Here is a 115,343-nt window from a genome sequence, read left to right as displayed (position 1 = left end):
CGACAGCCGGCAGAAGTACGTCGTCCAGGCCGACGGCGTCTACAAGGTGTCCGACTTCGTGGCGAACCTCCTTCTGGAGGGCCAGAACGCCAAGGACGTGCACCCGGACGGCACGGCGTTGAAGCCCATGGAGGTCTCCACCACGAGCATGACCCTGAAGCAGGACGACCAGGGCCGCGCGGAGACCTACCTGGGCAAGATCCAGGGCACCGATATCGATATGCCGTGGCCCACCGAGGCCGTCTCCGCCGCGAACAACTTCAAGGAGGGTTCGCAGACCGGCGGCCTGATCAGCCCCACGGACCACGGGGTCTCCTGCAGCGTCTACAAGGGCACCAGCACCAAGCTCCCGGGTGAGGCGAACAAGAAGCTGGGATTCCCGAACGGCGTGCCCAACATGCAGACCTGGGTCGGCAAGGACTACCCCGCAAAGATCGCTCCCGGTGCGAGTTCGTATGTCACCCCCGGCAACGGACTGTTGTACCGCCAGGCCTCCACGCCTTCCGCGAAGTTCGGCAGTCTGTTCCTGGTCACCGACACCGGCCTGCGCTACTCCGTTCCGGAGAACAACGACGGCCAGAAGGCCGGCAAGGCCAACCAGGAGGGCGGCCAGTCGCAACTCCGCCTCGGTTACAAGGACGCGCACCCGCCGCTCATCCTGAAGACCTGGTCCGAACTCCTCTCCGCGGGCCCGTCGCTGGACGTGCAAAGCGCCCACAAGCCGCAGGCTTCGTGACGTACGGAGGCCGGGCCGATACCCTTCACGGACTATCGGCCCGGCCTCCTGCCGAATCGCGACTTCTGTTCCCGCGATCTTCTCTTTGCCGTCGGAATTTCCCACCCTGACCGAAAGCACCGCATCTGCCCGAATTCCGCGAACACGGTTTCTGCACGGGGGAGTTGGCCATGTTGTGATCCCGCAACAAGAGGCCTCCCCCAGTTGGGAACAGACGTGTGGAGTGGTTAAAGTGGGCGAAGGCGTCAGCAGGAGATGCCCACCACGCAAGCCGGCTCCGTCGGTGCGGCGCGGTACGACGTACAAGTCTCATGGGGGACGTTGACTATGGCTGGTCAGCAGTACACAACCACCGAGGAGGAGATGGTCGCGTTCAGCGGCAAGATCTCCTCGGTCAATCAGTCGATCCAGGGCGAGATCTCGCGCCTGAACACGGTCGTCGACACCATCACGTCCGGGTGGAAGGGTGCTGCGGCCTCCTCGTACAACCAGCTGCAGACGCAGGTGAACGAGGACGCCAACCGTCTCAACCAGCTTCTGGGTGAGATCAAGGAAGCGATCGACGAGACCACGAAGAACTACTCCGCCTCCGAGGAAGAGCAGGCCCAGTCGATTTCGCACGTCTCCTCTTCGGCTTCCCCGTTCGGATGATGCAGCCGCGCCGCTCCGTGCGGCGCAGTGGCCCAGCGGCCGCAGCACGGGCCAGCCGGGTACGCCCGCCGGCCCGCTGCGGCATGAATCGACCCGGCTTCATCAACTCCTGAGGAGACACCATGTCAGGCCAGATCCTCGTTAATTTCGCGACGATCTCCCAGGCCAGTTCCGACGTGCGCGGTACTGCCAACAACATCCGCCAGCAGCTCGACGACCTCGAGGCGGGCGTCAAGAAGATCGCCGCCAGCTGGGAAGGCGCGGCGCAGGAGGGCTACCAGGCCCGCCAGCGCGAGTGGGACCAGCGCGCGGCCTCCCTGCACTCGACGCTCGAGGCCATCGCCAAGGCGCTCGACCAGGCCGCCCAGAACTACCAGGCCACCGAGCACAAGAACTCCGGTATCTGGGCGGGCTGACCTCGCGTCGGCACACGTACGGATAGCGATCGGCTGAGCAGCCCCGAAGGCTCGCACAGTGGTCAATGAGGGCGAGCGCGCTGCTTCAGTGCGCTCGCCCTTCTGCCGTCCACGCGACCTCCTCCCCACCCTCCCCTCCTCCCTCCCCACCCTCCCCTTCCGCCCCTCATGGAGAGCAGACAACCCGTGGGATCTCGCGCCATCGGTCATCGAGCCGGGCACCGTCGCCGCACGACGGGCGCCCTGCTCACGGCGGCCTGCATCGTCGGCCTGTCCAGCGTCACCGCCGCACCGGCCGTCGCGGACGAGAACGTCCCGCTCAACAGCGGTGAGTGCAAGTTCGGCGCCGACTACATCAAAGAGACCCCGTGGTCGCTGCAGCGCATACTCACCAATCAGATGTGGGCGTACGGAAAGGGGAAGGGAATCCATGTCGGCGTCATCGACACCGGGATCGACGCGGGTAACCCGCAGATCAAAGACGCCATCGGCAGCGGCGGCATCACTCTCGTCAAGGGAAAGCCGACCGAAGACAAGGTCGGCCATGGCACCAAAGTGGCAGGCATCATCGCCGCCCGCCCCCTCAAGGGTTCCGGCTTCTACGGAATAGCGCCCGAGGCGACCGTCGTCCCCTTCCAGCAGACCTCGCAGGAAAAGCCCGGCACCGCCGACAGCCTCGCGACGGCCATCAAAAAGGCCGTGGACGAGCACATGGACATCATCAACATCTCGCAGGGCACCGCCGCCGACCCGCGCCTGCTGCCCACCCTTAAGAGCGCGGTCAAGTACGCCGACGCGCACAACGTCCTCATCGTCGCCTCGGCCGGCAACGGCGGCGCCGACGGCGAGGAGAAGAACATGTACCCCGCGGCCTACTCGGACGATTACCCCAACGTCCTCGCAGTGGCCGCCTCGGACCGGAACAACGAGCGGGCACCCTTCTCCCAGTCCGGACCGTTCGTCCAGATCGCCGCGCCGGGCGTCGACATGGTCTCCACCGTCCCCGGCGGCGGCAACTGCGTCGACCAGGGCACCAGCTTCGCCGCTCCCTACGTCGCGGGAGCCGCGGCCCTGCTCAAGGCGAAGCACCGCACCTGGACCCCGCAGCAGCTGATCTGGCACCTGGAGAAGACCGCCGAGCGCGTCCGCCCGAACCGGAACGACTTCATCGGCTGGGGCGTCGTCGACCCGGTGGCGGCCCTCAACGACAACACGGTGCCCACCGGAGAGCCCAAGCCGGACAAGCGCTCCAACGTGGCGGACGGCTCCAACATCCACCCGGTCGCCGTCGCCCTCGGCGAAAGCCCCGAGGACCGACGCGCCCGCTATTCCATCTACATTGTCGGCGGCGGACTTCTCGCCGTCGGCACGGTAGTTGGCTCCGCCATCGCACTCCGCGACTGGCGCCGAAAGACTGGTTTGCGAACACACGGGGAGGCTTAATCGTGGGTGGTAAAGGCGAGTACGGCGTTGACCTGGACGCTTTGGACCAGGTTGTGAAGGAGCTCAACCATGTCCTCCAGATGATGGGCGACTCGACGAGCACGGCCAAGAGCAGCACCTATCTGGCGAAGGGCACCCTGGGGCAGGGGTTCACGGAGGAAAGCCAGCTGTATCAGGCTCATGGCGCGATGAAGGGTGACATCGAGCAGCTGATGGAGATGGTGGAAGGCCTCATCGACCGGTTCGGCAAGAAGTCGTCCAAGGTCAGGGGTGCCTACCAGGACGCCGAGGCGGACAACACCGTCAGCATGGCGTGATGTCGGCGGGCGGATTGCAGTGACAGATGGAGCATGTTCGATGACGGAGTGGGGGACAGCAGATGGCATCGAATGACGGAAAGTTCAAGCCCGCCGAGGTCCATGTACCGAAGAACGCCGGGCCGGCGCAGACAGGTTCGGGCGCGGCTCAAGAGCAGAGCTATGAAATCGGCCAGAGCCGCCCTCAGTTCACCAAGCTGAGGCTGAATCAGGTCAAGCAGATGGTCGACGGCTCCAACCCGGGAGAAGTCGGCAATGTCGCCGAGGGCTGGAAGCTCGTTCGCATCAAGCTGGTGGGCGGCGGTAGCGACTGGACCTCGCAGGACTGGAATGACGGCATCAAGAAGAAGTTCGACGATGCGGTGACCAAGGTCCTGCAGTCCTGGCACGGCACCTCCGCGGACCAATTCGCGGCTGAGGCACAGAAGATCAGCAACAACTTCGCGAAACTCGCTGCCTACCCGCACAACACCGGCTACGTGCTGCACCAGATCAGCGAGCGACTGGCGTCCGTCAAGAAGGCGGTCGAGGGCGTCCAGGAGCCCAGCGAGTGGGAGCGCATCAAGGACCGGGCTTCCGACGGCATGGGTTCCGGTGCCGGAAAGGGTGCGGCCATCGGGAACACCCTTATGCCGGGCGGCGGCGGTGCCCTGGTCGGCGGCTTCGTCGGCGGAATGGTCGGCGGCGACGGCCGGGACGACTCGCAGTTGAACGCCGACCTGGCCAACCCGAAGATGAGCATCTTCGACGCCGTCAACAAGAACCGGGGAAGCCTGTCGATCGACCGGGAGCGCGAGCTCGAGGCTGCTCATTACATGGAGCAGCTGGCGACTACTTACCGGGCGGGTGTTGTGGCTATTGGGAAGCCGCCGATGGGTGGCGGTTCGCGGGAGAAGGAGGTGCCGGAACGAGATGGCGGCGACGTCCCGATCCCCCCGATCGGCCCGTACGGTCCCATGCCGTCCGGTCCCAGCGGAGGCTCGACCCCTAAGACTCCGGACATCAAGGGCGGCGGCGGTTACACGACCCCGCAGCCGATGGAACCGCCACGCCAGCACGGCATCGATGGCGGGATTGGCAGTATCCCGAAGAGCCCCACACCTCACATTGGCACGGGACTTGATGGCCTTTCGGGGGGGACGGGTCTCGGCACTGGCGGTGGCGCCGGCGCTGGCGGGATTGGTGGCGGTGTCGGCGGCGGCGTAGGCACTGGAGGCTTGGGCGCGGGGGCCGGAAGCGTCGGTGCGGGTTCCGGCCCGGGCGTTGGCGGATCGGGCGCACCCGGCATGGTGGGGGGTGTCGGCGCTACCGGTGGCGCCCGTGCCGGTGGCACGGGCGCTGGAGCGGGCGCACGGGGCGGCCGCGCCGGCATGCCCGGTATGGGGGGAGCCGCTGGCGCCGGCAAGGGAGCTGGCGCCAAGGGCGCTGGCGCTGGCGGCAAGGGAAGTGCCCTGGCACGGCAAAAGGGCGGAGTGATCGGCGGCAAGGGAGGAAAGCTCGGCGCCGCAGGTCAAGGAGGATCCGGGTTGCACCGCAGCCGGGGCGGCACGCAGCAGGGCGCTACAGGCGGGCGCCGCCCGGCTGGCATGGGCGGCGCGCATGGTGCTCACGGGGCAAAGGGTAAGGACAAGGGCGGAGAGAACGGACAGCGCCCCGACTACCTGGTAGAAGAAGAGGAGACCTGGACGCCGGAGCGTAATGTGGCGCCCAAGGTCATCGAGTAGGTGCCTGTCGGTCCAGGCGAATCGCTGGGCGGAATCGAAAAGGGGCCCGCAGTCTTCGGGCTGCGGGCCCCGACCCTGTTAGGGAGAGGTGTAACGGCATGAGCTTCACGCGAACACTGCGTGCAGTGGGTGGCGCGGTGGTGGCGGGAGCACTGCTCTTCGGCTCCGCCCCGGCTGCTTCGGCAGACCAGATCAGAAATGACCAATGGCCGTTGAAGTCGTTCGATGCTGAAAAGGTGTGGAAGGTATCGACTGGCAAGGGCGTCACAGTCGCAGTACTCGATCACCCCATCAACGGCGATCACCCTGACTTGAAAGGAAATGTTCTACCCGGCAAGGACGTTGAGAATGGCGGGCCTGCCAATCAGGAGTCGCAGGAGAACCATGGCACATCGATGGCAGGCATCATTGCAGGCCATGGGCATGGTGCTGGAAATTCTGACGGCGTGAAGGGCCTGGCTCCGGATGCCAAGATTCTTCCGGTGGCTCTGTCCGTCGAAGTTGGCGATGTGCCAGCGCCGAACACGGATCCGTTTGCAGATGCACTGAATTACGCTGTTGATCAGGGCGCTTCTGTCATCAACATGTCATTCGGGTGGCCTGTCCTGACTGATAAGGAGAAGCGGGCTCTCTCCTATGCGGCTAAGAAGAATGTCCTCCTTGTGGTCGCGACCGGCAACGACGGATTGGGCCACCTTGATCAACTGACGTCCTATCCGGGAGTAGTTGCGGTTGGAGCGGTCGACAAGGGCGGCAAGGTATGGGAGGACTCGAACTACGGTCCCCAAACCATGTTGACCGCACCTGGGACGATGATTCGATCTGCAGGGGCCAACAAGCCGTATTTGCTGGCCAATGGCACATCCGACTCGGCGGCCTACGTCTCCGGTGCCGCAGCCCTTCTTCGTGCCAAGTACCCCGACCTCACTGCCGGTCAGATCGCCAACCGGCTCGTGAAGACGGCTGGTCTACCGCCTGGGCAGGAAGGAATGAAGCTCCCTGACCCGCACTACGGGTACGGCTTCATCCGGCCCTTGAGGGCGCTGACGCAGGACATCCCGGCTGGTTCGAAGAACGGTCCGCTGAAGACTCCCAAGACTGAGCCGGGCGCCGGCGCCGGTGGAGCAACCGCTCTCGGTTCATCGGGTAACGGCGGTGACCAGACTGGTGAGCAGAAGAGCAGCGGACTCGGTATCGGCGCCATTGTGGGTATCGGGGCCGGCGTTCTCGTCGTTGTCGCGCTCATCGTGATCGTCGTGGTACGGCAGAAGAAGAACGGTCGCAGCGGACCGCCGCCTGGTGGCCCTGGTGGCTACGGCGGCCCGGGGTTCCCGCAGCAGCCGGGTCCGTACCAGCAGCCTCCCGCCCCGTATCAGCAGCAGCCAGGTGCCTACCAGCAGCCGACTGCACCCGGTTCCTTCCCGCCGCCGCCTCCCAACCAGCCGCCCGGCCGGTAAATGGCCTCATACGTGACGCTGGATAGCGTCTGAGGGCTAGCGCAGTCAGGTCTTCAGCCGAGGTTGGTTGCTTAAGGGCATCGTCCGATCTGCGGTGATGGTGGACGGTGCACGGGCGCAATTGCCGATCATCAGAACTGACTTGGGGTTCGCAGTGTTCCTGCTGCGGACCCCAAGTTGTCATGTGGGGGAATTTCGAGATGAGCTTTACGCGGACGCTGCGTGCGGTGGGTGGTGTTGTGGTGGCGGGAGTGCTGCTCTTCGGCGCGGCTCCGATCGCCTTGGCTGATCAGAACAGGGATGATCAGTGGCCACTCAAGGCGTTTGACGCCGCGAGCATTTGGAGGGAGTCGACGGGTAAGGGGGGCACGGTGCGGTAATCGATGATCCCGTGAACGGTGCTTATCCGGATCTGAAGGGCAATGTGCTGCCGGGGAAGAGCTTCATCGACGGTGGGCGAGGGGATCGCAAGGGGCCGGGTGACCACGGGACCGGGATGGCATCGCTCATCGCCGGGCACGGGCATGGCGCCGGAAATGCCGACGGTGTAATGGGTCTTGCGCCCAACGCTAAGATCCTTCCCGTTGGGAGGCCCCAGGTCGGAGCCGGGTCGGAGAACTCCGGGCCGGGTGATTGGATCAGGTACGCAGTCGATCATGATGCGTCCGTCATCAACATGTCGATCGGCCTCGCGTTTCTCACTGATGCCGACAGAAGTGCTCTGGCTTATGCGGCACAGAAGGACGTCCTGGTCGTAGTGGCCTCCGGTAACGACGGAGAGACGAAGCTGGGTGGATTGGCCGCTAGCCCGGGGGTCGTAGCGGTGGGTTCAGTGGATAAGGCCGGAAAGATGGGGGCGAAGTCCAACTCTGGCGGTGAGCTCATGCTGACGGCTCCTGGGGTGGAGATCACGTCTGCTTCGGCTAGCCCTGGGCAGTACCGGCTTGCGGACGGTACATCTGATTCCACGGCCTACGTATCTGCTGCCGCGGCACTGTTGCGTTCCAAATTCCCTGACCTTACCGCCGGTCAGATCGTCAATCGTCTCGTCAAGACGGCGGCGCTCCCCAAGGACGAAGAAGGCACCAGTCTTCCCGACTCGCACTATGGGTTCGGCATCATTCGCCCCTACAGCGCGCTGACCAAGCACATTCCTGCCGGCGCCAAGAACGGTCCGCTCAAGACGCCGAAGGCGGATCCGTCCACGGGTGTGGGCGGTGCGAGCGCAGGTAGTGGCGGCCAGCAGGTGAGTAGGGAGAAGGACGGCGGACTTGGTATGGGTGCCGTCGTCGGCATCGCAGTCGGTGTGCTCGTAGTTGTCGCGGTCGTCGTTGTCGTGGTGGTTCGGCAGAAGAAGGGTGGGGGTAGCGGGCCGCCGCCGGGTGGGTATGGGGGGTTCGGGGGGCCTGGTGGTTCCGGGGTTGTGTCTCGGTAGCAGGGGCCGTTTCAGCAGTCGGCGCCCTACCCGCAGCCCGGTCCGTATCAGCCGCCGGGGCCGTATCAGCAACCCGGTCCGTATCAGTACCCGTCAGGTGCTTCGGGAGGGTTTCCGCCCGTACCGCCGCCTGGGCAGTGAGGGCAGTGGCTGGGTGAAGGATGTGACTTGGGGTCCGCAGTGTTCAGCTGCGGACCCCGAGGTGTGTCGGATGAGAGGCAGGGGCGGGCGAGCTCAGAGCGTCTCGCCGGGCCCCCTTTGTTCGTGGTGCGCCTTGGGGCTGGGGCGTTGGCGGGTCAGCCGAAGACTGAGCGGACCTCGTCTGTGACGTTCTGGTGGCGGGTGGCGGCGCCGCCGGTGTGGCGGTCGGTGTGGCGTTGGGCGGCGTCCAGGCCCCGGTTGGTGAGGTCGTCCTTGGCGTGGTCGAGGTAGGTGCCGGGGTCGGCCAGGCTGGTGACGCCGTCCTTGTATTCCTGGACGCCTTCCTTGAGGCCGTCGACGTATTCGCCGGCCTTGTCCTTGCCGATGTCGGCGGTTTCGCCCCAGTCAATGCCGTCGCGGGCGCCGAAGTGGCTCTCGATGCCCTGCTGGGCGACGTTCTGGGCCATCTCCGTGGCGGCCTCTTTGGCCTTGTTCTTGCCTTCTTCGACGATCTTGTCCTTGGCGATTTCCTTCGCCTGGTCGACGACCTTGTCCTTGACGGTCTCCTTGACCGTCTTCTTGACGTAATCCGTCGCGATCTTGCGGGCTTCCTTGGAGACGGCCTTCTTCGCCATCTTCTTGATGGCGTCCATGGTGGCGTGCTCCATGGCCTTGGTGGCCGCCTGCATGACCTCGCGTTTGATCTTGTCGAGGATCTGGCGGACCATCAGGCGGGTTGCCTGAGTGGCGCCCGCGGCGCCGATCTCGGAGATGCCCAGGGTGAAAGGTGCGGCGGCCTGGGCCGCGATGATCTCGGCGGCCAGGATGACGAGCTGGACAATGACCGCGATCTTTCCGGCGAGCACGGCGATGGCCGCGGCGTCGAAGGCGACGGCGATGACTTCCGCCGCCGCGGCGGCATCGCGGAGATAGTTGTCCCCGCTGTCCCCGCCGCCGGAGAAAGAGCCCCATTCCCGGGAAAAGCCTTCGACGGCCTCGCCGGAGTTGGCGGAGACGACTTCACCCGCTGCCGAAGAGCCCTGGGACGATGCCTGGTTGACCGCCTCGGCGAAGTTGCGCCAGGCCTGGGCGCATTCATGGAGCTTGTCCTCGTCGGCGTCCGGCCAGTTGTAGCCGAGGAGGTCCAGGACCCAAGCCACCTCGCTTGGCAGCGTCAATGACACAGTGATCGTCCCCCGTGCAGTGGTAGCCAATTGCTGAGCGCAATGGAGAGATAGGAGAGATAGGTAGGAGAGAGGTAGGAGAGAGGTGAGGCGGAGAGCTGGGAGGGGGAAAGGGTGAAGGGAGGGGGTCCGGCCCGGGGAATGGATCCGTGTGCGGCGGGGGACCTCAGAGGGTCGGGCGGCCGACCGCGCTGATGGTGTGGATGCCCTGCTCGTCGGATTCGGTGTACGAACCGGCCATGTGCTGCAACTTGTCGCCGATGCTTTCGAGGCGCTCGCCCAACGAGTCCATCGATTCGAACATGCCGTCCCGGATGGGCGTGTAGATCGTTTCGAAGAGGTCGCCGAAGTCGCAGTTCTCCCACGGGCTGCCGAGACCTTCGAGGTCGTCCTGCAGCTTCTTCGACGCCTTGGAGAAATCGCCGCCGATGTGGACGAAGGTGTCGCCCTGCGTGCGCAGTACATCCGGATCAACGTCGAATGCCTTGCCTGCCACGCTTGCCCCCGTGATGCCGTGTATTTCACGCAGATATCTGTCGCGTCTTTAGTGATCCACCCTAGGTGATCCGAATCCATGCATGTCAAGGCGAGGAGTGTGGAGGGAACGTGGGTATTTTGATGCCCAACAGTTGTGTGAGGGAGGCGAATTGAGACCTGCTGTGGGTGTTGGCGCCACTTGTGGGTGGGGGTGGTCGCCGAACGTCGTGGTGATGCGGAGGCGGTGGGGTGGCAGAGGGTGGGGTGAGCGTGTGAGGGCGGCGTCGGCCGGGGGAGTGGCGGGTGGTGGCGATCACCGGTCCCGTAGCATTCCCCCTCATGGACATGCCCGGCAACGAAGAGCCCCTGACCGACAGTCGCGTGGGGCTGACGCCACGTCAGGCGCGGCGCATACGCATCGTCCTGGCCTCGGTGCTGATGGCCGCGATGGCGGTGGTGCTCGTGGTGCGCCTGGCGTCGCGTACGTCGGTGCTGGTGGTCGGGGTGTACGGAGCCGCGCTGGTGCTCTGCGGCGTGGTAATCGAGCTCAGCCGGCACGGGCGTACCCGGCTCGGCACCTGGCTGCTGGGCCTCGGCCTGGCGGCCGCACTGGCCGCGGACTGGCTGCTGTTGCCCTGAGGCCCTGATGCCCGGTGCCCTGTTGCCCTGACTCCCTGTTGCCTTGATGACCTGGTGCCCTGAGAGAGCGCCCGCCTCCGTAGTGCACTGAGAGCGGGTCGGGGGATCGAAAGGGGGAGACCTTCCTCCAGGGGGCCCACGCGCTCCAGACGTTCCAGGCGGCCCGTCCCCCCCTGTTTCCCGAGCCGCCCCTCCCCCCCCGGCTCAGAACAACCCGTGCCACATCTGCTCGATGACCAGCGACCACCAGTTGCCCTCGTCGTCCAGGGCCCAGGAGTCGATGGCCGCGATCTGCTCCTGGAAGGCGGCGACCGCTGCACCCGCGGCCCGCGGGTCCATGCCCTGCATCTGCCGGCGTGTGGTCGCCAGCAGGGCGAGGGAGCGGACGTACGCGGACAGGGAGCGGTTGACGAACCAGCCGCCGCCGGAGGACGGCTGGACGGCCCAGACGGTGCCGATCAGGCTCTGGTTGTTCTCCGGGGCGACGCACTGGACGGCGAGCGTGTAGAGCCCGTCCGTGCCGAGTCGGACGTAGCCGGCGAGGGTCGTCAGCGTCTGCTCCTGGGCCTGGGTGCCCGTGGTGCGCAGATGGGTCGCCACGTCGGTGAACAGCCCGCCGGCGGGCGGGGATTCGGGCCGGTCGGCGGTGAAGAAGAACGGCACCGTGGTGGGCAGCCCGGCCAAGGTCAGCGTGTTCCGCGTGGACTCGGGCAGCGGGGCCGCGCCGAGGTCGTCGGGGGCCGGGCGCTGGATCCCCTCGGGGCCGAAGACCTCCACCAGGTGCTTGCCGAGGGCCACGTCCCGCATCGCGGGGGCGTCCTCGACGTCCTGCGGCACCGGCAGCCGGTGCGGCCGCGGCGGCGCCGTCCGGCCCGCCGTCCGGTGCATCGCCTCGACGTGCCGCAGCAGCCCGGCGACGCCCTCCGTGCGCTCCTCGGGGTGCATGCCGTAGCCCTCGGTGCAGGAGAAGGCGGCGTTCGGGAAGGTACGCAGGACGAAGTCGGCCGGGTAGCCGCCGGGCAGCAGGGCCGAGCGCAGATCCGTGTGGACCGCGCGGACGTCCGCGGGGTCCACGCCCAGCCGCCGCAGCTCGTCATGGAGCTGGTACTCGACGGGGGGCGCGCCGGGCGCCGAGACGCGGACGAGGGTGGTCTCCTCGCCGGTCGACGGGTCGGGGTAGGTCGCCACGGCGGTGTTGCCGGGACCGGTGACCGGCGGCTCGGCGGGGGCCGCCGGAGCGGTGCCCGTGCCCGCGCCCGTGCCCGTGCCCGTGCCCGTGCCCGCGCCCGCGCCCGCACCCGTGCCCGCGCCCGCACCGTGCTTTTGCTGGTACATCCGGACGACCTCGTCGACCGGTACCGACGGCCACACCGTCAGCTCGCCGGAGGCCCGGTCGACGACGCCGCACGCGGCACCGATCTCGGCGGGCGGGCGCCGCTGCCCGGTCTGCGGATCGACCTCCGGGGGCGGCGGCGCGGCCCACACCACCCAGCCGAGGTCGAACTCCTGCATGGCCACCTCGCGCGGGGGCCCCTGGTGCCCCTCGGGGTTGAGCCAGCGGGCGGCGGTGGCCTGCGCCTGCGCCTGGGTGATCATGAGTGGTCTCCTTCGAGGCCGTCGGAAGCAGCGGAGTCAGGGGAGCCGGTGCGCTGGGCCGGCACGGTGGGAGCGGCGGCGGGCGGCGCGGCGAGGATCTGACGGGCGGTGACACCGCGCCCGGTGGCGACGACGAGCACGCCGTCCGGGGACAGGTCGGCGCCGGTGATCGGGGTGTCCGAGAGCAGCGTGGCGACCACCTCCCGGCTCGCGCGCGCCCAGATCCGCAGGTAGTCGGCGCCGCGGCTGAACCCGAAGGGCGCCGCGGCCTGCGCCTCCTCGGAGGGGCGCCGCACCCGTGCCGGGTCGGCGGCGACGTACTCGGGGCGCAGCAGGTCGTGGACGAGGAGCGCGCCCGTCGCCCCGCCCTCGGAGGCCCCGCCGTCCGGGCCGGGCACCGGACGGGAGCCAGGGGTCCCCTCGGGGACGAGGAAGGCGGCGACGGGACGGGAGGCGCCGGACGCCGGCTCGGGCCCGCCACCGTCGGCGCTCCCGGCGTCCGCCGGCGGGAGGGTGCCGGCCGTCACCGCGCGGACGCCGGTCAGCGGCACGCTCCACAGCGTGCGCCAGGGCATGGCGAACCCGAGCCCGTGCAGCGCCTGGGCATACGGCTCCAGCCCGTCCTCGACGAACGCGGTCTCCAGGAACGCGGCCCGCACGCCGGCCGGTGCCTGGGAACGGGTGAGCAGCGGCGCGGTGCGCAGATACGTCCGGGCCGGGGCGCCCAGCTGTTCCAGCGGTACGGCCTCGATGGCGGCCCGCATCGCCACCGGGTCGGCGTGCGCGAACAGGCCCGGGTCGGTGAGGAGTTGGGGGAGGAGTCCGGCGTCGAGGGTGTGTGCCGCGAGGTGGTCGCGGATGTAGGGGTCGGCACGGGACCAGTCCTGCTGGGGCACCGCTTCCAGCAGCGCCATGGCGATCTTGGTCTGGGCGTCCCGGGCGTCCGGCAGACCGGCGCGGATCTCCTCGGCGATCCCCGTGTGCATCAGGCGCAGCAGCGTACGGCCGCCGTCGGCGGTGCCCTCGGCCCGCTCCCCGCCCGTCGCCCCTTCCGGCTCCCCGTCGGCCGCCTCGTCCCGCTCCGCCGTCGCGACCGGCTGGAGGAACGGTGCGGCCAGCAGCATGCCGTCGGCGAGGTCGCGGCTCATGTCCCGTCCGGCCACGGCGTCGGCCAGCGTGCCCCACAGCTGGACGGGCAGCCCCGCGCCCTCGGCGAATGCGAGCGGTGCCAGCATCAGCCGCAGGGTCTGCGGGTCCGCGCCCAGCCGGCGGGCGTGCAGATCCAGCGCCTCGCCGACGCTGCCGGGCAGCATCGACGGGTCCGCCGGGTCGAAGCCCTCGGGCCGCATGAACAGCGACTGCACGGCGAGCTGGAGGGTCAGCCGGTTGCCGCCCGCGCGCTCCGCCATCGCCTCGGCGAGCGCCCGGCGGGCCGACGGATCGGTGACGAACGGGAGTTCCGGTACCCCGGCCCCGAGCGAGAGCGCGGCCTCGGCGTGCCGCACCAGGCCGGCCGGGTCGGCCCACTCGGGGTCGTCGAGATCGATGATCCGGGCCTGGCCGGACGGCAGCGCCTGCGCCAGCTCCGCGGCCAGTTCGCGCGGGACATCGGCCAGCAGCTGCACCCCGCCGGTGGCGGCGAGCGGCTTGAGGACGTCCCGGACGAGGCGGGCCGGCTCGTCCGCGGCGCGCACCGGGCCGGCCCGGTCGGCATCCGGCACCACAATCGTCACCGGCTCTTCACGGGCGGCGAGTTCGGTGCAGATGTCTTCGCTGCGGGCCGCGTTCAGCTGGAAGTGGTCGGCGAGCAGCCACAGCAGCTGTGCCGCGGTGCGTCCCTCCGGGTTCGGCACGGCGGGCGCCGGCAGGTCCGGCGGCACGGTCGCCGGGTCCATGTGGTCCAGCGGCAGCTGCTTGCGGTGGTCGGGGTCGCACATTGCCAGGAAGCCGGTGAGCAGGCGCGAGCGCCCGCTGCCCGGGCTTCCGGTGAGGACGATGACCCGCGGAGCGCCCGGCCACCGCATTCGCCATGCCGCGAGCGCACGGAGCACGGCGGTGCGCCCGCCGATGTACGGATGCGGTGCATATCCGGCCGCCGCGGTGATTCCTTCATCTGAGCCGCTCATGGCTCCCTCGTCCCCCATCGATCCCGCCTCCACCTTTGTGGATTCCTGCACGTACCGGCTCGATCTTATGTTCCGGGCCGCATGCTCAAGACCGCTCGGGGTGTGCCGTTCCGGAACTGGAACCTGCAGGCGGGACGGATGCGGAAGGAGACGGGTCAGGTCGTGCGGCGGCGGCGTTGGATGGCTGCGCGGGGAGACCCGGTGTGGAGAAAGCGGTGTGGAGAAAGCGGTGTGGAGAAATGGGGATCACTCTGTGGGGAAAGAAAGCAGATCTGTCCGGCTATTCCGGCGGTGGGTCTGCTTTCCGCCGTATCGCCGCCTTGGGCGCGGTGTACCGATTGCAGGGAAAGGGAAATACGGCCGGCCGGCCGGGCGCGGTGCCGGGCCGGCCGCCGCGCACCGTCCGTGCGCTGCTCCGCTCAGCCCCGGTGCCCGCCGCCGCGGCCGCCACGCCGGGGAGCGGTCACGATGTCGCCCGTCGGGCCGTCGCGCTCCGCACGCTCGGCGTCCTCCTGGGCCTCCTGCTCCTTCTGCCAGGCGGCGAACTTCTCGCGCGACGCCTCGCGTTCGGCCATGGTCTGGTTCTCCGCGGCCCGCCGGATCTGGCCCATCCGGTCGCCCAGCGCGTCCATGTACCCCGGCGTCTCGATGGCGTCCTTCATGCCGATCCGGCCGGAGAGCACTTCCCGGGCCATCTCCTGGAGTTTGCCGCCCACATTGGGGTTGTCCGCCAGGACCTTCAGCGCCTTGCGCAGCCGGTGCGCCTGCTCCGGGTCCTGGGCGACGTCCATCAGGTCCTCGTCCTGGATCTGCCGCTCATTGCTCATCTCTGCCCCCTTGAACGTGATGGCACAGCAACCGCATGTGCGGCACCGGCGTCCAGAGTCTAATGACGGGTGTGAACAGGTCGTCAAGGCGGGTGTTGTCGGTATTGCCGCATATCGCTGCGTATGCATTCCGCTCGCCGCCGGCGGCCGCTTCGCGGAAGGCTTCGGGGCTATTGCGGGTGTGCTAGACCTGTGAGGCGATGCCGGCAGGCAGCTGTCATTCAATTCGGGGAGAAATCATGTCCGACGAAGTCCGGCTCAGTACGGAGGAGTTGCACACACTCGGTGCGGCCTTCGAGGCACGTGCGGAGGAACTGAGCCGGCAGCTGGCCGCATTCAGACGGCGGGCGGACGCCGAGGCGCTGCGGGAGGGTTTCGGCGGCGACGAGGCGGCGCGGCCCCACCGTGAGCTGTACGAGCAGGCCGAGCACGCCCTCGTCCAGCTCCAGCAGCGGCTGCGCGAGGTCGGCGGAGGAATCAAGGAGACCGTCGCGCACTGGCAGGCGGCCGAGGAAGAGCTGGACGAGATGATCCGGAGCGTCACATGAGCGAGCGGCGCAACCCCGAGGCCCTGCACGAAGCGGCGGCCGGCTGGCGGGAGATGGGCAAGCACCTCGACGGCCTCGTCCGCGACCTGGACCGGAAGGTCGCCACCGCCGCCGCGGCCAACTGGCACGGTCCGGCGGGCGAGGCGTTCGCCGGGGAGTGGCACCGCCTCAAGCGGTCCGTCGACGAGTCGCTGCCGGCCTTCGAACTGGCCGCCGCCGACCTGGAGACCGCTGCCGCCGCGCCCCCCGAGGCCGAGGACGGCACGGACGGCGGGCACGGCAAGGGCCACGGCGCACCACCGGTGGACCGTTCCGCCGGCGCCGCGCCGTCCTCGTCCGGCAACGAGACCGCCTACGGCTTCATGGCGCTCGGCCAGCTGGCCAACGGCCTCGGCGGCGCCTTCGGCAAGCGCGGCGGGGGCGGCGGCCGGGGCCAGGGCCCGGTCGTGGCGCACCAGTGGGACACCTCCACCGCACCGCTCGGCCCCGACCCGTTCGGCCCGGCGCGGGACGGCGAGGCGAAGACGCGCGGCGGCGAGGGCCTCGCCAAGGGCGTACGGAGCCGGCCGGCCGGCGCCGAACCGGCCCCGGGCGACGAACGGCCCCCGAAGGACAGGACGGACACGAAGGGGACGGAGTCCAAGGGGACGGCCACCGCACCCGCCGCGGCGGGCGACGGCCCGGCCGGCCCCGACGTCACCCAGCACGGCGCCTTCGGCTGACCCGAACCACCGGCACCGGAACCGACACCGGAACCGGCACCGATCCGGACACACCGGACTCCGGTCGCCCCCACGAAACGGCGGTGGGGCGCCCCTCCCAGGAGGGGCGCCCCACCGCCGTTGTGGTGTGCCGCGTCAGCTGCTCGTCGGCAGCCAGCCCGTCTGGACCAGCTGCGCACCGCGCTTGCGCGTGATGAACGTCGCCCGGCCGGGCGTCAGCCTCTGGCCCTTGACGTTGCCCATCAGCGGGCCCTCGGCCGGGTCGGCCGAGAGGATCAGACCCTGCGCACCGAGCTCCTTGGTGCGCTGCATGACCGGCTCGAAGGACGACCGTCCGGCGCCCGAGGAGCTGCGTGCGATGATCAGGCGCAGACCCAGGTCACGGGCGAACGGCAGGTACTCCAGCAGCGGCTGCAGCGGGTTGCCGCTGCTGGTCGCCACCAGGTCGTAGTCGTCCACGATCACGAACGCGTCCGGCAGGTCGTACCAGCTGCGGTTGCGCAGCTGCTCCGGCGTGACGTCCGGTCCGGGCATCCGGCGGCCCAGCGAACCGGCCAGCCCCGTGATGACCTCCTGCAACTGCGGTCCCGCCGCGCAGTACTTGTACAGATGGCTCTCCGGCACCTCGCCCAGCAGCGCGCGCCGGTAGTCCGAGACCACCATGAGCGCCTTGTCGGACGGGTACCGCTCGGCGATCTGCTTGGTCAGCAGGCGCAGCAGCGACGACTTGCCCGACTCGCTCTCGCCGTAGATGACCAGCAGCGGGTCGGTCTCGAAGTCGATGAACGCCGGCGACAGCGTGGTCTCGTCGACACCGATCGCGATCCCGTGGTCGGGGTAGTCGTTGCCCTTGGGCAGGTCGGTGGCGCGCAGCATCGTCGGCAGCATCCGCACCTTGGGGGCGGGCTCGCCCTGCCAGTGCTCGCTGACCGTCTCCACCAGGTTGGCCATGCCGTCGCTGAGGGTCTCCGGGTCGCTCATCCCGTCCAGACGCGGCAGCGCCGCCAGGAAGTCGAGCTTCTCGGGGGACATACCGCGGCCCGGCTTGCCCATCGGGACGTTCTCCGCGCGCTTGCGGTCGAACTCCGACTCCATCGGGTCACCCAGGCGCAGCTCGACGCGGTTGAGGAGCTGGTCCCGCAGCGCGGGCCGCACCTCGGTGTAGCGCGAGCCGGCGAGGATCAGGTGGATACCGAAGCCCAGACCGCGGCCGGCGATGTCCAGGATCACCGGGTCGAGCTGCTCGTAGTCCGTCTTGAACGTGCCCCAGCCATCGATGATGAGGAAGACGTCGCCCCACTTCTGGTCGGGGAAGGCGCCCGCGGCCCGCCGCTGGCGGTAGGTCGCGATCGAGTCGATGCTGTTCGAGCGGAAGAATTCCTCCCGCTCGTTGAGGATGCCGACGACCTCGGCGACCGTACGGCGCACCTTCTCCGCGTCCAGGCGCGAGGCGACCCCGCCGACGTGCGGCAGGCCCTCCAGGGCCAGCATGCCGCCGCCACCGAAGTCGAGGCAGTAGAACTGCACCTCGGCCGGGGTGTGGGTGAGCGCGAACGAGGCGATCGCGGACCGGACGAGGGTGGACTTGCCGGACTGCGGACCACCCACGACCAGACCGTGACCGGCACCGGCGGAGAAGTCCAGGTACATCACGTCACGCCGCTGCTCGAACGGCTTGTCCACCAGCGCGACCGGCACCACGAGCTTGCCGAGCGCGGTGTACTCCGCGGCGTGCACGCCCCGTTCGGGCGTGACCGCGAGCGCCGGCAGCAGCTGGTTGACCGTGGGCGCCTCCTCCAGCGGGGGCAGCCACACCTGGTGCGCCGGCGGGCCCTGGCCCTGCATCCGCTGGACCATGACGTCCAGCACGGTGTCGGCCAGCGCGTCGTCGACCTCCGGCTCGGCCGCTTCCACGGAGACCGGCTCCTCGACGATCTGCTCGACGACCGGGGCCGCGGTGAACGGCACCGGCATCCGCATCGTCCGGCCGCCGGGGCCGCTGCGGCCACCGCCACCCGGGCCGCGGTAGGTACCCGAGACATACGCGGCCTTGAACTGGACCATCGTCTCGGTGTCGTACTTCAGGATGCCGGAACCGGGGACGTTCGGCAGGTGGTAGGCGTCCGGCACACCGATCGCGGTCCGCGACTCGGCCGCGGAGAACGTCCGCAGACCCAGCCGGTAGGACAGGAAGGTGTCCAGCCCCCGCAGCTTGCCCTCTTCCAGACGCTGCGAGGCGAGCAGCATGTGCACACCCATGGAACGGCCGATCCGGCCGATCTGGATGAACATCTCGATGAAGTCCGGCTTGGCGGCGAGCAGCTCGGAGAACTCGTCGATGATCATCACCAGCGAGGGCAGCGGGTCCAGCGGGGCACCCGCGGCACGCGCCTTCTCGTAGTCGGTGATGTTGGCGTAGTTGCCGGCGGAGCGCAGCAGCTCCTGGCGGCGCTGGAGTTCACCGGTGATCGAGTCGCGCATGCGGTCGATCAGGGTGACGTCCTCACCGAGGTTGGTGATGACCGCCGCGACGTGCGGCATCTCCGACATACCGGTGAAGGTGGCGCCACCCTTGAAGTCGGCGAGGATGAAGTTGAGGGTCTCCGAGGAGTGCGTGACCGCCAGGGCGAGCACCAGGGTGCGCAGCACCTCGGACTTGCCGGAACCGGTCGCACCGACACACAGACCGTGCGGGCCCATGCCCTGCTGCGAGGCTTCCTTGATGTCCAGCATGACCGGCTGGCCGTCACGGTCGACGCCGATCGGCACCCGCAGCCGCTCGGCCAGCGTCCGGGGCCGCCAGGTACGCGCGACGTCCAGGGAACCGGCGTCGCCGATGTTCAGCAGATCGGTGAAGTCCAGGGCGGACAGCAGCGGTTCCTCGCCGTCCGCACCGGAGCCCGCCCGCAGCGGGGCCAGCTGGCGGGCCAGTGCCTCCGCCTCGGGGATCGACAGGGTGTCGCACACACCGTGGTAGACCGCGCCGCCGGCCGACTCCAGCATCAGCTTGCCCGGCCACACCTGCACGGCCAGACCGCCGCGGATCTCGTCCAGATCGCCCGGCACGACCTCCAGGATGGTGACGCCCTGCAGGCCCTCGGCCCCGGCGATCACCGAGTCCATCGGCACCTCGCCGCCGTCCAGCACGAGCACCACGTGCGGGGTGTCGGTCACCGGCGTGCCCTGCGGGCTGAACCGCCCGCGGCCCTCCAGCTCGTCCGCCAGCAGCTCCTCGATCTCGCCGAGGTCACCGACGACCAGCCGGCGCGAACCGGCGCCGTCGGTGCTCTTGTCCTGCACGTGCGGCAGCCACTTGGTCCACTCCCACTCCGCCTGCGCACCGGGCGCGGCGACGACCGCCACCACCAGGTCCTCGGGCGAGTGCAGGGTGCACAGCTGGGCGATGATGGCGCGCGAGGCGCCGTAGACCGTGTCCGGGTCACCCGAGACGGTCAGGTGGTAGAAGGCGCGCAGCGAGACTGCCAGCGGCAGGCTGTCCAAATGGCCGTGCTTGTCGAGGAATTCCTTCATCGCATGCGCGGTCAGCGGCTCCAGCTCGTCGACCGGAGCGGTCTCGGGAGCCCGCAGGGGGGTGGCCAACTGCTGCGGCCCCAGTCCCAGTCGTACCTGCCCGAAGTCCGGATCGGTCGTCCGGCGCTCCCACACCCGTTTGCCCTCGGCCACGATCGACCACAGCTGGCTCGGATCGGGGTGGGTGTACAGCTGGGCGTCCCGCTGCTTTCGCGCGGTGCGCCGTACCTCTTTTCGCTTCTGCGTCAGGTACTTGAGGTAATCCTGGCGCTCTTGAAGCATTTGCCCGGAAGGCCCTTGGCGAGCCTTGACGATCTGCACGATCGCCATTGCCAGGGTGGACGCCACCATAAAGCCGCCCATGATTTTCATGAACGGCTGGTTGCCCATGAACAAGAATCCCGCCGAAGACGCCATACCCATCATGGGCATAAGGGTCATCAGCATGTTTTCTGATTCGCCCTCACGGGGAAGCTCCGGAGGCGCCTCGAGTGTCACCTCCTCGGAGGGAACTTCAGGTGGCAGCGCGCGGGGCGGGCGCTTAACGATGACAACGCTCACCGAGGCATCAGTCCTTCATGCATCTCGCAGTCTCGGACCGCCCCCGTTGGATTCGACGGTCCCCCCGAGCCAAGTGCTTGGCCCGAACCAGGCGTTGATCCTACTGTCAACCGTCAAGTCTCGGGGCGGGTGGGGCGGTCGCTGAATTGGACGGTACGCTGACGCCTCGCGAGCGTGCCCACAGCCCCGAAGTGACGGCTCTCTATAAGAGGGCACGCGACGCGACAAAACGCCCAACGGATAGGGGGAACCGCCAGGTGAGCACGAGCACTGGCACCGGTTTTTGCCGGGTCACTGTCGCCGCGCCGGATGCACGGATCGATGTGGCTCTGCCGGAGGATGTCGCACTCGTCGACATCTATCCGGAGATCCTGCGGCTCTCCGGGCAGTCCCAGGCCGAAGGTGCACCGACCGGCTATCACCTCGTACGCCGCGACGGCACGGTGCTCGACGCCGGCCAGTCGCTCGCACAGCAGCAGATCCTCGACGGCGACCTTCTTTTGCTGAAGCCGTTCGCCGAGTCGCTGCCGCTGCCGGTCTTCGACGACGTCTCCGACGCCGTCGCCTCCGCGGTCAAGCGCAACCGCAGCCGCTGGAGCGACGACCTCATGCATGTCGTCGGCCTGTCCGCCGGGGTCCTGCTGCTCGTGATGATGGCGTTCGCCCTGTGGTTCTCCAACCCCCTGAACCGCGACATGCACCGCCTGCCCGGCATCATCGCCGGTGTCGTCGGCATCGTCCTGGTCGCACTGGCCGGCGTCCGCGCCCGGGTCTACGACGACCACGGCTCCTCCATCGCGCTCGGCCTGGCCGCGCTGCCGCACCTGCTGCTCGCCGGCTCGGGCATCTTCCCCGTCGACCAGGGCTCCGGACCCGGCCGGCTGCACCTCCTGGTCGGCTGTGTCGTCGTCCTGATCGCGTCCGTCCTGCTGGTGGTCCTGCTGCCGCGTGGTGACGCACCCTTCGTGGCAGCCGCGTTCCTGGCCGCCATCGGCACCCTCGCGGTCTTCGCCGCGATCCTCACCGGCGCCGCGCCCCGCGAGGTCGCCGCCGTCACCGCCGTCGTGTCGATCGCCCTGGTCGCCTGGCTGCCCGGCCTCTCCGCCCGCTTCGCCCGGCTGCCCATCGGCTACAAGTCGCCCGACCAGATCGCCAAGGGCTCCTACGACAACGGCGGCGAGACCGAGTCCGTCGACTTCGTCAAGATCGCCAACCAGGCCAAGCGCGGCCACGAGCTGCTGCTCGGCCTGGTCGCCGGCTGCGCCGCCCTGGTCGTCGGCTCCGCCGGTGTCGTCCTCGGCTTCTCCGACAACATGTGGGCCCAGCTGCTGGCGCTGGCCGCCGGTATCACGATCATGCTCCGGGCCCGGCTCTTCGACTACACCGCGCAGGTCGCCTGCCTGACCATCGCCGGCATCCTGACGATCGTCCTGCTCATCCTGGGCATCGCGCTGAACCCGCCGTCGGACATCTTCGTCGACCTGCTCCGCTTCCAGGACTCCGGTCCGCTGAACATCCGCACCGTCTGGTTCTCCAGCAGCATCGCGGCGGGCGCCGCCCTGCTCGTCGGCGTCGGACTGATCGTCCCGCGCAAGGGTGTCACCCCCTTCTGGGGCCGGATCTTCGACATCTTCGACGGGCTGTTCCTGCTCTCCCTGGTGCCGCTGTGCCTGGCGGTCCTGGAGGTGTACGGCAAGGTCCGCGGACTCACCGGCAGCTAGCCGACCGCCGGATTCACGGCCCCCCGACCACCCGGTCGGGGGGCCGTTTTCAGCTGGTACGCTGTGTGACGGTCCGGTCGAGTCATCCAAGATTCCCTGTGAGGCAAACCAGGGGCGCTCACGGACCGAAACCAAGAGGAGTACCGCGTGTCGCTCGACGCCGCTACGAAGAAGCAGATCATGGCCGAGTTCGCCACCAAGGAGGGTGACACCGGTTCCCCCGAGGTTCAGGTCGCGATGCTCTCCCGCCGCATCTCGGACCTGACCGAGCACCTCAAGACCCACAAGCACGACCACCACTCCCGCCGTGGTCTGCTGCTGCTCGTCGGCCAGCGCCGCCGCCTGCTGCAGTACCTGGCGAAGAAGGACATCACGCGCTTCCGCGCGCTGGTCGAGCGCCTGGGCATCCGCCGCGGTGCGGCGGGCGCCAAGTAACACGCCATAAGGGGAGCGGTTCCCGCCGGGGGCCGCTCCCTTTGCCATAGGCACCGGATGCCCACGCCACCTCATGGTGGACGGAAGCTTTGTAGTCTGGTGCCATACCGCAAAACTGAACGCGGTAGGAGCGCCTCCTGGCCGCCGGTCCTCGGTAGTGGCCCCCGGACGATGCACGGACGCCCCGCGTCCGTCGCTCCGGGTGCTTCGATCGAAGACCGGCCCGCACCGGCGCTCCACCGAAGACGGTCCGCCGCCACACGGGCAGCGGACGCAGACGAGGAGATATTCCTGGTGGAGAACGAGACCCACTACGCCGAAGCCGTGATCGACAACGGATCCTTCGGCACCCGTACCATCCGCTTCGAGACGGGCCGCCTGGCCAAGCAGGCCGCCGGTTCCGCCGTGGCGTACCTGGACGACGACACCATGGTGCTGTCGGCCACCTCCGCTTCCAAGACCCCGAAGGACCAGCTGGACTTCTTCCCGCTGACCGTCGACGTCGAGGAGCGGATGTACGCAGCCGGGAAGATCCCCGGTTCCTTCTTCCGCCGTGAGGGCCGCCCCTCCGAGGACGCGATCCTCACCTGCCGCCTGATCGACCGCCCGCTGCGCCCCTCCTTCAAGAAGGGCCTGCGCAACGAGATCCAGATCGTCGAGACGATCATGGCGCTCAACCCCGACCACCTCTACGACGTGGTCGCGATCAACGCCGCCTCCTGCTCCACGCAGCTGGCCGGCCTGCCCTTCTCCGGCCCGGTCGGCGGCACCCGTGTCGCGCTGATCAACGGCCAGTGGGTGGGGTTCCCGACCCACACCGAGCTCGAGGACGCCGTCTTCGACATGGTCGTGGCCGGCCGCGTCCTCCCGGACGGCGACGTCGCGATCATGATGGTCGAGGCCGAGGCCACCGAGAAGACCATCCAGCTGGTCAAGGACGGCGCCGAGGCCCCGACCGAAGAGGTCGTCGCCGCCGGTCTGGAAGCTGCCAAGCCCTTCATCAAGGTCCTGTGCAAGGCCCAGTCGGACCTCGCCGCCAAGGCCGCCAAGCCCGTCGGTGAGTTCCCGATCTTCCTGGACTACCAGGACGACGTCCTCGAGGCGCTGACCAAGGCCGTCAAGGATGAGCTCAGCCAGGCGCTGACCATCGCCGGCAAGCTGGAGCGCGAGGCCGAGCTGGACCGCGTCAAGGCGCTGGCCGGCGAGAAGCTCCTGCCGGAGTTCGAGGGCCGCGAGAAGGAGATCTCCGCCGCGTACCGCTCGCTGACCAAGACCCTGGTCCGCGAGCGCGTGATCAAGGAGAAGACGCGCATCGACGGCCGCGGCGTCACGGACATCCGTACGCTCGCCGCCGAGGTCGAGGCGATCCCGCGGGTGCACGGCTCCGCGCTGTTCGAGCGTGGCGAGACCCAGATCCTGGGCGTCACCACCCTCAACATGCTCCGCATGGAGCAGCAGCTGGACACCCTCTCCCCGGTGACCCGCAAGCGCTACATGCACAACTACAACTTCCCGCCGTACTCCGTCGGTGAGACCGGCCGCGTGGGCGCCCCCAAGCGCCGCGAGATCGGCCACGGCGCGCTCGCCGAGCGCGCCATCATGCCGGTCCTGCCGACCCGCGAGGAGTTCCCCTACGCGATCCGCCAGGTCTCCGAGGCGCTGGGCTCCAACGGCTCGACGTCCATGGGCTCGGTCTGCGCCTCGACCATGTCGCTGCTGAACGCCGGTGTGCCCCTCAAGGCCCCGGTCGCCGGTATCGCCATGGGCCTGATCTCCCAGGAGATCGACGGCCAGACCCACTACGTCGCCCTCACCGACATCCTCGGTGCGGAGGACGCCTTCGGCGACATGGACTTCAAGGTCGCCGGCACCAAGCAGTTCGTGACCGCGCTGCAGCTCGACACCAAGCTCGACGGCATCCCCGCCTCGGTCCTGGCCGCCGCGCTGAAGCAGGCCCGTGACGCGCGTCTGCACATCCTGGACGTCATGAACGAGGCCATCGACGTCCCGGACGAGATGTCCCCGAACGCCCCGCGGATCATCACCGTCAAGATCCCGGTGGACAAGATCGGTGAGGTCATCGGCCCCAAGGGCAAGATGATCAACCAGATCCAGGAGGACACCGGCGCCGACATCACGATCGAGGACGACGGCACCATCTACATCGGTGCCGCCGACGGCCCGGCCGCCGAGGCCGCCCGCGCCACGATCAACGGCATCGCCAACCCGACCATGCCGGAGGTCGGCGAGCGCTACCTGGGCACGGTCGTCAAGACCACCACCTTCGGTGCGTTCGTCTCCCTGCTCCCGGGCAAGGACGGCCTGCTCCACATCTCGCAGATCCGCAAGCTCGCCGGTGGCAAGCGTGTGGAGAACGTCGAGGACGTGGTCGCGGTGGGCGCCAAGGTCCAGGTCGAGATCGCCGAGATCGACCAGCGCGGCAAGCTCTCCCTGATCCCCGTGATCGAGGGCGAGGACGCCGACAAGGGTGCGCAGGACGACACGAAGGACGACACCGACAAGTGACGTCGCGTACGCACACGACGACGGCCCGCACCTCTTCGGAGGGGCGGGCCGTCGCCCGTACCCAAACGCTTCTCAAGGGCACCGCGGGCGCCGGCACGGTCCGCCGGACCACCCTGCCCGGCGGCCTGCGCGTGGTCACCGAGACCCTGCCGTCGGTCCGCTCCGTCACCTTCGGGATCTGGGCGCACGTCGGCTCCCGTGACGAGACCCCCACCCTCAACGGCGCCACGCACTATCTGGAGCATCTGCTCTTCAAGGGCACCGAGCGGCGCAGCGCGCTGGACATCTCCGCCGCCATCGACGCGGTCGGCGGTGAGATGAACGCCTTCACCGCGAAGGAGTACACCTGCTACTACGCGCGGGTGCTGGACTCCGATCTGCCGCTCGCCATCGACATCGTCTGCGACATGCTCACCGGCTCGCTGGTCGAGGCCGAGGACGTGGACGCCGAGCGCGGCGTCATCCTCGAAGAGATCGCGATGACCGAGGACGACCCCAGCGACTGCGTGCACGACCTGTTCGCGCACACCATGCTCGGCGACACCCCCCTCGGCCGCCCCGTGCTGGGCACCGTCGACACCGTGAACGCGCTCACCCCCGAGCGCATCCGCCGCTTCTACAAGAAGCACTACGACCCCACGCACCTCGTCGTCACGGCCGCCGGCAACGTCGACCACGCCAAGGTCGTCCGCCAGGTCCGCCGCGCCTTCGAGCAGGCCGGGGCCCTGGACCGCACCGACGCCGTCCCCGTCGCGCCGCGCTCCGGCTCCCGCGCCGTGCGTACCGCCGGCCGCGTCAACCTGCTCAACCGCAAGACCGAGCAGGCCCATGTGATCCTCGGGATGCCCGGCATGGCACGCACCGACGACCGGCGATGGGCGATGGGCGTGCTGAACACCGCCCTGGGCGGCGGGATGAGCTCCCGCCTCTTCCAGGAGGTCCGCGAGAAGCGCGGACTGGCCTACAGCGTGTACTCCTACACCTCCGGCTTCGCCGACTGCGGGCTGTTCGGCGTCTACGCCGGCTGCCGCCCCAACCAGGTGCACGACGTCCTCAAGATCTGCCGGGACGAACTCGACCAGGTGGCCACCCAGGGCCTCACCGACGACGAGATCCGCCGCGCGATCGGCCAGCTGCGGGGATCCACCGTCCTCGGTCTGGAGGACTCGGGTGCGCTGATGCACCGCCTCGGCAAGAGTGAGCTGTGCTGGGGCGAGCAGATGTCGGTCGACGAGATGCTGGCCCGGATCGCGGCCGTCACCCCGGACGAGGTGCGCGAGGTGGCCCGCGAAGTACTGGGCGCACGGCCTTCACTGTCCGTCATAGGCCCCCTGAAGGACCGGCAGGCGGTCCGGCTGGACGACGTCGTCGCCTAGCACCACCACGAGAGAGACGGGAAACGATGAGCAAGCTGCGCGTGGCCGTACTGGGAGCTCAGGGGCGCATCGGCTCCGAGGCCGTACGGGCCGTCGAGGCCGCCGAGGACATGGAGCTGGTCGCCGGGCTCGGCCGGGGCGACAAGCTGGAGAGGCTGGTCGAGACCGGCGCCCAGGTGGTGGTCGAGCTGACCAACCCCGGCGCGGTCATGGGCAACCTCGACTTCTGTGTCCGTCACGGCATCCACGCGGTGGTCGGGACCACCGGGTGGACCGATGAGCGGCTCGCGCAGCTGCGCACCTCGCTCGCCGCCGCGCCCTCGGCCGGTGTGCTCATCGCCCCGAACTTCTCCCTCGGCGCGGTGCTGACCATGCGCTTCGCCCAGCAGGCGGCCCGCTTCTTCGAGTCGGCCGAGGTCATCGAGCTGCACCACCCGAAGAAGGCGGACGCCCCCTCCGGCACCGCCGCCCGCACCGCACAGCTGATCGCCACGGCACGCCAGGAGGCCGGCTGCGCCCCGCAGCCGGACGCCACCACCACCGCGCTGGACGGCGCCCGTGGCGCGGACGTGGACGGTGTCCCCGTGCACTCCGTACGGCTGCGCGGTCTGCTGGCGCACCAGGAGGTGCTGTTCGGCGGCGAGGGCGAGACCCTCACCATCCGCCACGACTCCCTGCACCACAGCAGCTTCATGCCGGGCATCCTGCTCGGGGTGCGCCGCGTGGTCACCACTCCGGGCCTGACCGTGGGCCTGGAAAACTTCCTCGACCTGGGCTGACGGCATGGGCGGCAAGATCACGTACTTCTTCCTCGCCACCGTGCTGGTCCTCGTCTTCGGCGTGGTGGGGCTGGAGGGCGTCCTTCTCCTGCTGACCGGCGAGCCGGCGGCCATGGGCATGGGCGCGGTGGCCTTCGTGCTGCCGTGCATCGGTGCCTGGTTCCTCCGGCACAACACCCGCTTCGCCCGCGACGCCCACCGGCTGGCGCATGCGCTGGAGGCCGAGGGCGGGCTGCCGGCCGACGAGCTCCAGCGGACCCCCGGCGGCCGGATCGACCGGGACGCCGCCGACGCGGTGTTCGCCCGGCGGCAGGCCGAGACGGAGGAGGCACCCGCCGACTGGCGTGCGTGGTTCCGGCTCGCCGTTGCGTACCACGACGCCCGGGACACCCCGCGCGCCCGCAAGGCGATGCAGCGGGCGATCGCCCTGCACGACGGGAAGACCGTGTCGGCCGCCTGAGATCCGGTCCGGCCGCCTGAGATCGGATCCGGGCGGCCGGGGCCGGCCCTGGCCGCGGGCTCGCGGGCCCCGGAGGCGCGTCGGTGACGGGAGGGGCGCCGGGGCGGGGCGTCCGGGCGGTGCCCCGGCCTTCAGCCGTCAGCCGCGGTGCTCCGCTGCCCACGCCTCCAGCACATCCGCGGCGTGCTCGAACGCCTCCGGGCGGGACAGGAAATCCCCGTTGCGGTCCGTGATCAGCGCCCGCAGCGGATCACCCTGTGTCCGCTCGACGATCAGCGCCTGCCCCTGCACCGTCCGGGGCAGTCCCAGCCAGCGCACCGGCTGCTGGCGGGTGCGCACCGAGGCGATGGCGCTCCACGGCTCCGTGGACGTCCGCAGGAGATTCACCTGCCGCAGACCCTGGGAGCTGACCCAGAGGCCGACGCGCAGCAGCCGCAGTGCGAAGGCGATCATCAGCGCCCCCACCAGGACACAGACCGCGGCGCCGGGCAGCGAGCCGGCCATCGCGATGATCATCGCCGAGAGCAGGACGAACGACGCGAGCAGCAAAAACACCGCCGCCGCCCCTACCCGCCACGGTCCGGGGCGGTAGGGACGGCGCCAGTGGTCGGGCTCGTCATGCGGCAGTGCGGCGTGATCCGCGGCAGGGGTGTCGAGCTCGCGGTCGGCCGTCAGGAAAGGCAGGGGCACGGCTGATCCTCACTCATGGGCACGCTGACGGAAGCTGTGACCGGTGAGGCTATCGGGACGGGCGGAGCGGAACCACTTGCGGCACACCCCGCCGGCCCGATCAGCGATGCGACGCTTCGGACTGATGCACCCGGCTCGAGGTGGAACTGTCCTGCTGCAGTGCGGGAACGCCGAACAGCAGGGCGCCGGCCAGGCCGCCCACGACTGTCAGCGTGATGAGAGACTGGCCGAGCAGCTGCCCACGGGAGGCGCGCTGACGCGGCGGGGGAGTGACATTGCTGCGGAACCGGTCTGCCTCTGCAACAAAGGCGAACGGGACGGGCTCTCGCCGGCGGAACATGAGCGGGCTCTCCTAGGAACCTCGAAGTGGGCACTGTCACAGGGTTAGACGTCTGCGCGGTCCGATCGGTGCCCGATTTCAGGGACTTCTGTGAAAAATATCAACTGCCGCTCCGAACGCTGCTATAGCGCCGCCCGTTTTGCGGCTAACGCGGCATCATGCGGCATTTCCTGGGCTGTCAGTGGCGGGCCGTAGTCTGGTCGCGCACGAGGATCGATTGGAAGGAACCGCCGGTGTCCCAGACCCCCGCCGAGAGCACTGAGAGCACTGAGAGCACTGAGGGCCCTGGCAGTGCAGCCGTCAGCTTCCGGAGCGAGGTGACGGTCGAGCTGGTCAAGCACAGCGCAGCGGACAGCGACGTGCTGTGGGCGGCCCGTGTCTCCACGGCCGGCGAGCAGTCCCTCGAGGAGCTCCAGAAGGACCCCGAGCGCTCCAAGGGCTTGATCAACTACCTCATGCGGGACCGGCACGGCAGCCCGTTCGAGCACAACTCCATGACCTTCTTCATCAGCGCGCCGATCTTCGTCTTCCGCGAGTTCATGCGCCACCGCGTCGGCTGGTCGTACAACGAGGAGTCCGGCCGCTACCGCCAGCTGGAGCCGGTCTTCTACGTTCCCGGTGCCTCCCGCAAGCTCGTCCAGCAGGGCCGCCCCGGAAAGTACGAATTCGTCGACGGCACCCCGGAGCAGTACGACCTGACCAGCCGCGTCATGGAGGACTCCTACCGCCGGGCGTACGAGGCGTACCAGGAGATGCTGGCCGCCGGCGTGGCCCGCGAGGTCGCCCGCGCGGTGCTCCCCGTCGGCCTCTTCTCCTCCATGTACGCCACCTGCAACGCACGCTCGCTGATGCACTTCCTCGGCCTGCGGACCCAGCACGAGCAGGCGAAGGTGCCCTCCTTCCCGCAGCGGGAGATCGAAATGGTCGGCGAGCGGATGGAGGCCCACTGGGCCACGCTCATGCCGCTCACGTACGGCGCATTCAATGCGAATGGCCGGATCGCCCCGTAAGGCCCAGGCCGGGGGCCGGATGCCGGACCGCGCGGGGCGGGGGTGCAAGGTGTCCGGATTGCGGCATTTTAAGAAGTTCATCTACGCTGAACAGACGGACCCGGCACTGCTTGAACCCCCGAGCAGGCAGTGCCGGTGTCCACATCCCCGCTCCCCAGAGGCGCATCCTGTGGGGAGCTACGAGTAGCGTGGGACCCATGGCTCCGACTTCCACACCGCAGACCCCCTTCGGGCGGGTGCTGACCGCCATGGTCACGCCATTCACGGCGGATGGCGCTCTCGACCTCGACGGCGCGCAGCGACTGGCTACCCACCTGGTGGACGCCGGTAATGACGGCCTCGTCGTCAACGGCACCACCGGAGAGTCCCCGACCACCAGCGATGCGGAGAAAGCCCAGCTGGTCCGCGCCGTGGTCGAGGCGGTCGGCGATCGCGCCTTTGTCGTCGCCGGAGCCGGCACCAACGACACCCGCCACAGCCTGGAGCTGGCCCGCGGCGCCCAGGAAGCCGGCGCGCACGGTCTGCTCGCGGTGACGCCCTACTACAGCAAGCCCCCGCAAGAGGGCCTGCTGAGGCACTTCACCGCCATCGCGGACAGCACCGACCTGCCGGTCATGCTCTACGACATCCCCGGCCGCAGCGGCGTCCCGATCAACACCGAGACCCTCGTCCGGCTCGCCGAGCACCCCCGGATCGTCGCCAACAAGGACGCCAAGGGCGACCTCGGCCGCGCCAGCTGGGCCATCGCCCGCTGTGGCCTCGCCTGGTACAGCGGCGACGACATGCTCAACCTCCCGCTGCTCTCGGTCGGCGCCATCGGCTTCGTCTCCGTGGTCGGCCATGTCGTCACCCCCGAGCTGCGCGCCCTCCTGGACGCCCACCTCAACGGCGATGTCACCAAGGCCACCGAGATCCACCAGAAGCTGCTCCCCGTCTTCACCGGCATGTTCCGCACCCAGGGCGTCATCACGACCAAGGCGGCGCTGGGCCTGCAGGGCCTGCCCGCCGGTCCCCTGCGGCTGCCGCTCGTGGAGCTCTCCCCGGAGGAGACCGAGCAGCTCACGCGCGATCTCGCCGCCGGCGGGGTACAGCTCTGATCACGGACTTCACAACTGAATACGGACCAACAACCGCCATATAGCAAGTGCACGAATGTCATGCGCGCCACGTGCCTCGACGGCAGCGTGGCGCGTGTGGTGAGGAGAGTCTTTTGAGTCATCCGCATCCTGAGCTCGGCGCCCCGCCCAAGCTTCTCAAGGGCGGCCTGCGCATCACCCCCCTCGGCGGCCTCGGCGAGATCGGCCGCAACATGACGGTCTTCGAATACGGCGGCCGGCTGTTGATCGTCGACTGCGGAGTGCTCTTCCCCGAGGAGGAGCAACCCGGAATCGACCTGATCCTGCCGGACTTCACGTCTATCAGGGACCGCCTCGACGACATCGACGGCATCGTGCTCACGCACGGCCACGAGGACCACATCGGTGGTGTCCCCTACCTCCTCCGGGAGAAGCCGGACATCCCCCTCATCGGCTCCAAGCTGACCCTCGCCCTGATCGAGGCCAAGCTTCAGGAGCACCGCATCCGCCCCTACACCCTTGAGGTGAAGGAAGGGCACACCGAGCGGATCGGCTCCTTCGACTGCGAATTCGTCGCGGTCAACCACTCCATCCCCGACGCGCTGGCCGTCGCGATCCGCACCCCCGCGGGCATGGTCGTGCACACCGGCGACTTCAAGATGGACCAGCTGCCGCTGGACCGCCGCCTGACCGACCTCCCCGCCTTCGCGCGGCTCGGCGAGGAGGGCATCGACCTGCTCCTCTCCGACTCCACGAACGCGGAGGTCCCGGGCTTCGTCCCGCCCGAGCGGGACATCTCCAACGTGCTGCGCACGGTGTTCGCGAACGCCCAGAAGCGCATCATCGTCGCCAGCTTCGCCAGCCATGTGCACCGCATCCAGCAGATCCTCGACGCGGCGCACGAGTACGGCCGCCGGGTCGCCTTCGTCGGCCGCTCGATGGTCCGCAACATGGGCATCGCCCGGGAACTGGGCTATCTCAAGGTCCCGGCCGGCCTGGTCGTCGACGTCAAGGCCCTCGACGACCTCCCCGACGACGAGGTCGTGCTGGTCTGCACGGGTTCCCAGGGCGAGCCGATGGCCGCCCTCTCCCGGATGGCCAACCGCGACCACCAGATCCGGATCGTCCCGGGCGACACCGTGATCCTGGCGTCCTCCCTCATCCCGGGCAACGAGAACGCGGTCTACCGCGTGATCAACGGCCTCACCAGGTGGGGTGCGGACGTGGTCCACAAGGGCAATGCCAAGGTCCACGTCTCGGGCCATGCCTCGGCCGGCGAGCTGCTGTACTTCTACAACATCTGCAAGCCGAAGAACCTCATGCCGGTGCACGGCGAATGGCGCCATCTGCGTGCCAACGCCGAGCTGGGCGCCCTGACCGGCGTACCGAAGGACCGGATCGTCATCGCCGAGGACGGCGTCGTGGTCGACCTGGTCAAGGGCGTCGCCAAGATCACCGGCAAGGTCCAGGCGGGCTATGTCTACGTCGACGGCCTCTCGGTCGGCGATGTCACCGAAACCCATCTGAAGGACCGCCGCATCCTCGGCGACGAGGGCATCATCTCGGTCTTCGTGGTCGTCGACAGCAGCACCGGCAAGATCGTCGGCGGCCCGCATCTCCAGGCCCGCGGCTCCGGCATCGACGACGCGACCTTCTCGGCCGTGATCCCCAAGATCGATGAGGCCCTGGCCAAGGCGGCCCAGGACGGCGTCGCGGAACCCCATCAGCTCCAGCAGCTGGTCCGCCGCTCGGTGGGCAAGTGGGTGTCGGACAACTACCGCCGCCGCCCGATGATCCTCCCCGTGGTCGTCGAGGTCTGACACACAGGGTCGTACAAACGTGCCCAAGTGGGAGCGGGGCGCCCGGATTTGCATCCGGGCGCCCCGCTCCAGTACGTTTACGGCTCCACCTGAACGGGAAGCGCCGGACGCCTGTGCGTACGACGCCTCACCGAGCCGGGCGGAATTCCGACCCAGAGCAATCTGATAAAGTCGGATCAGCCGAAAGGCAAACCCCCTCCGACGGGAACTCGGACCGAATTCGAACCGGAAACGGAACGAAATCGAGTCTGGTAGAGTCGGAAACGCGAAGAAGCCGAAAGGCGGAAACGCACCGGCGAAAATCGGGCCCGCAAGGATCTGATAGAGTCGGAAACGCAAGACCGAAGGGAAGCGCCCGGAGAGCCTGCTGAAACAGGCACAAAGGAAGCGTCCGTTCCTTGAGAACTCAACAGCGTGCCAAAAGTCAACGCCAGATATGTTGATACCCCGTCCACCTCGGTGGATGAGGTTCCTTTGAAAGTCCATCGGCGCCCATGTGGTGCGGATGGCACACACAGCGAGGACGCTGTGAACGACCGGACCTATTCCGTCTGGTCGTTCCGCTCTCGTGTGTGTTTCACCCGATTACGGGTAAACATTCACGGAGAGTTTGATCCTGGCTCAGGACGAACGCTGGCGGCGTGCTTAACACATGCAAGTCGAACGATGAACCTCCTTCGGGAGGGGATTAGTGGCGAACGGGTGAGTAACACGTGGGCAATCTGCCCTTCACTCTGGGACAAGCCCTGGAAACGGGGTCTAATACCGGATATGACACACGACCGCATGGTCTGTGTGTGGAAAGCTCCGGCGGTGAAGGATGAGCCCGCGGCCTATCAGCTTGTTGGTGGGGTGATGGCCTACCAAGGCGACGACGGGTAGCCGGCCTGAGAGGGCGACCGGCCACACTGGGACTGAGACACGGCCCAGACTCCTACGGGAGGCAGCAGTGGGGAATATTGCACAATGGGCGAAAGCCTGATGCAGCGACGCCGCGTGAGGGATGACGGCCTTCGGGTTGTAAACCTCTTTCAGCAGGGAAGAAGCGAGAGTGACGGTACCTGCAGAAGAAGCGCCGGCTAACTACGTGCCAGCAGCCGCGGTAATACGTAGGGCGCAAGCGTTGTCCGGAATTATTGGGCGTAAAGAGCTCGTAGGCGGCTTGTCACGTCGGATGTGAAAGCCCGGGGCTTAACCCTGGGTCTGCATTCGATACGGGCAGGCTAGAGTTCGGTAGGGGAGATCGGAATTCCTGGTGTAGCGGTGAAATGCGCAGATATCAGGAGGAACACCGGTGGCGAAGGCGGATCTCTGGGCCGATACTGACGCTGAGGAGCGAAAGCGTGGGGAGCGAACAGGATTAGATACCCTGGTAGTCCACGCCGTAAACGTTGGGAACTAGGTGTGGGCGACATTCCACGTCGTCCGTGCCGCAGCTAACGCATTAAGTTCCCCGCCTGGGGAGTACGGCCGCAAGGCTAAAACTCAAAGGAATTGACGGGGGCCCGCACAAGCAGCGGAGCATGTGGCTTAATTCGACGCAACGCGAAGAACCTTACCAAGGCTTGACATACACCGGAAACGTCTGGAGACAGGCGCCCCCTTGTGGTCGGTGTACAGGTGGTGCATGGCTGTCGTCAGCTCGTGTCGTGAGATGTTGGGTTAAGTCCCGCAACGAGCGCAACCCTTGTTCTGTGTTGCCAGCATGCCCTTCGGGGTGATGGGGACTCACAGGAGACTGCCGGGGTCAACTCGGAGGAAGGTGGGGACGACGTCAAGTCATCATGCCCCTTATGTCTTGGGCTGCACACGTGCTACAATGGCCGGTACAATGAGCTGCGATACCGCGAGGTGGAGCGAATCTCAAAAAGCCGGTCTCAGTTCGGATTGGGGTCTGCAACTCGACCCCATGAAGTCGGAGTTGCTAGTAATCGCAGATCAGCATTGCTGCGGTGAATACGTTCCCGGGCCTTGTACACACCGCCCGTCACGTCACGAAAGTCGGTAACACCCGAAGCCGGTGGCCCAACCCCTTGTGGGAGGGAATCGTCGAAGGTGGGACTGGCGATTGGGACGAAGTCGTAACAAGGTAGCCGTACCGGAAGGTGCGGCTGGATCACCTCCTTTCTAAGGAGCACTTCTTACCAACCTTTGGTTGGTCAGAGGCCAGTACATCAGCGAATGTCTGATGCTGGTTGCTCATGGGTGGAACGTTGACTATTCGGCACGGTCAGATGAGGACTGTTAGTACTGCTTCGGCGTGGAACACAGGATTCGACTGGTCGTGCCGGGCGCGCTGTTGGGTATCTGAGGGTACGGACTGTTGTCTGGACCTTCGCGATGCCGGCCCCAGTGAACTCAGCCTTCGGGTTGGGGTGGTGGGTGGCTGGTCGTTGCTTGAGAACTGCACAGTGGACGCGAGCATCTGTGGCCAAGTTTTTAAGGGCGCACGGTGGATGCCTTGGCACCAGGAACCGATGAAGGACGTGGGAGGCCACGATAGGCCCCGGGGAGCTGTCAACCAAGCTTTGATCCGGGGGTGTCCGAATGGGGAAACCCGGCAGTCGTCATGGGCTGTCACCCGCTGCTGAACACATAGGCAGTGTGGAGGGAACGCGGGGAAGTGAAACATCTCAGTACCCGCAGGAAGAGAAAACAACCGTGATTCCGGGAGTAGTGGCGAGCGAAACCGGATGAGGCCAAACCAGTCACGTGTGATACCCGGCAGGGGTTGCGTGGTTGGGGTTGTGGGAGTTCTCTTTTGCAGTCTGCCGGCTGTGAGACGAGTCAGAAACCGTTGATGTAGGCGAAGGACATGCGAAAGGTCCGGCGTAGAGGGTAAGACCCCCGTAGCTGAAACATTAACGGCTCGTTTGAGAACCACCCAAGTAGCACGGGGCCCGAGAAATCCCGTGTGAATCTGGCGGGACCACCCGTTAAGCCTAAATATTCCCTGGTGACCGATAGCGGATAGTACCGTGAGGGAATGGTGAAAAGTACCGCGGGAGCGGAGTGAAATAGTACCTGAAACCGTGTGCCTACAAGCCGTGGGAGCGTCGCACAGAGACTTGTCTCTGTGTCGTGACTGCGTGCCTTTTGAAGAATGAGCCTGCGAGTTTGCGGTATGTTGCGAGGTTAACCCGTGTGGGGAAGCCGTAGCGAAAGCGAGTCCGAATAGGGCGTTGAGTAGCGTGCCCAAGACCCGAAGCGGAGTGATCTAGCCATGGGCAGGTTGAAGCGGAGGTAAGACTTCGTGGAGGACCGAACCCACCAGGGTTGAAAACCTGGGGGATGACCTGTGGTTAGGGGTGAAAGGCCAATCAAACTCCGTGATAGCTGGTTCTCCCCGAAATGCATTTAGGTGCAGCGTCGTGTGTTTCTTGCCGGAGGTAGAGCACTGGATAGGCGATGGGCCCTACCGGGTTACTGACCTTAGCCAAACTCCGAATGCCGGTAAGTGAGAGCGCGGCAGTGAGACTGTGGGGGATAAGCTCCATGGTCGAGAGGGAAACAGCCCAGAGCATCGACTAAGGCCCCTAAGCGTGTGCTAAGTGGGAAAGGATGTGGAGTCGCAGAGACAACCAGGAGGTTGGCTTAGAAGCAGCCACCCTTGAAAGAGTGCGTAATAGCTCACTGGTCAAGTGATTCCGCGCCGACAATGTAGCGGGGCTCAAGCACACCGCCGAAGTCGTGTCATTGCAGCAATACTCCCAACGGAGGCTGTGATGGGTAGGGGAGCGTCGTGTGCCGGGTGAAGCAGCCGTGGAAACGAGTTGTGGACGGTTCACGAGTGAGAATGCAGGCATGAGTAGCGATACACACGTGGGAAACGTGTGCGCCGATTGACTAAGGGTTCCTGGGTCAAGCTGATCTGCCCAGGGTAAGTCGGGACCTAAGGCGAGGCCGACAGGCGTAGTCGATGGACAACCGGTTGATATTCCGGTACCCGCTTTGAAACGCCCAGTATCGAATCCATTAATGCTAAGGCCGTGAAGCCGGCCTGGAGTCTTCGGACAAAGGGACGTGGTGGAGCCGCCGATCCAAGGTGGTAGTAGGTAAGCGATGGGGTGACGCAGGAAGGTAGTCCAGCCCGGGCGGTGGTTGTCCCGGGGTAAGGGTGTAGGGCGCTGTCTAGGCAAATCCGGACAGCATGTGCCTGAGACCTGATGCCGAGCCGATTGTGGTGAAGTGGATGATCCTATGCTGTCGAGAAAAGCCTCTAGCGAGTTTCATGGCGGCCCGTACCCTAAACCGACTCAGGTGGTCAGGTAGAGAATACCGAGGCGTTCGGGTGAACTATGGTTAAGGAACTCGGCAAAATGCCCCCGTAACTTCGGGAGAAGGGGGGCCATTGCTGGTGATCACTTTTGCAGTGTGAGCTGGTGGTGGCCGCAGAGACCAGCGAGAAGCGACTGTTTACTAAAAACACAGGTCCGTGCGAAGCCGTAAGGCGATGTATACGGACTGACGCCTGCCCGGTGCTGGAACGTTAAGGGGACCGGTTAGTCATGATTCGTCATGGCGAAGCTGAGAACTTAAGCGCCAGTAAACGGCGGTGGTAACTATAACCATCCTAAGGTAGCGAAATTCCTTGTCGGGTAAGTTCCGACCTGCACGAATGGCGTAACGACTTCTCGACTGTCTCAACCATAGGCCCGGTGAAATTGCATTACGAGTAAAGATGCTCGTTTCGCGCAGCAGGACGGAAAGACCCCGGGACCTTTACTATAGCTTGATATTGGTGTTCGGTTCGGCTTGTGTAGGATAGGTGGGAGACTTTGAAGCGGCCACGCCAGTGGTTGTGGAGTCATTGTTGAAATACCACTCTGGTCGTGCTGGATGTCTAACCTGGGTCCGTGATCCGGATCAGGGACAGTGTCTGGTGGGTAGTTTAACTGGGGCGGTTGCCTCCTAAAGAGTAACGGAGGCGCCCAAAGGTTCCCTCAGCCTGGTTGGTAATCAGGTGTTGAGTGTAAGTGCACAAGGGAGCTTGACTGTGAGACTGACGGGTCGAGCAGGTACGAAAGTAGGGACTAGTGATCCGGCGGTGGCTTGTGGAAGCGCCGTCGCTCAACGGATAAAAGGTACCCCGGGGATAACAGGCTGATCTTCCCCAAGAGTCCATATCGACGGGATGGTTTGGCACCTCGATGTCGGCTCGTCGCATCCTGGGGCTGGAGTCGGTCCCAAGGGTTGGGCTGTTCGCCCATTAAAGCGGTACGCGAGCTGGGTTTAGAACGTCGTGAGACAGTTCGGTCCCTATCCGCTGTGCGCGTAGGAGTCTTGAGAAGGGCTGTCCCTAGTACGAGAGGACCGGGACGGACGAACCTCTGGTGTGCCAGTTGTCCTGCCAAGGGCATGGCTGGTTGGCTACGTTCGGAAAGGATAACCGCTGAAAGCATCTAAGCGGGAAGCCTGCTTCGAGATGAGGGCTCCCACCCCCTTGAGGGGTTAAGGCTCCCAGTAGACGACTGGGTTGATAGGCCAGATATGGAAGCACCGTAAGGTGTGGAGTTGACTGGTACTAATAGGCCGAGGGCTTGTCCTCAGTTGCTCGCGTCCACTGTGTAGGTTCTGAAGTAATGACCTGTGTCCATGCCGGGTTGGTTAACTTCATAGTGTTTCGGTGGTCATAGCGTTAGGGAAACGCCCGGTTACATTTCGAACCCGGAAGCTAAGCCTTTCAGCGCCGATGGTACTGCAGGGGGGACCCTGTGGGAGAGTAGGACGCCGCCGAACAATCATTCAGCTCCGGTCCCTGAACCTTCTGGTTCAGGGACCGGAGCTTTTTTGTTCTGATTTTCGGGTGGTGGGCGTAACTCGACGTTCATCTCAGCTGACCAGGATCCGTTTCATGCGGACAGTGGGAACGCTCAAGTCGGCCGGTGTGCGTGCTGGTGACGAGGTCGTGGTGCCGGCCTACGGCAACGCCGAAGTGGCCCGGGCCGTGGTGGAGCTGGGCGCGGTGCCGGTGTTCGCCGATATTGACGTGGACAGCTACTGCCTCGATCCGGCCGCGGTGTCGGACGTGGTGACCGGGCGGACCGTCGCCGTCGTGGCGATCAACCGGTTCGGGCGGCAGGCGGACGCCGGCTGGATCCGTGAAGTGGGGCAGCGGCGCGGTCTGTTGGTGCTGGTGGACGACGAGCCCGGGGCCCGCGCGGACGGCGTGGAGCTGCGCCGGGAGCAGGCGTCGTACCTGGACGGCAGGCTGCGCGGGGTCTGGACGCCGACGCCGGCGGCGGGGCACACCTACGAGCAGTACGTGGTGCGGGTGCCGGGGAACGGGCGGCCGGACCGCGATGCCTTCGCGCGGGCCTTGCGGGCCAAGGGAGTTGGCTGCAAGGTGCCCGTACTGGCCCCGGTGTACCGGATGCCGGGGCTGCGGCGGGATGTGTTCCTGCCGCAGACGGAGCGGGCCGTGGACGAGACGCTGGCGCTGCCCGTGCATGCGGAGATGTCGCGGCGGGAGCTGCACAAGATGGTGAGTGCCTGCAATGCGCTGGGCGGATTGCTGCAGCCGGCCTTTTAGGCGCGTGATGGGGGACGGTTCGAATCTGCCGCGGAGTTGGGGTAATATCTTTTCCGTTGCCGCGCCCCAATAGCTCAGTCGGCAGAGCGTCTCCATGGTAAGGAGAAGGTCTACGGTTCGATTCCGTATTGGGGCTCCAGACAACGAAGGCCCTCGCCATATGGCGGGGGCCTTCGTCGTATGCGGAAGCGGGCGGTGCCGCGTCTCGGGCATGTGGAGCCTTGATGCGTACCGGATATGACGGGGAGTGAGAAGCGGTCCGCGGGGTGGGACGGCCGGCGGTGTGGGTGTCCGCCGACCGCCGGCCCGTTGGGGTCAGCTCGCCTGGGGCTCGGGGACGCGCAGGGCGAGGATGGCCATGTCGTCGGAGGCCGGCTCGGCGGCGAAGCGTTCCACGGCGCGCAGCACGCGGGTGGCGACGGCGCCGGCGGTCAGGCCCGTACAGGTGGTCAGTACGTCGGTGAGGCCGTCGTCGCCGAGCATGCGGGTGCCCTCGCGGCGTTCGGTGACGCCGTCGGTGACGCACAGCAGGACGTCGCCGGGGTCGAGGGTGACGGTCTGTTCGTAGAGTTCGAGGTCGTCCATGACGCCCAGCAGGGGCTGGGGTTCGGCGGCCGGTTCGACCGAGCCGTCCTGGCACAGCCGGAGCGGCAGGGGATGGCCGGCACAGACGACCTTGAGCAGGGCGCTGCCGTCGTCCTGCGGCCAGAGCTCGCCGTAAAGGAGCGTCAGGAAGCGGCTGCGGGCGCCCTCGTCGAGGATGGCGGCGTTCAGCCGCTCCAGGACCGCGGGGCCGCCGAGGCCCTCGCGGGCGAGGAGCCGGAGGGCGTGGCGGGCGAGGCCGGTGACGGCTGCGGCCTCCGGGCCCGTGCCGCAGACGTCGCCGATGGCGAAGCCGTAGGCGCCGTCGTGGATCGGGAAGAGGTCGTAGAAGTCGCCGCCGACCTCGTTGCCCTCGCCGGCCGCGCGATAGATGACCTCGACCTCGACGCCGGGGATGTCGGGCAGCGGCTCCGGGGGCAGCAGGCTGCGCTGGAGGGACTGGCTGATGGCCGTGCGCTCGGAGTAGAGGCGGGCGTTGTCCAGGGCGAGGGCGGCCCGGCGGGAGAGGTCCTCGGCGAGTTCGAGGATCTCCTGGCGGAAGTGCTCCTCGGTGGGCTTGCCGAGGGTGAGCATGCCGATGACGCGGTTACGGGCGACCAGCGGCAGCACGACGGTCTCCCCGCCGACGGCGGAGGCGGTGGCGAGGGTGGTGCCGGGGCCCGTGGAAGGGCGGGCTGAGTTGCCCAGGCCCAGGCTGCGCATCGAGGTCCGCAGCGCGGCGTCGTGTGCGGCGTCGCTGGGGGCGGTCCACACGCGTGCCCCGGGGGTGGGGACGGGCTCGGGCGGGTCGACCTTCATCAGCAGGGTCTTGAGGCCGTCGATGCGGTCCTCGTCCTCGTGCAGGACGTACGACAGCTCGGGCTCGGAGGCCTGGTCGGCGACGGTGTAGACCGCGCACCAGGTGGCGAGGGTGGGGACCGTCATCTGGGCCATCAGGGCCAGCGTCTGGTCGCGGTCGAGGGTGCCGGCCAGCAGGTCGGAGGCTTCGACGAGGAAGGAGAGCGAGCCGCGGCGCAGCTTTTCCAGCTCGGTCAGGCGGGCGCGTTCGACGGCGAGGGCGATGCGGTCGGCGGCGAACTGGAGCCTCAGCGCCTCCTCGTTCGTGTACCGCCCGGCGCTCTCCGCGGCGACGCCCAGGGAGCCGGTGAGCCGCCCCTCGACCTTCAGCGGGACGGTGACGACCGAGCGCATGCCCGTGCCGCTGAGGAGCGGGACGGCGCCGGGGACGGCCGTGAGGTCCTCGTGGACGGCGGGCATCCGGGCGGAGCCGTAACGTCCGGATCCGGCTTCCACGGGGACGCGGGCGAACCGCTGGCGGGCGGAGGGCAGGCCCGTGGAGGCGCGCACCTCCAGCTCGGTCTCGTCGTCGGTGGCCAGGAGGAGGTAGGCGGCGTCGCCGTCGAGCATGTCGCGGGCGCGCTCGACGGTGCGCTGGAGCAGGCCGTCGAGGTCGTCGGGGGCCGGGGAGCCGATGAAGACCTCGAACGGGTCGGAGGGGCGGCCCTCCGCCTGGGCGGCCTGGGTGGCGGAGTCCGCGGGGGTGCGCGGGGGGCTCTGCAGGATCGCCCGCTCGTGGTCGCGCACCAGGAGGCAAACCGTGGACGCCTCGCCGTCGACATCGCGGACGCGCAGGTGGGAGGCGTAGACGGGGACGACCCGGCCGTCGGCGCCCCTTATGCCGTAGGAGCCCTCCCAGCGGGAGAGCTGGAGCGCCTCGGCGATGCCGGTGCCGGTGCCGGGGGTGTGCGGCCAGGCGGCGAAGTCGGTGAGGGGTTTGCCGGTGACCTGCTCGGGGTCGTACGCGAAGAGGTCCTGGGCGTCATCGTTCCAGAAGCTGATGCAGCCGCCGCGGTCGATCTGGATCACCGCGACGCGTACCCGGGCGTCGGTGACCGGGAGGGCGTCCACGGGCAGGGCCGGGCCGGCGGAGCGGGTGCCGGCCGGGCGCTCGGGGAGGTCGAGCTGGAACCACACGTGTTTTTGTGCGGCGGTGTACTCGACGCCCCAGCGGGTGGCCAGCGCGCCGCACAGCAGCAGGCCGCGGCCGCCCTCGCGGTCCGGGTGGACCACGACCTGGCCGGCGTTCTGGAGCGGGATCTCGCGCTCGGGGTAGCGGTCGGCGACGGAGATCCGTACCCCTGCGTCATTGCGCAGACACAGCACATCGGCGGCGGTGCCGGCATGCACCACGGCGTTGGTGACCAGCTCGCTGGTCAGGACGACGCCGTCGTCGACGATGTCGGCGCAGCCCCAGCCCTGGAGGGTGTCGCGGACGAATGCACGGGCAGTGGCGACCGAGCGCCCGACCGGCTCGAATGTTGCGGCGGCCCGCGCGGTGATCACTGGTCTCCTCATGCGTGTGTCGGTGATCTGCTCCCCCATGGTCGCGGCGCCCCTCCGAATACCTGTTGTGCGTGTGCCACCGCCCGTGCTCGGGGGACGGGCCGGGTGGACAGCCGTATGCCAGGTTACTTACCTTCGCCGCACCCGAGGATGCCGGTCACGTGTGTTTCCGCCCCAATCGTGCCCTGGGACGGTGTGCGATGCTGCCGAACTGTTATGGCCTGGTTGAGCCATGGTGAAACACTGGGCAAGTATCAAGAGAAAGCCCGGGTAGAACGGTCGACCCTGCGGGAGGGACACGGTGGAGTCTGGCGCAGCGGCGCGGGGCGCAAGCACGCGCGCGAAAGGCGGACGTTCCCGGAACAACGGGACGACCGAGGTGGATACGGCTGCGCTCAATCGGCTGCTGGTCGCCCTGGTGGCCATGCGGGACGGGAACTTCCGCAAGCGGCTCACGGTTTCCGGCGACGGCGTCATGTCGGAGATCGCCGCGGTCTTCAACGAGGTTGCGGACCGCAATTTGCATCTGACGGGCGAGCTGGCGCGGGTGCGCCGGGTCGTGGGGCGCGAGGGCAAGCTGACGGAGCGGCTGGAGGTCGGTGCCGCAGAAGGCTCCTGGGCCGCGGCCATCGACGCCTCGAATGCCCTGGTCGACGACCTCGTACGGCCCGTCTCCGAGGTGGGACGGGTGCTGTCGGCGGTGTCCGAGGGCGACCTGGAACAGCGGATGGATCTGCGGTCGCGGAGTTCGGACAGCTCCTCGGAGCACCCCCTGCGGGGTGAATTCCTGAAGGTCGGCCGGACCGTCAACGGTCTGGTGGACCAGCTCTCCGCGTTCACCGACGAGGTCACGAGAGTGGCCAGTGAGGTCGGCACCGAGGGCAAGCTCGGCGGTCAGGCCCGGGTGCGCGGAATGTCGGGTTCGTGGAAGGATCTGACGGAATCCGTCAACACCATGGCGTCCCGGCTGACGGCACAGGTACGTGACATTGCTCTCGTTACCACCGCGGTGGCCAAGGGTGATCTGTCGCGCAAGGTGACCGTGCATGTCGCCGGCGAGATGCTGGAGCTGAAGAACACCGTCAACACGATGGTCGACCAGCTCTCCTCCTTCGCCTCCGAGGTGACGCGCGTCGCCCGCGAGGTGGGCACGGAGGGCGAACTCGGCGGTCAGGCGCAGGTCCCCGGTGTCGCCGGCGTGTGGAAGGACCTGACGGATTCGGTCAATCTCATGGCCGGCAACCTCACCGCGCAGGTGCGGGGGATCGCGCAGGTCACCACGGCCGTCGCGAACGGCGATCTGTCGCAGAAGGTCACGGTCAGCGCACGCGGCGAGGTCGCGCAGCTGGCCGACACCATCAACACCATGACCGAGACGCTGCGGACCTTCGCCGACGAAGTGACGCGGGTGGCGAACGAGGTCGGCGCGGAGGGGCAGCTCGGCGGGCAGGCGCAGGTGCCGGGCGCGGCGGGGACCTGGAAGGACCTCACCGACTCCGTCAACACCGCCTTCCGCAACCTCACCGCGCAGGTCCGGGACATCGCGCAGGTGACGACGGCGGTCGCCAACGGTGATCTGTCCCAGACGGTCACCGTCGATGTGGCCGGTGAAATGCTGGAGTTGAAGAACACCGTCAACACGATGGTGGGTCAGCTCTCCTCGTTCGGTGCCGAAGTGACGCGCGTGGCGCGGGAGATCGGCGTCGAGGGTGAGCTGGGCGGCCAGGCGGCGGTCCCGGGCGCGGCGGGTACGTGGAAGGACCTGACGGACTCCGTCAACACCGCCTTCCGCAACCTGACCGGGCAGGTGCGCAACATCGCCCAGGTGACGACGGCGGTCGCCAACGGCGATCTGTCGCAGAAGGTCACCGTCGATGTCTCCGGCGAGATGCTGCAGCTGAAGAACACCGTGAACACGATGGTGGACCAGCTGTCCTCGTTCGCCGACCAGGTCACGCGGATGGCCAGGGACGTGGGCACGGAGGGCCGGCTGGGCGGTCAGGCCCGGGTGGACGGCGTCAGCGGCACCTGGAAGGAACTGACCGACTCCGTCAACTTCATGGCGGGGAACCTGACGTCACAGGTGCGGCAGATCGCGCAGGTGACGACGGCGGTCGCGCGGGGTGACCTGTCGCAGAAGATCGACGTGGACGCGCGCGGCGAGATCCTGGAGCTCAAGAACACCATCAACACGATGGTCGACCAGCTCTCCGCGTTCGCCGAACAGGTCACCCGGGTCGCCCGGGAGGTCGGTACGGACGGCAGGCTGGGCGGTCAGGCGCAGGTACCGGGCGTCGCGGGCGTCTGGCGCGATCTGACCGACTCGGTGAACGGCATGGCCGGCAACCTGACGGCCCAGGTCCGCAACATCGCGCAGGTGGCCACGGCGGTCGCCCGCGGTGACCTGTCGCAGAAGATCGACGTGGACGCCCGGGGCGAGATCCTGGAGCTGAAGAACACCCTGAACACCATGGTCGACCAGCTCTCCTCGTTCGCGGAGCAGGTCACCCGGGTCGCCCGCGAGGTGGGCACCGAGGGCATCCTGGGCGGTCAGGCCGAGGTGCAGGGCGTCAGCGGGACGTGGAAGGACCTCACCCAGTCCGTCAACTTCATGGCGAACAACCTGACCTCGCAGGTGCGCAACATCGCCGAGGTGACGACCGCGGTGGCCCGCGGTGACCTCTCCAAGAAGATCACCGTCGATGCCAAGGGCGAGATCCTCGAACTGGTCACGACGGTCAACACGATGGTCGACCAGCTGTCGTCGTTCGCCGAGCAGGTGACCCGGGTGGCCCGTGAGGTGGGCACCGAGGGCCAGTTGGGCGGTCAGGCGCGGGTGCCGGGAGCCACCGGCATCTGGCTGGACCTCAGCGACAACGTCAACCTGATGGCCAACAACCTGACCATCCAGGTGCGCAACATCTCCCAGGTCTCGGCGGCGGTCGCCAACGGAGACCTGACCAAGAAGGTCACGGTCGAGGCGCGCGGCGAGGTCGCGCAGCTCGCCGACACGGTCAACACCATGGTGACCACGCTGTCGTCGTTCGCCGACGAGGTCACCCGGGTGGCCCGTGAGGTGGGCACCGACGGCATCCTGGGCGGCCAGGCCCGCGTTCCCGGCGTCGCCGGTACGTGGAAGGACCTCACCGAGTCCGTGAACTCGATGGCCAACAACCTCACCGGCCAGGTCCGCAACATCGCCATGGTCACCACCGCCATCGCCAAGGGTGATCTGACCAAGAAGATCGACATCGATGCGCGGGGCGAGATCCTCGCGCTGAAGACCACCATCAACACGATGGTCGACCAGCTGTCGTCCTTCGCCGAGCAGGTCACCAGAGTGGCTCGCGAGGTGGGCACGGAAGGCCAGCTGGGCGGTCAGGCGCAGGTGCGGGGCGTGGCCGGCACCTGGCGGGACCTGACCGAATCGGTGAACGAGATGGCCGGCAACCTGACCCGTCAGGTGCGTGCCATCGCCGCGGTCGCCGCGGCGGTCACCCTCGGGGACCACAACGTCCGCATCGACGTGGACGCGGCCGGCGAGATCCTGGAGCTCCAGGACAACGTCAACACCATGATCTCCACGCTCCGGGAGACCACCCTCGCCAACGAGGAACAGGACTGGCTCAAGGGCAACCTCGCCCGGATCTCCGGTCTGATGCAGGGCCGGCGCGATCTCAAGGACGTCGCCACGCTCATCATGAGCGAGCTCTCGCCCGCGGTCTCCGCCCAGCACGGCGCGTTCTTCCTCGCCGCGCAGCCCGACAGCCGGGAGATCGGTGCGGACGGCGCCGAGGCCGGCGCGTACGAGCTGCGGCTGATGGGCTCGTACGGCTACGCCATGGGCGGCATGCCGACGACCTTCAAACCCGGCGAGACACTGATCGGCACGGCCGCGGAGGAGGGGCGCACCATCCTGGTGGAGAACGTCCCGTCCGGCTATCTCAAGATCGCCTCCGGGCTGGGCGAGGCGCCGCCGGCGAATGTGATCGTGCTGCCGGTGCTGTTCGAGGACAAGGTGCTTGGCGTGATCGAGCTGGCGTCCTTCCAGCCGTTCACCCAGATCCAGAAGGACTTCCTCAGCCAGATCGCCGAGATGATCGCGACCAGCGTCAACACCATCTCGGTCAACACCAAGACCGAGGTGCTGCTCAAGCAGTCGCAGGAGTTGACCGAGCAGCTCAAGGAGCGCTCGGGCGAGCTGGAGAGCCGGCAGAAGGCGCTGGAGCTGTCCAACACCGAGCTGGAGGAGAAGGCCGAGCAGCTGCGCGCGCAAAACCGCGACATCGAGGTGAAGAACACCGAGATCGAGGAGGCGCGCCAGGTCCTGGAGGAGCGTGCCGAACAGCTCGCGGTCTCCATGCGCTACAAGTCGGAGTTCCTGGCGAACATGTCGCACGAGCTGCGGACACCGCTGAACTCCCTGCTGATTCTGGCCAAGTTGCTGGCCGACAACGCCGAGGGGAATCTCTCCCCCAAGCAGGTCGAATTCGCCGAAACCATCCATGGTGCCGGCAGCGATCTGCTCCAGCTGATCAACGACATCCTGGACCTGTCCAAGGTCGAGGCGGGCAAGATGGACGTCAGCCCGACGCGGATCGCGCTGGTCCAGCTCGTCGACTACGTGGAGGCCACGTTCCGGCCGCTGACCGCCGAGAAGGGACTCGACTTCTCCGTACGGGTCTCCCCGGAGCTGCCGGCCACCCTGCACACCGACGAACAGCGGCTGCTGCAGGTGCTGCGCAATCTGCTGTCCAACGCGGTGAAGTTCACCGACAGCGGCGCCGTCGAGCTGGTCATCCGGCCGGCCGGGGCGGATGTCCCGGTGGCCATCAGGGAGCAGCTGCTGGAGCACGGCTCGCTGCGCGACCCGGACGCGGACATGATCGCTTTCTCGGTCACCGACACCGGTATCGGCATCGCCTCCAGCAAGATGCGGGTCATCTTCGAGGCGTTCAAACAGGCCGACGGCACGACCAGCCGCAAGTACGGCGGTACGGGCCTGGGCCTGTCCATCAGCCGGGAGATCGCCCGGCTGCTGGGCGGCGAGATCCATGCCGCGAGCGAGCCCAACCGCGGTTCCACCTTCACGCTCTACCTGCCGCACAACCCCGGCGGGCTGCCGCCGCAGGGCTACCCCCAGCTGGTGGCCGGCGGGATCGCGATGGACGCGGAGGCGCGCGAGACGGAGGTCGGCCGGGAAGAGGCCCAGGAGCAGCCGGAGTTCGAGCAGGGCTCCGGCGGCAGCCTCAACCGGCGCCGCCGACGGGCCGTTTCGGGCCCCCCGCGGCGCTTCGAGCTGCCCGGCCGCCCGGCGGCCCCGGCTCCGCCGCAGGGGGCGCCACGGGCGCCTCAGGCGCCGTCACGGCCCGCTGCGCCGCAGCCCGCGGAGGAGCCCTGGCTCGGCAACGGCCAGGACCTGGTGGACCCGGTCTTCCAGGGCGGCTTCCACGGCGAGAAGGTGCTGATCGTCGACGACGACATCCGGAACGTCTTCGCGCTCACCAGCGTCCTGGAGCAGCACGGCCTTTCGGTGCTGTACGCGGAGAACGGGCGCGAGGGCATCGAGGTGCTGGAGCAGCACGATGACATCGTCCTGGTCCTGATGGACATCATGATGCCGGAGATGGACGGTTATGCGACGACGGCGGCGATTCGCCGGATGCCGCAGTTCGCCGGACTTCCCATCATCGCGCTGACCGCGAAGGCGATGAAGGGCGACCGCGAGAAGAGCATCGACTCCGGAGCCTCCGACTACGTGACCAAGCCGGTGGATACCGATCATCTGTTGTCGGTCATGGAGCAATGGATGCGCGCGGAGTGACGGAGCGTCCAGTATGGAGGCGAAAGAGGATCATCGCGTGCTGACTCAGTGTTGCCGTGGACGTGTGGAAGCCTGGGATACGGGGAACCTTCTGGTCCCTGTCTGCGTTTCTGCTAAGTGCACAGTGACATCGCGGTGACAGGGTGTGGCGACAGACGGGGTGCAGCTACCATGACCGGCACAAGGACGGGCGGCGTGACGGAGTCGTCCCCTGGGGCGGCGTCCGGTGCCATGCCGGGGCGAGGAGGACGGGCCATGGTGCAGAAGGCCAAGATCCTCCTGGTCGATGACCGGCCGGAGAATCTGCTGGCGCTGGAGGCGATCCTCTCTGCGCTCGATCAGACACTGGTGCGGGCATCGTCCGGGGAGGAAGCGCTCAAAGCACTGCTCACGGACGATTTCGCGGTGATTCTGCTCGATGTGCAGATGCCGGGGATGGACGGATTCGAAACCGCCGCGCACATCAAGCGTCGGGAGCGCACCCGCGACATCCCGATCATCTTCCTCACGGCCATCAACCACGGCCCGCACCACACGTTCCGCGGATATGCGGCCGGCGCGGTGGACTACATCTCCAAGCCGTTCGACCCGTGGGTGCTGCGGGCCAAGGTCTCGGTGTTCGTCGAGCTCTACATGAAGAACTGCCAACTGCGCGAGCAGGCCTCCCTGCTGAGACTGCAGCTGGAGGGCGGCCGGCAGAGCGCGGACGAGGCGAAGGAGTCGGCGGGGCTGCTCGCGGAACTCTCCGCACGGCTGGCCGCGGTCGAGGAGCAGGCCGAGGCGCTGTCCAAGCAGCTGGACGAGACGGCGGACGCGGCGGCGGTGGCCACCGCGGCACATCTCGAGCGCAAACTGACCGGCCTGCGCAGGGCGCTGGATGCCCTGGAGCCGGGGTCGGGCAGCGCCGCGGGGTGACTGACGCTCCTTCATGAGACGGGCGCGCGACACGTTCGGGTGAAGCGCCGTGCGCTCGTATCATGTCCGCGTTCGCCTGTAATCTCGTCGCCATGGCCTCACGTACGTCCGGCAAGGGAACCCAGAGCTCGGCGGGACCCTCGAAGCAGCGCGCCGGACGAACCGCGGGCGCCGCCAAGAAGACCGCCGCGAAGAAGGCGCCCGCGAAGCCGCCGGCGAAGAAGACCGCCACGAAGAAGGCACCGGCCAAGAGGGCGCCCGCCAAGAAGGCTGCCCCCAGACCGGTGCCGTCGCCCACCGGCGGTGTCTACCGCCTGGCCCGCGCCTGCTGGCTGGGCCTCGCGCACGCCATCGGGGCGGTGTTCCGCGGGATGGGCCGTGGCGCGAAGAACCTCGACCCGGCGCACCGCAAGGACGGTCTGGCGCTGCTGCTGCTCGGTCTGTCGCTGGTCATCGCGGCCGGTACCTGGTCCAACCTCAGCGGTCCGGTCGGCGACCTCGTCGAACTGCTGGTGACCGGCGCGTTCGGCCGGCTCGACCTGGTCGTGCCGATACTGCTGGGCGGCATCGCCATCCGTCTCATCCGCTACCCCGAGCGGCCGGAAGCCAACGGCCGGATCGTCATCGGGCTGTCCGCGTTGGTCGTCGGCGTCCTGGGGCAGGTCGCGATGGCCTGCGGGTCGCCGGGGCGGGACGACGGACTGGCCGCCATACAGGACGCCGGCGGTTATCTGGGGTGGGTGGCGTCCAAGCCGCTGATCTTCACCGTCGGACAGACCCTGGCCGTGGCGCTGCTGGCGCTGCTGACCCTGTTCGGCCTGCTGGTGGTCACCGCGACGCCGGTGAACGCCATCCCGCAGCGGCTGCGCGCGCTCGGCGTCAGGCTGGGCGTGGTGCACCCGGCGGACGCCGGGGCGGACGGCTACGGGGCCGCGGAGTACGAGGACTACGCCGACGAGTGGCGGGAGCAGCCCGCGCGCGGGCCGCGCCGCAGCGCCGCCGCGGCGGCCGCCGCCGACCCCGACGCGAGAGAGGAAGCGGCCCTGGCCAAGCGGCGCCGTCCGCGCCGGGCCTCCGCACAGCCCGCCGCCGACCGGCCGATGGACGCGGTGGATGTCGCCGCCGCGGCCGCCGCCGCGCTGGACGGCGCGGTGCTGCACGGCGTCCAGCCCTCCCCGCTCGTCGCCGGCCTCAGCAGCAGCGTCTCCGGCGAGATCCGCGGCCGGGACGGCGAGGACACCACGGGGGAGAGCGGCACGGTGCCGCCGGCCCGCGGCGCCGACCGGAAGGCCGCCGCGAGCGAGCACACCCCCGCGGTCCCGGACTTCACCAAGGCCCCGCCCGAGCCGTCCGGCGAGCTGCCGCCGCGCGCCGAGCAGCTGCAGCTCGCCGGTGACATCACCTACTCGCTGCCCTCGCTGGACCTGCTCGCGCGAGGCGGCCCCGGCAAGACCCGCAGCGCCGCGAACGACGCCATAGTGACCTCGCTGACCACCGTCTTCCAGGAGTTCAAGGTCGATGCCGCGGTCACCGGCTTCACCCGGGGCCCGACGGTCACCCGCTACGAGGTCGAGCTGGGCCCGGCCGTCAAGGTCGAGAAGATCACCGCGCTGGCCAAGAACATCGCCTACGCCGTGGCCAGCCCCGACGTCCGCATCATCAGCCCCATCCCCGGCAAGTCCGCGGTCGGCATCGAGATCCCCAACACCGACCGCGAGATGGTCAACCTCGGTGATGTGCTGCGGCTGGCCGACGCCGCGGGTGACGAGCATCCGATGCTGGTGGCGCTCGGCAAGGACGTCGAGGGCGGCTACGTCATGGCCAACATGACGAAGATGCCGCACGTCCTGGTGGCCGGCGCCACCGGTTCCGGCAAGTCCTCCTGCATCAACTGTCTGATCACCTCGGTGATGGTGCGGGCCACCCCGGAGGACGTCCGGATGGTGCTGGTCGACCCCAAGCGCGTCGAGCTGACCGCCTATGAGGGCATCCCGCACCTGATCACGCCGATCATCACCAACCCCAAGCGTGCCGCCGAGGCGCTGCAGTGGGTGGTCCGCGAGATGGACCTGCGCTACGACGATCTCGCGGCCTACGGTTTCCGGCACATCGACGACTTCAACGAGGCGGTGCGCCGCGGCAAGGTCAGCTCTCCCGAGGGCAGTGAGCGCGAGCTGGCGCCGTACCCGTATCTGCTGGTCATCGTGGACGAGCTGGCGGACCTGATGATGGTCGCCCCGCGCGATGTGGAGGACTCCATCGTCCGCATCACCCAGCTCGCCCGCGCGGCGGGCATCCACCTGGTGCTCGCCACCCAGCGCCCGTCCGTCGATGTCGTCACGGGCCTGATCAAGGCCAATGTGCCCTCCCGGCTCGCCTTCGCCACCTCCTCGCTCGCCGACAGCCGGGTCATCCTCGACCAGCCGGGCGCCGAGAAGCTGATCGGCAAGGGCGACGGGCTGTTCCTGCCGATGGGGGCCAACAAGCCGGTCCGTATGCAGGGCGCGTTCGTGACCGAGGAAGAGGTCGCGGCCGTCGTCCAGCACTGCAAGGACCAGATGGCGCCCGTCTTCCGGGATGACGTCACCGTCGGCACGGCGAAGAAGAAGGAGATCGACGAGGACATCGGCGACGACCTGGATCTGCTGTGCCAGGCCGCTGAGCTGGTGGTTTCCACCCAATTCGGGTCGACGTCGATGCTCCAGCGCAAGCTGCGGGTGGGGTTCGCCAAGGCCGGGCGGCTGATGGACCTGATGGAGTCACGGAACATCGTCGGGCCCAGCGAGGGGTCCAAGGCGCGCGACGTCCTGGTCAAGCCGGACGAATTGGACGGAGTGCTGGCGGTGATCCGTGGGGAGGCTACCGGGTAGCACAAATTTCCGGGCCGCGCGCACGGGAGCAGCAGGCAACCGTTTCTCCTGCCAAGACGTCAAGTTGAGGGAGATGAGGGAACGATGCTTCACCACCGAACCCGACGGCACCGCCGATGGCGTTCCGATGGCGTACAAACTCCGCTCTCCCGCTTGCCCCACCCTTTCGCTCCACCCCTAGACTGAACTTCCAGCAGGTGGCTCACGCTCGAAAGGCGCCCCCGTGTCCATCGGCAACTCCCCCGAAGCAGACCGGCCTTCCGTCGGTGCTGCCCTCCAGAAGGCCCGTATCGGAGCGGGACTGACCGTCGAAGAGGTCAGTGCGACGACACGGGTGCGCATCCCCCTCGTGCAGGCCATCGAGCAGGACGACTTCTCCCGCTGTGGTGGCGACGTCTACGCCCGGGGGCACATCCGGGCGCTCGCCCGCGCCGTGTCCCTCGACGCCCGCCCGCTGATCGACCATTTCGACGCCGAGCACGGCGGCCGGCCCGCGCCGACCCCTGCCGCGCCGCTCTACGAAGCCGAGCGGATCCGTTCCGAGCCGCGCCGTCCCAACTGGACCGCGGCGATGGTTGCGGCGATCGTCGCCGTGGTCGGATTCGCGGGCTTCACGCTCTTCACGGGCGGTGACAAGAGCAACGGCGGCTCGATCGCGGCCCGTGACAACGCCAAGCAGGCGCCCGCATCCACCCGCCATCCGTCGACGATCAAGCCGCCGATCAAGCCCGACCCCGAGCCCTCCGACAGCGCCGTCGCCGGACTGCCGAAGGACAAGGTCACGATCAAGGTCACCGCCCGCGACGGTCAGAGCTGGATCTCCGCCAAGGACGCCAACGGCAAGCTCCTCGAGGACGGCCTGCTCAAGAAGGGCGAGTCCAAGACCATCACCGACAAGGAACGGATCGACCTGGTCCTCGGCAACGCCGGAGCCGTACAGCTGTACGTCAACGGCAAGGAGGTCAAGGAGATCGGCCACAAGGGCACCGTGGAGCGGCTGAGCTACACGCCGGGGGACCCCCAGGCGGGCTGAGCGCCCGTCCCCGGAGGCGTTCGCCGCCGGTCCCGGGCCCCCGGGAGCGGCGGCGGAGACCTGCGCGCCGAGGGGGCACCCGGGACGAAGTAGGCTGAGCCCCATGCCCGAACGCCGTACCGTCGCCCTTGTCACCCTTGGCTGCGCCCGTAACGAGGTGGACTCGGAGGAGCTCGCAGGCCGCCTGGCAGCGGACGGCTGGGAGCTCGTCGAGGAAGCCGCCGATGCCGATGTCGCCGTCGTCAACACCTGCGGGTTCGTCGAGGCCGCCAAGAAGGACTCCGTCGATGCCCTGCTGGAAGCCAACGATCTGAAGGATCAGGGCAGAACCCAGGCCGTCGTGGCCGTCGGCTGCATGGCCGAGCGCTACGGCAAGGAGCTCGCCGAGGCGCTGCCCGAGGCCGACGGTGTGCTCGGCTTCGACGACTACACCGACATCTCCGGCCGCCTGCAGACCATCCTGAGCGGCGGCATCCACGCCTCGCACACCCCGCGCGACCGCCGCAAGCTGCTGCCGATCAGCCCGGCCGAGCGCCAGGACTCAGCCGGGGTAGCCCTGCCCGGCCACGCCCAGGACACGCCGCCCGAGGACCTGCCGGAGGGCGTCGCACCGGCCTCCGGGCCGCGCGCACCGCTGCGCCGCCGGCTCGGCAGCAACCCCGTGGCCTCGGTGAAGCTGGCCTCCGGCTGCGACCGGCGCTGCTCGTTCTGCGCCATCCCGTCCTTCCGCGGCTCGTTCATCTCCCGCCGGCCCTCCGATGTGCTCGGGGAGACGCGCTGGCTGGCCGAGCAGGACGTGAAGGAGGTCATGCTGGTCTCCGAGAACAACACCTCCTACGGCAAGGACCTCGGCGACATCCGGCTGCTGGAGACCCTGCTGCCCGAGCTGGCGGCCGTCGACGGCATCGAGCGGATCCGGGTCAGCTACCTCCAGCCGGCCGAGATGCGCCCCGGCCTGATCGACGTCCTGACCGGTACCGACAAGGTGGCCCCCTACTTCGACCTGTCCTTCCAGCACTCGGCGCCCGGTGTGCTGCGCGCGATGCGCCGCTTCGGCGGCACGGACAGCTTCCTGGAACTGCTCGAGACGATCCGCAGCAAGGCGCCGCAGGCCGGTGCCCGCTCCAACTTCATCGTCGGCTTCCCCGGGGAGAGCGAGAGCGACCTCGTGGAGCTGGAGCGCTTCCTCACCGAGGCCCGGCTCGATGCCATCGGCGTCTTCGGCTACTCCGACGAGGACGGCACCGAGGCCGCCTCGTACGAGGACAAGGTCGACCCGGACGTGGTCGCCGAGCGGCTGGCGCGGGTGTCGCGGCTGGCCGAGGAGCTGACCGCACAGCGTGCCGAGGAGCGGATCGGCGAGACGGTGCGGGTACTGGTCGACCGGAACGACGACGAGGACGGTCTCGTCGGTCGGGCCGCGCACCAGGCGCCGGAGACCGACGGCGTCACCCTGCTGTCGACCGACCGGGAGCTGGCGCCCGGTCGTATGGTCGAAGCAAAGGTGGTGGCGAGCGAGGGCGTCGATCTCGTCGCGGAGGTGCTGTCGGTGGAGGGCACGGGATGTACCGAGGAGGCGGCCAGATGAGCGGAATCCCGGCTTCCGCAGCGGGTGGCCCGCGCCCGGCGCCGGCCGTCCGGCAGGCCGGGCTGTGGAACATCGCCAATGTCCTGACGATGCTGCGGCTGGTGCTGGTCCCGGCCTTCGTGGTGCTGCTGATGCACGACAACGGCACCGATCCCGTCTGGCGCGTCTTCGCCTGGGCCGCCTTCGCCGTCGCCATGATCACCGACATCTTCGACGGGCACCTGGCCCGCACGTACAACCTGGTCACCGACTTCGGCAAGATCGCCGACCCGATCGCGGACAAGGCGATCATGGGTGCCGCACTCATCTGTCTGTCGGTGCTGGGTGATCTGCCCTGGTGGGTGACCGGGGTGATCCTCTTCCGGGAGCTCGGGATCACGCTGATGCGGTTCTGGGTGATCAAGCACGGGGTCATTCCGGCCAGCCGTGGCGGCAAAATCAAGACATTGGCACAGGGCACCGCGGTCGGGATGTACGTCCTGGTGCTGACCGGTCCGCTGGCGACCTTCCGCTGGTGGGTGATGGCGGTGGCCGTGCTGCTGACCGTCGCCACCGGGCTCGACTACGTCCGGCAGGCCGTGGTGCTGCGCCGGGCCGGACTGGCCCGCGGGCGGGCCGAGCGGGCTGAGAAGGCCGAGAAGGCCGAGAGGGACACAGCCCGGTGAACGGGCCGGGTTCTGCCGCGGCCCGGGCGCTGGAGCTGCTCGCCGCACGGGGGCAGAGCCTGGCGGTGGCCGAATCGCTGACCGGCGGCCTGGTGGCGGGTGCGCTGACCGCCGTCCCCGGGGCCTCACGGGTCCTGCGGGGCTCGGTCACGGCGTACGCCACCGACCTCAAGCGGGAGCTGCTGGGCGTGGACGGCGCCCTGCTGGCCGCGCACGGGGCCGTGGACGGCGAGGTCGCGCGGCAGATGGCGGGCGGTGTGCGGCGGGTGCTGGGTGCCGACTGGGGGATCGCCACCACGGGGGTGGCCGGGCCCGATCCGCAGGACGGACATCCGGTGGGCACCGTTTTCGTGGCGGTGCGGGGACCGGAGGGTGCCGGGGAGGTGCGCCGGCTCACGCTGGAGGGCGACCGCGACCGGATTCGACAGGACACCATCGGGGCCGTGCTCGCACTGTTGTTGAGCGAACTTGCAGAAAATACGCGGGCACAGGATACGGAACAACACGGGGGGAATGGATGTTTGCAGCCCTGAGTGAACACGTACTTGCGCCCGGCACGCCTACGGCCCGAGGCGGTACGGTGGGGCGAGAAGGATCCGGATCCGAGGTCCGAGGAGGGAGCCAGCGATGATTCTGCTTCGTCGCCTGCTGGGTGACGTGCTGCGCCGACAGCGTCAGCGCCAGGGCCGAACCCTGCGCGAGGTCTCTTCCTCCGCCCGGGTATCGCTCGGCTATTTGTCCGAGGTCGAGAGGGGGCAGAAGGAGGCGTCCTCCGAGCTGCTCTCGTCGATCTGTGACGCGCTGGATGTGCGCATGTCCGAGCTCATGCGGGAAGTCAGCGACGAGCTCGCGCTCGCCGAGCTGGCAGCGTCCGCGGCCGCGAGCGACCCGGTGCCCGCACCGGTACGGCCGAAGCTCAATTCGGTGTCCGTCACGTCCCTGGCCGGTGTGCCCGAGGACCGCGTGACCATCAAGTCGCCGGCCGACGTCGTGGATGTCGTCGCGGCCTGACACCCCTGTTCGTACGCATCGAGGCCCCGGCGGGCAGCACCCCGCCGGGGCTTTGTGCTGCCCGCCGGGGCGCGGGTGTGCGGTGCCGCGAGGAGCTGCCGAGGCGGTCCGGCCGGACCGCCTCGGCAGCTCCTCGCGGGTGATTCATTTGTACGATGACAAAACCGGATGAATTGCCCAAAGAGGAGTATCTGGATGTCTGTGGTCAAGAGCACACTCTCCGACGAGGGCCGCGGCATCGTCGGGCATGCCCTCCAGGGAGCGCTGGTGGACCTGGTGGATCTCTCCCTCGTCGCCAAGCAGGTGCACTGGAACGTCGTCGGTCCGCGCTTCCGCTCCGTACACCTCCAGCTCGATGACGTGGTCGCCAGCGCACGGACGCACGCCGACACGGTGGCCGAGCGGGCGTCCGCGATCGGGGTGCCGCCCGACGGGCGGGCCGCCACCGTCGCCAAGACCAGCGGCATCGGTGAGATCGGGGATGGCTGGATCAAGGACGGCGAGGTGGTGCGGGCGATGGTGGAGGCGCTGTCCGCGGTCATCGGCCGGATGCGGGAGCGGATCGGGGCGACCGCGGACCCGGATCCGGTCAGCCAGGACATCCTCATCGGGCTGACCGCCGACCTGGAGAAGCACCACTGGATGTTCCAGGCCGAAGCCCACTGACGACCGCGGCGCCCGCCGACGGGCCGCCCGGGCCCGGTCCGTCCAGCTCACGGCGGCTCTTTACGGGCGTGCGAGACCGTCCACGCGCCGGGAACGCCCCGGTGCGCCCTCCCGCCGGGCGGCGGGTCCCGTCTAGCGTCGGCCGGAGGAGGCAGCCATGGGGTGGCGTGACGTCACGGCCCGCGGGCGGGCCGGCCGGCATCCGTGGGCCGTACCGGGGCGCTGGATATCCGCGGCCGTCGTCGGGGGGCTGTGGTGGTGGGCCGCGGTCCGGCTGGTGTGGTGGCCGCAGTCGGCGGGGGTGGTCGAAGGGGCCGTCGTCCTGGGTGGCTGGGGGCTCAGCCTGTTGCCGGTGCACTGTGTTCCGTGGACGGACCGGGGCGCCGGCAGATGCCGCCGGGTGCTGGCGCGAGCGGCCCGGGGGGTCAGGGGGTTACGGGGGTGTCGGGGGCGGACCGGGCGGCGCTCCGAAAGGAATGGCGACGCCGTCGGTCGGGCGGGGGGGGCCGGGGGGCCGTGAGGGATGAGGCGATGGTGGCCGGGTGCGGTGCGGGTGCGGCGCGGGTGTGTGCGGCGTTCGCCGGCTCTCCGAGACCGGGCCAGAGGTGACATCCCGGTCCCCGGCCCGAGCGTGACCCTGGTGGCCTTCGCCGGCGAGATGTCGCCGGCCGGGCTGGGTGGCGGGGTGTTCCGGGTCAGTCGGCGGTGCGGTCGCCCGGGTGGTCGGGCTGGCAGGCGGGGCACCAGTAGGTGACACGGTCCTCGGCAGTGGGGTCCTGGTCGGCGCTGCGGACCGCCGTTCCGCAGCGCAGGCAGGGGCGTCCGGCCCGGCCGTAGACCCACAGCCGGCGATCGGGGCGGGCGCTGGGCGTGGTGGTGCGGGCGGGGCGCCGCTTGTTGGCTTCCAGCAGCTTCTTGGCGAGGGCGGGCACGCGCTCGGGGTGGGGCAGCCGACCGACCGGCAGCCAGGGGGAGACGCGCAGCAGAAAACACAGCTCGCACTTGTAGACATTGCCGAGACCGGCGAGATTGCGCTGGTCGAGCAGGGCCTCGCCGAGCGGCCGTGCCGGGTCGGAGGACAGTCGGCGCAGGGCCTCGGCGGGGTCCCAGCCGGGGCCGAGGAGGTCGGGTCCCAGATGGCCGACGACCCGTGACTCCTCGGCGGTGCGCAGCAGGTCGAGTACGGGCAGACGGTAGCCGACGGCGGTGTGCTCGGCGGTGCCGAGGATCGCCCGGATCTGGTGGGCGGGGCCGCCACGCCAGCGCTCGGCCGGGGTGTAGATCTTCCATGCGCCGTCCATCCGCAGATGGGAGTGGAGCGTGAGGCCCCCGTCGAAGCGAGTGAGGAGGTGCTTCCCGCGCGGGAGCACCTCCAGCACCCGGCGGCCGGTCAGATCCACCGTGGCGAGCCGGGGTACGCGCAGGTCGCAGCGGGTCAGCGGGTGGCCGGCCAGGGCCTCGTGCAGCCGCTGGGCCAGACGCCAGACGGTGTCGCCTTCGGGCATGCCCCCATCATGCCGGGAGGGGGCGTGCGCGGGTGGGGCGCGGACGGTATCGCGGCGCCGCGGACCTCACCCCCGTAGCCGCAGGCCCCGCGGGGTGGGGTGGAAGCCGGCGGACTCCAGGGTGGCCGCGAAGGGGGAGGTGAGGGCCGCGGTGCCATTGATGCGTTCGGTGGTGATGGTGCCCAGGGCGCCCGCGCGGGCGGCACCGGTGAGGGCCTCGACGGCGAGCAGGACGCGCGGGTCGGTGGCAGCGCCGGCCGGATCGTGGCCGAGGGGCCACAGGAGCAGGGTCTTGCCGCCGCGCTCCATGTAGAGCGTCAGCTCGCCGTCGACCAGGACGACCAGGGAGCCCGCCTTGCGGCCGGGTTTGTGGGTCGAGCCCTCGGGCGGCTCGGGCCAGGGCAGGGCGGCGCCGTAGGCGTTGGCGGGGTCGGCGGCGGCCAGCAGGACGGCACGCTGCGGGCCACCGCGCCGGGCCGGCGCCGGGCCGCCGTCCGGCAGCGCCTCGTCGGCCGTGCGCTCCCGCTGGGTGCTGACCGCGCGCAGCCGGTCCACCGCGCCGTCCATCGCGAACTGGGCGGCGCCCAGTCCCTCCACCACATAGCCGCGACGGGCCTGACCGGACTCCTCGAAGGCGGCCAGTACGCGATAGGCGGCGGAGAAGCCGCCCTCGACCCCCTCGGCGGCGACCGCACCGCGGGTGACGATGCCGTGCCGGTCCAGGAGCGTACGGGCCAGGGCGTGGGCGCGGTGGGTAGGGTCCGGCTCGGCGGCGGGCAGCAGCGACCAGCGGCCGCCGACGGTCGGCGGTCCGGACCGGGAGGCGGTGGGGCGGCCGCCGCGGCCCGCGCCACCGGGGTGTCCCCAGCGGCCACGGGGGGTGGCGCGGCGGGCGCGATGGGCGGTGGAGCCCGCGGTCCGGCCCGAGCCGAGGAGGGCGCGCAGCGGGGCCAGGGTGTCGTTGGTCAGCCGGCCCGACCAGGCCAGTTCCCACAGCGCGTCGGCCAGTTGGGGGTCGGTGGCATCGGGGTGGGTGGTGGCGCGGACCTGGTCGGCGAGCTGGCGGAAGAACAGGCCGTATCCGGGGGCGAGGGCGGTCAGCAACGACTCGTGCAGCGCGGAGAGTTCCAGCGGGAGCGGCGGTGGGAGCAGCAGTGGCGCGGTGTCGGCGAGATGGAGGGAGAGCCAGCCGTCCTTCCCGGGGAGGGCGCCCGCGCCGGCCCACACCACCTCGCCGGTGGCCGTGAGTTCGTCCAGCAGCGCGGGGGTGTAGCCGCCGACGCGGGACGGGAGCACCAGCTTCTCCAGGGCGGACGCGGGCACCGGCGCGCCCTGGAGCTGCTCGATGGCGCGCGCCAGGCCGTCGATTCCGCGCAGCGCGTGCGACGGGCCGCCGGATGCCGCCGGCGCTCCGCCGACCGGGGCCGGGCGTGGGGCGCCGACGTGCTGCCACTGGGGGAGGAAGGCGGCGAGCGCGGCGGGCGGTACCGGCTCCAGCTCCTCGCGCAGGGCGGCCAGCGAGCGGCGGCGCAGCCTGCGCAGCACCTGGACGTCGCACCATTCCTGGCCGATGCCCGCGGGATGGAACTCCCCCTGGACGACCCGGCCGGCGGCGGCGAGGCGGTGCAGCGCGCCGTCCGTGACGGCCGTGCCGAGGCCGAAGCGGGCGGCGGCCTGCTCGGAGGTGAACGGGCCGTGGCTACGGCCGTACCGGGACAGCAGATCGCCGAGCGGGTCCTTGACCGGTTCGGTGAACGATTCCGGCACGCCGACCGGCAGGGCCGTGCCGAGGGCGTCGCGGAGCCGGCCGGCGTCCTCGACGGCGGCCCAGTGATCGGCGCCGGCGATCCGCACCCGGATGGCGCGGCGGGCGGCGGCCAGCTCCCCGGCCCATGCCGGATCCGCGCCGCGCCCGGCCAGCTCGGCGTCGGTCAGCGGGCCCAGCACCCGCAGCACATCGGCCACCCCCTCGACGTCCTTGACCCGCCGGTCCTCCGTCAGCCACTGCAGCTCACGCTCCAGCTCGGCCAGCACCTCGGCGTCCAGCAACTCACGCAGCTCGGCCTGGCCCAGGAGTTCGGCGAGCAGCCGGGAGTCCAGGGAGAGGGCGGCGGCGCGGCGTTCGGCGAGGGGGGAGTCGCCCTCGTACAGGAACTGGGCGACATAGCCGAACAGCAGCGAGCGGGCGAACGGGGACGGCTCGGGGGTGGTGACCTCCACCAGGCGGACCCGGCGGGCCTCGATGTCGCGCATCAGCTCCGTCAGGCCCGGTACGTCGAAGACGTCCTGGAGGCATTCACGGACGGCTTCCAGGACGATCGGGAACGACCCGAACTCGCTTGCCACCTGGAGGAGTTGGGCGGCCCGCTGCCGCTGTTGCCACAGCGGGGTGCGCTTGCCGGGGCTGCGCCGCGGCAGCAGCAGGGCCCGGGCGGCGCACTCACGGAAACGGGAGGCGAACAGCGCGGACCCGCCGACCTGGTCCGTGACGAGCTGATCGACCTCGCCGTGGTCGAAGGCGACATCGGCGGCACCCACCGGGGACTGTTCCGGGTCGTATTCCGTGCCGCGGGTGTGCAGGCCGGGGTCGGCGGCCGGGTCGAACCCGGCGTCGCCGTCGAGGAGGTCGAGGCCCATCAGGTCGGCGTCGGGCAGCCGCAGCACGATGCCGTCGTCGGCGTGCATCACCTGGGCGTCCATGCCGTAGCGCTCGGCGAGGCGGGCCCCCAGCGCCAGCGCCCAGGGGGCGTGCACCTGCGCGCCGAACGGGGAGTGGATGACCACGCGCCAGTCGCCCAGCTCGTCGCGGAAGCGCTCCACGACGATCGTGCGGTCATCGGGGACATGGCCGCAGGCCTGCTTCTGCTCGGCGAGATAGCTCAGCACATTGGACACCGCCCAGTCGTCCAGCCCGGCGGCGGACAGCCGGTCCCCGGCCTCCCCGGGGCCGAGCGAGCCGACCTCCCGGAGGAACGCGCCGAGCGCCCGGCCCAGTTCGAGGGGGCGGCCGAGCTGGTCGCCCTTCCAGAACGGCAGCCGCCCCGGCACCCCGGGGGCGGGGGTGACCAGCACCCGGTCACGGGTGATGTCCTCGATGCGCCAGGACGTCGTGCCGAGCGTGAAGACATCGCCGACGCGGGACTCGTAGACCATCTCCTCGTCCAGCTCGCCCACCCGTCTCCCGCCGCCGCCCTTGCCGGAGTCGCCGCCCGCCAGGAACACCCCGAACAGGCCGCGGTCGGGGATCGTGCCGCCGGAGGTGACGGCCAGCCGCTGGGCTCCGGGACGGCCCGTGACGGTCTGCGCGACGCGATCCCACACCAAGCGCGGCCGCAGTTCGGCGAAGGCATCGGAGGGATAGCGGCCGGCGAGCATGTCCAGTACGGCGGTGAACGCCGACTCGGGAAGCGCGGCGAACGGGGCCGCCCGCCGGACGACTGCGAGCAGCTCCTCGACGTCCCAGGTGTCCATCGCGGTCATGGCGACGAGCTGCTGGGCGAGCACGTCCAGGGGATTGGCCGGCACCCGCAGCGCCTCGATGGCACCCGAGCGCATCCGCTCGGTGACCACGGCCGCCTGCACCAGGTCACCGCGGTACTTGGGGAAGACGATGCCCGTCGAGACCGCGCCGACCTGGTGCCCGGCCCGGCCGACGCGCTGCAGCCCGGACGCCACCGACGGCGGGGACTCCACCTGGACGACCAGATCGACCGCGCCCATGTCGATGCCCAGCTCCAGACTGGACGTGGCGACCACGGCCGGCAGCCGGCCGGCCTTGAGGTCCTCCTCCACCTGGGCGCGCTGCTCCTTGGACACCGAGCCGTGATGGGCCCGGGCCAGGACCGGCGGCGCACCCTTGGCGGCGCCGGCCTCCGCCATCAACTCCGCGGGGGAGTGGTGCTCGGGCAGGGACTCTCCCGTCGCCCGCTCGTAGGCGATCTCGTTGAGGCGGTTGCACAGACGCTCGGCCAGGCGGCGGGAGTTGGCGAAGACGATCGTGGAGCGGTGGGCCTGGACGAGATCGGCGATCTTCTCCTCGACCTGCGGCCAGATGGACGGCTTCTCGCCGGTGTCGCCCTCCTGGACCGGCGAGCCGCCCAGTTCGCCCATGTCCTCCACCGGGACGACCACCGACAGGTCGAAACGCTTCCCGGACACCGGCTGGACGATCTCCACCCGGCGCCGCGGCGACAGATAGCGGGCCACCTCTTCCACCGGACGCACCGTCGCCGACAGCCCGATCCGCCGCGCCGGGCGGTCCAGCTGCTCGTCCAGCCGCTCCAGGGAGAGCGCCAGATGCGCGCCGCGCTTCGTGCCGGCCACGGCATGCACCTCGTCCACGATCACCGTCTCGACACCCGCCAGCGCCTCCCGGGCCGAGGACGTCAGCATCAGGAACAGCGACTCGGGGGTGGTGATGAGGATGTCCGGCGGGCGGTTGGCGAGCGAGCGGCGCTCGGCGGGCGGGGTGTCCCCGGAGCGGATGCCGACCGTGAGGTCCGGCTCCGGCAGCCCGAGACGGACCGACTCGTGGCGGATGCCCGTCAGCGGACTGCGCAGATTGCGCTCCACATCGACGGCCAGCGCCTTCAGCGGCGAGACGTACAGCACCCGGCAGCGCTTCTTCGGCTCGGCGGGCGGGGGAGTGCTGGCCAGCGCGTCCAGCGAGGCGAGGAAGGCGGCCAGCGTCTTGCCGGATCCCGTCGGCGCCACCACGAGGACGTCCGAGCCCGCGCCGATCGCCCGCCAGGCGCCTTCCTGCGCGGCGGTGGGCGCGCTGAACGCCCCGGCGAACCAACCACGGGTCGCGGGCGAGAACGAGTCGAGCGCTGCGTCGGCCATGTTCCCCATCGTGCACCGGACCACTGACAACGCGGCCCCGCCCGCGCGCCGCCCGGCCGCCGTCCACGCCTCGGACGCGCGGGACCGGCGGCCACGGGCCGGACGCAGAATGGCCCGCATGGTCATGGCCGGCGGGGACGGCGCGGCCGGCGGTGGCCCCGGCGTGGGCGTCACGCCGCGGGCGCGCGAGGAATGGGCGCGTCACTGGCGCCACGCCGGGCTGCCCGGGGTGGATCTGCTGCGCGCCCGCTACGTCCGGCACTCCTTCCCCCGCCATGCCCACGAGGGGTATGTCCTCTGCGCGGTCACCTCCGGGGTCGAGGAGGTGGGGCTCCAGCAGGGCACTGTCCGGGCCGGCCGCGGCGGCATCATCATGATCAACCCAGAGGTCGCGCACACCGCGCGGGCCGGCGCACCCGAGGGCTGGACCTACGCCACGCTCTACCCCTCCTCCGAGATCGTCGCCGAGATCGCCGAGGAGACCACGGGACTGCGCGGCACCCCGGGATTCGACGAGACGGTCGCCGAGGACCCGCACCTCGGCCACCTGATCACCGGGATCCACCGGGCCGCCGAGGCCGGCAACGCGCTCGCCGCCGCCAGCCTGCTGCGGCTCCTCGTCGCCCGGCTGTTGCGCCGCTACGGAGGCCCGCTCCCCGCGCGCACTCCCCGAAGCGCCGGTGCCCGCACCGCCGCCCGCGCCCGAACCGTCCTGGAGGAGCGGATGGCCGGCCCGCCCTCCCTGGAGCGGCTGGCCGAGGAGCTCGGCACCAGCCCGTTCGCGCTGCTGCGGGCCTTCCGCAGCGCCTACGGGATGCCGCCGCACACCTGGCTCACCGACGCCCGGGTGCGCCGGGCCCGCCGGCTCCTGGAAGCGGGCAGTGCCCCCGCCGACGCGGCCGCCGCCGTCGGTTTCACCGATCAGCCCCACCTCAACCGGCACTTCACCCGCATCGTCGGCGTGCCCCCGGGCGCCTACCGCAGGGAGCGCGCGGCACAGCCGGGCGGTGCGGGGGCCGCCGGTGACGGGCGGCTCACCCCGGGCGCAAGAACGTACAAGACCGCCGAGGGCTGCGGCTCCTAAGGTCCGGGGCGTGGCAGAACAGACAGAGATACGCACCCCGGGGCGGGCAGCACGGCCGCCGGCCGCGCCCGTGAAACCCGACTCCGCCGTCATCCGGGACGCGCTCGGCGTCGGCGTCGCCGTCGGCCTTTCCGGATTCGCCTTCGGCGTGACCTCGGCCGGCGCCGGGCTCGGCCTGCTGCAGACCTGCGCGCTCAGCCTGCTGGTGTTCACCGGGGCGTCGCAGTTCGCCCTGGTCGGCGCGCTCGCGGCGGGCGGCAACCCGCTCACCGCCGCGGCCGGCGCCTTCTTCCTGGGCGCGCGCAACGCCTTCTACGGGCTGCGGCTGTCCACCGTCCTCGGCTACCGGGCAGCGGTCAGACCCTTCGCCGCCCACTGGGTCATCGACGAGACCTCCGCCGTCACCCTGGCCCAGCCCGACCGGCGCAGCGCCCGGCTGGGCTTCACGGTCACCGGGCTGACGCTGTACGTCCTGTGGAACCTCACCACCCTCCTCGGCGCCCTCGGGGCCGGAGCACTCGGCGACACCGACGCCTGGGGACTGGACGCGGCCGGCCCCGCGGTCTTCCTGGCACTGCTCGCGCCGATGCTCAAGACCGCCGTCGAGCGGGTCGCGGCCGGCCTCGCCGTGGTGCTGGTCATGGTGACGCTGCCGCTGCTGCCCACCGGCGTACCGGTGCTCGTCTCGGCGCTCGCCGCACCCGCCGTCCTCCTGGGACAGGGGTGGCGGGGGCGCACGAGGGACGTGGTCGGAGCGGAGCGCCCCGGTACCGGCCCGGACGGTACCGGGACGCCGCCGTCTCTCCCAGACGGGGCCACGGACATCCACCGCACCACAGGGGAGGACCGGGCATGAACGTCTGGATCGCGATCGCCGTCACCGCCGTCGGCTGCTACCTGGTCAAGTACCTTGGTCTGTCGGCGCCCGCCGGCGTACTGGAGCGTCCGCTCGTCAAACGGCTGGCCGCCCTGCTGCCGGTGGCCCTGCTGGCCGCGCTCACCGCCCAGCAGACCTTCAGCGACGGCCGGTACCCGATGCTCGATGCCAGGGCCGCGGGAGTGGCCGCCGCGGCCCTCGCACTCGTCCTGCGGGCGCCGTTCCTCCTGGTCGTCGGGGTCGCCGTGGTGGTCACCGCCGGAGTACGGGCCCTGGGAGGCTGAGCGCTCAGCCCACGGGGCGGCCGTACGCCCGGAGGGTCAGCAGTGCCCTGAGCGTCACCATCGGGCGGCTCTCCAGCGCCGTCCCGGGGGCCCACACCCGCCAGTTGACCGGCCAGCCGCCGTCCTTCTCCTGGAGCGCGGCGAGGTGGTCCAGCGCCCGGTCCACCTCCTCGTCGGTGAACCAGCTGCGGGCCAGCGAGCCGGGGGCGGCGGCGAAGTCGTACGCCAAGTGGTGTTCCCCGGGGGCGTACCCCGGCGCCACCGGGACCTCGGCGGCTCGCTCCGGGTCGAGCAGGACCAGCTGCTGGTCCCGCACGAGCCGGCCGAGGCGCCGCGCCGCGGCGGCGGCCCGCGGCCGGTCCGGGGCGCCGTCCAGGAAGGCCACCGCCGCCTCGACCTCGTACGGATGGGTCTCCTCCAGCGACTCCACGGCCGCCCAGCAGTAGTCCGTGGCCCGGAACAGCCAGGCGTGCCACACCTCGTTGCGGTGCAGCACACCCACCACGGGGCCGGTGGCCAGCAGTGCGCTCGGCGGATCGTCGACCACCGGGATCCAGGGCGCGGCCGGATAGCCGCGCTGTGAGGGGTGCAGCGCCGGCAGCGCACCCTCGGGGGTGGAGATCTTCGTCAGATAGCGGCAGATCCGCTCGACCTGGCGGCCGTCGCAGCGACCGATCAGATCGAGCACCTTCAGGGCGTGCGCGGTGTGCAGCGGCTGGCTGACCGGGCCACGGAGATCGGGCTCCAGGGCGTGACCGAACCCGTCGTCGTCGTTGCGGTACGCGGCGAGCGCGGTCTCGACCGGGTCGGGACCGCCGCCGAGGAAGTGGTACTCGAAGAGCCGTTGCTCGAGCACCCGGGCGGTCAGCCAGATGAAGCGTTCGGCGCGCGCCAGGGGTGTCGAAGGTGGGCTTGCGTTGTCGGCCATGGGCTGACCGTAAGGCGGAAAGCCCCTGTGGGTACCTGCTCGCGCACGGGTGCCCTCCCAGGGCGGATTCGGAAGGCATGCGGTTGACGCCCTTCGCCGTCCTTGTGGGAGCGGGTCGACGCCCAGGGGACGGTTGGCCTCGGTCCCGTCCCGGGGAGCGGGCTTCGAGGCGGGCGGATACGGGGACGTCCTGCCCACCGGTGACGCCCGGGGCCGCGCCGCCATGGATGCTTGGTGCAGGGAGACACGGGGCTCCCGCGGGACTCGGTACGCTCGTACGGGCCGCGAGGGGATGGAAAATGCAGGTCAGAGCGGGTACGGAGCGGAATACATGCGGTTGACGATCTTCTGGGAGCGGATGGCGGACCACTTCGGTGCGGGCTACGCCGACTCCTTCGCGCGTGATCATGTGATGTCCGGGCTCGGCGGCCGGACCGTGCATGAGGCGCTGGACGCGGGGTGGAGCGCCAAAGAGGTGTGGCGGGTGGTCTGCTCGGTGATGGATGTGCCGCCCGAGAAGCGCTGAGCGGCGGTGCCGGGCAGCCGATTCCATGGCCTTGACCTGGGAAAAAAGGGGGCCGACGGTCGCCTTTCACGGCCGGATCGCACGGGTCAGGGCCGGGGATGTCACCGCAGTGCGCAACACTGGGCTCCGTGCCTGAGCCAGATGAGATCAGCAACGACGTCCCCCGCCCCGAGGGCCGGCCCGATGCGCGGATGCCGCCCTGGCTGCCGCGTGCCATGGTGCTCGCGCTCGCCCTGGTGGCCTGCTTCCAGCTCGCCACCTGGGGATTCCACCAGCTGATCACCCTGCTGCTGAATGTGCTGATCGCCTTCTTCCTCGCGCTGGCCGTCGAACCGGCCGTCGACTGGATGGCGGCCCGGGGCATGCGGCGCGGGCTGGCCACCGGCCTCGTTTTCCTGAGCATCCTCGGGGCCGCTGCCGGATTCTTCGCGCTCCTGGGCTCCATGCTCGCCGGGCAGATCACGACCATGGTGGAGGAGTTCCCGCAGTACCTGGACTCCCTCATCAGCTGGACCAACAGCACCCTGCACACCCATCTGTCCCGGGTCGAGGTGCAGAACAATCTGCTCAAGTCCGACTGGCTGCAGAAGTACGTCCAGGACAGTGCCAACAACGTCCTGGCCGTCTCCGCGACGGTGCTGGGCAGCCTCTTCAACCTGCTGACCGTGGCCCTGTTCTCGTTCTACTTCGCCGCCGACGGCCCCCGGCTGCGCCGTGCGCTGTGCTCCGTACTGCCGCCGCATCGCCAGGCGGAGGTGCTGCGCGCCTGGGAGATCGCGGTCGCCAAGACCGGTGGCTACCTCTACTCCCGCGGGCTGATGGCGCTGATCTCCGGCGTCGCGCACTACGTCCTGCTGGAGATCCTCGGTGTGCCCTACGCCCCGGCGCTGGGCATGTGGGTGGGGCTGGTCTCCCAGTTCATACCGACCATCGGCACGTATCTCGCGGGCGCGCTGCCCATCCTGATCGCGTTCACCGTCAATCCCTGGTACGCGCTGTGGGTCTTCGGTTTCGTCGTGATCTACCAGCAGTTCGAGAACTATCTCCTCCAGCCGCGGATCACCGCCAAGACGGTGGACATCCATCCCGCCGTCGCCTTCGGATCGGTCGTTGCCGGCACGGCCCTGATGGGGGCGGTGGGCGCACTGATCGCGATCCCGGCGACGGCGACGCTGCAGGCCTTCCTCGGCGCGTACGTCAAGCGGTACGAGGTCACCGACGACCTGCGGGTCCTCGGCAGGCGCGGGCGCGGGGCCAGGGCCCTGGCCCGGGTCCGGCGGACGCTGCGTGCCGACCAGCCGTCGTCCCCCTTGGAGGACCGGGAAACGGACGAAGCTCAGGGCGAGGGGCAGGGCGTCCGCTGACGGCTCGTCCGCACACCGGGCCCCCTCGCACTTCCATGACGCTGCTCGGCCTGCGGTGGCACGGGGCAGCGGTGGCGACGGCCCGGTGCGGGGTGTCGCTTGACACCAAAATCGAACATCCATTCTCATTGGAGGTCAGGCCTGTGTCCACGGGTGTTCCGCGGAGTTATCCACAGGCCGGAGCCGGGTCCGGGCGCATTGTCAGTGGCAGGCGTTAGCGTCATGGACGTGAAGCGATCGACTCAAGCTAATCGGGTGGAACCCATGGCAGGCACCGACCGCGAGAAGGCGCTGGACGCCGCACTCGCACAGATTGAACGACAATTCGGCAAGGGCGCCGTGATGCGCATGGGGGAGCGGCCGAACGAGCCCATCGAGGTCATCCCCACCGGCTCCACCGCCCTCGACGTCGCCCTCGGCGTCGGCGGCCTCCCCCGCGGCCGCGTCATCGAGGTCTACGGACCGGAGTCCTCCGGTAAGACGACCCTGACTCTGCACGCCGTCGCGAACGCTCAGAAGGCCGGCGGCTCCGTCGCGTTCATCGACGCCGAGCATGCCCTCGACCCCGAGTACGCCAAGAAGCTCGGCGTGGACACCGACTCCCTGATCCTGTCCCAGCCGGACAACGGCGAGCAGGCCCTGGAGATCACGGACATGCTGATCCGCTCCGGCGCGCTCGACCTCATTGTGATCGACTCCGTCGCCGCCCTGGTGCCGCGGGCCGAGATCGAGGGCGAGATGGGCGACTCCCACGTCGGCCTCCAGGCCCGGCTGATGAGCCAGGCGCTGCGGAAGATCACCAGCGCGCTCAACCAGTCCAAGACCACCGCGATCTTCATCAACCAGCTCCGCGAGAAGATCGGCGTGATGTTCGGCTCGCCGGAGACCACGACCGGTGGCCGTGCGCTGAAGTTCTACGCCTCGGTGCGCCTCGACATCCGCCGCATCGAAACCCTCAAGGACGGCACGGACGCGGTCGGCAACCGCACCCGCGTCAAGGTCGTCAAGAACAAGGTCTCCCCGCCCTTCAAGCAGGCCGAGTTCGACATCCTCTACGGCCAGGGCATCAGCCGTGAGGGCGGCCTGATCGACATGGGCGTGGAGCACGGCTTCATCCGCAAGTCCGGCGCTTGGTACACCTACGAAGGCGACCAGCTCGGCCAGGGCAAGGAGAACGCCCGCAACTTCCTCAAGGACAACCCGGACCTCGCCGACGAGATCGAAAAGAAGATCAAGGAAAAGCTCGGCATCGGCGTGAAGCCGCAGGAACCGGCGGCGGACCCGGGTGCGGACGCCTCGGTGGCGGCGGGCGAACCGGCCGTCGCTGCTCCGGCGCCGGCGGTCAAGGCCGTCAAGGGTTCCAAGGCCGCCGCGGCCAAGAGCTAGCCCGCCATGACACGGCGAACGGAATGGCCGGACAGCGGGGACGCCCCCCGCGGTGGTGCCGGCGACGCCGAGACCCGTAGCGGCCGCAGGGGCCGTCGTGGCCGTGAGGACAGCGGTGGTCCCTCCTCGTCGAGGGCCGAGTCGGGACCACCGCGTACGCCCGAGGAGCAGGCGCGGGCCATCTGCCTGCGCCTGCTCACCGGGAGTTCGCGGACCCGCAAGCAGCTCGGGGACGCCCTGCACCAGCGGGGCATCCCCGAGGAGGCCGCGGAAGAGGTGCTGTCCCGGTTCGAGGATGTCGGGCTGATCGACGATGCGGCCTTCGCCGATGCCTGGGTGGACTCCCGCCACCACGGGCGGGGCCTGGCCCGCCGCGCCCTGGCCCGCGAACTCCGCACCAAGGGGGTGGACTCCACTCTCATCGAGGAGGCCGTCGGCCGCCTCGACTCCGCACAGGAAGAGTCCACCGCCCGTGAGTTGGTCGACCGCAAGCTGCGGGCCACCAGGGGCCTGGACCGCGAAAAACGGCTGCGCCGTCTGGCCGGAATGCTCGCCCGCAAGGGCTATGGGGAGGGCCTCGCCTTTCGCGTCGTCAAGCAGGCCCTGGAAGAGGAAGGTGAGGACCCGGAACTTCTGGACGAGCACTGTCTCCCGGACGGGTGAGGACGCGCGACCACGGCAAGAGGGCGGGGCAGCCCGCTGCCCCGCTGTAGCGGACGAGCGGAGCCGCGAAGCTTCGACAGCGGCAGTGGCGGTGGCAGCGGCAGTGGCACGCCCGCATCAGTGCCGACGCCCGCGCCCGCGTCAGCGCGAGCCGTAGCCGGGCAGAGGAAGCCTCAGTGGTAGCTGGGGGGCCGCCGCTGTAGTGGAGTACGTCTCCAGGCACAGTGCCGGGGGAGGCCCGTGCCGGGGCCGGGAACGGACGCACCCCGAAGGCGGCACCCGGGTCCACGGCGCACGTCGCCAGGGCTGTTCCGCTGACGGGGCACGCGAGGGGCTTGGACCGAAGGGGCCCGAGTGCGTGTAGCTGCCGGTGTGCCGACAGCCGGCTGGGCTACGGGCGCAGCGCATAGGGGGAGGCGACGTGCGCGGCGCAGAGCGGCAGCCGTGCAGGCGCGGTATGGCGTGCGGCATGGCGTGCGGCACGGCGTGCATCGCGACCGGAATTGCGGGGTGGGTGGGGGAGGGGCGGGGGCGGGGGAGGCCCCCACCGGAGATCAGCCCCCCGGCCCGAGGCACCCGGCCCGAGGCACCCGGCCCGAGATCCCCCGCCCCGGCTTCAGCGCCCCCGCCCCGAGACCCCCACCCCGATCTCAGCACCCCCGCCCAATCTCAGCCCCCGCAGCACCTGGCCCCCCCGCCCCGGCCTCAACCCCCCACCGCCAATCCCGCCTCCCGCCATGCCTGGAAGCCGCCTGTCAGGTCGGTTGCGTGGGGGAGTCCCAAGTGGCGCAGGGAGAGGGCGGCGAGGCTCGATGCGTAGCCCTCGTTGCAGATGACCACGACCGGCAGATCATGGTGTGTGGCCTCGGGGGCGCGGTGTTCGCCCGTCGGGTCGAGCCGCCATTCCAGTTCGTTGCGCTCGACGATCAGCGCGCCGGGAATGGTGCCGTCGCGCTCCCGCAGCTCCGCGTAGCGGATGTCCACCAGCAGTCCGCCGGCCTCCTGGACGGCGGCGGCCTCCCGGGGCCCGACCCGGTGCCCGAGTTCCCGCCGGGCCTGCGCCAGCAGCTCGTCGACCGCGCTCATGTCCACTCCTCGGGCTGCTCGACCGCTTCGACCCGCAGTACCGCCCCGGTGCGGCTGTAGCGGCGCATCAGCGGCAGCGGCGGGTAGTAGGCGTGCACCGACACCGCATGGGTGTCGTGGGAGGTGTTGAGCACCTGGTGCACATGGTGCGGGCCGAACGCCCGGCCGTGGCCGCCGCCGAGCCTGCGCTCCCGGTCCACGTCGTCGGCCAGTTCCAGCGTCTTCCAGCCCTCGGTGGGCAGCGGGGCGGCGAGCGACTGTTCCGTCAGCTCGCCGGAGGCTGCCGCGAAGGCGCCGTGCGAGCCGCCGTGGTCGTGCCAGCCGGTACCGGTGCCGGGCGGCCAGCCGATCAGCCATGCCTCGCTGCCGCCCGGCCCGTTCAGCCGGATCCAGGTACGGCCTTCGGGGTCGAGCGGGAGCGCGGCGATGAGTTCGGGGTCCGCGGCGCTGCGGCGGACGAAGTCGAGGAGTTCGGCCGCGCTGGGCCCGCCGTCATGGCCGGGGGTGTGCGGGCGCGCGGGGAGACGTACGTCGGGCACGGAGACCGTCCTGAGTGATCGCGAAGAGGCGCGGCCGCCGGACAGGGGCGGGCGGTCGCGCGGGGGAGAAGAAGCGGATCAACAGGAGGGACGACACATGCAGCCCGCATAGCGGACCAGGTCGAGATGGACCCTCCGCCAGAATCGCGAGCTGTGGTCAGTCATTCTCGGAGTGAAGCATGGAGGTTCCCACAGGGTCAACCGCGGAATTCTCTCCCTCCCCGGCTCCGTTGTCACCGGGGGCGGTGGAGTTCCCGGTGCCGTCGGACCGCCGGGAGCGGGCCGCAGCGGCCTCCTGGCCGTGCGCTCCGCCGCGTACCGCGTCCGCGCAGGCGGCCATGTCGGCCGGGCGGACACCGGACAGGGTGGTGACCAGATGGCCGTCCGGCCGGACCAGCAGCACGGTGTGTGCGGCCGCGCCCGGGTAGGCCTCGGTGACCAGGATCTCGGCGTCCATCGGCAGCGCCTCGACCGCTTCGGCCAACCGGGGCATCAGGCCCGCCGACTGCCAGTGCCGCCGGTCCCAGACGCCGGTGCCGGGCGCCACCAGCACCACCAGCAGGCCGCGGCCGAGCCGGTCGCGCAGCCGGACCACCGAGCCGTCGGACGCGGTCACCGTCACCTCCGCGACCGGTGCGCCGGGCAGGGTCTCGACGGGCGGCCCGACGGTGTGCTCGGCGGGCGGTGCCAGCGGGGTGCGGGCGTAGACCGGCGGTGCGCCCAGCGGTCCGCGGCCCAGGTGGCCGTCGGTCAGCAGGGTGCTGCGGCCGCGCACCGCGCCGGGCAGGACGGTCCGCCAGCGGGCGGCGCCGCCGTCGCGGAGCAGCGGCAGCGCCTGGTCCGCGGCGCGCAGCCGGGCCGCGACCGCGCCCCGCCGCTCGGCCTGGTAGCTGTCGAGCAGCAGCTCGGAGGCGCCGTGGTGCCAGGCCAGGCCCAGTTTCCAGGCGAGGTTCTCGGCGTCCCGCAGGCCTTCGTCGAGGCCCTGGGTGCCGAGCGCGCCCAGCAGATGTGCGGCGTCCCCGGCGAGGAAGGCGCGGCCCTCCCGCCAGCACCGGGCCAGCCGGTGGTGGACGGTGTGCACCCCGGTGTCGAGGAGTTCGTAGGGCGGGACCTGCGGGCTGTGGCCGCGGCCCCGTGCGGGCGGTCCGCCGCTCCCGTCGCCGGTCTCGTCGGCGGTGTCCGCCGGGGCGTCGGCGGTCCAGCCGGCCAGGGAGTCGCGGATCCGGGCGACCAGGGCGTCGGGGGTGACCAGTTCCCGCCCCGGGGGCAGCAGCCAGTCCAGCCGCCAGACGTGGTCGGTCAGCGGACGGGCCGAGACCTCGTTGCCCGGTCCGCCGCCGTGCCGGGGCGGGGAGCGGTGCAGCAGGGCCTCGCCGGGCCAGGGGAGTTCGCAGCGCAGCGCGGCCACCGCGTGCCGCTCGACGGCCGTCCGGCCCGGGAAGCGGATGCCGAGCAGCTTGCGGACGGTCGAGCGCGGCCCGTCGCAGCCGATGAGGTAACTGCCGCGCCACCAGGTGCCGTTGGGGCCGCGGGTCTGGGCGCTGACGCCGTGCTCGTCCTGTTCGAGGGCGGCGAGCCGGCTGCCGGTGACGACCTCGGCGAGCTTCTCGTGGGCGAGCGCGGCGCGCAGTGCGCGGGTGAGGGCGTGTTGGGGGAGATGCAGCGGGGACGCGGGGGCGGCCGGGCCGTGCGGGGCCGGCGGGGTGAAGGCGACGCGTTCCAGCAGACGGCGGCGGCGCATGGTGCGCCAGGCGGTCCAGCGGGTGCCGGCGGTCTCCAGGGCTTCGGCGCAGCCGAGCCGCCCGACGAACGCGGCGGTGTCCTGGCGGAGCACGGCGGTGCGGGCGGGCCGGGTGTCCTCCTGGCCGGTGGTCTCGTCGAGGACGACGCAGGGGACGCCGAGGCGGGCGAGGGCGAGTGCGACGGAGAGGCCGACCGGGCCGGCCCCGACGACGATCACCGGGTCCACGGCGCAGCTCCCCGCGGCCGCTGGTATGTACGGGACAGGCGGGAACTGGCAGTTGGAGCCCGGTGCGCGATCACACAGCGTATGCAACCCACTGCGGCCGCTCGCGTCAAGTGACGGAGGCGGTGGCGCCGGCGCCACCGCCTCCGAAGGGACGCATCCCGGCCGCGGCACCCGGCCGTGCCGGCGGACCTCAGTCCTGCTTGGCCGCCGGCCCGCCGGGGACCGCGCCGGCCACCTCCATCGCATCGGCGGCCGTCACCGGCTCACCGGCCGAGGCCACCGCGATACCGGTCCTGGTACGGCGGCCGCGCCGCTCGATCCAGTTGGCGAGGGAGGACAGCGCCAGGCACATCCCGACGTAGATGCTGCCGGTGACGATGATGACCGGGACATAGGTGTCGTTGCCGTTGACGATGATGTTGGTGCTCATCTGCCGGGCGGTGAAGAGCAGTTCCTCGAAGGTGATGATGTAGCCGAGGGAGGTGTCCTTCAGGGTCACCACGAGCTGGCTGATGATCGTCGGCAGCATCGCCCGCACGGCCTGCGGGATCAGCACCGTCATCATGACCTGCGTCTTGCTCATGCCCAGCGCGTAGGCGGCTTCGCGCTGCCCCGCCGGCACGGAGTTGATGCCGGCCCGCAGCACCTCGGCCTGCACCGCACCGTTGTAGACGGTCAGCCCGATGACCAGCGCCCAGAACTGCGGCTCGCTGCCGGCGAGCCCGAGGCTGTCCCGGTTGGCGAGCAGGGTCACCCACACCGCGTAGATCGTGATCAGCAGCGGGACGGCGCGGAACAGCTCGATGAAGGACGTCGCCAGCCAGCTGACCGGCTTGTGCACCGAGAGCCGCGCCACCGCGAGCAGCGCGCCCAGCGCCAGCGACAGCACCGCCGCCACCGCGAAGACCTGGAGGGTCGTCAGGACACCGTCGCGGATGCCGGTGCGCACACCGGCATTGTTGAAGATGTTCCACACCTCGGGTTCGAGCTGCCCCTGGCTGTTCAGCCGCAGGAAGGCGAACGCGAGCAGCCCGAGCAGCGCGAGGGAGCCCAGGACGGTGTAGACGCGGTTGCGCGCCTTGGCCTTCCGCCCGGGGACGTCGTAGAGAACGCTGGCGCCGCTCATGCCGTTACCTCGCTTCGTTCCGCACCGCCGCTGTGCGGCGCCCACGTCGTGCCGTGCCCTGTGCCGCGCGCGCCGCTCATCGGGCGACTCCCATCCGGCGCTCCAGCAGCCGGAAGAGACCGCTGATGGAGAAGGTGATGACGAGGTAGCCCAGTGCGGTCCACAGGAAGATCCAGGCGACCGTGTAGCCCTTGTCGTTGAGCAGCTTGGAGACGCTGAACAGCTCCGAGAAGCTGAAGGCGCCGGCGATCGCGGAGTTCTTCGTCAGCGCGATCAGGATGCTGCTCAGCGGGGCGAGCACGGTGCGGGTGGCCTGGGGGAGCACGATCAGGCGCAGCGTCTGGGTGAAGGTCATACCGATGCTGCGGGCGGCTTCCGCCTGGCCCAGCGGCACGGTGTTGATGCCGGAGCGCACCGCCTCGCACACGAAGGAGGAGGTGTAGAAGCCCAGTGCCAGCGTGGCCAGCACGAACGGGCTTGCGCCCTGGAAGAGGATCTGGGGTATGACGAAGAACGCGACGAGGAACAGCAGCGTCAGCGGGGTGTTGCGCAGGACCGTCACCCAGCCCGTGCCGAAGGCGCGCAGCGGCGGAATCGGCGAGACCCGGAAGCCGGCTATGAGCACGCCGAGCACCAGGGCGAGCAGCCCGCTGGACGCGGTGATCGCCAGGGTGCCGAGGAATCCGTCGCGGAACTCGGGCAGATAATCGAGGAGTACGTTCATGGGGTCTCCGCGGTTGCGGTCATCAGGTCGGCGGCGGGGGACGGCCCGGAGGCCGGGAAGCGGGTGACGACACCGCGCCCCGCACACCCGCCGCGGCGGGCGTACGGGGCGGCGCAGTCGGAAGGGAGGTGCGGAGTGCCTCAGTACCGGGGCAGCGGGGTCTCCGGGGCGACGTACTTGGAGCCCGACTTGCCGAGCGTGCCCTCGTACGCGTTCTTGTAGTCGCCGTTCTTGATGTGGTCCTCCAGGGCCTTGGTGATCGCGTCACGCAGGGCCTTGTCGCCCTTCTTCATGCCGATGCCGTAGGGCTCCTTGGTGAAGGTCTTGCCGACGACCCGGAGCTTCTCGGCGCGCTGGGCGGCGTAGCCCTTGAGGATCGCGTCGTCGGTGGTGACCGCGTCGACGCCGCCGTCCAGCAGGACCTTCACACAGTCCGAGTACTTGCCCAGCTCGGTGGTCTTGGCGCCGTACTTCGGCTTCTTGATCTCCTGGAGCGGGGTGGAGCCGGTGATGGAGCAGACCTTCTTGCCCTTGAGGGAGTCCGGCCCGGTGATGCTCTTGTCGTCCTTGCGCACCAGGAGGTCCGCACCGGCCGTGTAGTACGGGCCCGCGAAGCCGACCTGCTTCTTGCGCTCGTCGTTGATGGTGTACGTACCGACGTAGTAATCGACATCGCCGTTGGAGATGGTGGTCTCACGGACGTTGGAGTCGATCGTCTTGAACTGGATCTGCTTCGTGGAGAAACCCAGGTCGGCGGCGACCATCTTGGCGATCTCGATGTCGAAACCGGAGTACTTGCCGGTGCCGGGGTCCTTGAAGCCGAGGAACGGCTGGTCGGCCTTGACACCGATGACGATCTTCTTGGCCGCCTGGGCCTTCTTCAGCACCGGAGAGTCGATCTTCGGGGTGGCCGCGACCTTGTAGTCCTTGCTGAACACGTCGCCGCCGGCCGGCTTGTCGCCCGCCGAGCCCGACTCGCCGCCGCAGGCGGTCGCCGTCGCCGCCAGCGCGAGCACCATGGCACCGGCCGCAGCAGTCTTACGAATCCTCATGGTGAACATCCTTTGGTTCAACAAGTGGTGGCAATGGGGGTGGCCCAACTGCGGCCTCAGTGATGGAGGATCTTCGACAGGAAGTCCTTGGCGCGTTCGCTGCGCGGGTTGTTGAAGAACTGGTTCGGCTCGGCCTCTTCGACGATGCGGCCGTCCGCCATGAAGACGACCCGGTTCGCCGCGGAGCGCGCGAACCCCATCTCATGGGTGACCACGACCATCGTCATGCCGTCCCGGGCGAGCTGCTGCATGACGTCCAGCACCTCATTGATCATCTCCGGGTCCAGCGCGGAGGTCGGCTCGTCGAACAGCATCACCTTCGGGTCCATCGCCAGCGCGCGGGCGATCGCCACGCGCTGCTGCTGACCGCCGGAGAGCTGCGCCGGGTACTTGTCCGCCTGGGTGCCGACGCCGACCCGGTCGAGCAGCGCGCGGGCCTTCTCCGCGGCCTTCGCCTTGTCGGTCCGGCGGACCTTGGTCTGCCCCAGCATCACGTTCTCGAGCACCGTCTTGTGCGCGAAGAGGTTGAACGACTGGAAGACCATGCCCACATCGGCGCGCAGCCTGGCCAGCTCCCGGCCCTCCTGCGGCAGGGGCTTCCCGTCGATCGTGATGCTGCCGGAGTCGACGGTCTCCAGGCGGTTGATCGTGCGGCACAGCGTCGACTTGCCGGAGCCCGAGGGCCCGATCACGACGACGACCTCACCGCGGTTGATCGTCAGGTCGATGTCCTGGAGCACGTGCAGCGCGCCGAAGTGCTTGTTCACGTTGTCCAGCACGACCAGCCGGTCCGCCGCGGGGGCGGGACCCCCGGCGTTCTTGGTCACCGATACTTCGCTCATCGGCGGTTTGCTCCGTCCTCCTCGATTGGGGAGGACCCTAGTAATGCCCTGCGACCAGCGTCATTACTTCTGAGGGGAACTTGAGCATAACGATCCGGCCGCGAACGGACACCGTGTGTGATCCACACGCCGGGTGGCCGCATCGTGACGATATGCCGCGGGCGTACCGGCTGGGTAACGGATGGCGGCGCGGAGGTGGCCGCCTCTTGACGCGCGCACCCCCCATCGCCGTAGATGCCCTGTGGCCTGTACGCACGCACCCGGAAGGAGGCCCGCATGAGACTGCTGCTCGTCGAGGACGATGATCATGTCGCCGCGGCCCTGTCCGCGGTGCTCGCCAAGCACGGGGTGGCCGTCGTGCACGCACGCAACGGCGAGGAGGCGCTCAAGGCCCTGCTGCCCGACCGCGCGGAACCCTTCGCGGTGGTGCTGCTCGACCTCGGGCTGCCCGACCAGGACGGTTTCGAGGTGTGCGGCCGGATCCGCAAGATCTGCAGCCTCCCCGTCATCATGGTCACCGCACGGGCCGATGTGCGCTCGCGCATCCACGGCCTCAACCTCGGCGCGGACGACTATGTCGTCAAGCCGTACGACACCGGTGAGCTGCTGGCCCGTATCCATGCGGTGAGCCGGCGCACCGCGCCGGGCGGCGCGGAAGCGCCGGCCGACGAGGGCGCGGACGGCGAGGCGCTGCATCTGGGCGCGGTCACCGTCGAACTCCCCACCCGTCAGGTGTCCGTGGACGGCTCCGCGGTCCCGCTCACCCGCAAGGAATTCGACCTGCTGGCCCTGCTGGCGCAGCGTCCCGGTGTGGTCTTCCGCCGGGAGCAGATCATCAGCGAGGTGTGGCGCACGAGCTGGGAGGGCACCGGCCGGACCCTGGAGGTGCACATCGCCTCGCTCCGCGCCAAGCTGCGGATGCCCGCGCTGATCGAGACGGTGCGCGGCGTCGGCTACCGTCTGGTGGTCCCGGCCGCGGGGCCGCTGCGGCCACCCGCCTCCCCGGCCTCCTGAAGGCCGCCGCGAGCACGTGCGCACCCGACTCCTGCCGCTGCTGATCGCCCTGATGGCCGCCGTGCTGCTCGCGCTCGGCTTCCCGCTCGGCGTCAGCACCGCCGGCGTGGAACAGCAGCGGGTGGTCGTCGACCGGATCGACGACGCCGCCCGCTTCGCCTCCCTCGCCCAGTTCGTTACCGCCCGCCCCGCCGCGGACGACCGGAACAAGACCCCCGAGGAGGACGAGCGGCGCGCCACCCTCGGCACCGAACTCGCCCGCTACTACAGCCTCTACGGCATCCGTGCGGGGGTCTTCTACCGCGATCACACCACGATGGCCGCCGCCCCCGCCGGGCTGTCGGTACCGCATGACGGTGAGGCCGCCCAGGCGTTCAGCGAGGCGCTGGCCGGCCGCCGCAGCCACGACCCGCACCAGATCTGGCCCTGGGACGACGCCGGCCGCATCCCGGTCGCCTCCCCGGTGATCCGCGACGGCGATGTCGTCGCCGTCGTCGTGACCGACTCGCCCACCGGGCAGATGCGTTCGCGGATCCTGCGCAGCTGGCTGCTGATCGCGGCCGGCGAGTGCGCGGCCATGCTCGTCGCCGTCGGCGCGGCCTTCCGCCTCACCGGCTGGGTGCTGCGGCCGGTGCGGATCCTGGACATCGCCAGCCACGACATCGCCACCGGGCGGATGAACGCCCGCGTCGCCGCCACCGCCGGACCGCCCGAACTGCGCCGTCTGGCCCGCTCGTTCAACGAGATGGCCGACCATGTCGAGGACGTTCTGGAACAGCAGCGCGCCTTCGTCGCCGACGCCTCCCACCAGCTGCGCAACCCGCTGTCCGCGCTGCTGCTGCGCATCGAGCTGCTGGCCCTCGAACTCCCCGACGGCAACGCGGAGATCGCCGCGGTCCGCACCGAGGGCAGGCGGCTGGCCCGCGTCCTGGACGATCTGCTCGGCCTCGCGCTCGCCGAACACACCGACGCCGATCTCCAGCTCACCGATGTCGCGGCGCTGGCCGCCGAACGTGTCGACTCCTGGCGCCCGCTGGCCGACACCAAGGGTGTCCGCCTCAGCTACGAGGGGCTGGCCGCCGTCACCGGCTGGGCCGACCCGGTCGCCCTGTCCAGCGCCCTGGACGCCGTCGTCGACAACGCCCTGAAGTTCACCCCGGAGGGCCGGCCGGTCACCGTCCGCGTCGCACCGGACGGCGACTGCGTCCAGATCACCGTCGCCGACCGCGGCCCGGGCCTGAGCGATGACGAGCTGGACCGGATCGGTGACCGCTTCTGGCGCAGCGGCCGCCACCAGAACGTCTCCGGCTCCGGGCTCGGCCTGTCGATCACCCGCGCCCTGCTGGCCGCGGGCGGCGCCACCATCGCCTACGCCCCGCACGAGCCGCACGGCCTGAAGGTCACCGTCACGGTGCCGCGCAGCGCCCCGTGACCGGGCACCACGCCTGACGCGGGGCGCCCCCTCGCGCGTGTGCTAGCGTGGGACGCGTTGCAGTTGTGGTACCCATGATGAACTTTGTGCGCGCCCGGAAGCTGATAGCTCCGGGCGTTCCTTGTTTTCCGGACCTGTTCCGGGTGGGGCGATCATCTCGGCGACAAGGAGGCCGCACAGTGCGGTCTCCGGTTTGCCCCATGAACGGAGAAAAACATGGCTTCCGGCACCGTCAAGTGGTTCAACTCGGAAAAGGGCTTCGGCTTCATCGAGCAGGACGGCGGCGGCCCCGACGTCTTCGCCCACTACTCGAACATCGCCGCGCAGGGCTTCCGTGAGCTCCTCGAGGGCCAGAAGGTCACCTTCGACGTGACCCAGGGCCCGAAGGGCCCGCAGGCGGAGAACATCGTCGCCGCCTGACGCACCGCGCGTCCCGCGACCGGGGCCCGCACCGGACTGACCGGTGCGGGCCCCGGCGTGCGTGCAGGGGGGCGGCCGCCGCGGGCCCTGCCGGCCCCGCCGGGCGGCCGCCGCTCTGTGTTTCAGGGCTCAGGGCTCAGGGCTTCTGCGACACGTAATAGTGCCGGGCACCCTCGTGCAGCTCCAGCGGATCGGTGAAGACCGCCGTCCGCAGATCCACCTTCTGCGCGGCATGCACCTGGCGGCCGATCCAGTCCCGGCTGTCGATGACGGTGCGGGTGAATCCCTCGGTCAGCGCGGCGTCCTCGCGGTCCGTGGTCACCAGCAGGTTCGCCACCGCGATCGTCTTCACCGCCTCCCCGTTCTGGGCCCTCGGATAGGCGTCGGAGGGCATCACCGCGGCACGGTAGTAACGGGTGCGCTCGCCCTGCCGGTGCAGCGCCTGGCTCAGATCGCCGAGCTGGACCAGCCGCACCGGGAAGCGCTGCGCCAGATGCTGCACGGCCGCCGTCGGCAGCCCGCCGGACCAGAAGAAGGCGTCCAGCTTGCCCTCCTGAAGCATCTTGGGCATCCGGTCGATGCCGACTCGTACCGGCACGATGTCCCGGTCGAAGTCCAGACCGGCCGCCTCCAGCAGCCGCCGGGTGATCAGCTGCACGCCGGAGCTGTCCGTGCCGACCCCCACCCGCAGCCGCCGCAGGTCCTTCGTCGAGCGCACCGCCGACTTCTTCGGCACCACCAGCTGCATGTAGTCGTCGTACAGCCGGGCACAGGCCCGCAGCCGGTCCGCGCCCGGCTCTCCCCTGACCTGGTACGCGGCGACCGCGTCGGCCGTCGCGATGGTGAACCCGGCCCGCCCGGCGACCAGCTGCCGCAGATTGTCGATCGAGCCCTCGCTGCGGAGCAGCCGCAGATCCACGTCCGGCAGGTCATGGGCCAGATCCTGCTTCAGCAGCTCGCCGTAGCGCGCGTACACCCCGGTCGGCACGCCCGTCGCAAGCGTCACCCGTCCGCCGGGGGAGGGGGCGCCGCCCATCGGCAGCAGCCACCACAGCAGCAGCCCGAGGGTGACCAGTGCCGCGAGCGCCGCCTGGAGGGACCGGCGGCCGATGCGGGGGAGTGCGGTGACCATGGGCGGGATCCTGCCAGCACTCCGGCGGGAAAGGGAGGGGCGGGGCTGGGCCGGGGCCGCGGCAGGTACCCGTGCGCGGACCGGATCCGGCCTGCGGGCCGCTCGCCCCGCGGCCCGGAGCCCCGTGGCGGAACGGGGCATCCGCTCCCCACTTGCAGATGTCCCCGTGCGTAGCAGGATCGGCTGTAGAGCTGTGGGGGTGGACGGCAGCCCCCTCTCCCGTCCGACCGGTCCGCGGTTCCATCGTTCCACGCAGCGGGGACCTGGCACGTCCCCACCGCGCGCCCCACGGCGCGCAGTCCATGAGAATCCCCCACCATGAGCGCACCGGCGCCGGTGTCCGACACCGCGGCCCTTTGGCGCGCCGGTGCGGGAAGCGACACCCTCATGAAATCGCTCACCGAGCTGCGGCCGGATATCCGAGCCCGGCCCGACACCCACCGTCCACCCTCGCCCGGCGCCGACCTCGGCCTGCTCGCTCTCCGTCTCACCGTGGGGCTGATCATGGCCGGCCACGGCGCCCAGAAGCTCTTCGGCCTCTTCGGCGGCCACGGGATCTCCGGCACCGGCAAGGCCTTCGCGGCGCTCGGCTACCACCCCGGCGACTTCTTCGCCGGCCTCGCCGGCGTCTCGGAGTTCGCCGGCGGCCTCGGCTTCGCGACCGGGCTGTTCACGCCCCTGGCAGCTGCCGCACTCATCGGGGTGATGATCAACGCCATGGTCATCGGCGCCCCCCAAGGGCTCTGGGCGATCAGCGGCGGCATCGAGTACCCCGTGACCATCGCCATGGTCGCGCTGGCCGTCGCGGCGACCGGACCCGGCCGCTTCGCGCTCGACCGCCCCTTCCGCTGGCGGGGCGGCGGTCTGCGCTGCGCGGCCTTCGCCTTGGGGGCGGGCGGCATCGGCGCCGCCATCGTGCTGGCCCTGTGAGGCGCGCACGGCCCTGACCGGCGGCCGTCTGCCGCCTCGTGCACCGTCCTCCCCCCGCCCGGCCATCCCGGCCATCCCGGCCGTCCGGCGTCCGGAGCAAGGCCGGGCACCGCCTACCCTTGAGGGATGACCAGCAGCGACCGGAGCCAGGCAGTGGGCGTCAACAGAAGCTACGAGATCCGCACCTACGGGTGCCAGATGAACGTCCACGACTCCGAGCGGCTGTCCGGCCTGCTGGAGGAGGCCGGTTACGTGCCCGCCGCCAAGGACGACGAGGGCGCCGACGTCGTGGTCTTCAACACCTGCGCGGTGCGCGAGAACGCCGACAACCGGCTCTACGGCAACCTCGGTCAGCTCGCCCCGAAGAAGGCCGCACGGCCCGGGATGCAGATCGCCGTGGGCGGCTGTCTCGCGCAGAAGGACCGGGACACCATCGTCAAGAAAGCCCCCTGGGTCGACGTCGTCTTCGGCACGCACAACATCGGCAAGCTGCCGGTCCTGCTGGAGCGCGCCCGCATCCAGGAGGAGGCGCAGGTCGAGATCGCCGAGTCGCTGGAGGCGTTTCCCTCGACGCTGCCCACCCGGCGGGAGAGCGCGTACGCGGCCTGGGTCTCCATCTCCGTGGGCTGCAACAACACCTGCACCTTCTGCATCGTGCCCGCGCTGCGCGGCAAGGAGAAGGACCGCCGGCCCGGCGACATCCTCGCCGAGGTCGAGGCGCTGGTCGCCGAGGGCGTCAGCGAGATCACCCTGCTCGGCCAGAACGTCAATGCCTACGGTTCCGACATCGGCGACCGCGAGGCCTTCAGCAAGCTGCTGCGTGCCTGCGGGAAGATCGAGGGCCTGGAGCGGGTCCGCTTCACCTCCCCGCACCCCCGCGACTTCACCGACGACGTCATCGCCGCCATGGCCGAGACGCCGAACGTCATGCCGCAGCTCCACATGCCGCTGCAGTCCGGTTCGGACACCGTGCTCAAGGCGATGCGCCGCTCGTACCGGCAGGAGCGCTTCCTCGGCATCATCGAGAAGGTGCGCGCCGCGATGCCGGACGCCGCCATTTCCACCGACATCATCGTCGGCTTCCCCGGCGAGACCGAGGAGGACTTCGCGCAGACCCTCCACACGGTCCGCGAGTCCCGCTTCGCCCAGGCATTCACCTTCCAGTACTCCAAGCGCCCCGGTACCCCCGCGGCCGACATGGAGGGCCAGATCCCCAAGGCCGTCGTCCAGGAGCGCTACGAGCGTCTGGTCGCCCTCCAGGAGGAGATCTCCTGGGCGGAGAACAAGAAGCAGGTCGGCCGCACGCTCGAGGTGCTGGTCGCCGAGGGCGAGGGCCGCAAGGACGACGCCACCCACCGGCTCTCCGGCCGGGCCCCCGACAACCGCCTGGTGCACTTCACCCGTCCCCAGGAGCCGGTCCGGCCCGGCGACGTGGTGACGGTCGAGGTGACCTACGCCGCCCCGCACCACCTCCTGGCGGAGGGACCGGCCCGGGCGGTGCGCCGCACCCGCGCCGGTGACGCCTGGGAGAAGCGCAACGTCAACAACGGGGCCCCGGCGGAGAAGCCCACGGGCGTGCTCCTGGGCCTGCCCACCATCGGCGCCCCGGCGCCGGCCCCGGCGCCCACCGCCGGCTGCGGCTGCGACTGACCCGGCGCTCCCGAGCCACCCGCCACAGGGGCGCGCCGGGCCACGCACCGCCCCCGGCAGGGCACCGGAAACGGTTCCGCACCGGGGGCGTTACGCTGCGTGCATGCTCGTAGCCGCAGCCTTCTGCCCCTGTCCGCCGCTGCTCGTCCCGGAGGTGGCGGCCGGCGCCGCGTCCGAGCTGGACGCGCTGCGCGCCGCCTGCGTGGACGCGGTCGGTGTGCTCGCCGCGGCCCGCCCGGACCGGCTGGTCGTCCTGGGCCCCGCCGACGAGGCCGGGCAGGGCCCGCACCCCGAGGGCGCCCTCGGCTCGTTCCGCGGCTTCGGGGCGGACGTCGAGGTATCCCTGGGCGCGGCCGAGGCCGTGCCGGGACGGCGGCTCCCGCCGTCGCTGTCCGTCGGCGCCTGGCTGCTGTCCCGTACGGACTGGGCCGACGCCCCGGTGGAGGCACGGGGGGTGGCGCAGCCGCTGCCGCCCGAGCGGTGTGCGCAGACGGGCCGGGAGATCGCCGCCGCCGCGCCCCGGGTGGCGCTGCTGGTGATGGGTGACGGCAGCGCCTGCCGGACGGTGAAGGCGCCCGGCTACTTCGACGAGCGGGCCGAGGGCTTCGACGCGGGGGTGGCCGCCGCCCTGGGCACCGCCGACCTCGCCGCGCTGACCGCCCTCGGCGAGGAGCCGGCCGCCGGCCTCCAGGTGTCCGGGCGGGCCGTCTGGCAGATCGCGGCGGGCGCGGCCGGGGGCGCGGAGCTGCGCGGCCGCCTGCTGCGCGAGGAGTCCCCGTACGGCGTGGGCTACTTCGTGGCGACCTGGTCGTAGCGCGGCACCCCGGGAAGGTACGGCGACGGCCGCGGGGCGATCTGCCGCGCGGCCGTCGTGCCGTGTCCGCAGGTCCGGCGGACCGGGACGGTCCGCGCGGGCCCGGTCTCAGTGCCGGGCGCTCTCGCCGGACTCGCGGTCCGCCGCGGCCTGTGCCGACTGCTGCCGGGGAATGCCGGCGCTCTCACCGGCCTTCTCCCCGCGCGGCCCGTCGGTGCCCGCCGGCTCCTCCTCCGGGCCCTCGGACCCTTCCGGCGCCGCCGGAACCTCTCCGTCCGCCGGGGCCGCGCCCTCAGCTGTGGGCCCGGCTTCGTCCCCGGCGCGCGTGGCGTCCTCGGATTCCGTGGCGTCCCCGGGCTTCGTGGCGTCCCCGGACCCCGCGACCTCCCCGGACCCCGCGACGTCCCGGGTGTCCTCGGCGACCGCCGAAGCGGCCGGCTCCGCCGGCTCCGGTGCCCCGGCCGGCACGGACGTAGCGGCACTCTCCTCCGTCAACGCTGCGGACTTACGGCGGCGAAACCGCGAAAACACGCCCATAACTGCTCCTACGCTCTTCATGTGGCGACGTCCCGTGCCGCCCGGGGCGGACCGTTGCGCCGCCCGCGGGCGCCGGTGTGCACCGGCTCCCGGGACCTCGCAACAGGCAACGAACCCATTGGTTGCCCGTCACGTCGCTCGTTCGAGAGGGGGGCCTGATGTTTGCGAGACTGACGGGGTGAACACCGCCGTCCCCGCTCCGCGGGTCATCGCCGTCGTCGGCCCCACCGCGGCCGGAAAGTCCGATCTGGGCGTCGCGCTCGCACAGCACCTGGGCGGCGAGGTCATCAACGCCGACTCCATGCAGCTCTACCGCGGCATGGACATCGGCACCGCCAAACTCACCCCCGAGGAGCGCCAGGGCGTCCCGCACCGCCTCCTGGACATCTGGGACGTGACCCGCGCCGCCAGCGTCGCCGAGTACCAGCGGCTGGCCCGTGCCGAGATCGACCGGCTGCTCGCCGAGGGCCGCACCCCGGTCCTGGTCGGCGGCTCCGGCCTGTACGTACGCGGCGCCATCGACGCCCTCGACTTCCCCGGCACCGACCCGGAGGTTCGCGCCCGCCTGGAGGCCGAACTGGCCGCCGACGGCAGCGGTGCCCTGCACGCCCGGCTGGCCGCCGCCGATCCCGAGGCCGGCCGCGCGATCCTGGCGAGCAACGGCCGCCGTATCGTGCGCGCCCTGGAGGTCATCGAGATCACCGGCCGCCCGTTCACCGCCAACCTCCCCGGCCACGAGGCGTTCTACGACACCCTGCAGATCGGCGTGGATGTCGAGCGCCCCGAGCTCGACGAGCGGATCGCCCGGCGGGTCGACCGCATGTGGGAGGCCGGCCTGGTCGACGAGGTGCGCCGGCTGGAGGGCGAGGGGCTGCGCGAGGGACGTACGGCGTCCCGGGCGCTGGGCTATCAGCAGGTGCTCGCCCAGCTCGCGGGGGAGTGCACCGGGCAGGAGGCGCGCGACGAGACGGTGCGCGCCACCAAACGCTTCGCGCGACGCCAGGACTCGTGGTTCCGCCGGGACCCCCGGGTCCACTGGCTGAGCGGGGCCGCCGACCGCCGCGCGGAACTTCCCGAGCGGGCCCTGACGTTGCTCGAACGACCGGTCACAGCCTGATCACGTCATGGCATCGGGACGCTCCGGCCGTCATCCGGGCCTCTGAGGGCGTGTCATCATCGACCTTCGATCGAGGCGTGCAGTTCGCAGTGGGGAGGGCGCGTGGCAATGGAGGCCGGCCCTCGCAACAGAGCGCAGCAACCGGACAACGGCGCGGAATCGGCGCCGCTGACCGATGACGGTCCCGACGCCCGTGACGCCCTGTCCGGTCCCACCGGTGCCCCGCTCGCCGACCCCGTGACTCTGGACGACCCCGAGGGCTTCGACGCCGAGGGCGAGCGGCCCGGCGAGGGCGGCGAGTCCTTCCGGGAGCTGCGCCCGCCGCGCCGGCTGCGGCTGTGGCAGCTGGCACCGATCGTCGCCCTCGCCACCCTCGGCTCGCTGATGTTCGCCTTCCCCCTCGCCTTCGAGTTCGGCGGCGACGGCGGCGCGGTGATCGCGATGCTCGGCCTGCTGCTGTGCTGCTGCGCCGCCGGCTGGGGCATGATGGCCGCCCGCCGCGTCGACCACGCCTGGCCCGGCCTCCCGGCGCCCGGCTCCGGCCGCCGCGCCGACTGGCGTGTGGTGCTGGTTTACGCCCTCGTGGTCGCCGTCCCGGCGGCGCTGGCGATCTGGCGCGTGGCGCGGCTGCGCTGAGCCGGCGCTCTCCGCGGGCCCCCCGTGACCGCCTCCGGGCCCGTACTGGCGCGTCGTCCCCCGCAACCCCTGCGCCCCCGCTCCGCCCGCCCTCCCCGTACGATGCGAGGGTGACCAGTACGCAGCGCCTCGCTTTCCTCAAGGGCCACGGCACCGAGAACGACTTCGTGATCATTCCCGATCCGGAGGGCCTCCTCGACCTGCCCGCGACCGCCGTCGCCAGGATCTGTGACCGACGGGCCGGCCTCGGCGGCGACGGTGTGCTGCGCGTCGTCCGGTCCGCCGCGCACCCCGAGGCGTGTGCCCAGGCCGGCGAGGCCGAGTGGTTCATGGACTACCGCAACGGCGACGGCTCGATCGCCGAGATGTGCGGCAACGGCGTCCGCGTCTTCGCGCGCTATCTGCTGCACGCCGGTCTGGTCGAGGCCGGCGAACTCGCCATCGCCACCCGTGCCGGCGTCCGCCGCGTCCACCTCGCCAAGAGCGGCGAGGTGACGGTCTCCATGGGCCGCGCCGGGCTCCCCGAGGAGAGCGTCGTCGTCACGCTCGGCGGCCGCAGCTGGCCGGCCCGCAACGTGAACATGGGCAACCCGCACGCCGTCGCCTTCGTCGAGGATCTGGCCCACGCCGGCGACCTGCGGGAGGTACCGCCGTTCAGCCCAGCGGCGGTTTATCCCGAGGGCGTGAACATCGAGTTCGTCGCCGACCGCGGTCCGCGCCATGTGGCGATGCGGGTGCACGAGCGCGGCTCGGGGGAGACCCGCTCCTGTGGCACCGGCGCCTGCGCGGTCGCCGTCGCGGCCGCCCGCAGGGATGGCCTGGACCCGAGCCGCACCGGATCCCCCGTCACGTACACGGTCGAGGTGCTCGGCGGCAGCCTGACGATCACCGAGCTGCCCGACGGCACGGTCGAGATGACCGGGCCCGCCGAGATCGTCGCCGAGGGCACCTTCGACCCCGCCTGGCTGTCCGCCGCGCTCGCCTGACGCACCCCGCGGCGCTCCGGGCTTCCGTCCTCCTTCAGGGAGCGGTTCCGGCCATAACTTTCGCTCGAACGGGTGATCCGGATCACTCTGAGCAAGAGGCGGACAGCGCTGCGTGATGGGCTCGATAGCATCAAGCACCGGCCCGGACGTCGGAACGACGCACCCCACCGCCGGTCGACGCTGCCGGAGGTGCCCATGAGCGCAGAGGCCACTGACCCTGGTAACCATGGAGCGGCGGCCCGCAAGCGCGGCCGCCGCCGACTGGAGCTCAGAGGACTGCGCCGGATCGGCCGCGCCGCACTGCTCGGCCCGGCCCCCCGCGACGGCCGCCCGCACGCCCTCGAGCACGTCGCCAAGGTGCACCGCCACCACCACCCGGACGCGGACCTGGAGACCCTCACCCGGGCCTATCTGCTCGCCGAGTCCTCGCACCGCGGGCAGCTGCGCAAGAGCGGCGAGCCGTACATCACCCACCCCCTCGCGGTGACCCTCATCCTCGCCGAACTCGGCGCGGAGACCACGACCTTGACCGCCTCCCTGCTCCACGACACCGTCGAGGACACGGAAGTGACGCTCGATCTGGTCCGTGAGCTGTTCGGGGACGAGGTCTGTTATCTCGTCGACGGCGTCACCAAGCTGGAGAAGGTCGGCTACGGCGCGGCCGCCGAGCCGGAGACCTTCCGCAAGATGCTGGTGGCGACGGGCAACGACGTCCGGGTGATGTCCATCAAGCTCGCCGACCGGCTGCACAACATGCGCACCCTCGGGGTGATGCGCCCCGAGAAGCAGGCCCGGATCGCCAAGGTGACCCGCGATGTGCTGATCCCGCTCGCCGAGCGCCTCGGCGTCCAGGCGCTGAAGGCCGAGCTGGAGGACCTGGTCTTCGCGATCCTGCACCCGGAGGAGTACGCCACCACCCGGGCCCTGGTCACCACCTACGCCACCCGGCCCGATCCGCTCGCCGTCCTCGCCGAGCGGATGCGCGTGGTCCTGGACGAGGCCGGTATCGACGCCGAAGTGCACGTCCGCCCACGGCACTTCGTCTCCGTGCACCGCGTACGCCTCGCGCGCCGCGAGCTGACCGGTGCGGATCTGGGGCGGCTGCTGGTGCTGGTGGCCGAGGACGCCGACTGCTATGCCGTCCTCGGTGAGCTGCACACCTGCTTCACCCCGGTCGTCTCCGAGTTCAAGGACTTCATCGCGGCCCCCAAGTTCAACCTCTACCAGTCGCTGCACACCGCGGTCACCGGTCCCTCGGGGGAGATCGCCGAGACCCTGATCCGTACGCACCAGATGCACCGGGTCGCCGAGGCCGGGGTGATCGCGCTGGGCAATCCGTACGCACCCACCGACGGCGCGGACGCCCCCGAGGGCGAGCGGGCCGACCCGACCCGCCCCGGATGGCTCTCCCGGCTGCTGGAGTGGCAGCGCACCACCCCCGACCCGGACACCTTCTGGACCTCGCTGCGCGACGACCTCGCCCAGGACCGGGAGATCACGGTCTTCTGCGCCGACGCCCCGTCCGACGGCTCGACCGGTCCCACGGGCGGCACCATCGGCCTGCCCGCCGGGGCCAGTTGCGTGGATGCCGCCTACGAACGGCACGGCGAGGCCGCGCACTGCTGCATCGGCGCCCGGGTCAACGGCCGGCTCGCCACCCTCTCCACCGTCCTGCACGACGGCGACAGCCTGCAGCTGCTGATGGCCCCGGACTCCGCGGCCGGCCCGCTGCCCGAGTGGCTCGAACAGGCCCGCACGCCCGCCGCCCGGCTCGCCATCGCCCGGTGGCTGGCCGGGCGGCAGGAGCCCGGCGCCCGCCCGGCGGGGCACGGCGAGACGATCGCCGCGGTGCCCGCCACCGACCGCCGCTCCGCATACCAGGACCGTCCCGGAGCGGACCCCGCCCCCGCCTCGCTGCTCGCGGTGGCCGACCTGCCGGGCGCGGCGGTCCGGCTGGCCGGCTGCTGCACCCCGGTGCCGCCGGACACCGTCACCGGATTCGCCGTACGCGGCGGCACGGTCACCGTGCACCGCGCCCTGTGCCCCGTCGTGGCGCGGATGGCCGCCACCGGCCGGCAGCCGGTCGGGGTGCGCTGGCGGGGCGCCGGCCACGGCGGCCACGGCTGCCGGGTCACCCTCCTGGCCGAGGCCTTCAGCCGGCCGCACCTCCTGGCCGACCTCACCGAAGCCATCGCCTCCCAGGGCGCCGCCGTGGTGTCGGCCGCCGTCGAACCGCCGCACGAACAGCGGGTCCGCCACACCTACACGCTGCATCTGCCGAACGCCGCCGGACTGCCGTCCCTGATGCGGGCCATGCGCCAAGTTCCGGGCGTGTTCGACGTGTTGCGCGCCGGGCGCGCCCGGCAGGCAGCCGTACTGGGCCCCTGAACGCCGCCGGGGCCGGAAAAGTGACGGACCGTCGGAAACTTCTCCGCCTGGCGGCGTAAGAGGGGCGCCCGATCCGCCGCCCGTTCGGGTGCCGTTTGCCGCCTCACCCGCGCCGGAGGGGGCCGCGTTGGTAGCCGTAGTGCATGTCCCTTCCCCCGCGCCGCCCGCCGCGCGACCCCGCTCGCGCCGTCCCCGCCCGCGCTCTGCCCCGTGCCCTGCGCGGCCGGCTCCGGTGGGCCGTCCGCCGGGCCGCCGTCCTCGGGCTGGCCGCCGCCTGTCTCGGCCTGACCGCGCCACCGTCGCCCGGAGGGGCGCAAGGCCTCGGCGACCGGCTCTTCCCCACCCTCGGCAACACCGGCTACGACGTCACGTCCTACGACGTCTCCCTGGACTACTCCGGCCACAACGACCGGCCGATGAACGTCACCACCGGCATCACCGCCGAGGCCACCACCGAGCTGGACCACCTCAACCTCGACTTCGCCCGCGGCACCGTACGCTCCGTGACGATCGACGGCCGGCCCGCCCGGCACGAGCAGCACGGTGAGGACCTCGTGCTCACCCCGGACTTCCACGTCTTCCGGGGACAGGAACTGAAGATCTCCGTCCAGCACACGACCGACCCGCGCGGCAAGGGCGACGGCGGCTGGATCCGCACCGCCGACGGGCTGGCGATGGCCAACCAGGCCGATGCCGCGCACCGCGTCTTCCCCTGCAACGACCACCCCTCCGACAAGGCCCTCTTCACCTTCCGCATCACCGCGCCCCAGCAGCTGACCGCCGTCGCCAACGGGCTGCCGCAGGGCACCGCCACCCGCGCGGCACGCCGCACCTGGACCTACCGCACCACCCACCCCATGGCGACCGAACTCGCCCAGGTCTCCATCGGGAAGTCCAGCGTGCTGCTGCACCACGGACCCCACGACCTGCCGATCCGCGATGTCGTACCGACCGCGGACCGCCCCGCCCTCGCGCGCTGGCTGGCCAGGACCGCCGACCACGTGGCCTGGATGGAGCGCAGGGTCGGCCCCTACCCCTTCGAGGCGTACGGGGTGCTGATCGCCGACGCCAGGACCGGCTTCGAGCTGGAGACCCAGACCCTCTCGCTCTTCGAGAAGCCCCTGTTCAGCGGCGACCAGCTGCCCGACTGGTACGTCGAGTCGGTGATGGTGCACGAGCTGGCCCACCAGTGGTTCGGCGACAGCGTCAGCCCGCGCCGCTGGTCCGACGTCTGGCTCAACGAGGCCCACGCCACCTGGTACGAAGCCCTCTACGCCCAGGAGCGGGGCGACAAGCGGGCCTCCCTGGAGGCGCGGATGCACCGCGCCTACCAGCAGTCCAACGGCTGGCGCGCCGAGGGCGGGCCGCCCGCCGCGCCCAAGGTCCCCAGCCCGGGACAGAAGATCAGCATCTTCCGCCCGGTCGTCTACGACGGCAGTGCGCTGGTCCTGTACGCCCTGCGGCAGAAGATCGGCCCCGCGGCCTTCGAGCGCCTCGAGCGCGAGTGGGTGGCCCGGCACCGTGACGGCGTGGCCGACACCGCCGACTTCGTCAAGCTGGCCTCCGAGGTCGCCGGCGAGAACCTCGGCGACTTCTTCCAGGGCTGGCTCTACAGCGACCGGACCCCGCCGATGCCGGGCCACCCGGACTGGCGCCCCGCGGGTGCGGTGACCGCCCCCGTGCCCAAGGGGACCGCCGAAGCCCCCGCGCCCAAGAAAGCCACGGGGGCTCCTGCTGCCAAGAGCGCCGCCAAGGGTGCCGCCGGGACCCCCGCCAGGGGAACCGCTCCGGTCCCCGCGCCCAAGGGCACTGCCGGGACTCCTGTGGCCAAGGGGACCGGCACGGCGTCCGGAGCCCGGGGAGCGGCCGGAAGGCCGGGAAAACCCGCGTGACGCTCTTTCGCGGTCGTGGGACCATCATGGGGTCGGCTCCGGCCGGACCGGGGAATCTCCGGGACGGCTCGGACGTTGACACCTTCGACGGCCGCGGGCTTCTGGCGACGGCCGTGGCACCACCGACAGTCCCGGTGGGGGCAGCAGGTCCCCGCAAGGGCTCACCGACGACGCAAAGGATCAAATGACCTCCTCTTCTTCCCTTCCGCAGGACCGGCAGCGCCTCCCCGAGAGCCTTCGGGCCAACGCCCTGATGGAAGAGGACGTCGCCTGGAGCCACGAGATCGACGGGGAGCGTGACGGCGACCAGTACGACCGTTCCGCGCGTGCCGCGCTGCGCCGTGTGGCGGGCCTCTCCACCGAGCTCGAGGACGTCACCGAGGTCGAGTACCGGCAGCTCCGTCTGGAGCGGGTGGTGCTCGTCGGCGTCTGGACCACCGGCACGATCCAGGATGCGGACAACTCGCTCGCCGAGCTCGCCGCCCTGGCCGAGACCGCCGGCGCCATGGTGCTCGACGGCGTCATCCAGCGCCGCGACAAGCCCGACCCGGCCACCTACATCGGCTCGGGCAAGGCCCTGGAGCTGCGCGACATCGTGCTCGAGTCCGGTGCGGACACCGTGGTCTGTGACGGTGAGCTCTCCCCGGGCCAGCTGATCCACCTCGAGGACGTCGTCAAGGTCAAGGTGGTCGACCGCACCGCCCTGATCCTCGACATCTTCGCCCAGCACGCCACGTCCCGGGAGGGCAAGGCGCAGGTCTCGCTGGCACAGATGCAGTACATGCTCCCCAGGCTCCGCGGCTGGGGCCAGTCGCTGTCCCGGCAGATGGGTGGCGGTGGCTCCGGTTCGGCCGGCGGCGGTATGGCCACCCGTGGTCCCGGTGAGACCAAGATCGAGACGGACCGCCGGCGGATCCGCGAGAAGATGGCGAAGATGCGCCGGGAGATCGCGGAGATGAAGACCGGCCGGGACATCAAGCGCCAGGAGCGCCGGCGCCACAAGGTCCCCTCGGTCGCCATCGCCGGCTACACCAACGCCGGCAAGTCCTCGCTGCTCAACCGCCTCACCGGCGCCGGCGTCCTGGTGGAGAACGCCCTGTTCGCCACCCTGGACCCGACCGTCCGGCGGGCCGAGACGCCCAGCGGACGGCTCTACACCCTCGCCGACACCGTCGGCTTCGTCCGGCATCTGCCGCACCACCTCGTCGAGGCGTTCCGCTCCACGATGGAGGAGGTCGGCGAGTCCGATCTCATCCTGCATGTGGTCGACGGTTCGCATCCGGTACCCGAGGAGCAGCTGGCGGCCGTGCGCGAGGTGATCCGCGACGTCGGCGCGACGGACGTGCCCGAGATCGTGGTCGTCAACAAGGCCGACGCGGCCGATCCGCTGGTGCTGCAGCGTCTGCTGCGCCAGGAGAAGCACGCCATCGCCGTCTCGGCCCGTACGGGCCAGGGCATGGCGGAGCTGCTGGAGCTGCTCGACGAGGAACTCCCCCGGCCGCAGGTCGAGATCGACGTACTGGTGCCCTACACCCAGGGTGCCCTGGTCTCGCGGGCGCATGCCGAGGGCGAGGTCATCTCCGAGGAGCACACCGCCGACGGCACGGTCCTCAAGGCGCGGGTGCACGCGGAACTCGCCGCCGAGTTCGAGCCGTTCGTGGCGGCGGCGTAACCGCTGCCGCCCACGCGAAAGGCCCGCCCCCGGGAGACCGGGAGCGGGCCTTCGTCGTGTCCGCGGACGGGGGGCGGCGCGACGGCGCCGCCCCCTCACCGCACTACTGCTTGCTCGCCCACTTCTTGCTCATGCGGTCGAACATCGCCTTGGCCTCGGGACCCAGGTGCGGGCCGGCCGACCAGCGGGCCGGACGCGGCCCCATCGACATGTTGGAGACCAGCACGGGCTTGCCGTCGGCGCCCTTGGTGAACCAGGGACCACCGGAGGAACCGCCGGTCATGGTGCAGCCGATCCGGTACATGGTCGGCTTCTTGGCGTCCATCGACAGCCGGGTCGGCTTGTCGGTGCACTGCTGCTGCGCGGCACCGTCGAACGGCGGCTCGGCCGGGTAGCCCTGCGCCGTCAGGCTCGGGATCTTGGCCATCGCCGGCGCGTTGAAGTCGACCTGGTAGGCGCCGCCGGCGATCTCCTCCAGAGACTTGCCGCCGGTGTTCTCCTCCGGCTTCACATGCATCAGCGCGAAGTCGTACGGGGCCATCGGCACACCGGGGACGGCGCCGCCGGCCTTGATCCACTCGCTGGACGTCGCCATGTCGTCCGCCCACCACTTGCCCGACGGAACACGGTCCTCGTAGGGGGCGGTCTTCAACTTGTCGGCGGAGCCGCCGTTCTTGTTGAAGTTCGGCACGAACATCATGTTGCGGTACCAGCCGCCGTTCTTGCCGGCGTGCACACAGTGCGCCGCGGTCCACACCAGGTTGGACTTACCGGGGTGCGCCGGGTCCTTGACGACCGTGGCGGAGCAACGCGAGCCGCCCTCGGGGGTGCTGAACAGCAGCAGACCCACGCCGGGAGCGGTGGAGGTGTAGGGGGTCTTGACGGCCTGGGCCGGAACGGCGGCGGGCTCAGGGTCGGTCTTGCCCTGGTCCTCGGAGATGTCCTCGGGCTTGCTGGGGTCCTGGGGCGGCTTGACCTTGTCGATCTTGTCCTTGTCCCAGAAGTCCTTGATGATCGGGTTGATGAACTCCCCGGCCTCCCGGAGCCACTTGTCCCGGTCCCAGTTCTTCCACTCGCCGTTCTTCCACTTGTCCAGGTTGACGCCGTGTTCCTTGAGCTTGTCCTGGATGTCCTGAGGGATCTTGAAGTCACCCCCGCCCGTGGTGTCCTGGGCCGCGGACTGGCTGGGCTTGGCGTCCGCGTGGTCGCCCTCCGGTCCGCAGCCGGTGGCGGTCAGCGCCACGACGGCGGTGAGAGCGGCGGCGGCCAGGACTGGCCGGCGTATGGATCGCATGGGTGATGTCCCCCTGGTGATTCGGACTGAGCCGTGTGACGTGTGTGGTGCTGCGCCGGTTTCCTCTTTGTCATGAACCCCAAGATCCCGGCGCAACACCCCACTATGCCGGTGACGATGGGGACGGCGGAACTCGGGGCCCCGGTTTCACGCCCGCAAGGATCTTGCCCTCAGCCGTGATCCCGGGTCCCCGCCGTCGTTGGTACGTACGGGGGACGGCCGGGCTGCCCGCAGGGCCCGCGCGGCTTTCAGCCGCTCACCAGCAGGAGGACACAACTGCCGTGGCGTTGACCGAATCCGTGCCGACGGCCGCGCCGCCGGCCCATGAAGGGATCCTGCGCCGGCAGTCCCTGCGCGAGTCCGCTGCCCGCACGTACGCCCGCTCGCTGCCCATCGTGCCGGTGCGCGCCCGGGGGCTGACCATCGAAGGCGCGGACGGCAGGCGCTATCTCGACTGTCTCTCCGGCGCCGGCACGCTGGCGCTCGGCCACAACCACCCCGTGGTGCTCGAGGCGATCCGTGCGGTCCTCGACTCCGGGGCGCCGCTGCACATCCTCGACCTGGCCACGCCCGTCAAGGACGCCTTCATCACCGAGCTCTTCGCCACGCTGCCCAGGGAGCTGGCCGAAAAGGGACGCATCCAGTTCTGCGGCCCGGCGGGCACGGACGCCGTCGAGGCCGCCTTCACCCTCGTCCGCACCGCGACCGGCCGGGAGGGGCTGATGGCCTTCTCCGGCGCGTATCACGGCATGACCGCCCAGGCGCTCGCCGCGTCCGGGGGAGCGCAGCACACCAGCGTGGTCCGGCTGCCCTATCCGTACGACTACCGCTGTCCGTTCGGCACCGGCGGTGAGCGGGGCGCGGAACTCGCCGCGCGCTGGACCCGGAGCCTGCTCGACGACGACAAGAGCGGGGTGCCGGGCCCGGCCGGGATGATCCTGGAACCGGTCCAGGGCGAGGGCGGCGTGATCCCCGCGCCGGACAGCTGGCTGCGGCGGATGCGGGAGCTCACCACCGCCCGGCGGATCCCGCTGATCGTGGACGAGGTGCAGACCGGCGTGGGCCGCACCGGCGCCTTCTGGGCCATCGAACACAGCGGCATCGTGCCCGATGTGCTGGTGCTGTCGAAGGCCATCGGCGGCAGTCTGCCGCTCGCCGTGATCGTCTACCGCGAGGAACTCGACGCCTGGCAGCCCGGCGCCCACGCGGGCACCTTCCGCGGCAACCAGCTCGCGATGGCCGCCGGCCGGGCCACCCTGGCCTACGTCCGTGAGAACGGCCTCGACCGGCGGGCCGGGGAGCTCGGCGCCCGGATGCTCGCCCGGCTCACCGCCCTCGCCGACACCCACGACTGCATCGGCGACGTCCGCGGCCGCGGACTGATGCTCGGGATCGAGATCGTCGACCGGGACGCCGAGGCCGATGCCACCGGCGCCCGCCCCGCCGATCCGCGGCTCGCCGCCGCCGTCCAGCACGCCTGCCTGGACCGCGGCCTGATCGTCGAACTGGGCGGCCGGCACTCCGCCGTCGTCCGGCTGCTGCCACCCCTGACCATCACCGACGAACAGGCGGACGCGATCCTCGACCGCCTCGCCGACGCCCTCACGGCGGCGGTCCGCACCACCCCCGGGCCCCTGGGCCCGTCCCCCACAACCACGCGAGGCATCTCCCCATGAACGAACGCCCCGGCCCCGACGGCGGCCAGCCCGTCGAGCGCATCCCCGCCCACCAGGGCGCGGGCACCATCGAGTCGGTGCCGCGCCAGCAGCGCCGCGCCGCGGACCACGCCTGCCACCAGCAGACCCACGAGGACGCCCCCCTCGGCGGCCCGGGACCGTACGACGGCGCGCGGTGCGGCGACCACGACCCCCTCGACCACCCGGACCCGTCGGTCGCCGCCGACGCCGCGGGCATCGAGCACCTGCTGCGCTGCTGGCTGCGCGAGAGCGGCACGCACCGTCCGGCCGACGGCCGGCTGCGCATCCCGTTGCGGGCCGTCGCCGGCGCCCTGCACATTCCCGTGCGCTACTGGTCCCCGACCGGCTGGCACCGCCTGGGTGCCCCCACCCTCGAAGGCGCCCCGGCCGGGGCCGCCCCGCTGGACGCCGTCACCCTCGCCGCGCTGCTGCGACGGGAGGCCGCGCACGGTGACCGGCGGGCCTCCGACGGCGGGGAGCACCGCGTGGCGGACGCCGACGAGCGGCCGGACCCGGACCTCGCGCAACAGCAGGCACCGGACGGCGACGGTGCCGAACTCATCGGCCGGGTCGCCAATTCCGTCCGCAATGTCGCCACCTTCCTCACCCACCGGCGCACCCGGCCCGCCGACGACCACGGCGCCCTCTTCCTCGAAGCCGAACAGTCCCTCCTCCTCGGCCATCCGCTGCACCCCACACCCAAGAGCCGCGAGGGCCTCTCCGACGCCGAACTCCGCGCCTATTCGCCCGAGATGCGCGGCGCCTTCCGGCTCCACTGGATGGCCGTGCACCGCTCGGTCCTGGCCGCCGACTCCGCCTGGACCGAACGCGGCAAGCCCGTACCGGCCGAGCGGCTCGTGCTGCGCCTGGCCGGGGAGGGCCTGCGCCTGCCCGAGGACACCGTGCCGTTGCCGCTGCACCCCTGGCAGGCCAGGGAAGTCGCCGACCGCCCCGAGACCACGGCGCTGCGCGAGGCCGGCCTGCTCCACGAACTCGGCGCCCACGGCGCCCCCTGGCACCCCACCTCCTCCGTCCGCACGGTCTACCGCCCCGACGCCCACGCCATGCTCAAGCTCTCCCTCGGGCTGCGCATCACCAACTCCCGCCGGGAGAACCTCCGCAAGGAACTGGCCCGCGGTGTCGAGGTGCACCGGCTGCTGCGCACCGGCCTCGCCGAGCAGTGGCAGCGCGTGCACCCCGGCTTCGACATCGTCCGCGACCCGGCCTATCTGGCCGTCGACGGCCTCGGCGGCGCCCCCGTCCAGGGCCTTGATGTCGTCATCCGGCACAACCCCTTCAGCACCACCGACGACGCCGTCTGCATCGCCGGGCTCACCTCGCCCCGGCCCTGGCCCGGCCACCCCGGGGTGCGCTCCCGGCTCGAGGACCTCGTCACCACGCTCGGCGACCGCACCGGCCGCAGCCTCGACGCGGTCGCCACCGAATGGTTCCTGCGCTATCTCGAAGTGGTCGTACGGCCCGTGCTGTGGCTCGACGGCACCGCCGGCATCGTCCTGGAGGCCCACCAGCAGAACACCCTGGTGCTGCTGGACCCCGACGGCTGGCCGGTCGGCGGCCGCTACCGCGACAACCAGGGCTACTACTTCCGCACCTCCCGCCGCGCCGAGCTGGAGCGCCGGCTGCCCGGAATCGGCGACGCCAGCGACAGCTTCGTCTCCGATGACGTCACCGACGAACGGTTCGCCTACTACCTGGGCATCAACAACGTCCTCGGCCTCATCGGGGCCTTCGGCTCCCAGCGCCTGGTCCGGGAGGAGATCCTGCTCGCCGCCTTCCGGCGCTTCCTCGCCGATGCCGCCGCGGCCCCGCGGGCCCACCGCTCGCCCCTCCCCGGGCAGCTGCTGGCCGCCCGCACGCTGCGCTGCAAGGCCAACCTGGCGACCCGGCTGCACGGCCTGGACGAACTCGTCGGCCCCGTGGAAACCCAGTCCGTCTACGTCACCCTGCCCAACCCCCTCGCCCCCTAGCCGCCCACCGCACCCCCCGACCGCAGTACCCCGTCCCCCGCCCCCGGCGCCCCGCGACCGAACAGGCCACGCGGCACGCGGCCACGAGAGGAGAGCGTCGCCGTGCCCCCGACCGATTCCGGCCTCAGCTCCAGCTCCGACGACACCCTCGAACTGCAGCTCCCGCCCGGATGGGGTGCGCTCCTCGCCGACGGTCACCGGCAGCCGGCGTCCCCGTACGACCCGGCCGCCGGCCCGCTGCTCGACGACCTGGCGGGCTGGGGAGCGGCCGACACCCCCGCCGGCCCGTTCGCGCTGGTGCCCGTCCGGCCGGCCCACGACCTCGACCGGATCACCGGCTGGATGAACGATCCGGCGGTCGCGGCCTTCTGGGAGCTGGCGGGCCCCCCGGACATCACCGCCGCCCATCTGCGCGGTCAGCTCGGCGGGGACGGCCGCAGCGTGCCCTGCCTGGGGGTGCTGGCCGGCGTGCCGATGAGCTACTGGGAGATCTACCGCGCCGACCTCGACCCCCTCGCCCGCCACTACCCGGTCCGGCCCCACGACACGGGCATCCATCTGCTCATCGGCGCCGCGGACCGCGGCCGCGGGCTGGGCGGCACCCTGCTGCGCGCCGCCGCTGACCTCGTCCTCGACCACCGCCCGGCGTGCACCCGGGTCGTCGCCGAGCCGGATCTGCGCAACACCGCCTCCCTCGCAGCGTTCCTGAGCGCCGGATTCCGCTATGCCGACGAGATCGAACTGCCCGGAAAACGCGCGGCGTTGATGGTCCGCGACCGCGCCCACCGCCGTCTGCTCTGACCCCGGGACCGTCCGTCGACGGTCCCGTTCCGCTTCGCCGTCCATCCCGCTGCCCCGGTTGTCCCCCGCACGAGCCGGGGCGGTCCCGCTCCGAGGAGTCCCGCCTTGTCTCCTGAACCGCATGACCCCCATGACCCCCATGACCCCCATGAAACACAGCCTTCGCACCGCGCCTGGCAGCACGCCGCGCGCCGACTGTTCGCCAAGATCCTGGCGGAGTTCGCGTACGAGGAAATCCTCACCCCCGAGCCCGACGGCACCGCCCCCGACGGCACCCCGCAATACCGTCTGCCGGTCACCGACGACCTGGTCTACCGCTTCCGCGCCCGCCGCGGCGCCTACGGGCACTGGCGCGTCGACCCCGCCTCGATCACCCCCGGCAGCGACCCGTTCCACTTCCTCACCCACGCCCATGACACCGTGCTGGGCCTGTCCGGCGACACCACCGGCCATCTCATCCGCGAGCTGACCGCCACCCTCGCCGCCGACACCCGGCTCGACGCGACCGCCCTCAGCGCCGCCGACCTCGCCGACCTGGACTACGCCGCCCTCGAGGGCCACCAGACCGGCCACCCCTGGCTCGTCGCGAACAAGGGCCGGCTCGGCTTCTCCGCCCAGGACGCGGCGACCTGGGCCCCCGAGGCCCGCACCGCACGGCGGCTGCCCTGGCTCGCCGCACACCACCGCATCGCCCACTACCGCGGTATCCCCACCCTGGCCACCCCCGACCGTCTGTACGGCGAGGAGCTGGCCCCCGCCACCCGTCATGCCTTCGCCCGCACCATCACCGACCAGGGCCACGACCCCGCCGACTACCTCTACCTCCCCGTGCACCCCTGGCAGTGGGACGAGACCATCGCCCCGCTCTTCGCGCCGCAGCTCGCCGACGGATCCATCATCGCGCTGCCCACTGACAACGACCTCCGACTGCCGCAGCAGTCGATCCGCACCTTCCTCAACGTCAGCCGCCCCGAGGCCCGTACGGTCAAGCTTCCGCTGTCGATCCTCAACACCCTGGTGTGGCGCGGCCTGCCCACCGAGCGCACCCTCGCCGCCCCCGCCGTCACCCGCTGGGTCCACGGCCTGCGCGACGCCGACCCCTATCTGCGCGACGAGACCCGGGTCATCCTGCTCGGCGAGACCGCCTCGGTCACCGTCGAACACCCCCTCTACGACCGGCTGCCCGGCGTCCCCTACCAGTTCAAGGAGCTGCTGGGCTGTATCTGGCGGGAGCCGGTCAGCGGCCGGCTCGACACCGGCGAACGCGCCCGCACCCTCGCGGCGCTGCTGCAGACCGACCCCGGGGGCCGCGCCCTGACCGCGGAGCTGGTGCACCGCTCGGGTCTGGCCCCCCGCGACTGGCTGAGCCGGCTGTTCGCCGCGCTGCTGCCGCCGCTGCTGCACTTCCTCTACCAGTACGGCACGGTCTTCTCCCCGCACGGCGAGAACGCCATCGTCGTCTTCGACGCCCACGACGTCCCCACCCGCCTCGCGGTCAAGGACTTCGTCGACGACGTCAACACCAGTTCCTGGCGCCTCCCGGAGCACGACGCCATGCCGGACGACGTCCGCACGGTGCTGCTGACCGAACCCCCCTCCTTCCTCACCCAGTTCATCCACTCCGGTCTGTTCGTCGGCGTCTTCCGCTACCTCGCACCGCTGTGCGCCGACCAACTGGGCGTTCCCGAGGCCGAGTTCTGGTCACTCGTCCGGGCGGAGATCCTGCGCCACCACGAGCGCTTCCCCCACCTCAAGGAGCGCCACGAGACCTTCGACCTGCTCACCCCGCGGATCGAGCGGCTGTGTCTGAACCGCAACCGTCTGCATGTGGACGGTTACCGCGATCGCCGTGACCGGCCGCACGCGGCCGTGCACGGCACCGTCCCCAACCCGCTGCATCTGCCGTGACCGCGGTGGCTGTCAGTGGTCCCGCGTAGGCTTGCCACGCTATGACGAAGCCCTCCCTCCCCGATCTGCTCCACGCCGCCGTCACCGCTGTCGGCGGCACCGAGCGCCCCGGCCAGGTGGCCATGGCCGAGGCCGTCGCCGAGGCCGTGGACGACAACGCCCATCTGCTCGTCCAGGCCGGCACCGGTACCGGAAAGTCGCTCGGCTATCTGGTTCCGGCCCTCGCCCACGGCGAGCGCGTGGTCGTCGCCACGGCCACCCTGGCGCTGCAGCGCCAGCTGGTGGAGCGCGATCTTCCGCGTACGGTCGACGCCCTCCATCCGCTGCTGCGCCGCCGCCCCGAGTTCGCCATGCTCAAGGGCCGCTCCAATTACCTGTGTCTGCACCGCCTCCGTGAGGGCGCACCGCAGGAAGAGGAGGACGGCCTCTTCGACGTGTTCGAGCAGGCGACGCCGACCAGCAAGCTCGGCAAGGACCTGCTGCGGCTGCGCGACTGGGCGGACGAGACCGAGACCGGGGACCGCGACGCGCTGACCCCCGGAGTGTCCGACCGCGCCTGGGGCCAGGTCTCGGTCTCCTCCCGGGAGTGCCTGGGCGCCTCGAAGTGCGCCTACGGGGCGGAGTGCTTCGCCGAGGCCGCCCGGGAGCGCGCCAAGCTCGCCGATGTGGTCGTCACCAACCACGCGCTGCTCGCCATCGACGCGATCGAGGGCGCCCCGGTCCTCCCGTCGCACGAGGTCCTGATCATCGACGAGGCCCATGAGCTGGTCTCCCGGGTCACCGGCGTCGCCACCGGCGAGCTCACCCCCGGCCAGGTCAACCGCGCCGTCCGCCGGGCCGCCAAGCTCGTCAACGAAAAGGCCGCCGACCAGCTCCAGACCGCCTCGGAGAGCTTCGAGCGCCTCATGGAGCTGGCCCTGCCCGGCCGCCTCGAAGAGATCCCCGAGGACCTCGGCTACTGCCTGATGGCGCTGCGGGACGCGGCCCGCACGGTCATCTCGGCGCTCGGCTCGACCCGCGACAAGTCGGTCCAGGACGAGGACGCGGTCCGCAAGCAGGCGCTCGCCTCGGTGGAGAACGTCCATGCCGTCGCCGAGCGGATCGCCAATGGCTCCGAGTACGACGTCGTCTGGTACGAACGCCACGACCGCTTCGGCGCCTCGCTGCGGGTGGCCCCGCTCTCGGTCTCCGGGCTGCTGCGCGAGAAGCTCTTCGCGGACCGCTCGGTGGTCCTCACCTCCGCCACCCTCAAGCTGGGCGGCGACTTCAACGGGGTCGGGGCCTCCCTGGGCCTGGCTCCCGAGGGCACGGAGGGCGAGGACATCCCGCCCTGGAAGGGGCTGGACGTCGGTTCCCCCTTCGACTACGCGAAGCAGGGCATCCTCTACGTCGCCAAGCATCTGGCCCAGCCGGGCCGTGAGGGCAGCCGCACCGACATGCTCGACGAGCTCGCCGAGCTGATCGAGGCGGCGGGCGGCCGCACCCTCGGCCTGTTCTCGTCGATGCGCGCCGCCCAGGCCGCCGCCGAGGAACTGCGCGGCCGGCTGGATCTGCCGATCCTGCTCCAGGGCGAGGAGACCCTCGGCGAGCTGATCAAGAACTTCGCCGCGGATGCCCGTACGTGCCTGTTCGGCACGCTGTCCCTGTGGCAGGGCGTCGATGTACCGGGCGCGAACTGCCAGCTGGTCGTGATGGACCGGGTGCCGTTCCCGCGCCCGGACGATCCGCTGATGAGCGCCCGGCAGAAGGCCGTGGAGGAGGCCGGCGGCAATGGCTTCATGGCGGTCGCGGCGACCCACGCGGCCCTGCTGATGGCTCAGGGCGCCGGCCGTCTGGTCCGTGCCACCGGCGACCGCGGCGTGGTGGCCGTCCTCGACCCCCGGGTGGAGCGGGCCCGCTACGGCTCCTTCCTCCGCAAGTCGATGCCGGAGTTCTGGTACACCACTGACCGCAACCAGGTCCGCCGATCCCTGGCCGCCATCGACGCCGCGGCGAAGGCATCCCAGGCCGACGCATAGGCGGCGCACCGTCCGCCGGCGCCGCACCCCTCCCGTGCGCTGCCCCCGCCGGACCGCCTTCTCCTCCGTGGGAGCGGCGCCGGCCGGGCGCAACAGCAGAGCCCCGGAACCGGCGCAGTGGTTCCGGGGCTCGGTCGTGAGGGGTGGCTCAGATGCGGCGGAGCACCGCCACCACCTTGCCGAGGATGGTCGCCTCGTCGCCGGGGATCGGCTGGTACGCGGAGTTGTGCGGCAGCAGCCAGACATGGCCGTCCTCGCGCTTGAAGCGCTTGACGGTGGCCTCGCCGTCCAGCATCGCGGCCACGATGTCGCCGTTCTCGGCGACCGGCTGGCGGCGGACCGTGACCCAGTCGCCGTCGCAGATCGCGGCTTCGATCATGGAGTCGCCGACGACCTTCAGCACGAACAGTTCGCCGTCACCGACGAGCTGACGGGGGAGCGGGAAGACGTCCTCGACCGATTCCTCGGCGAGGATCGGGCCGCCGGCGGCGATCCGGCCGACCAGGGGGACATAGGAGGCGGCGGGCTTGCCGGCGGTCTCCGTCGCCGTGGAGCTCGACTGGTCGGAGCCGCGGACCTCGTACGCCCGGGGGCGGTGCGGGTCACGCCGCAGGAAGCCCTTGCGTTCGAGCGCCATGAGCTGATGGGCGACGGAGGAGGTGCTGGACAGCCCGACGGCCTGGCCGATCTCGCGCATGGACGGCGGGTAGCCGCGGCGCTGGACCGAATCCCGGATCACCTCGATCACCCGGCGCTGGCGGTCGGTGAGCCCGGAGCTGTCGGCGCGGATTCCGGGCGGCCGGCCGGGCAGCGAGCGAGCGGGCTTCTGCTCTTCAGGGTCCGACGTGGCGTCGTCCATCGGTGGCCGCTGTGCCGTGTGCGGATGCTCGAACCGGCTCTGGGAGTGGCTCTGTGCGGTGATGGTCGCGCTGTCTGCGGTGGTGGTCACGTCGGCCCCTCTCGAAATGTTCTCCCTGGTTAGCCAACGGTAGTAGCTTTCGAAAGGTTGCGCCAAACACACGTTCGAGTGAAATATTCGCCGATCTGCTGACCGAGGCGAGTGGCTGGGTGTATGGCCGAGCGGTTTTTCGAGTCCCGGCCGCGCTTTCCGCCCCTGTCTCCGGCCGGCTTGCTTCCCCCCGGAGGCCTCGGAGCGCACGGCCCGCTGCGGTCGTCGTCAGGACCCCGCCGATTCTGTCACCCCGGCCCCGCCGCGCCCCTGGCCGGGTCGCTTCCCGTACGCTCGTCTGCGGCGTCCCGGCCCGCCACCACCGCGACACGCGGTAGGCGCACGTAAGCGGCCCGACACCACATCTAGTGGTTAGATGCCTTCGGTTACCCAGAAGTTGTGGTCCCTGGTCTCTCGTCGGGGTCAGGATCGCCTATGCTGGGGACTGCTCCGAAGGGCCCGTACGGACCGGCCGGAGGTCTGTCGCCGTGCGCCGGGTTCGTTGGCGTACGTACGTCCGTATATCAAGGGTGAGGAGGGTGGAGCGTGCATTGCCCCTTCTGCAGGCACCCGGACAGCAGGGTCGTCGACAGCCGTACCACCGATGACGGGACGGCGATCCGCCGGCGCCGCCAGTGCCCCGACTGCTCCCGCCGTTTCACGACGATCGAGACGGCGTCGCTGATGGTGATCAAGCGGAGCGGGGTCACCGAACCCTTCAGCCGCAACAAGGTCATCGCGGGAGTGCGCAAGGCGTGTCAGGGGCGCCCGGTCACCGAGGACGCCCTCGCCAAGCTCGGCCAGCGGGTCGAGGAGGCGGTGCGTGCCACCGGCAGCGCCGAGCTGACCACGCATGACGTCGGGCTCGCCATACTGGGCCCGCTGCAGGAACTCGACCTCGTCGCGTACCTGCGCTTCGCGTCCGTTTACCGGGCATTCGATTCACTCGAGGACTTCGAGGCGGCCATCACCGAGCTGCGGGAGCAGCGCGAGCAGGGGCCGCCCGGGCAGGACCACGGGACCGAGGGCGAGGCCGAAGGCCCGGCCGTTCCTGTGCCCGCCACCGCAGCCGACTGAGCTCGGCACACATCCAGAACCTGTACCGGGGCGCGAGCAGGGCGTCCCGGTAGCAGTAAGACATACACCGTGCCACGGAATGAGTGCGCACATATGGGCGTTTGCCCGTATACAGGGAGGCGGAATGACAGAGACGACGAGCGGCCCGGCACGAGGCTCCCGCGCCAAGGGCAGCAAGGCGAGCAAGGGTCTGCGTATCGAGCGCATCCACACCACACCCGGCGTGCATCCGTACGACGAGGTGGAGTGGGCGTCTCGTGACGTCGTCATGACCAACTGGCGCGACGGCTCGATCAACTTCGAGCAGCGTGGCGTCGAGTTCCCCGATTTCTGGTCGGTGAACGCGGTCAACATCGTCACGAGCAAGTACTTCCGTGGCGCGGTGGGGTCTGCGACCCGTGAGTCGAGCCTCAGGCAGCTGATCGACCGCGTGGTCATGACGTACCGCAAGAGCGGCGAGGAGAACGGTTACTTCGCCTCCCCGGCGGACGCCGAGATCTTTGAGCACGAGCTGGCCTACGCCTTGCTCCACCAGGTCTTCAGCTTCAACTCCCCGGTCTGGTTCAACGTCGGCACCCAGCAGCCGCAGCAGGTCAGCGCCTGCTTCATCCTCTCCGTCGACGACTCCATGGAGTCGATCCTCGACTGGTACAAGGAAGAGGGGATGATCTTCAAGGGCGGCTCCGGCGCCGGCCTGAACCTCTCCCGCATCCGCTCCTCCAAGGAGCTGCTCTCCTCCGGCGGCAACGCCTCCGGCCCGGTCTCCTTCATGCGCGGCGCCGATGCGTCCGCCGGAACGATCAAGTCGGGCGGCGCCACCCGCCGCGCGGCCAAGATGGTCGTCCTGGATGTGGACCACCCGGACGTCGAGGCCTTCATCGAGACCAAGGTGAAGGAGGAGGAGAAGGTCCGCGCGCTGCGCGACGCGGGCTTCGACATGGACCTGGGCGGCGACGACATCACGTCCGTCCAGTACCAGAACGCCAACAACTCGGTCCGGGTCAACGACGAGTTCATGAAGGCCGTCGAGGCCGGCTCGAAGTTCGGGCTGCGCGGCCGGATGACCGGTGAGGTCATCGAGGAGGTCGACGCCAAGGGGCTCTTCCGCAAGATGGCGGAGGCCGCCTGGGCGTGCGCCGACCCCGGCATCCAGTACGACGACACCATCAACCACTGGCACACCTCGCCGGAGACGGGCCGGATCACCGCGTCCAACCCGTGCAGCGAGTACATGCACCTGGACAACTCCTCGTGCAACCTCGCCTCGCTCAACCTGCTGAAGTTCCTGCGCGACGACGACCTGGGCAACCAGTCCTTCGACGCCGAGCGCTTCGCCAAGGTCGTCGAGCTGGTCATCACGGCGATGGACATCTCCATCTGCTTCGCCGACTTCCCCACCCAGAAGATCGGCGAGACCACCCGCGCCTACCGCCAGCTGGGCATCGGCTACGCCAACCTCGGCGCCCTGCTGATGGCCACCGGCCACGCCTACGACTCCGACGGCGGTCGCGCGCTGGCCGGTGCCATCACCTCCCTGATGACCGGCACCTCCTACAAGCGCTCCGCCGAGCTCGCCGCGGTCGTCGGCCCGTACGACGGCTACGCCCGCAACGCCGACGCCCACCAGCGCGTCATGAAGCAGCACTCCGACGCCAACGGTGTCGCCACGCGCATGGACGACCTGGACTCCCCGGTCTGGGCGGCGGCCACCGAGGCCTGGCAGGACGTGCTGCGCCTGGGCGAGAAGAACGGCTTCCGCAACGCGCAGGCCTCCGTGCTCGCGCCGACCGGCACCATCGGCCTGATGATGGACTGCGACACCACGGGCGTCGAGCCGGACCTGGCCCTGGTCAAGTTCAAGAAGCTGGTCGGCGGCGGCTCCATGCAGATCGTGAACAACACGGTCCCCAAGGCGCTCAAGCGGCTCGGCTACCAGCCCGAGCAGGTCGAGGCGATCGTCGCCCACATCGCCGACCACGGCAATGTCATCGACGCCCCCGGCCTCAAGCCGGCGCACTACGAGGTCTTCGACTGCGCCATGGGCGAGCGCTGCATCTCCCCGATGGGCCACGTCCGCATGATGGCCGCGGCCCAGCCCTTCCTCTCCGGCGCGATCTCCAAGACGGTCAACGTCCCCGAGTCGGCCACCGTCGAGGAGATCGAGGACGTCTACTTCCAGGGCTGGAAGCTCGGCCTGAAGGCGCTGGCGATCTACCGCGACAACTGCAAGGTCGGCCAGCCGCTCTCCGCCAAGAAGAAGGAAGCGGAGAAGAAGGCCGAGCCGGTCGCCGAGAAGAAGGTCGTCGAGTACCGCCCGGTGCGCAGGCGCCTGCCCAAGGGCCGTCCCGGCATCACCACCTCCTTCACCGTCGGCGGCGCCGAGGGCTACATGACCGCCAACTCCTACCCGGACGACGGTCTCGGTGAGGTCTTCCTGAAGATGTCCAAGCAGGGCTCGACCCTCGCGGGCATGATGGACGCCTTCTCCATCGCGGTGTCGGTGGGCCTCCAGTACGGCGTGCCGCTGGAGACCTACGTCTCGAAGTTCACCAACATGCGCTTCGAGCCGGCCGGCATGACGGACGACCCGGACGTGCGGATGGCGCAGTCGATCGTCGACTACATCTTCCGCCGCCTGGCGCTGGACTTCCTGCCGTTCGAGACCCGCTCGGCGCTCGGCATCCACTCCGTCGAGGAGCGCCAGCGCCACCTGGAGACCGGCTCGTACGAGCCGTCCGGCGACGAGGTCGACGTCGAGGGCCTGGCCCAGTCGGCGCCGCGCCAGATCGAGTCGGCCCAGGAGTCCGCCCCGGCGGTGAAGATCGTCGAGGATGCCGCCGCGCCGGCTCCCCAGCAGGCGCACACCAACGCCGAACTCGTCGAGATGCAGCTGGGCATCAACGCCGACGCCCCGCTGTGCTTCTCCTGCGGGACGAAGATGCAGCGGGCCGGCAGCTGCTACCTGTGCGAGGGCTGCGGATCGACCAGCGGCTGCAGCTGAGCAGGAGGGCGGCCGCGCGGGAGGACTCCTCCCGCGCGGCCTCCCGCCCGGGCCGGGACGGCCCGGGGAAGCACGGAGGGGACCGGCCGGGCGCCGGTCCCCTCCGTCGTGCGTGCCGGGGAACGCTCAGCCGGCGTGCCGCGCGTCCGGCGCGCCCTTGGGGGAGCGGGCCGGCTCACGCCGTCGCTGTGCGGGGGAGCGTCAACGCCGCCCCGTTCAGTGCCCCATCACCGAGACGAACGTATCCGGGTCGGCGTCGAAGCCCCGAAGGCCGGGGCGGAAACGCCATTTGCCCGTCTCGTCCCGGGTGAATTCGGCCACCGTCGCGGCGGTCGCCTCCGCCACCGAGGCGAAATCGTCCTCCGCCAGAGCGGTGTAGCCCTCGCGGATCCGTACGTGGGTGTGCGGGACGTCTCCGAAGACCTTGCGGCCCTCGCCCTGCTGGATGGCCACTCCGACGAGGACCCGGCCGTAGGCGTCGGACAGCCGGTCCAGTTCCAGCGTCATGATCTCGTCGGCGCCGAACCCCTGGCCGGTCCTGCTGTCCCGGTTGAGGGTGATGGTTCCGTCGGGCGACCGGCTGTCGAAGGCCACCAGATAGGCCGGGTCGCCGTGCGGCGCGTCGGCCGTGTACGTGGCCGCGACGATGTCGAGGTCGTTGTCCGGTGTTCCGATGGGACTGGGGTCCCACTTCAGTGTGACTTCAACCTTTTCGATGCCTTTGTTGAGCGTGCTCACCGGGCTTCCCCTCCTTCATCTCCCGGAGACGCGGCCCGGCCACGCGAGGAGGACGCGGACCACTTTCCAGGACTTCCCGTTGGTGGACCATCGTGCCACGCTCGCCGGTTCCTGGGCGGAAGCAACTTTCCCTGGTGGCAGGTGAGATGAAGCAGTCGCGGGTGGCTGAAAAGCGCCCTCCGGGTCCCGGCTCGGCCGCCGGATGACGTCCTTGCCCGGCGGAACCGGAGGGGCTCCCGTGGGGCGTTCGGTTGACCGTCGCGTCCACCGGAGGATCGGGGCCGCGAGCGGCCGGGACGACGCGGCGGCGAGCGCCGGCACACGTCCACGGGCCGGTGTCCGCATGGAAGTTCGGGGTGGTCGGAATGTGACGCGCAGTGATTCCGGTTCGCCCACGGGCCGTACGATGGCGCGGTGCTTGTCAAGTGGATTCGCCTCACCGTCGTGGACCGTCGTGGGTTCGAGCGGGGGCAGCGGAAATGGGCGGGGCTGCTGGGTGAGCCGGGGTTCCGAGGGCAGGGCGGAGGGTGGAGCCGGGGACGGCCGGGGGTCGCGCATCTGGTCGCCTTCTGGGAGAGCCGGGCGTTCTACGACTCCTTCATGGCGCGTTCGCATGACCGGCTGGCGGCCGCCCAGGTCGGCACCTACAAGGACGCCCAGGTACGCCTGTTTGAGCACGAGTTCGACGTGAAGGTGGGCTTCCGTCCGTCGTTCGGCGAGGTGGACGTGCTGCGGCTGGCGCACTGCCAGGTGTATCAGGACCGGGTGGACCACTTCATGCTGATGCAGGAGAAGGTCTGGAACCCGGCCATGGCGGGCTCACCGGGAATGCAGCGGGGAATGCTGGGGCGGGCTCCGGGCGAGGAGTTCCTGGTGCTGTCGATGTGGCAGTCGGCGGCCGAGCGGGGGAAGTACCGGCCCGAGCGGGTGGAGCGGCTGGCGCTGCGGGCCCAGATAGCCGCGGACGTCCGGGCCATCGCGGGGGACGTGGTCGAGCTCGAGCCGTCATGGACGGTATGAGGGACGGCGTCTTCAGGGGTCCGTGCCGTGCGTGGAGCCGGTGGCGCTGTCGGCAGCGCCGTCGGTGGTGAACGCCCCGGCGCGGGCTGCGGCCAGGGCGGCCGCCGCGGCCTGGTCGGCCTGCGCGGCCCCGACCGGTTCCCGGGTGATGAACAGGCGGAAGAAGAGCGGCGCGGAGACCGAGCGGACCAGTGCACCGGCGTCGATCATGACGCTCGCGGCGCCGGCACGGGAGGCGGCGCGTGCCGGGGTGTCCGCCGGTGATCCCGGCGCGGCGTCCGGGGGGGCGGGCAGCTCCCCACGCCCAACGGCACGTTCGACGATGGCCTCGCAGCGCGTGAACCGCTCGGCGTAGTAGCCGCGCAGTGCCGCGGCCGCCCGCTCCGACTGGAAGCCGGCGGCGATCATCGCGGAGCCCGACGCGGCCACTGCGGGGTCGGCGAAGGACGCGACGACCTCGTGGGCCAGGGCGCGCAGATCACCCTCCAGGGACCCGGTGTCCGGAGGCGTCCAGGTGTCCTCGCCCGCGAGATCCAGGGCATCCACCACCAGGCCCTCGACGTCCTTCCAGCGGCGATAGAGCGTCGTCTTGTGCACACCGGAGTGTTCGGCGACGTATTCGACGGTCAGGCCCGGATAGCCGTACTCGGTGAGACCGGCCAGTACGGCGTCGCGGACGGCGGCGCGGGTACGGGCCGTGCGGCCGCCGGGGCGCCGGGTGCCGGGGGCGGGCGCGGAGTCGCCGGCCGGGTGCCGGTCGTCGTTCGCTGCGTCGTCAGTCAAAAGCTATTCCTGTTGCGTTAGTGGGCGGGCCGTGCCATGCTCATCGTAACGCAACGGGGGTTGCGTTTGATTGGGTGCGTCATCAGATTTGGGGGGAGCGGTGTCCGGGTCGGGTGTCCGGATCTTGGCGCACGCATCATCGCGGAGCCGGACCGGGGTGAAATCGGACCGAGGCGAAATCGGGCCGCGGCGAACTCGGCGTGTGGCGGAGCCGGGGTGCGGCATGCCCACAGCAGGCGATTTACGCTGGCGGCATGGCTCGGCCCCGACGCATCGTTCTCATCCGCCACGGAGAGTCGGAGGGGAATGTCGATGACACCGTCTACGAGCGGGAGCCCGACCATGCGCTCTCGCTCACCCCGGCCGGGCTGCGACAGGCGGAGGAGGCCGGCGGCCCCCTGCGGGAGATGTTCGGTGACCAGCGGGTCTCCGCCTATGTCTCGCCCTACCGCCGCACCCACCAGACCTTCCGGGCGCTCGGCCTCGATCCCGGCAGGGTGCGGGTCCGCGAGGAGCCCCGGCTGCGCGAGCAGGACTGGGGGAACTGGCAGGACCGCGACGACGTGCGGCAGCAGAAGGCTTACCGGGACGCCTACGGGCACTTCTTCTACCGCTTCGCCCAGGGCGAGTCCGGAGCGGACGTCTACGACCGCGTCGGCGCGTTCCTGGAGAGTCTGTGGCGCAGCTTCGAGGACCCGGACCACCCGCCGAACGTCCTGATCGTCACGCACGGGCTCACCATGCGACTGTTCTGCATGCGCTGGTTCCACTGGACCGTGGCCGACTTCGAGTCGCTGTCCAATCCGGGCAATGCGGAACGGCGCACCCTGCTGCTCGGCGAGAACGGCCGCTACACCCTCGACCGGCCCTTCGATCGCTGGTGTAAACCGGAGCCTTACGGGGTCACCGGTTAGAGTGCACACCGATGACCCTCGACCACCGTGACGCAGACCGCCGTGCGCGGGCCCTGGCCAGCCTGCGCGGACTGGCCGTGGGTGATGCCCTCGGCTCGCAGTTCTTCGTCCCCGCCCACTACCCCTCCCTCAAGCGCCGCGAGCTGCCTCCCGGCCCCTGGCAGTGGACCGACGACACGGAGATGGCCTGCTCCGTCCTGGCCGTGCTCACGACCCATGGACGGATCGACCAGGACTCGCTCGCCCGCTCCTTCGCCGACCACCACGACTTCGACCGTGGCTACGGTCCGGCGGTCAACCGCATGCTGCGGCTGATCCGCGAGGGCGGCGACTGGCGGGAGCTGGCGTCCGGGCTCTTCAACGGCCAGGGCTCATGGGGCAACGGAGCCGCCATGCGCATCGCTCCCCTCGGCGCCTGGTACGCCGACGACCCCGAGCAGGCCACCCACCAGGCCGAGATCTCCGCCTACACCACCCACCAGCACCGCGAGGCCGTCGTCGGCGCCATGGCCGTTGCCGCCGCGGCGGCCCTGGTGGCCGACCCGGCCCGCGACCTCGGCCCCGAGCAGCTGCTGGACGACGTGCTGGCGCTGATCCCGCGCAGCGCCGTACAGGCCGGTCTGCGCCGGGCACGCGACATGCTCGACTACGCCGACTCCGGCACCGTCGCCGCCGTGCTGGGCTGCGGCCGACGCACCAGCGCCCACGACACCGTGCCCTTCGCCCTCTGGGCCGCCGCCCGGCATCTCGGCAACTATGAGCGCGCATTTTGGGCCACCGCCCATGCCGGCGGCGACGTCGACACCACCTGCGCCATCGTCGGCGGCATCGTCGCCGCCGGTCGCGCCGGCGCCCCGCCCGAGGCATGGCTGGCCGGCACCGAATCCCTCCCCTCCTGGGCCCCCGCCCTCACCGACTGATCACCGCCACACCGTGGCTCCGCTCGCACGCCGCGAGCCGGCCGTCCGCAACTCTTCGCACCCGCCGCGCCCCGGCCGTCCGCGGCAGGTTCCGTCTGCCCGGTCCCCTTCCAACGGGCGGCTGCGGGCCGTGAATTCGGCGCCGGCGGTGGTGTGCGGCCCACGGGAGCGCGGCGTGTGACGCACCCTGCGCGGGCCTCCGGACACCCCGTACCGGCAGTACCGGCCCGTCCCCGCCCGCACCTGCACGGATATCGTTTTCCGCCGGGTCGGGATCCGGTGCGGACGGCTGAGCCGAATAGGCGTAACCTTGCTGGCGCCATGCCGTACGAGCCCCCCACCCATACCGTCGAGCGATCATTGCGCGCCACGACGGGCGCCAAGATCGTTGCAGGTATCGACGAGGTCGGACGCGGAGCGTGGGCCGGTCCGGTCAGCGTCTGCGCAGCGATCACCGGTCTGCGCCGGCCGCCCGACGGACTCACCGATTCCAAGCTGCTGACTCCCAAGCGCCGCACCGAACTGTGCGAAGTGCTCGGCGAATGGGTCACGTCATACGCCCTCGGGCACTCCTCGCCCGAGGAGATCGACGAGCTGGGCATGACCGCGGCACTGCGGCTCGCGGCCGTCCGCGCCCTGGCGGCGCTGCCGGTCCGGCCGGACGCGGTCATTCTCGACGGCAAGCACGACTACCTGGGCGCGCCGTGGCGGGTCCGCACGGTCATCAAGGGTGACCAGTCCTGCATCGCGGTCTCCGCCGCGTCCGTGATCGCCAAGGTGCGGCGCGACGCGATGATGGCCGAACTGGGGCTGGCCTACACCGACTTCGACTTCGCGGCCAACGCAGGCTACCCCTCGCCGACCCATCGCATTGCCCTGGAGGAGTACGGTCCCACGCCGCACCACCGAGTGTCGTGGTCCTACATGGACGCCCTGCCCCGGTGGCGGCATCTGAAGAAGGTGCGCATCACCCCCGAAGCAGCCGCTCTGGAAGCCGGTGGCCAACTCGGCTTCGATTTCTGAGCGGTGCGGACATCAATTCGGTACCCGATGACGTGTTCCGCACTTACGTTTGATAGACATCCCTTTATGCCTCTCATCCCCGAGGAGCCTCAGATTCACGAGAGTGTCCCGGGTCCCCGCGCAACTGCGGCCGCCGGCCGCACCGCGCCGACCCCCCGTCCTGTTCCTGGCCCCGGTCCCCGCCCCGCGCCTCCGCGTGGCGCTCCGGTGGCCAGCGTCCGTCCGGGCAAGCCCGGACCTGCTGCCCCGCCGCGTGGGCCTGTCGCCGCTCCGCCGGCACAGCGCACCAGCTCCCCGCAGCCGCCGGCCGGCACGACCGGTACCGCCGCGGGAGCGCAGCTCCAGCTGATCCCGGCACCCGCCGACGGCGCCGTCGACGCCGCCGACGAGGCCGTCGACCTGCTGCTGGACTCCGGGCGTACGCCGGGCGAAATCCTGGTGCTGACCACCGGCGAAACCCACCCGTGGGCCGCGCATGAACTCTCCTTCGGCGAGGCTTCGTACTGGGCCCAACACGATGCCGCGGACGATGTGTTCTACGCGGACGCGGCTGCCGAGCGCGCCACCGGCCGGCCCGTCGTGGTCGTCGCCGTCAACGGCGGTTCGGACGAGGCCACCGGGACGGCGCTGCCGGCCGCGATGGCCCGTGCCGGAGCGCTGCTGATCGTCTGCGGCGACCCGGAGCGGATCACGGCTGTTCTCGGCGTCCCCGCCTGACCCTGCCGGCTCGCAACGGCCCGTCGGTCCCTCAAGGCCGTCGGGCTCGTTTGCGTGCGCGCGCCCGTGGTGCGCGGGTGCCATGCATGGCCGCAGGCGGTACGGCCTGTTCCCCGTGACGGTGCCCGCCCTTGGCCTCGTGTGCGAGAACCAAGGGTGTGCCCGCTCGGGCCGCCTCAGCGCGCCGCCGTGTGCCGGTGCGCTTCCGGGGTGCCGCCCGCGCGCCGCGGAAACGGCCGGTTCTGCAGGACGGCAGCGTTCGTG

At 70.4% G+C, this 115,343-nt stretch carries 87 protein-coding genes, 1 tRNA gene and 3 rRNA genes (1 of these 91 only partly in view); 65 read left to right on the top strand and 26 right to left on the bottom strand.

The genetic code is table 11. The features are described from left to right. The 8 genes from OIU81_RS09545 to OIU81_RS09510 all read left to right on the top strand — a co-directional run. Window positions 1-736: the 3' portion of a type VII secretion protein EccB gene (locus tag OIU81_RS09545; RefSeq protein WP_329145818.1), read on the top strand. The gene continues 911 nt to the left of window position 1, outside the view; only the last 736 of its 1,647 coding nucleotides appear in the window; its start codon lies beyond the left edge, outside the window; its stop codon occupies window positions 734-736. A 327-nt stretch (window positions 737-1,063) separates the two neighbouring features. After that, window positions 1,064-1,387 (top strand): WXG100 family type VII secretion target, encoded by a 324-nt coding sequence (locus tag OIU81_RS09540; RefSeq protein WP_329145816.1) that lies wholly within the window; start codon window positions 1,064-1,066, stop codon window positions 1,385-1,387. A gap of 122 nt (window positions 1,388-1,509) precedes the next feature. Further along, on the top strand, window positions 1,510-1,803 hold the full coding sequence (locus tag OIU81_RS09535; protein WP_006602760.1) for a WXG100 family type VII secretion target: 294 nt from the start codon (window positions 1,510-1,512) through the stop codon (window positions 1,801-1,803). A 186-nt stretch (window positions 1,804-1,989) separates the two neighbouring features. Next, window positions 1,990-3,246 carry a type VII secretion-associated serine protease mycosin gene (gene mycP, locus OIU81_RS09530; RefSeq protein WP_329145814.1) on the top strand — a complete coding sequence of 419 codons (1,257 nt, stop codon included), beginning with the start codon at window positions 1,990-1,992 and terminating at the stop codon, window positions 3,244-3,246. 2 nt (window positions 3,247-3,248) lie between these two features. After that, window positions 3,249-3,563: a hypothetical protein gene (locus OIU81_RS09525; RefSeq protein ID WP_329145812.1), complete on the top strand. Its 315-nt coding sequence runs from the start codon at window positions 3,249-3,251 to the stop codon at window positions 3,561-3,563. Window positions 3,564-3,625: 62 nt separating this feature from the next. Next, entirely contained in the window at window positions 3,626-5,287 is a 1,662-nt protein-coding gene (locus OIU81_RS09520) for a hypothetical protein (RefSeq protein ID WP_329145810.1), read from the top strand. Window positions 5,288-5,385: 98 nt separating this feature from the next. Continuing rightward, entirely contained in the window at window positions 5,386-6,744 is a 1,359-nt protein-coding gene (locus OIU81_RS09515; RefSeq protein WP_329145808.1) for a S8 family serine peptidase, read from the top strand. A 391-nt stretch (window positions 6,745-7,135) separates the two neighbouring features. Beyond that, window positions 7,136-8,179: a S8 family serine peptidase gene (locus OIU81_RS09510; RefSeq protein ID WP_329145806.1), complete on the top strand. Its 1,044-nt coding sequence runs from the start codon at window positions 7,136-7,138 to the stop codon at window positions 8,177-8,179. Window positions 8,180-8,475: 296 nt separating this feature from the next. Here the strand turns inward: OIU81_RS09510 and OIU81_RS09505 are convergent, their stop codons facing one another. Together OIU81_RS09505 and OIU81_RS09500 are read right to left on the bottom strand one after the other, a co-directional pair. Next, entirely contained in the window at window positions 8,476-9,480 is a 1,005-nt protein-coding gene (locus OIU81_RS09505) for a WXG100-like domain-containing protein (RefSeq protein WP_329145804.1), read from the bottom strand. 190 nt (window positions 9,481-9,670) lie between these two features. Further along, complete coding sequence (locus OIU81_RS09500; RefSeq protein ID WP_329145802.1) at window positions 9,671-10,000, bottom strand: WXG100 family type VII secretion target; 330 nt, start codon at window positions 9,998-10,000, stop codon at window positions 9,671-9,673. 320 nt (window positions 10,001-10,320) lie between these two features. Between OIU81_RS09500 and OIU81_RS09495 the strand changes: the two genes are divergently transcribed. Then, on the top strand, window positions 10,321-10,620 hold the full coding sequence (locus OIU81_RS09495; protein ID WP_329145800.1) for a hypothetical protein: 300 nt from the start codon (window positions 10,321-10,323) through the stop codon (window positions 10,618-10,620). A gap of 204 nt (window positions 10,621-10,824) precedes the next feature. On the opposite strand, the gene OIU81_RS09490 is transcribed toward OIU81_RS09495, so the two are convergent. The 3 genes from OIU81_RS09490 to OIU81_RS09480 all read right to left on the bottom strand — a co-directional run bounded on the left by OIU81_RS09490 (window position 10,825) and on the right by OIU81_RS09480 (window position 15,169). Then, window positions 10,825-12,216 (bottom strand): SUKH-4 family immunity protein, encoded by a 1,392-nt coding sequence (locus tag OIU81_RS09490; protein WP_329145798.1) that lies wholly within the window; start codon window positions 12,214-12,216, stop codon window positions 10,825-10,827. Then, window positions 12,213-14,342 carry an ATP-binding protein gene (locus tag OIU81_RS09485; protein WP_329145796.1) on the bottom strand — a complete coding sequence of 710 codons (2,130 nt, stop codon included), beginning with the start codon at window positions 14,340-14,342 and terminating at the stop codon, window positions 12,213-12,215. The genes OIU81_RS09490 and OIU81_RS09485 overlap by 4 nt, the downstream gene beginning before the upstream one ends. 419 nt (window positions 14,343-14,761) lie before the next feature. Then, window positions 14,762-15,169, bottom strand: a complete 408-nt coding sequence (locus OIU81_RS09480; protein WP_329145794.1) for a hypothetical protein — start codon at window positions 15,167-15,169, stop codon at window positions 14,762-14,764. 239 nt (window positions 15,170-15,408) lie between these two features. Between OIU81_RS09480 and OIU81_RS09475 the strand changes: the two genes are divergently transcribed. Further along, on the top strand, window positions 15,409-15,717 hold the full coding sequence (locus tag OIU81_RS09475; protein ID WP_329145791.1) for a hypothetical protein: 309 nt from the start codon (window positions 15,409-15,411) through the stop codon (window positions 15,715-15,717). After that, on the top strand, window positions 15,714-16,439 hold the full coding sequence (locus tag OIU81_RS09470) for a WXG100 family type VII secretion target (RefSeq protein WP_329145789.1): 726 nt from the start codon (window positions 15,714-15,716) through the stop codon (window positions 16,437-16,439). The genes OIU81_RS09475 and OIU81_RS09470 overlap by 4 nt, the downstream gene beginning before the upstream one ends. Window positions 16,440-16,574: 135 nt before the next feature. On the opposite strand, the gene eccCa is transcribed toward OIU81_RS09470, so the two are convergent. Continuing rightward, the gene (gene eccCa, locus OIU81_RS09465; RefSeq protein WP_329145787.1) at window positions 16,575-20,531 is read right to left on the bottom strand and encodes a type VII secretion protein EccCa; all 3,957 of its coding nucleotides are present in this window, start codon (window positions 20,529-20,531) and stop codon (window positions 16,575-16,577) included. A gap of 257 nt (window positions 20,532-20,788) precedes the next feature. Here eccCa and eccD point away from each other — a divergent pair, with 257 nt between their 5' ends. From eccD to OIU81_RS09435, 6 genes are all read left to right on the top strand, one after another. Continuing rightward, window positions 20,789-22,252, top strand: coding sequence for a type VII secretion integral membrane protein EccD (eccD, locus tag OIU81_RS09460; protein ID WP_329145785.1), 1,464 nt, complete (start codon window positions 20,789-20,791; stop codon window positions 22,250-22,252). Between the two features lie 147 nt (window positions 22,253-22,399). Next, window positions 22,400-22,687: a 30S ribosomal protein S15 gene (gene rpsO, locus OIU81_RS09455; protein ID WP_006602744.1), complete on the top strand. Its 288-nt coding sequence runs from the start codon at window positions 22,400-22,402 to the stop codon at window positions 22,685-22,687. Between the two features lie 294 nt (window positions 22,688-22,981). Further along, window positions 22,982-25,213, top strand: a complete 2,232-nt coding sequence (locus OIU81_RS09450; RefSeq protein ID WP_329145783.1) for a polyribonucleotide nucleotidyltransferase — start codon at window positions 22,982-22,984, stop codon at window positions 25,211-25,213. Continuing rightward, window positions 25,210-26,589 carry a M16 family metallopeptidase gene (locus tag OIU81_RS09445; RefSeq protein WP_329145781.1) on the top strand — a complete coding sequence of 460 codons (1,380 nt, stop codon included), beginning with the start codon at window positions 25,210-25,212 and terminating at the stop codon, window positions 26,587-26,589. Before OIU81_RS09450 ends, OIU81_RS09445 begins: the two co-directional genes overlap by 4 nt. Before the next feature lie 26 nt (window positions 26,590-26,615). After that, window positions 26,616-27,368 carry a 4-hydroxy-tetrahydrodipicolinate reductase gene (dapB, locus tag OIU81_RS09440; protein WP_329145779.1) on the top strand — a complete coding sequence of 251 codons (753 nt, stop codon included), beginning with the start codon at window positions 26,616-26,618 and terminating at the stop codon, window positions 27,366-27,368. A gap of 4 nt (window positions 27,369-27,372) precedes the next feature. Continuing rightward, window positions 27,373-27,828 (top strand): hypothetical protein, encoded by a 456-nt coding sequence (locus OIU81_RS09435; protein WP_329145777.1) that lies wholly within the window; start codon window positions 27,373-27,375, stop codon window positions 27,826-27,828. A 138-nt stretch (window positions 27,829-27,966) separates the two neighbouring features. Here the strand turns inward: OIU81_RS09435 and OIU81_RS09430 are convergent, their stop codons facing one another. Together OIU81_RS09430 and OIU81_RS09425 are read right to left on the bottom strand one after the other, a co-directional pair. After that, window positions 27,967-28,518, bottom strand: coding sequence for a phage holin family protein (locus OIU81_RS09430; protein WP_329145775.1), 552 nt, complete (start codon window positions 28,516-28,518; stop codon window positions 27,967-27,969). 100 nt (window positions 28,519-28,618) lie between these two features. Next, on the bottom strand, window positions 28,619-28,858 hold the full coding sequence (locus OIU81_RS09425) for a hypothetical protein (protein WP_189103548.1): 240 nt from the start codon (window positions 28,856-28,858) through the stop codon (window positions 28,619-28,621). Between the two features lie 233 nt (window positions 28,859-29,091). Here OIU81_RS09425 and thyX point away from each other — a divergent pair, with 233 nt between their 5' ends. The 8 genes from thyX (at window position 29,092) to OIU81_RS09385 (ending at window position 39,435) form a co-directional block, all read left to right on the top strand. Beyond that, on the top strand, window positions 29,092-29,868 hold the full coding sequence (gene thyX, locus OIU81_RS09420) for an FAD-dependent thymidylate synthase (protein WP_329145772.1): 777 nt from the start codon (window positions 29,092-29,094) through the stop codon (window positions 29,866-29,868). A 197-nt stretch (window positions 29,869-30,065) separates the two neighbouring features. Further along, complete coding sequence (dapA, locus tag OIU81_RS09415; protein ID WP_329145770.1) at window positions 30,066-30,965, top strand: 4-hydroxy-tetrahydrodipicolinate synthase; 900 nt, start codon at window positions 30,066-30,068, stop codon at window positions 30,963-30,965. 113 nt (window positions 30,966-31,078) lie between these two features. Continuing rightward, window positions 31,079-32,764, top strand: coding sequence for a ribonuclease J (locus OIU81_RS09410; protein ID WP_329145769.1), 1,686 nt, complete (start codon window positions 31,079-31,081; stop codon window positions 32,762-32,764). A 598-nt stretch (window positions 32,765-33,362) separates the two neighbouring features. After that, window positions 33,363-34,891, top strand: a 16S ribosomal RNA gene (locus OIU81_RS09405). Window positions 34,892-35,193: 302 nt separating this feature from the next. Further along, a 23S ribosomal RNA gene (locus tag OIU81_RS09400) occupies window positions 35,194-38,312 on the top strand. A 74-nt stretch (window positions 38,313-38,386) separates the two neighbouring features. After that, window positions 38,387-38,503, top strand: a 5S ribosomal RNA gene (rrf, locus tag OIU81_RS09395). Together the 16S, 23S and 5S rRNA genes form the textbook arrangement of a ribosomal RNA operon. Before the next feature lie 115 nt (window positions 38,504-38,618). Then, the gene (locus tag OIU81_RS09390; protein ID WP_329145767.1) at window positions 38,619-39,296 is read left to right on the top strand and encodes a DegT/DnrJ/EryC1/StrS family aminotransferase; all 678 of its coding nucleotides are present in this window, start codon (window positions 38,619-38,621) and stop codon (window positions 39,294-39,296) included. A 63-nt stretch (window positions 39,297-39,359) separates the two neighbouring features. Continuing rightward, window positions 39,360-39,435 (top strand) — tRNA-Thr (locus OIU81_RS09385). A gap of 176 nt (window positions 39,436-39,611) precedes the next feature. Here OIU81_RS09385 and OIU81_RS09380 read toward each other — a convergent pair. Continuing rightward, window positions 39,612-42,281, bottom strand: a complete 2,670-nt coding sequence (locus OIU81_RS09380) for a SpoIIE family protein phosphatase (RefSeq protein ID WP_329145765.1) — start codon at window positions 42,279-42,281, stop codon at window positions 39,612-39,614. 262 nt (window positions 42,282-42,543) lie between these two features. Between OIU81_RS09380 and OIU81_RS09375 the strand changes: the two genes are divergently transcribed. From OIU81_RS09375 to OIU81_RS09335, 9 genes are all read left to right on the top strand, one after another. Next, window positions 42,544-48,066 (top strand): HAMP domain-containing protein, encoded by a 5,523-nt coding sequence (locus tag OIU81_RS09375; protein WP_329145763.1) that lies wholly within the window; start codon window positions 42,544-42,546, stop codon window positions 48,064-48,066. Between the two features lie 255 nt (window positions 48,067-48,321). Then, window positions 48,322-48,981 carry a response regulator gene (locus tag OIU81_RS09370; RefSeq protein ID WP_329145761.1) on the top strand — a complete coding sequence of 220 codons (660 nt, stop codon included), beginning with the start codon at window positions 48,322-48,324 and terminating at the stop codon, window positions 48,979-48,981. 92 nt (window positions 48,982-49,073) lie between these two features. Continuing rightward, complete coding sequence (locus tag OIU81_RS09365) at window positions 49,074-51,851, top strand: DNA translocase FtsK (RefSeq protein ID WP_329145759.1); 2,778 nt, start codon at window positions 49,074-49,076, stop codon at window positions 51,849-51,851. Between the two features lie 223 nt (window positions 51,852-52,074). Beyond that, entirely contained in the window at window positions 52,075-52,884 is an 810-nt protein-coding gene (locus tag OIU81_RS09360; protein WP_329145757.1) for a helix-turn-helix domain-containing protein, read from the top strand. 103 nt (window positions 52,885-52,987) lie between these two features. Then, a complete protein-coding gene (gene rimO, locus OIU81_RS09355; protein WP_329145755.1) occupies window positions 52,988-54,472 on the top strand; it encodes a 30S ribosomal protein S12 methylthiotransferase RimO in 1,485 nt (494 codons plus the stop codon). Beyond that, entirely contained in the window at window positions 54,469-55,137 is a 669-nt protein-coding gene (gene pgsA / locus OIU81_RS09350) for a CDP-diacylglycerol--glycerol-3-phosphate 3-phosphatidyltransferase (protein WP_329145753.1), read from the top strand. The genes rimO and pgsA overlap by 4 nt, the downstream gene beginning before the upstream one ends. Further along, entirely contained in the window at window positions 55,134-55,670 is a 537-nt protein-coding gene (locus OIU81_RS09345; protein WP_329145752.1) for a CinA family protein, read from the top strand. Before pgsA ends, OIU81_RS09345 begins: the two co-directional genes overlap by 4 nt. Before the next feature lie 94 nt (window positions 55,671-55,764). Continuing rightward, window positions 55,765-56,148 (top strand): helix-turn-helix domain-containing protein, encoded by a 384-nt coding sequence (locus tag OIU81_RS09340; RefSeq protein WP_018092941.1) that lies wholly within the window; start codon window positions 55,765-55,767, stop codon window positions 56,146-56,148. 195 nt (window positions 56,149-56,343) lie between these two features. After that, on the top strand, window positions 56,344-56,814 hold the full coding sequence (locus OIU81_RS09335) for a Dps family protein (RefSeq protein ID WP_329145749.1): 471 nt from the start codon (window positions 56,344-56,346) through the stop codon (window positions 56,812-56,814). A 695-nt stretch (window positions 56,815-57,509) separates the two neighbouring features. Here the strand turns inward: OIU81_RS09335 and OIU81_RS09325 are convergent. Together OIU81_RS09325 and OIU81_RS09320 are read right to left on the bottom strand one after the other, a co-directional pair. Beyond that, a complete protein-coding gene (locus OIU81_RS09325) occupies window positions 57,510-58,319 on the bottom strand; it encodes an Fpg/Nei family DNA glycosylase (protein WP_329145745.1) in 810 nt (269 codons plus the stop codon). Between the two features lie 66 nt (window positions 58,320-58,385). Further along, window positions 58,386-63,161, bottom strand: coding sequence for an Lhr family helicase (locus OIU81_RS09320; RefSeq protein ID WP_329145743.1), 4,776 nt, complete (start codon window positions 63,159-63,161; stop codon window positions 58,386-58,388). 124 nt (window positions 63,162-63,285) lie between these two features. Here OIU81_RS09320 and OIU81_RS09315 point away from each other — a divergent pair, with 124 nt between their 5' ends. From OIU81_RS09315 to OIU81_RS09305, 3 genes are read left to right on the top strand one after another with little or no spacing between them, the layout of a single operon-like run. Further along, complete coding sequence (locus tag OIU81_RS09315) at window positions 63,286-64,245, top strand: AraC family ligand binding domain-containing protein (protein WP_443074129.1); 960 nt, start codon at window positions 63,286-63,288, stop codon at window positions 64,243-64,245. Window positions 64,246-64,255: 10 nt separating this feature from the next. Then, on the top strand, window positions 64,256-65,101 hold the full coding sequence (locus OIU81_RS09310; protein ID WP_443073953.1) for an AzlC family ABC transporter permease: 846 nt from the start codon (window positions 64,256-64,258) through the stop codon (window positions 65,099-65,101). Beyond that, the gene (locus OIU81_RS09305; RefSeq protein WP_329145741.1) at window positions 65,098-65,406 is read left to right on the top strand and encodes an AzlD domain-containing protein; all 309 of its coding nucleotides are present in this window, start codon (window positions 65,098-65,100) and stop codon (window positions 65,404-65,406) included. The genes OIU81_RS09310 and OIU81_RS09305 overlap by 4 nt, the downstream gene beginning before the upstream one ends. A gap of 4 nt (window positions 65,407-65,410) precedes the next feature. Here OIU81_RS09305 and OIU81_RS09300 read toward each other — a convergent pair whose 3' ends face one another. After that, window positions 65,411-66,334: a hypothetical protein gene (locus tag OIU81_RS09300; protein ID WP_329145739.1), complete on the bottom strand. Its 924-nt coding sequence runs from the start codon at window positions 66,332-66,334 to the stop codon at window positions 65,411-65,413. 331 nt (window positions 66,335-66,665) lie between these two features. On the opposite strand from OIU81_RS09300, the gene OIU81_RS09295 reads away from it, so the two are divergent. From OIU81_RS09295 to recX, 4 genes are all read left to right on the top strand, one after another. Beyond that, window positions 66,666-66,860, top strand: a complete 195-nt coding sequence (locus OIU81_RS09295) for a DUF3046 domain-containing protein (protein WP_329145737.1) — start codon at window positions 66,666-66,668, stop codon at window positions 66,858-66,860. Window positions 66,861-66,958: 98 nt separating this feature from the next. After that, entirely contained in the window at window positions 66,959-68,224 is a 1,266-nt protein-coding gene (locus OIU81_RS09290; protein ID WP_329145735.1) for an AI-2E family transporter, read from the top strand. A 264-nt stretch (window positions 68,225-68,488) separates the two neighbouring features. Then, a complete protein-coding gene (recA, locus tag OIU81_RS09285) occupies window positions 68,489-69,610 on the top strand; it encodes a recombinase RecA (RefSeq protein ID WP_329145733.1) in 1,122 nt (373 codons plus the stop codon). A gap of 6 nt (window positions 69,611-69,616) precedes the next feature. After that, window positions 69,617-70,273: a recombination regulator RecX gene (gene recX, locus OIU81_RS09280; protein ID WP_329145731.1), complete on the top strand. Its 657-nt coding sequence runs from the start codon at window positions 69,617-69,619 to the stop codon at window positions 70,271-70,273. A 705-nt stretch (window positions 70,274-70,978) separates the two neighbouring features. Here the strand turns inward: recX and OIU81_RS09275 are convergent. The 8 genes from OIU81_RS09275 to OIU81_RS09240 all read right to left on the bottom strand — a co-directional run bounded on the left by OIU81_RS09275 (window position 70,979) and on the right by OIU81_RS09240 (window position 77,611). Further along, window positions 70,979-71,359, bottom strand: coding sequence for a rhodanese-like domain-containing protein (locus OIU81_RS09275; RefSeq protein ID WP_329145729.1), 381 nt, complete (start codon window positions 71,357-71,359; stop codon window positions 70,979-70,981). After that, window positions 71,356-71,898: a cysteine dioxygenase gene (locus tag OIU81_RS09270; RefSeq protein WP_329145727.1), complete on the bottom strand. Its 543-nt coding sequence runs from the start codon at window positions 71,896-71,898 to the stop codon at window positions 71,356-71,358. Before OIU81_RS09270 ends, OIU81_RS09275 begins: the two co-directional genes overlap by 4 nt. A 78-nt stretch (window positions 71,899-71,976) precedes the next feature. Then, window positions 71,977-72,063: a putative leader peptide gene (locus OIU81_RS09265; protein WP_311044721.1), complete on the bottom strand. Its 87-nt coding sequence runs from the start codon at window positions 72,061-72,063 to the stop codon at window positions 71,977-71,979. Beyond that, window positions 72,056-73,867, bottom strand: a complete 1,812-nt coding sequence (locus OIU81_RS09260) for an FAD-dependent monooxygenase (RefSeq protein ID WP_329145725.1) — start codon at window positions 73,865-73,867, stop codon at window positions 72,056-72,058. The genes OIU81_RS09265 and OIU81_RS09260 overlap by 8 nt, the downstream gene beginning before the upstream one ends. Window positions 73,868-74,057: 190 nt before the next feature. Beyond that, entirely contained in the window at window positions 74,058-74,993 is a 936-nt protein-coding gene (locus tag OIU81_RS09255; RefSeq protein WP_329145723.1) for an amino acid ABC transporter permease, read from the bottom strand. 76 nt (window positions 74,994-75,069) lie between these two features. Then, a complete protein-coding gene (locus tag OIU81_RS09250; RefSeq protein WP_329145720.1) occupies window positions 75,070-75,717 on the bottom strand; it encodes an amino acid ABC transporter permease in 648 nt (215 codons plus the stop codon). Window positions 75,718-75,857: 140 nt separating this feature from the next. Further along, a complete protein-coding gene (locus tag OIU81_RS09245; RefSeq protein WP_329145718.1) occupies window positions 75,858-76,769 on the bottom strand; it encodes a glutamate ABC transporter substrate-binding protein in 912 nt (303 codons plus the stop codon). Between the two features lie 56 nt (window positions 76,770-76,825). After that, window positions 76,826-77,611 carry an amino acid ABC transporter ATP-binding protein gene (locus tag OIU81_RS09240; RefSeq protein ID WP_329145716.1) on the bottom strand — a complete coding sequence of 262 codons (786 nt, stop codon included), beginning with the start codon at window positions 77,609-77,611 and terminating at the stop codon, window positions 76,826-76,828. A gap of 276 nt (window positions 77,612-77,887) precedes the next feature. On the opposite strand from OIU81_RS09240, the gene OIU81_RS09235 reads away from it, so the two are divergent. From OIU81_RS09235 to OIU81_RS09225, 3 genes are all read left to right on the top strand, one after another. Continuing rightward, entirely contained in the window at window positions 77,888-78,625 is a 738-nt protein-coding gene (locus tag OIU81_RS09235) for a response regulator transcription factor (protein WP_329145714.1), read from the top strand. A 16-nt stretch (window positions 78,626-78,641) separates the two neighbouring features. Continuing rightward, a complete protein-coding gene (locus OIU81_RS09230; protein WP_329145712.1) occupies window positions 78,642-80,057 on the top strand; it encodes a sensor histidine kinase in 1,416 nt (471 codons plus the stop codon). A 216-nt stretch (window positions 80,058-80,273) separates the two neighbouring features. Beyond that, on the top strand, window positions 80,274-80,477 hold the full coding sequence (locus OIU81_RS09225; protein WP_006602702.1) for a cold-shock protein: 204 nt from the start codon (window positions 80,274-80,276) through the stop codon (window positions 80,475-80,477). A 136-nt stretch (window positions 80,478-80,613) separates the two neighbouring features. Here OIU81_RS09225 and OIU81_RS09220 read toward each other — a convergent pair whose 3' ends face one another. Beyond that, window positions 80,614-81,609, bottom strand: coding sequence for a TAXI family TRAP transporter solute-binding subunit (locus tag OIU81_RS09220; protein WP_329145710.1), 996 nt, complete (start codon window positions 81,607-81,609; stop codon window positions 80,614-80,616). A 387-nt stretch (window positions 81,610-81,996) separates the two neighbouring features. On the opposite strand from OIU81_RS09220, the gene OIU81_RS09215 reads away from it, so the two are divergent. The 3 genes from OIU81_RS09215 (at window position 81,997) to OIU81_RS09205 (ending at window position 85,003) form a co-directional block, all read left to right on the top strand. Next, complete coding sequence (locus tag OIU81_RS09215) at window positions 81,997-82,539, top strand: DoxX family protein (RefSeq protein ID WP_329154987.1); 543 nt, start codon at window positions 81,997-81,999, stop codon at window positions 82,537-82,539. A 126-nt stretch (window positions 82,540-82,665) separates the two neighbouring features. Beyond that, entirely contained in the window at window positions 82,666-84,189 is a 1,524-nt protein-coding gene (gene miaB / locus OIU81_RS09210; protein WP_329145708.1) for a tRNA (N6-isopentenyl adenosine(37)-C2)-methylthiotransferase MiaB, read from the top strand. 103 nt (window positions 84,190-84,292) lie between these two features. Further along, window positions 84,293-85,003: a class III extradiol dioxygenase subunit B-like domain-containing protein gene (locus OIU81_RS09205; protein WP_329145706.1), complete on the top strand. Its 711-nt coding sequence runs from the start codon at window positions 84,293-84,295 to the stop codon at window positions 85,001-85,003. Window positions 85,004-85,111: 108 nt separating this feature from the next. On the opposite strand, the gene OIU81_RS09200 is transcribed toward OIU81_RS09205, so the two are convergent. Then, on the bottom strand, window positions 85,112-85,498 hold the full coding sequence (locus OIU81_RS09200; RefSeq protein ID WP_329145705.1) for a hypothetical protein: 387 nt from the start codon (window positions 85,496-85,498) through the stop codon (window positions 85,112-85,114). Between the two features lie 220 nt (window positions 85,499-85,718). Between OIU81_RS09200 and miaA the strand changes: the two genes are divergently transcribed. The 6 genes from miaA to hflX all read left to right on the top strand — a co-directional run bounded on the left by miaA (window position 85,719) and on the right by hflX (window position 94,231). Next, window positions 85,719-86,657 (top strand): tRNA (adenosine(37)-N6)-dimethylallyltransferase MiaA, encoded by a 939-nt coding sequence (gene miaA / locus OIU81_RS09195; RefSeq protein ID WP_329145702.1) that lies wholly within the window; start codon window positions 85,719-85,721, stop codon window positions 86,655-86,657. A gap of 108 nt (window positions 86,658-86,765) precedes the next feature. Next, window positions 86,766-87,293: a hypothetical protein gene (locus tag OIU81_RS09190; RefSeq protein ID WP_329154985.1), complete on the top strand. Its 528-nt coding sequence runs from the start codon at window positions 86,766-86,768 to the stop codon at window positions 87,291-87,293. A 110-nt stretch (window positions 87,294-87,403) separates the two neighbouring features. Beyond that, window positions 87,404-88,279: a diaminopimelate epimerase gene (gene dapF, locus OIU81_RS09185; RefSeq protein WP_329145700.1), complete on the top strand. Its 876-nt coding sequence runs from the start codon at window positions 87,404-87,406 to the stop codon at window positions 88,277-88,279. A gap of 195 nt (window positions 88,280-88,474) precedes the next feature. After that, on the top strand, window positions 88,475-90,667 hold the full coding sequence (locus tag OIU81_RS09180) for a RelA/SpoT family protein (RefSeq protein ID WP_329145699.1): 2,193 nt from the start codon (window positions 88,475-88,477) through the stop codon (window positions 90,665-90,667). 143 nt (window positions 90,668-90,810) lie between these two features. Next, the gene (locus OIU81_RS09175) at window positions 90,811-92,559 is read left to right on the top strand and encodes a M1 family metallopeptidase (protein ID WP_329145697.1); all 1,749 of its coding nucleotides are present in this window, start codon (window positions 90,811-90,813) and stop codon (window positions 92,557-92,559) included. Window positions 92,560-92,743: 184 nt separating this feature from the next. Further along, window positions 92,744-94,231, top strand: coding sequence for a GTPase HflX (gene hflX / locus OIU81_RS09170; RefSeq protein WP_329145695.1), 1,488 nt, complete (start codon window positions 92,744-92,746; stop codon window positions 94,229-94,231). Between the two features lie 103 nt (window positions 94,232-94,334). On the opposite strand, the gene OIU81_RS09165 is transcribed toward hflX, so the two are convergent. Then, entirely contained in the window at window positions 94,335-95,525 is a 1,191-nt protein-coding gene (locus tag OIU81_RS09165; protein ID WP_329145692.1) for a trypsin-like serine peptidase, read from the bottom strand. 281 nt (window positions 95,526-95,806) lie between these two features. Here OIU81_RS09165 and OIU81_RS09160 point away from each other — a divergent pair, with 281 nt between their 5' ends. The 5 genes from OIU81_RS09160 to OIU81_RS09140 all read left to right on the top strand — a co-directional run bounded on the left by OIU81_RS09160 (window position 95,807) and on the right by OIU81_RS09140 (window position 103,937). Next, a complete protein-coding gene (locus OIU81_RS09160) occupies window positions 95,807-97,201 on the top strand; it encodes a diaminobutyrate--2-oxoglutarate transaminase family protein (protein WP_329145690.1) in 1,395 nt (464 codons plus the stop codon). Next, window positions 97,198-99,210 carry an IucA/IucC family protein gene (locus OIU81_RS09155; RefSeq protein WP_329145688.1) on the top strand — a complete coding sequence of 671 codons (2,013 nt, stop codon included), beginning with the start codon at window positions 97,198-97,200 and terminating at the stop codon, window positions 99,208-99,210. The genes OIU81_RS09160 and OIU81_RS09155 overlap by 4 nt, the downstream gene beginning before the upstream one ends. Before the next feature lie 102 nt (window positions 99,211-99,312). Continuing rightward, entirely contained in the window at window positions 99,313-100,011 is a 699-nt protein-coding gene (locus OIU81_RS09150; protein ID WP_329145686.1) for a GNAT family N-acetyltransferase, read from the top strand. Between the two features lie 105 nt (window positions 100,012-100,116). Next, entirely contained in the window at window positions 100,117-101,919 is a 1,803-nt protein-coding gene (locus OIU81_RS09145) for an IucA/IucC family protein (RefSeq protein WP_443073952.1), read from the top strand. Between the two features lie 41 nt (window positions 101,920-101,960). Further along, on the top strand, window positions 101,961-103,937 hold the full coding sequence (locus OIU81_RS09140) for an ATP-dependent DNA helicase (protein WP_329145684.1): 1,977 nt from the start codon (window positions 101,961-101,963) through the stop codon (window positions 103,935-103,937). A gap of 148 nt (window positions 103,938-104,085) precedes the next feature. Here OIU81_RS09140 and lexA read toward each other — a convergent pair whose 3' ends face one another. Next, window positions 104,086-104,886, bottom strand: coding sequence for a transcriptional repressor LexA (gene lexA, locus OIU81_RS09135; RefSeq protein WP_329145682.1), 801 nt, complete (start codon window positions 104,884-104,886; stop codon window positions 104,086-104,088). A 546-nt stretch (window positions 104,887-105,432) separates the two neighbouring features. Between lexA and nrdR the strand changes: the two genes are divergently transcribed. Continuing rightward, window positions 105,433-105,963 (top strand): transcriptional regulator NrdR, encoded by a 531-nt coding sequence (gene nrdR, locus OIU81_RS09130; RefSeq protein WP_329145680.1) that lies wholly within the window; start codon window positions 105,433-105,435, stop codon window positions 105,961-105,963. A gap of 124 nt (window positions 105,964-106,087) precedes the next feature. Beyond that, window positions 106,088-108,964, top strand: a complete 2,877-nt coding sequence (locus OIU81_RS09125; RefSeq protein ID WP_329145678.1) for a vitamin B12-dependent ribonucleotide reductase — start codon at window positions 106,088-106,090, stop codon at window positions 108,962-108,964. A 216-nt stretch (window positions 108,965-109,180) separates the two neighbouring features. Here OIU81_RS09125 and OIU81_RS09120 read toward each other — a convergent pair whose 3' ends face one another. Next, window positions 109,181-109,702 carry a TerD family protein gene (locus tag OIU81_RS09120; protein WP_329145676.1) on the bottom strand — a complete coding sequence of 174 codons (522 nt, stop codon included), beginning with the start codon at window positions 109,700-109,702 and terminating at the stop codon, window positions 109,181-109,183. Between the two features lie 414 nt (window positions 109,703-110,116). On the opposite strand from OIU81_RS09120, the gene OIU81_RS09115 reads away from it, so the two are divergent. After that, on the top strand, window positions 110,117-110,722 hold the full coding sequence (locus OIU81_RS09115; protein WP_329145674.1) for a YdbC family protein: 606 nt from the start codon (window positions 110,117-110,119) through the stop codon (window positions 110,720-110,722). 12 nt (window positions 110,723-110,734) lie between these two features. Here the strand turns inward: OIU81_RS09115 and OIU81_RS09110 are convergent, their stop codons facing one another. Next, on the bottom strand, window positions 110,735-111,505 hold the full coding sequence (locus tag OIU81_RS09110) for a TetR/AcrR family transcriptional regulator (RefSeq protein WP_329145672.1): 771 nt from the start codon (window positions 111,503-111,505) through the stop codon (window positions 110,735-110,737). A gap of 254 nt (window positions 111,506-111,759) precedes the next feature. Between OIU81_RS09110 and OIU81_RS09105 the strand changes: the two genes are divergently transcribed. The 4 genes from OIU81_RS09105 to OIU81_RS09090 all read left to right on the top strand — a co-directional run bounded on the left by OIU81_RS09105 (window position 111,760) and on the right by OIU81_RS09090 (window position 115,079). Continuing rightward, window positions 111,760-112,419 carry a histidine phosphatase family protein gene (locus tag OIU81_RS09105; RefSeq protein ID WP_329145671.1) on the top strand — a complete coding sequence of 220 codons (660 nt, stop codon included), beginning with the start codon at window positions 111,760-111,762 and terminating at the stop codon, window positions 112,417-112,419. 11 nt (window positions 112,420-112,430) lie between these two features. Then, window positions 112,431-113,339, top strand: coding sequence for an ADP-ribosylglycohydrolase family protein (locus OIU81_RS09100; RefSeq protein WP_329145669.1), 909 nt, complete (start codon window positions 112,431-112,433; stop codon window positions 113,337-113,339). 321 nt (window positions 113,340-113,660) lie between these two features. Beyond that, a complete protein-coding gene (locus OIU81_RS09095) occupies window positions 113,661-114,362 on the top strand; it encodes a ribonuclease HII (protein ID WP_329145668.1) in 702 nt (233 codons plus the stop codon). A gap of 66 nt (window positions 114,363-114,428) precedes the next feature. After that, window positions 114,429-115,079, top strand: a complete 651-nt coding sequence (locus OIU81_RS09090) for a hypothetical protein (RefSeq protein ID WP_329145666.1) — start codon at window positions 114,429-114,431, stop codon at window positions 115,077-115,079. The last annotated feature ends 264 nt before the right edge of the window (window positions 115,080-115,343 follow it).

Source organism: Streptomyces sp. NBC_01454, assembly GCF_036227565.1.
Classification (GTDB): Bacteria; Actinomycetota; Actinomycetes; order Streptomycetales; family Streptomycetaceae; genus Streptomyces.
The sequence above is the reverse complement of the archived record's forward strand: the minus strand, read 5'-3'. Positions and strand labels throughout refer to the sequence as shown.

Bases quoted from the DNA above. Each gene is read 5' to 3' on its own strand.
- OIU81_RS09515 (WP_329145808.1), top strand. From the start codon at position 5,386: ATGAGCTTCACGCGAACACTGCGTGCAGTGGGTGGCGCGGTGGTGGCG.
- OIU81_RS09365 (WP_329145759.1), top strand. From the start codon at position 49,074: ATGGCCTCACGTACGTCCGGCAAGGGAACCCAGAGCTCGGCGGGACCC.
- OIU81_RS09320 (WP_329145743.1), bottom strand. From the start codon at position 63,161: ATGGCCGACGCAGCGCTCGACTCGTTCTCGCCCGCGACCCGTGGTTGG.
- OIU81_RS09305 (WP_329145741.1), top strand. From the start codon at position 65,098: ATGAACGTCTGGATCGCGATCGCCGTCACCGCCGTCGGCTGCTACCTG.
- OIU81_RS09255 (WP_329145723.1), bottom strand. From the start codon at position 74,993: ATGAGCGGCGCCAGCGTTCTCTACGACGTCCCCGGGCGGAAGGCCAAG.
- dapA (WP_329145770.1), top strand. From the start codon at position 30,066: ATGGCTCCGACTTCCACACCGCAGACCCCCTTCGGGCGGGTGCTGACC.
- OIU81_RS09520 (WP_329145810.1), top strand. From the start codon at position 3,626: ATGGCATCGAATGACGGAAAGTTCAAGCCCGCCGAGGTCCATGTACCG.
- OIU81_RS09240 (WP_329145716.1), bottom strand. From the start codon at position 77,611: ATGAGCGAAGTATCGGTGACCAAGAACGCCGGGGGTCCCGCCCCCGCG.
- OIU81_RS09100 (WP_329145669.1), top strand. From the start codon at position 112,431: ATGACCCTCGACCACCGTGACGCAGACCGCCGTGCGCGGGCCCTGGCC.
- OIU81_RS09535 (WP_006602760.1), top strand. From the start codon at position 1,510: ATGTCAGGCCAGATCCTCGTTAATTTCGCGACGATCTCCCAGGCCAGT.
- OIU81_RS09315 (WP_443074129.1), top strand. From the start codon at position 63,286: ATGGCCGGCGGGGACGGCGCGGCCGGCGGTGGCCCCGGCGTGGGCGTC.
- OIU81_RS09265 (WP_311044721.1), bottom strand. From the start codon at position 72,063: ATGACTGACCACAGCTCGCGATTCTGGCGGAGGGTCCATCTCGACCTG.
- recX (WP_329145731.1), top strand. From the start codon at position 69,617: ATGACACGGCGAACGGAATGGCCGGACAGCGGGGACGCCCCCCGCGGT.
- OIU81_RS09480 (WP_329145794.1), bottom strand. From the start codon at position 15,169: ATGAGCAATGAGCGGCAGATCCAGGACGAGGACCTGATGGACGTCGCC.
- OIU81_RS09155 (WP_329145688.1), top strand. From the start codon at position 97,198: ATGAACGAACGCCCCGGCCCCGACGGCGGCCAGCCCGTCGAGCGCATC.
- OIU81_RS09390 (WP_329145767.1), top strand. From the start codon at position 38,619: ATGCGGACAGTGGGAACGCTCAAGTCGGCCGGTGTGCGTGCTGGTGAC.
- OIU81_RS09325 (WP_329145745.1), bottom strand. From the start codon at position 58,319: ATGCCCGAAGGCGACACCGTCTGGCGTCTGGCCCAGCGGCTGCACGAG.
- OIU81_RS09295 (WP_329145737.1), top strand. From the start codon at position 66,666: ATGCGGTTGACGATCTTCTGGGAGCGGATGGCGGACCACTTCGGTGCG.
- OIU81_RS09425 (WP_189103548.1), bottom strand. From the start codon at position 28,858: ATGTTCCGCCGGCGAGAGCCCGTCCCGTTCGCCTTTGTTGCAGAGGCA.
- recA (WP_329145733.1), top strand. From the start codon at position 68,489: ATGGCAGGCACCGACCGCGAGAAGGCGCTGGACGCCGCACTCGCACAG.
- OIU81_RS09140 (WP_329145684.1), top strand. From the start codon at position 101,961: ATGACGAAGCCCTCCCTCCCCGATCTGCTCCACGCCGCCGTCACCGCT.
- OIU81_RS09490 (WP_329145798.1), bottom strand. From the start codon at position 12,216: ATGATCACCCAGGCGCAGGCGCAGGCCACCGCCGCCCGCTGGCTCAAC.
- OIU81_RS09095 (WP_329145668.1), top strand. From the start codon at position 113,661: ATGCCGTACGAGCCCCCCACCCATACCGTCGAGCGATCATTGCGCGCC.
- OIU81_RS09225 (WP_006602702.1), top strand. From the start codon at position 80,274: ATGGCTTCCGGCACCGTCAAGTGGTTCAACTCGGAAAAGGGCTTCGGC.
- dapB (WP_329145779.1), top strand. From the start codon at position 26,616: ATGAGCAAGCTGCGCGTGGCCGTACTGGGAGCTCAGGGGCGCATCGGC.
- OIU81_RS09250 (WP_329145720.1), bottom strand. From the start codon at position 75,717: ATGAACGTACTCCTCGATTATCTGCCCGAGTTCCGCGACGGATTCCTC.
- OIU81_RS09300 (WP_329145739.1), bottom strand. From the start codon at position 66,334: ATGGCCGACAACGCAAGCCCACCTTCGACACCCCTGGCGCGCGCCGAA.
- rimO (WP_329145755.1), top strand. From the start codon at position 52,988: ATGCCCGAACGCCGTACCGTCGCCCTTGTCACCCTTGGCTGCGCCCGT.
- OIU81_RS09470 (WP_329145789.1), top strand. From the start codon at position 15,714: ATGAGCGAGCGGCGCAACCCCGAGGCCCTGCACGAAGCGGCGGCCGGC.
- OIU81_RS09125 (WP_329145678.1), top strand. From the start codon at position 106,088: ATGACAGAGACGACGAGCGGCCCGGCACGAGGCTCCCGCGCCAAGGGC.
- OIU81_RS09335 (WP_329145749.1), top strand. From the start codon at position 56,344: ATGTCTGTGGTCAAGAGCACACTCTCCGACGAGGGCCGCGGCATCGTC.
- OIU81_RS09175 (WP_329145697.1), top strand. From the start codon at position 90,811: ATGTCCCTTCCCCCGCGCCGCCCGCCGCGCGACCCCGCTCGCGCCGTC.
- miaB (WP_329145708.1), top strand. From the start codon at position 82,666: ATGACCAGCAGCGACCGGAGCCAGGCAGTGGGCGTCAACAGAAGCTAC.
- OIU81_RS09105 (WP_329145671.1), top strand. From the start codon at position 111,760: ATGGCTCGGCCCCGACGCATCGTTCTCATCCGCCACGGAGAGTCGGAG.
- pgsA (WP_329145753.1), top strand. From the start codon at position 54,469: ATGAGCGGAATCCCGGCTTCCGCAGCGGGTGGCCCGCGCCCGGCGCCG.
- OIU81_RS09370 (WP_329145761.1), top strand. From the start codon at position 48,322: ATGGTGCAGAAGGCCAAGATCCTCCTGGTCGATGACCGGCCGGAGAAT.
- OIU81_RS09380 (WP_329145765.1), bottom strand. From the start codon at position 42,281: ATGGGGGAGCAGATCACCGACACACGCATGAGGAGACCAGTGATCACC.
- OIU81_RS09205 (WP_329145706.1), top strand. From the start codon at position 84,293: ATGCTCGTAGCCGCAGCCTTCTGCCCCTGTCCGCCGCTGCTCGTCCCG.
- OIU81_RS09245 (WP_329145718.1), bottom strand. From the start codon at position 76,769: ATGAGGATTCGTAAGACTGCTGCGGCCGGTGCCATGGTGCTCGCGCTG.
- OIU81_RS09180 (WP_329145699.1), top strand. From the start codon at position 88,475: ATGAGCGCAGAGGCCACTGACCCTGGTAACCATGGAGCGGCGGCCCGC.
- OIU81_RS09275 (WP_329145729.1), bottom strand. From the start codon at position 71,359: ATGAGCGCGGTCGACGAGCTGCTGGCGCAGGCCCGGCGGGAACTCGGG.
- OIU81_RS09435 (WP_329145777.1), top strand. From the start codon at position 27,373: ATGGGCGGCAAGATCACGTACTTCTTCCTCGCCACCGTGCTGGTCCTC.
- OIU81_RS09190 (WP_329154985.1), top strand. From the start codon at position 86,766: ATGGAGGCCGGCCCTCGCAACAGAGCGCAGCAACCGGACAACGGCGCG.
- OIU81_RS09165 (WP_329145692.1), bottom strand. From the start codon at position 95,525: ATGCGATCCATACGCCGGCCAGTCCTGGCCGCCGCCGCTCTCACCGCC.
- OIU81_RS09215 (WP_329154987.1), top strand. From the start codon at position 81,997: ATGAAATCGCTCACCGAGCTGCGGCCGGATATCCGAGCCCGGCCCGAC.
- OIU81_RS09475 (WP_329145791.1), top strand. From the start codon at position 15,409: ATGTCCGACGAAGTCCGGCTCAGTACGGAGGAGTTGCACACACTCGGT.
- OIU81_RS09485 (WP_329145796.1), bottom strand. From the start codon at position 14,342: ATGAGCGGCTCAGATGAAGGAATCACCGCGGCGGCCGGATATGCACCG.
- OIU81_RS09340 (WP_018092941.1), top strand. From the start codon at position 55,765: ATGATTCTGCTTCGTCGCCTGCTGGGTGACGTGCTGCGCCGACAGCGT.
- OIU81_RS09090 (WP_329145666.1), top strand. From the start codon at position 114,429: ATGCCTCTCATCCCCGAGGAGCCTCAGATTCACGAGAGTGTCCCGGGT.
- OIU81_RS09235 (WP_329145714.1), top strand. From the start codon at position 77,888: ATGAGACTGCTGCTCGTCGAGGACGATGATCATGTCGCCGCGGCCCTG.
- OIU81_RS09495 (WP_329145800.1), top strand. From the start codon at position 10,321: ATGGACATGCCCGGCAACGAAGAGCCCCTGACCGACAGTCGCGTGGGG.
- OIU81_RS09540 (WP_329145816.1), top strand. From the start codon at position 1,064: ATGGCTGGTCAGCAGTACACAACCACCGAGGAGGAGATGGTCGCGTTC.
- hflX (WP_329145695.1), top strand. From the start codon at position 92,744: ATGACCTCCTCTTCTTCCCTTCCGCAGGACCGGCAGCGCCTCCCCGAG.
- OIU81_RS09290 (WP_329145735.1), top strand. From the start codon at position 66,959: ATGTCACCGCAGTGCGCAACACTGGGCTCCGTGCCTGAGCCAGATGAG.
- OIU81_RS09220 (WP_329145710.1), bottom strand. From the start codon at position 81,609: ATGGTCACCGCACTCCCCCGCATCGGCCGCCGGTCCCTCCAGGCGGCG.